Annotated in this window: 86 protein-coding genes, 1 tRNA gene and 1 pseudogene (1 of these 88 only partly in view); 48 read left to right on the forward strand and 40 right to left on the reverse strand. The window is 63.8% G+C overall.

The annotated features are described in order from the left end of the window. Positions 1-562, forward strand: the end of a protein-coding gene (locus tag FQ755_RS28870) for an ATP-binding protein (protein WP_144158914.1). The gene continues 755 nt to the left of window position 1, outside the view; only the last 562 of its 1,317 coding nucleotides appear in the window; its start codon lies off the left edge, out of view; it ends in the stop codon at positions 560-562. A 59-nt stretch (positions 563-621) separates the two neighbouring features. On the opposite strand, the gene FQ755_RS28875 is transcribed toward FQ755_RS28870, so the two are convergent. Then, positions 622-888, reverse strand: coding sequence for a hypothetical protein (locus tag FQ755_RS28875; RefSeq protein ID WP_144158917.1), 267 nt, complete (start codon positions 886-888; stop codon positions 622-624). 169 nt (positions 889-1,057) lie between these two features. Next, the gene (locus FQ755_RS28880; protein ID WP_144158920.1) at positions 1,058-2,734 is read right to left on the reverse strand and encodes a sensor domain-containing diguanylate cyclase; all 1,677 of its coding nucleotides are present in this window, start codon (positions 2,732-2,734) and stop codon (positions 1,058-1,060) included. A 787-nt stretch (positions 2,735-3,521) separates the two neighbouring features. Between FQ755_RS28880 and FQ755_RS28885 the strand changes: the two genes are divergently transcribed. Beyond that, the gene (locus tag FQ755_RS28885; protein WP_144158923.1) at positions 3,522-5,273 is read left to right on the forward strand and encodes an ABC transporter permease; all 1,752 of its coding nucleotides are present in this window, start codon (positions 3,522-3,524) and stop codon (positions 5,271-5,273) included. A 23-nt stretch (positions 5,274-5,296) separates the two neighbouring features. Next, on the forward strand, positions 5,297-6,643 hold the full coding sequence (locus tag FQ755_RS28890) for an AAA-associated domain-containing protein (RefSeq protein ID WP_144158926.1): 1,347 nt from the start codon (positions 5,297-5,299) through the stop codon (positions 6,641-6,643). A gap of 67 nt (positions 6,644-6,710) precedes the next feature. Here FQ755_RS28890 and FQ755_RS28895 read toward each other — a convergent pair whose 3' ends face one another. The 3 genes from FQ755_RS28895 to FQ755_RS28905 form a co-directional block, all read right to left on the reverse strand. Further along, a complete protein-coding gene (locus FQ755_RS28895; protein ID WP_144159208.1) occupies positions 6,711-7,247 on the reverse strand; it encodes a hypothetical protein in 537 nt (178 codons plus the stop codon). A 14-nt stretch (positions 7,248-7,261) separates the two neighbouring features. Continuing rightward, positions 7,262-7,864 (reverse strand): hypothetical protein, encoded by a 603-nt coding sequence (locus FQ755_RS28900; protein ID WP_260858901.1) that lies wholly within the window; start codon positions 7,862-7,864, stop codon positions 7,262-7,264. 332 nt (positions 7,865-8,196) lie between these two features. Further along, positions 8,197-9,258 carry a sigma-54 interaction domain-containing protein gene (locus tag FQ755_RS28905; protein ID WP_144158929.1) on the reverse strand — a complete coding sequence of 354 codons (1,062 nt, stop codon included), beginning with the start codon at positions 9,256-9,258 and terminating at the stop codon, positions 8,197-8,199. Between the two features lie 459 nt (positions 9,259-9,717). Here FQ755_RS28905 and FQ755_RS28910 point away from each other — a divergent pair, with 459 nt between their 5' ends. From FQ755_RS28910 to otsA, 6 genes are all read left to right on the forward strand, one after another. Then, positions 9,718-10,035, forward strand: coding sequence for a YqjD family protein (locus FQ755_RS28910; protein ID WP_144158932.1), 318 nt, complete (start codon positions 9,718-9,720; stop codon positions 10,033-10,035). 60 nt (positions 10,036-10,095) lie between these two features. Further along, a complete protein-coding gene (locus FQ755_RS28915) occupies positions 10,096-10,383 on the forward strand; it encodes a hypothetical protein (protein WP_144158935.1) in 288 nt (95 codons plus the stop codon). A gap of 232 nt (positions 10,384-10,615) precedes the next feature. Further along, positions 10,616-12,019: a sigma-54-dependent transcriptional regulator gene (locus FQ755_RS28920; RefSeq protein WP_144158938.1), complete on the forward strand. Its 1,404-nt coding sequence runs from the start codon at positions 10,616-10,618 to the stop codon at positions 12,017-12,019. Between the two features lie 78 nt (positions 12,020-12,097). Continuing rightward, entirely contained in the window at positions 12,098-12,271 is a 174-nt protein-coding gene (locus FQ755_RS37630; protein ID WP_186308688.1) for a hypothetical protein, read from the forward strand. Positions 12,272-12,496: 225 nt separating this feature from the next. Beyond that, entirely contained in the window at positions 12,497-12,709 is a 213-nt protein-coding gene (locus FQ755_RS28925; RefSeq protein ID WP_144158941.1) for a hypothetical protein, read from the forward strand. A gap of 201 nt (positions 12,710-12,910) precedes the next feature. Beyond that, positions 12,911-14,335 carry an alpha,alpha-trehalose-phosphate synthase (UDP-forming) gene (gene otsA, locus FQ755_RS28930; protein ID WP_144158944.1) on the forward strand — a complete coding sequence of 475 codons (1,425 nt, stop codon included), beginning with the start codon at positions 12,911-12,913 and terminating at the stop codon, positions 14,333-14,335. Positions 14,336-14,544: 209 nt separating this feature from the next. Here otsA and FQ755_RS28935 read toward each other — a convergent pair whose 3' ends face one another. The 4 genes from FQ755_RS28935 to FQ755_RS28950 form a co-directional block, all read right to left on the reverse strand. Further along, complete coding sequence (locus tag FQ755_RS28935; RefSeq protein ID WP_144158947.1) at positions 14,545-15,984, reverse strand: MFS transporter; 1,440 nt, start codon at positions 15,982-15,984, stop codon at positions 14,545-14,547. A gap of 64 nt (positions 15,985-16,048) precedes the next feature. Beyond that, positions 16,049-16,495 (reverse strand): very short patch repair endonuclease, encoded by a 447-nt coding sequence (locus FQ755_RS28940; RefSeq protein ID WP_144158950.1) that lies wholly within the window; start codon positions 16,493-16,495, stop codon positions 16,049-16,051. Further along, a complete protein-coding gene (gene dcm, locus FQ755_RS28945; protein WP_144158953.1) occupies positions 16,495-17,757 on the reverse strand; it encodes a DNA (cytosine-5-)-methyltransferase in 1,263 nt (420 codons plus the stop codon). Before dcm ends, FQ755_RS28940 begins: the two co-directional genes overlap by 1 nt. 393 nt (positions 17,758-18,150) lie before the next feature. Next, positions 18,151-18,468 (reverse strand): hypothetical protein, encoded by a 318-nt coding sequence (locus FQ755_RS28950; protein ID WP_144158956.1) that lies wholly within the window; start codon positions 18,466-18,468, stop codon positions 18,151-18,153. A 155-nt stretch (positions 18,469-18,623) separates the two neighbouring features. Between FQ755_RS28950 and FQ755_RS28955 the strand changes: the two genes are divergently transcribed. Then, positions 18,624-18,815 (forward strand): CsbD family protein, encoded by a 192-nt coding sequence (locus tag FQ755_RS28955; RefSeq protein ID WP_144158959.1) that lies wholly within the window; start codon positions 18,624-18,626, stop codon positions 18,813-18,815. A gap of 305 nt (positions 18,816-19,120) precedes the next feature. Further along, positions 19,121-19,825, forward strand: coding sequence for a glutathione binding-like protein (locus FQ755_RS28960; protein ID WP_144158962.1), 705 nt, complete (start codon positions 19,121-19,123; stop codon positions 19,823-19,825). Positions 19,826-19,850: 25 nt separating this feature from the next. Here FQ755_RS28960 and FQ755_RS28965 read toward each other — a convergent pair whose 3' ends face one another. Beyond that, complete coding sequence (locus FQ755_RS28965; RefSeq protein ID WP_144158965.1) at positions 19,851-21,596, reverse strand: tetratricopeptide repeat protein; 1,746 nt, start codon at positions 21,594-21,596, stop codon at positions 19,851-19,853. 223 nt (positions 21,597-21,819) lie between these two features. Between FQ755_RS28965 and FQ755_RS28970 the strand changes: the two genes are divergently transcribed. After that, positions 21,820-22,155 carry a hypothetical protein gene (locus FQ755_RS28970; RefSeq protein ID WP_144158968.1) on the forward strand — a complete coding sequence of 112 codons (336 nt, stop codon included), beginning with the start codon at positions 21,820-21,822 and terminating at the stop codon, positions 22,153-22,155. Between the two features lie 95 nt (positions 22,156-22,250). Here the strand turns inward: FQ755_RS28970 and FQ755_RS28975 are convergent, their stop codons facing one another. Next, complete coding sequence (locus FQ755_RS28975; protein WP_144158972.1) at positions 22,251-22,502, reverse strand: hypothetical protein; 252 nt, start codon at positions 22,500-22,502, stop codon at positions 22,251-22,253. Positions 22,503-22,876: 374 nt separating this feature from the next. On the opposite strand from FQ755_RS28975, the gene FQ755_RS28980 reads away from it, so the two are divergent. Together FQ755_RS28980 and FQ755_RS28985 are read left to right on the forward strand one after the other, a co-directional pair. Continuing rightward, a complete protein-coding gene (locus FQ755_RS28980) occupies positions 22,877-23,200 on the forward strand; it encodes a DUF4148 domain-containing protein (protein ID WP_144158975.1) in 324 nt (107 codons plus the stop codon). A gap of 229 nt (positions 23,201-23,429) precedes the next feature. Beyond that, on the forward strand, positions 23,430-24,410 hold the full coding sequence (locus FQ755_RS28985; RefSeq protein ID WP_144158978.1) for an alpha/beta hydrolase: 981 nt from the start codon (positions 23,430-23,432) through the stop codon (positions 24,408-24,410). Here FQ755_RS28985 and FQ755_RS28990 read toward each other — a convergent pair. The 3 genes from FQ755_RS28990 to FQ755_RS29000 form a co-directional block, all read right to left on the reverse strand. After that, a complete protein-coding gene (locus FQ755_RS28990) occupies positions 24,407-24,628 on the reverse strand; it encodes a hypothetical protein (RefSeq protein ID WP_260858902.1) in 222 nt (73 codons plus the stop codon). The two genes, FQ755_RS28985 and FQ755_RS28990, sit on opposite strands and share 4 nt — an antisense overlap. Positions 24,629-24,850: 222 nt before the next feature. Beyond that, a tRNA-Arg gene (locus tag FQ755_RS28995) sits at positions 24,851-24,925 on the reverse strand. Positions 24,926-25,163: 238 nt separating this feature from the next. Then, positions 25,164-25,349 carry a rubredoxin gene (locus FQ755_RS29000; protein ID WP_144158981.1) on the reverse strand — a complete coding sequence of 62 codons (186 nt, stop codon included), beginning with the start codon at positions 25,347-25,349 and terminating at the stop codon, positions 25,164-25,166. A gap of 270 nt (positions 25,350-25,619) precedes the next feature. Between FQ755_RS29000 and FQ755_RS29005 the strand changes: the two genes are divergently transcribed. The 4 genes from FQ755_RS29005 (at position 25,620) to FQ755_RS29020 (ending at position 33,067) form a co-directional block, all read left to right on the forward strand. Next, positions 25,620-27,560, forward strand: a complete 1,941-nt coding sequence (locus FQ755_RS29005) for an ATP-binding cassette domain-containing protein (protein WP_144158983.1) — start codon at positions 25,620-25,622, stop codon at positions 27,558-27,560. A 367-nt stretch (positions 27,561-27,927) separates the two neighbouring features. Beyond that, on the forward strand, positions 27,928-29,913 hold the full coding sequence (locus FQ755_RS29010; RefSeq protein ID WP_144158986.1) for a DNA topoisomerase IV subunit B: 1,986 nt from the start codon (positions 27,928-27,930) through the stop codon (positions 29,911-29,913). A gap of 76 nt (positions 29,914-29,989) precedes the next feature. Further along, positions 29,990-32,314: a DNA topoisomerase IV subunit A gene (gene parC / locus FQ755_RS29015; RefSeq protein ID WP_144158989.1), complete on the forward strand. Its 2,325-nt coding sequence runs from the start codon at positions 29,990-29,992 to the stop codon at positions 32,312-32,314. Between the two features lie 294 nt (positions 32,315-32,608). Then, on the forward strand, positions 32,609-33,067 hold the full coding sequence (locus FQ755_RS29020) for a CopD family protein (protein ID WP_144158992.1): 459 nt from the start codon (positions 32,609-32,611) through the stop codon (positions 33,065-33,067). A 156-nt stretch (positions 33,068-33,223) separates the two neighbouring features. Here the strand turns inward: FQ755_RS29020 and FQ755_RS29025 are convergent, their stop codons facing one another. The 6 genes from FQ755_RS29025 to FQ755_RS29050 all read right to left on the reverse strand — a co-directional run bounded on the left by FQ755_RS29025 (position 33,224) and on the right by FQ755_RS29050 (position 41,224). Then, positions 33,224-34,432, reverse strand: a complete 1,209-nt coding sequence (locus FQ755_RS29025) for a chromate transporter (RefSeq protein WP_144158995.1) — start codon at positions 34,430-34,432, stop codon at positions 33,224-33,226. Positions 34,433-34,601: 169 nt separating this feature from the next. Beyond that, complete coding sequence (locus tag FQ755_RS29030; RefSeq protein WP_144158999.1) at positions 34,602-36,968, reverse strand: EAL domain-containing protein; 2,367 nt, start codon at positions 36,966-36,968, stop codon at positions 34,602-34,604. A gap of 480 nt (positions 36,969-37,448) precedes the next feature. Further along, entirely contained in the window at positions 37,449-38,333 is an 885-nt protein-coding gene (locus FQ755_RS29035) for a PhzF family phenazine biosynthesis protein (protein ID WP_144159002.1), read from the reverse strand. 302 nt (positions 38,334-38,635) lie between these two features. Continuing rightward, complete coding sequence (locus FQ755_RS29040; protein ID WP_144159005.1) at positions 38,636-39,100, reverse strand: RidA family protein; 465 nt, start codon at positions 39,098-39,100, stop codon at positions 38,636-38,638. Between the two features lie 56 nt (positions 39,101-39,156). Beyond that, entirely contained in the window at positions 39,157-40,353 is a 1,197-nt protein-coding gene (locus FQ755_RS29045; RefSeq protein WP_144159008.1) for a PLP-dependent aminotransferase family protein, read from the reverse strand. 145 nt (positions 40,354-40,498) lie between these two features. Continuing rightward, positions 40,499-41,224 carry a VOC family protein gene (locus tag FQ755_RS29050; protein WP_144159011.1) on the reverse strand — a complete coding sequence of 242 codons (726 nt, stop codon included), beginning with the start codon at positions 41,222-41,224 and terminating at the stop codon, positions 40,499-40,501. Between the two features lie 198 nt (positions 41,225-41,422). On the opposite strand from FQ755_RS29050, the gene FQ755_RS29055 reads away from it, so the two are divergent. Beyond that, positions 41,423-42,877, forward strand: coding sequence for a PLP-dependent aminotransferase family protein (locus FQ755_RS29055; RefSeq protein ID WP_144159014.1), 1,455 nt, complete (start codon positions 41,423-41,425; stop codon positions 42,875-42,877). Between the two features lie 121 nt (positions 42,878-42,998). Then, on the forward strand, positions 42,999-44,897 hold the full coding sequence (gene htpG / locus FQ755_RS29060) for a molecular chaperone HtpG (protein ID WP_144159017.1): 1,899 nt from the start codon (positions 42,999-43,001) through the stop codon (positions 44,895-44,897). Between the two features lie 228 nt (positions 44,898-45,125). On the opposite strand, the gene FQ755_RS29065 is transcribed toward htpG, so the two are convergent. Together FQ755_RS29065 and FQ755_RS29070 are read right to left on the reverse strand one after the other, a co-directional pair. Beyond that, positions 45,126-45,389: a hypothetical protein gene (locus tag FQ755_RS29065; protein ID WP_144159020.1), complete on the reverse strand. Its 264-nt coding sequence runs from the start codon at positions 45,387-45,389 to the stop codon at positions 45,126-45,128. Positions 45,390-45,720: 331 nt separating this feature from the next. Then, positions 45,721-46,224, reverse strand: a complete 504-nt coding sequence (locus tag FQ755_RS29070; protein ID WP_144159023.1) for an OmpA family protein — start codon at positions 46,222-46,224, stop codon at positions 45,721-45,723. 249 nt (positions 46,225-46,473) lie between these two features. Here FQ755_RS29070 and FQ755_RS29075 point away from each other — a divergent pair, with 249 nt between their 5' ends. From FQ755_RS29075 to FQ755_RS29100, 6 genes are all read left to right on the forward strand, one after another. Next, positions 46,474-47,154 carry a chorismate--pyruvate lyase family protein gene (locus FQ755_RS29075; RefSeq protein WP_144159026.1) on the forward strand — a complete coding sequence of 227 codons (681 nt, stop codon included), beginning with the start codon at positions 46,474-46,476 and terminating at the stop codon, positions 47,152-47,154. A gap of 4 nt (positions 47,155-47,158) precedes the next feature. Further along, positions 47,159-47,695 carry a DNA-deoxyinosine glycosylase gene (locus tag FQ755_RS29080; protein ID WP_144159029.1) on the forward strand — a complete coding sequence of 179 codons (537 nt, stop codon included), beginning with the start codon at positions 47,159-47,161 and terminating at the stop codon, positions 47,693-47,695. A gap of 165 nt (positions 47,696-47,860) precedes the next feature. After that, on the forward strand, positions 47,861-48,781 hold the full coding sequence (locus tag FQ755_RS29085) for a spermidine synthase (protein WP_144159032.1): 921 nt from the start codon (positions 47,861-47,863) through the stop codon (positions 48,779-48,781). Positions 48,782-49,022: 241 nt separating this feature from the next. Next, positions 49,023-49,262 (forward strand): DUF3311 domain-containing protein, encoded by a 240-nt coding sequence (locus FQ755_RS29090; protein WP_144159035.1) that lies wholly within the window; start codon positions 49,023-49,025, stop codon positions 49,260-49,262. Beyond that, a complete protein-coding gene (gene mctP, locus FQ755_RS29095; RefSeq protein WP_144159038.1) occupies positions 49,259-50,809 on the forward strand; it encodes a monocarboxylate uptake permease MctP in 1,551 nt (516 codons plus the stop codon). Before FQ755_RS29090 ends, mctP begins: the two co-directional genes overlap by 4 nt. Positions 50,810-50,926: 117 nt before the next feature. Continuing rightward, positions 50,927-52,069 carry an FUSC family protein gene (locus tag FQ755_RS29100; protein WP_144159041.1) on the forward strand — a complete coding sequence of 381 codons (1,143 nt, stop codon included), beginning with the start codon at positions 50,927-50,929 and terminating at the stop codon, positions 52,067-52,069. Between the two features lie 86 nt (positions 52,070-52,155). Here the strand turns inward: FQ755_RS29100 and FQ755_RS29105 are convergent, their stop codons facing one another. The 5 genes from FQ755_RS29105 to FQ755_RS29125 form a co-directional block, all read right to left on the reverse strand. Beyond that, complete coding sequence (locus FQ755_RS29105; RefSeq protein ID WP_144159044.1) at positions 52,156-52,572, reverse strand: VOC family protein; 417 nt, start codon at positions 52,570-52,572, stop codon at positions 52,156-52,158. Between the two features lie 185 nt (positions 52,573-52,757). Then, positions 52,758-53,711 (reverse strand): transaldolase, encoded by a 954-nt coding sequence (gene tal, locus FQ755_RS29110; RefSeq protein ID WP_144159047.1) that lies wholly within the window; start codon positions 53,709-53,711, stop codon positions 52,758-52,760. A gap of 236 nt (positions 53,712-53,947) precedes the next feature. Next, positions 53,948-55,168 (reverse strand): benzoate/H(+) symporter BenE family transporter, encoded by a 1,221-nt coding sequence (locus FQ755_RS29115; RefSeq protein ID WP_144159050.1) that lies wholly within the window; start codon positions 55,166-55,168, stop codon positions 53,948-53,950. A gap of 82 nt (positions 55,169-55,250) precedes the next feature. Continuing rightward, positions 55,251-56,426 (reverse strand): vWA domain-containing protein, encoded by a 1,176-nt coding sequence (locus tag FQ755_RS29120; RefSeq protein WP_144159054.1) that lies wholly within the window; start codon positions 56,424-56,426, stop codon positions 55,251-55,253. 112 nt (positions 56,427-56,538) lie between these two features. After that, positions 56,539-57,381: an AAA family ATPase gene (locus FQ755_RS29125; RefSeq protein ID WP_144159057.1), complete on the reverse strand. Its 843-nt coding sequence runs from the start codon at positions 57,379-57,381 to the stop codon at positions 56,539-56,541. Between the two features lie 303 nt (positions 57,382-57,684). Between FQ755_RS29125 and FQ755_RS29130 the strand changes: the two genes are divergently transcribed. Both FQ755_RS29130 and FQ755_RS29135 read left to right on the forward strand, forming a co-directional pair. Then, positions 57,685-58,053, forward strand: a complete 369-nt coding sequence (locus FQ755_RS29130; protein WP_144159060.1) for a c-type cytochrome — start codon at positions 57,685-57,687, stop codon at positions 58,051-58,053. A 53-nt stretch (positions 58,054-58,106) separates the two neighbouring features. Continuing rightward, a complete protein-coding gene (locus tag FQ755_RS29135) occupies positions 58,107-58,487 on the forward strand; it encodes a c-type cytochrome (protein WP_144159063.1) in 381 nt (126 codons plus the stop codon). Between the two features lie 132 nt (positions 58,488-58,619). Here the strand turns inward: FQ755_RS29135 and FQ755_RS29140 are convergent, their stop codons facing one another. From FQ755_RS29140 to rsxB, 3 genes are all read right to left on the reverse strand, one after another. After that, complete coding sequence (locus FQ755_RS29140; RefSeq protein ID WP_144159066.1) at positions 58,620-59,054, reverse strand: DUF1841 family protein; 435 nt, start codon at positions 59,052-59,054, stop codon at positions 58,620-58,622. A gap of 283 nt (positions 59,055-59,337) precedes the next feature. Further along, complete coding sequence (gene nth, locus FQ755_RS29145; RefSeq protein ID WP_144159069.1) at positions 59,338-59,982, reverse strand: endonuclease III; 645 nt, start codon at positions 59,980-59,982, stop codon at positions 59,338-59,340. A 16-nt stretch (positions 59,983-59,998) separates the two neighbouring features. Continuing rightward, entirely contained in the window at positions 59,999-60,922 is a 924-nt protein-coding gene (gene rsxB / locus FQ755_RS29150) for an electron transport complex subunit RsxB (RefSeq protein WP_186308691.1), read from the reverse strand. A gap of 275 nt (positions 60,923-61,197) precedes the next feature. On the opposite strand from rsxB, the gene FQ755_RS29155 reads away from it, so the two are divergent. Next, entirely contained in the window at positions 61,198-61,830 is a 633-nt protein-coding gene (locus FQ755_RS29155; protein WP_144159072.1) for a TetR/AcrR family transcriptional regulator, read from the forward strand. Between the two features lie 304 nt (positions 61,831-62,134). Here FQ755_RS29155 and FQ755_RS29160 read toward each other — a convergent pair whose 3' ends face one another. Continuing rightward, on the reverse strand, positions 62,135-63,412 hold the full coding sequence (locus tag FQ755_RS29160) for a polyhydroxyalkanoate depolymerase (RefSeq protein ID WP_144159075.1): 1,278 nt from the start codon (positions 63,410-63,412) through the stop codon (positions 62,135-62,137). A 181-nt stretch (positions 63,413-63,593) separates the two neighbouring features. Further along, positions 63,594-65,474: a glycoside hydrolase family 15 protein gene (locus FQ755_RS29165; protein ID WP_144159078.1), complete on the reverse strand. Its 1,881-nt coding sequence runs from the start codon at positions 65,472-65,474 to the stop codon at positions 63,594-63,596. 308 nt (positions 65,475-65,782) lie between these two features. On the opposite strand from FQ755_RS29165, the gene FQ755_RS29170 reads away from it, so the two are divergent. Next, the gene (locus FQ755_RS29170) at positions 65,783-66,028 is read left to right on the forward strand and encodes a hypothetical protein (protein ID WP_144159081.1); all 246 of its coding nucleotides are present in this window, start codon (positions 65,783-65,785) and stop codon (positions 66,026-66,028) included. A 221-nt stretch (positions 66,029-66,249) separates the two neighbouring features. Here the strand turns inward: FQ755_RS29170 and FQ755_RS29175 are convergent, their stop codons facing one another. Continuing rightward, positions 66,250-66,402, reverse strand: coding sequence for a DUF3096 domain-containing protein (locus FQ755_RS29175; protein ID WP_144159085.1), 153 nt, complete (start codon positions 66,400-66,402; stop codon positions 66,250-66,252). A gap of 295 nt (positions 66,403-66,697) precedes the next feature. Between FQ755_RS29175 and FQ755_RS29180 the strand changes: the two genes are divergently transcribed. Continuing rightward, a complete protein-coding gene (locus tag FQ755_RS29180; protein WP_144159088.1) occupies positions 66,698-67,855 on the forward strand; it encodes a lactonase family protein in 1,158 nt (385 codons plus the stop codon). A gap of 106 nt (positions 67,856-67,961) precedes the next feature. On the opposite strand, the gene FQ755_RS29185 is transcribed toward FQ755_RS29180, so the two are convergent. Both FQ755_RS29185 and FQ755_RS29190 read right to left on the reverse strand, forming a co-directional pair. Then, entirely contained in the window at positions 67,962-71,549 is a 3,588-nt protein-coding gene (locus FQ755_RS29185) for a DNA translocase FtsK (protein WP_144159091.1), read from the reverse strand. Between the two features lie 198 nt (positions 71,550-71,747). After that, complete coding sequence (locus FQ755_RS29190; RefSeq protein ID WP_144159094.1) at positions 71,748-72,395, reverse strand: META domain-containing protein; 648 nt, start codon at positions 72,393-72,395, stop codon at positions 71,748-71,750. Between the two features lie 163 nt (positions 72,396-72,558). Between FQ755_RS29190 and purT the strand changes: the two genes are divergently transcribed. The 6 genes from purT (at position 72,559) to FQ755_RS29220 (ending at position 79,832) form a co-directional block, all read left to right on the forward strand. Next, entirely contained in the window at positions 72,559-73,773 is a 1,215-nt protein-coding gene (purT, locus tag FQ755_RS29195) for a formate-dependent phosphoribosylglycinamide formyltransferase (RefSeq protein ID WP_144159097.1), read from the forward strand. A 120-nt stretch (positions 73,774-73,893) separates the two neighbouring features. Further along, positions 73,894-74,106: a DUF6726 family protein gene (locus FQ755_RS29200; RefSeq protein ID WP_144159101.1), complete on the forward strand. Its 213-nt coding sequence runs from the start codon at positions 73,894-73,896 to the stop codon at positions 74,104-74,106. A gap of 132 nt (positions 74,107-74,238) precedes the next feature. Beyond that, positions 74,239-74,610 (forward strand): MliC family protein, encoded by a 372-nt coding sequence (locus tag FQ755_RS29205; RefSeq protein WP_409937779.1) that lies wholly within the window; start codon positions 74,239-74,241, stop codon positions 74,608-74,610. A 200-nt stretch (positions 74,611-74,810) separates the two neighbouring features. Then, positions 74,811-76,463 carry an acetolactate synthase large subunit gene (locus FQ755_RS29210; protein ID WP_144159104.1) on the forward strand — a complete coding sequence of 551 codons (1,653 nt, stop codon included), beginning with the start codon at positions 74,811-74,813 and terminating at the stop codon, positions 76,461-76,463. 68 nt (positions 76,464-76,531) lie between these two features. After that, positions 76,532-77,968, forward strand: coding sequence for an aldehyde dehydrogenase family protein (locus tag FQ755_RS29215; RefSeq protein WP_144159107.1), 1,437 nt, complete (start codon positions 76,532-76,534; stop codon positions 77,966-77,968). Between the two features lie 394 nt (positions 77,969-78,362). Further along, on the forward strand, positions 78,363-79,832 hold the full coding sequence (locus FQ755_RS29220) for a DEAD/DEAH box helicase (RefSeq protein ID WP_144159110.1): 1,470 nt from the start codon (positions 78,363-78,365) through the stop codon (positions 79,830-79,832). Between the two features lie 146 nt (positions 79,833-79,978). On the opposite strand, the gene gluQRS is transcribed toward FQ755_RS29220, so the two are convergent. Beyond that, positions 79,979-80,902, reverse strand: coding sequence for a tRNA glutamyl-Q(34) synthetase GluQRS (gene gluQRS, locus FQ755_RS29225; protein WP_144159113.1), 924 nt, complete (start codon positions 80,900-80,902; stop codon positions 79,979-79,981). Positions 80,903-81,005: 103 nt separating this feature from the next. Next, the gene (locus FQ755_RS29230; protein WP_144159116.1) at positions 81,006-81,869 is read right to left on the reverse strand and encodes a sulfurtransferase; all 864 of its coding nucleotides are present in this window, start codon (positions 81,867-81,869) and stop codon (positions 81,006-81,008) included. Between the two features lie 346 nt (positions 81,870-82,215). Between FQ755_RS29230 and dnaE the strand changes: the two genes are divergently transcribed. Next, the gene (gene dnaE / locus FQ755_RS29235; protein WP_144159119.1) at positions 82,216-85,800 is read left to right on the forward strand and encodes a DNA polymerase III subunit alpha; all 3,585 of its coding nucleotides are present in this window, start codon (positions 82,216-82,218) and stop codon (positions 85,798-85,800) included. On the opposite strand, the gene FQ755_RS29240 is transcribed toward dnaE, so the two are convergent. Further along, positions 85,780-86,565, reverse strand: coding sequence for a glycosyltransferase family 2 protein (locus FQ755_RS29240; protein WP_144159122.1), 786 nt, complete (start codon positions 86,563-86,565; stop codon positions 85,780-85,782). The genes dnaE and FQ755_RS29240 overlap by 21 nt on opposite strands. 255 nt (positions 86,566-86,820) lie before the next feature. On the opposite strand from FQ755_RS29240, the gene msbA reads away from it, so the two are divergent. The 5 genes from msbA (at position 86,821) to FQ755_RS29265 (ending at position 93,942) form a co-directional block, all read left to right on the forward strand. Continuing rightward, positions 86,821-88,617, forward strand: a complete 1,797-nt coding sequence (msbA, locus tag FQ755_RS29245) for a lipid A export permease/ATP-binding protein MsbA (protein ID WP_144159125.1) — start codon at positions 86,821-86,823, stop codon at positions 88,615-88,617. Between the two features lie 160 nt (positions 88,618-88,777). Next, a complete protein-coding gene (locus tag FQ755_RS29250) occupies positions 88,778-89,851 on the forward strand; it encodes a glycosyltransferase family 4 protein (protein ID WP_186308689.1) in 1,074 nt (357 codons plus the stop codon). A 359-nt stretch (positions 89,852-90,210) separates the two neighbouring features. Continuing rightward, positions 90,211-91,338 carry a glycosyltransferase family 9 protein gene (locus FQ755_RS29255; protein WP_144159131.1) on the forward strand — a complete coding sequence of 376 codons (1,128 nt, stop codon included), beginning with the start codon at positions 90,211-90,213 and terminating at the stop codon, positions 91,336-91,338. Continuing rightward, the gene (locus FQ755_RS29260; RefSeq protein ID WP_144159134.1) at positions 91,338-92,624 is read left to right on the forward strand and encodes an O-antigen ligase family protein; all 1,287 of its coding nucleotides are present in this window, start codon (positions 91,338-91,340) and stop codon (positions 92,622-92,624) included. The genes FQ755_RS29255 and FQ755_RS29260 overlap by 1 nt, the downstream gene beginning before the upstream one ends. Positions 92,625-92,700: 76 nt before the next feature. Next, complete coding sequence (locus tag FQ755_RS29265; protein WP_144159136.1) at positions 92,701-93,942, forward strand: glycosyltransferase; 1,242 nt, start codon at positions 92,701-92,703, stop codon at positions 93,940-93,942. Here FQ755_RS29265 and FQ755_RS29270 read toward each other — a convergent pair. Continuing rightward, positions 93,932-94,057, reverse strand: a pseudogene (locus tag FQ755_RS29270) (ester cyclase); the annotation flags it as partial. The gene FQ755_RS29265 and the pseudogene FQ755_RS29270 overlap by 11 nt on opposite strands. Positions 94,058-94,175: 118 nt before the next feature. On the opposite strand from FQ755_RS29270, the gene FQ755_RS29275 reads away from it, so the two are divergent. The 4 genes from FQ755_RS29275 (at position 94,176) to trpS (ending at position 98,544) form a co-directional block, all read left to right on the forward strand. Then, positions 94,176-95,099: a recombination-associated protein RdgC gene (locus tag FQ755_RS29275; protein ID WP_144159139.1), complete on the forward strand. Its 924-nt coding sequence runs from the start codon at positions 94,176-94,178 to the stop codon at positions 95,097-95,099. 418 nt (positions 95,100-95,517) lie between these two features. Next, positions 95,518-96,423: a transglutaminase family protein gene (locus tag FQ755_RS29280; RefSeq protein ID WP_260858903.1), complete on the forward strand. Its 906-nt coding sequence runs from the start codon at positions 95,518-95,520 to the stop codon at positions 96,421-96,423. Positions 96,424-96,465: 42 nt separating this feature from the next. Then, positions 96,466-97,296, forward strand: coding sequence for a transglutaminase-like domain-containing protein (locus tag FQ755_RS29285; RefSeq protein WP_144159142.1), 831 nt, complete (start codon positions 96,466-96,468; stop codon positions 97,294-97,296). A 213-nt stretch (positions 97,297-97,509) separates the two neighbouring features. After that, on the forward strand, positions 97,510-98,544 hold the full coding sequence (trpS, locus tag FQ755_RS29290; protein WP_144159145.1) for a tryptophan--tRNA ligase: 1,035 nt from the start codon (positions 97,510-97,512) through the stop codon (positions 98,542-98,544). Between the two features lie 67 nt (positions 98,545-98,611). Here the strand turns inward: trpS and FQ755_RS29295 are convergent, their stop codons facing one another. Then, positions 98,612-99,076 carry a VOC family protein gene (locus FQ755_RS29295; protein ID WP_144159148.1) on the reverse strand — a complete coding sequence of 155 codons (465 nt, stop codon included), beginning with the start codon at positions 99,074-99,076 and terminating at the stop codon, positions 98,612-98,614. Positions 99,077-99,477: 401 nt separating this feature from the next. Between FQ755_RS29295 and FQ755_RS29300 the strand changes: the two genes are divergently transcribed. Further along, positions 99,478-101,283, forward strand: coding sequence for a GGDEF domain-containing phosphodiesterase (locus FQ755_RS29300; protein ID WP_144159151.1), 1,806 nt, complete (start codon positions 99,478-99,480; stop codon positions 101,281-101,283). Positions 101,284-102,235: the final 952 nt, after the last annotated feature.

The following is a 102,235-nucleotide window of genomic DNA, read 5'->3' on the forward strand; positions in this document are numbered from 1 at the left end:
CGGCGTGGTGCGCGACGTCGATTCGATGACGCACATCGTCGAGCAGTTTCTGGTGTTCGCTCACGACGGCGCCGATCGCAGCGAAGCCGTCGAAGTCGACGCGCAATGCGAGCGCGTGGTGCGCAGCTACCGGGCGGTGGCGGCGAATGCGTCCAGCGTGCTGACCGATCTGAAGGCCGGTCCAGGCTTCTTGTTGCCGGCGGCCACGCTCGACCGCATTCTGTCAAACCTGCTCGACAACGCGCACGCCTATGGCGCCCCGCCGGTGGTGGTGGCGACGGCGCGCACGGCGGCGGGCTATACCTTGTCGGTACAGGACAACGGCGGCGGGATTGCGGCGCAGGACCTGATCAACGCGAGCCGGCCGTTCGTGCGGCTCGACCCGGCGCGCGGCGGCAACGGCCATAGCGGGCTGGGGCTCGCGATTGTCGAACGGTTGGTGCGGCGAGCCGGCGGGGAATGGGAACTTGGCAATCACGGCGGGCGTGGCTTGCGGGTGCTGATGACGTTCGCGTTTGAAACCGTGCCGCGCGTGACTTCGGTTTCGGAAAGCGCCTGGTAGGCTGACAGGTCTCGTGGGCGGCGGGCGCAACTGCACGCCGCGTCCGCACCCACAAAAACTTACTCCGAAAACAGCGTATTCAGCGCGCTGGCCGCTTCGCTGTCCACCGTGTTCCACGTCACGGTTTCCGCCTCGAAAATGTAGTGCGTGGTGTACTTGCCGAGGCGCGTGAGGATTTCCTCCTGAATTACCTCCGGCGCCACTTCCAGCTTCAGATACCACGCCGTCGACGATAGACGCGTCTGAAACGCGCCATACTCGGACAGCAGATGGTCGAACGCCTCGGCATCATGATCGCGGCAAACGATGACCAGATTTCCCTTCATGCATATCTCCCGGTAGAGCGATAACGACAAGCATCATCTGAAGCTCGATCATACCTGCTTACCTCGGGGGAGTCGGCGTGTCAGGCCGGTCGGCAAGAGTGGAGTCGCCTTGCCGTCGGACCAGACGAACCAGACGGGCGAGCCTGCCGGGCCTGGCAACGGGCATGGATCACCAGGTCGCGGCGGCGGCACGCGTGGGCGGCGCGGTGTCGTCGGGCGGCAGCGCCTCGGTGCGGTCGCGGCCGCCCGTTTTGGCGGCGTAGAGCGCGAGGTCGGCGCGGCTCATGATGCGCTCGGGCAGATCTTCCGGCGACAATTCGGTGATGCCGATGCTCACGCTCAGATTGGCCGACGCCGGCAGCTTGGTCGACGGCACGGCCTTGAGCCGCGTGCGCAGTCGTTCGACGACGTCGCGCCCGCCTTCGAGCGCGGTAGCCGGCAACAGGATGCCGAACTCCTCGCCGCCCAGCCGGCCGATCGCGTCGTTGCCGCGCAATTCGGCGCGGCAGGTATCGACGAAGTGTTCGAGCGCGCGGTCGCCGGCGGCGTGGCCGAAGCGGTCGTTGATCTGTTTGAAATGATCGAGGTCGGCAATCGCCATGCAGAGCGGCTCGCCGTTGGCGCGCGCGCGCTCGATTTCGTGCCGCAGCAGATCGAGGAAGTAGCGCCGCGACAGCGCGCCGGTCAGCGCGTCGTGGCGGGCCTCGGCCGAAAGCAGCGTGTTCGCCGATTGCAGTTGTTCGGCGAGATCGCGCGTCGCCCGGTGGTGACGGCGCTCGCGCACATAGGAAACGGTGATCACCCAAGCGAGTGCCGCCGTGCCGGCCAGCGTCAGGAATACCAGCAGCCGGTCGCGCTTATGGTTGCGTAGCAGTTCGGGCCAGGCCGCGAGCGGATCGACCAGATGGGCGGAGAGCCCTGAGTTGAGGCCGCCGCGCCACTCGTAGAGCGCCGGTTCGGGGCGGTTCGCGATGCCGAACAGTTGCACGGCGACCGCCGCCGGCACCCACGGCGCCTGCTCGCGCACCTGCTGCATGTTCTCTTCGATCTGGACGTTCGGAAAGTCGTCGCGGTGGTAGATGTTGCGGCGTTCGGCGGCGCTCATCTGTTTGATGTGGCCATCCGGCAGGACGTGGCCTTCCAGCGTGCTGTCGTGGGCCATGATGATGACGCCGTTTTCGTCGGCCACGAACGTTCCCGCGTGAGCGACCCAGTGGCGCAGGCGCCCGATCCCGACCTTGGCGATCACCACGCCCACCAGCACGCCGTCGTCATACACCGGCGCGGCGATGAAGATGCCCGGTTCGCCGCTCGAGCGGCCGACGCCGTAGGCTTCCCCGAAGGCGCCGAGCAGCGCATTGGACAGGAAATTGCGCCCGCGCATGTCGATGCCGACGAAGTTGCGGCTATGCGGATTGCTCGACGCCACGCACAGACCGTTGGCGTTGACGAGCCAGATGGAATCGAGCCCCGAGAAGCCCTGGGCGTCGTGCAGGAAGGCACTGACGCCTTGCAGTACCGGCACCTTGAGGAGGCTCGCGCGCAGCGTCTCGACCGGCACGGCGTTGCTGGCGGTATAGGCTTGCGATTGTGAAAGGGCGTGCTGCACGACGTCCATTTCGGCCATCGTGGCCGGAATGGCGCGCGCCATGGAGAGGTCGCTGGCGATCACTTCGGCCATATTGTCGACGATCGACGACGACATCTGCCGCTGCGCGAGCAGGGCGGCGTCGAGTTCCTGCTGAACCATGCGGTCGGCGATCAGGCCGGAAACGAGCCAGCACACCAGCACGACCAGCGCGAAGCTGAGCGGTCCGATTGCCTGGCGCATGGATTTCCTGTTCATCGACTCTATGATCCGTCAGACTTTTGGTTGCAACCAGGTCAATCGTTGCAGCGCGCCGGCGCTGAGTCCTGGGAGGCGTCGAGCGAGCCGCCTCGATCCGCGGCGCCGGATGCCCGGATGCCCGCGCACGGGGCTCTCTCCTTTCCCTTGGCCGGCCGGACTCATCCGCTTTTCCGCCCTGTCTCGATTTTAACCGCCAGGTGACACAACGCCATCCGTTATTGCGTTCCGGCGCGCGTCACCGGATCGCCGCTGGGTTCGCGGTGGGTTTGCTGTTGCGTTCGCTGTTGTGTTCGCCGTTGCGTTCGCCGTTGCGTTGTTAACGACCGCGCGGGCCGCTTTCTGAACGGCGCTGCGGGTTTTCCAGATGTCCGCGGCGCGCGGCGCCACCCCCGGCCCCGCTTCCCAGCTTGCGTGACGTGTCACAGATTTGCCCCGAAAGGTTGTGCCTGAAACACAGGTTGTAGTAGTGTCGTGCCGTCCAAAACGAGGAAAGCTCGCCAGCCCCGGGCGGCGCCTGCTGTGACAGGCGGCCCGAGTGGCGGATCCGGCGTGTTTCGGCCAGAATCCGGCCGCCGCCGGTCAATGTATCTCCGACGCTAACGATTACCGTGCCTATGCTTGTTGCCATGCCTGAATTCCGCTTTCCGGACCGCTTATGGGCCGGCGGCGCCGGCCCTCGCGCCGCGCTCGCCGCGCAACCGGCAAGCCTTGCCTGTCCTGCACTCCCGGCGCCGTCTCGCGCGGCCTGTCTTAACCTAGCCTACGCAACCAGGAAGGGCGTCTGATGGACTTCAGTTTCGATCTGAAACGCACCGCCAATGCATCCGCCTGGCGTTTGCTGCCCAACGGCTGGGACTTCGTGGCCTTCCCGCTGATCATCTGCGTGATCGCCTTTGCGGCGATCGGCTTTCACCAGACGCTCGCGCCGATGTCGACACTCAAGACCCAGGTCATTTCGCTCGACCCGGCGAGCCTGCCCGAGTACGCGCTACGCACCACGCTGCGGATGCTGGCGGCGATGGTAGCCTCGCTGGTGTTCACGCTGAGTTACGGCACGCTCGCGGCCAAGAGCCGTCGCGCGGGTCTCGTGCTGGTGCCGATTCTCGACATCCTGCAGTCGGTGCCGGTGCTGGGCTACATTTCGTTTACGGTCACGTTCTTCCTGGCGCTGTTCCCGGGCCGCGTGCTGGGCGCCGAGCTGGCGGCGATCTTCGCCATCTTCACGAGCCAGGCCTGGAACATGACGTTCAGCTTCTATCAGTCGTTGCGCACGGTGCCGCGCGATCTGGACGAAGTCTCGCGCGGCTTCCATCTGACCGGCTGGCAACGTTTCTGGAAGCTCGAAGTGCCGTTCTCGATGCCGGGCCTGATCTGGAACATGATGATGTCGATGTCGGGCGGCTGGTTCTTCGTGGTGGCTTCGGAAGCGATCACGGTGGGCAATAACACCATCACGCTGCCGGGCATCGGCGCCTATCTGGCGCAGGCCATCTCCGAAAAGAATCTGCATGCGATCGGCTGGGTGATCCTGACCATGACGGTCGTGATTCTCGCCTACGACCAGTTCCTGTTCCGTCCGCTGGTGGCCTGGGCCGACAAGTTCCGCATGGAGAACACCAGTTCGGGCAATGCGCCCGAGTCCTGGCTGCTCGACCTGATTCGCCGCACGCGCCTGATTCACCGTTTGCTCGTGCCGCTCGGCTGGATTTTCGCCAATGCCGCGCGCGTGCCGATGCGCCTGCCGTCGTTCGCCGGCGTCAGCTTCCCGATGCCGCGCATGCAAAAGTCGTCGCGTCTCGGCGACTTTATCTGGAGCGCGCTGGTGCTGCTCGTAACGCTCTACGTGGTGTTTCGCGTGGTGTCCTATGTGCGCACCGGCGTTGATCTCGCCGAAGTGGGGCATGTGCTGGTGCTGGGCCTGATCACGCTGCTGCGCGTGGTGGTGCTGATTGCGATTTCGTCGGTGATCTGGGTGCCGCTTGGCGTGCTGATCGGGCTGCGTCCGGCGCTCGCCGAGAAGATCCAGCCGCTCGCGCAGTTCCTCGCGGCGTTTCCGGCGAACCTGCTGTTTCCGGTGTTCGTGATCGTCATCGTGCGTTTCGACCTGAACCCGGATATCTGGCTGTCGCCGCTGATCGTGCTTGGGACCCAGTGGTATATCCTGTTTAACGTGATCGCGGGCGCGAGTTCGTACCCGAACGACTACAAGGAAGCGGCGGCCAACTTCGGCATCCGCGGCTGGCAGTGGTGGCGCAAGGCGATGCTGCCGGGCATTTTCCCGTATTACGTGACAGGGGCGATCACCGCCTCCGGTGGCGCGTGGAACGCGAGCATCGTGGCCGAGTTCGTCCAGTGGGGCAACACCAAGGTGGTGGCGCATGGCCTCGGTTCCTATATCGCGCAGACCACCGCCGCCGGCGACTTCCCGAAAATCATTCTCGGCATTGCCGTGATGTCCCTGTTTGTGACTCTGTTTAACCGCCTGCTGTGGCGTCCGATGTACGCCTACGCCGAATCCAAGCTTCGGCTCGATTGACAGGAAATTAAAGGCAAACCGCGATGCAAAATCCTAAAGCTGCCGTAACCGCTGCGCCGGTCCAGACACCGCCGAAGCCGCCCCGCCTCGGTGAAGAAATCCTGAAGGTCAAGGACGTGTGCAGAGGGTTCAACAAGACGCAGGGCGAACTGCTGGTTCTCGACGGCGTGAACCTCTCGCTGCGCGAAGGCGAGATCGTCGGCATGCTGGGCCGCTCGGGCTCGGGCAAGTCCACCTTGCTGCGGATCATCGCCGGCCTGATCGAGCCGACCGACGGCGAAGTCTCGTACCTCGGCAAGCCGCTTGACGGCCCTGCCAAGGGCGTGGCGATGGTGTTCCAGACCTTCGCGCTGTTTCCGTGGCTGACCGTTCTGCAAAACGTGGAAGCGGGTCTCGAAGCGCAGGGCGTGGGCGCGCGCGAGCGCCGCGAGCGCGCCTTGGCGGCGATCGACCTGATTGGTCTGGACGGCTTCGAAAACGCCTATCCGCGTGAGCTGTCAGGCGGCATGCGTCAGCGGGTGGGCTTCGCCCGCGCGCTGGTGGTCGACCCGACGCTGCTATTGATGGACGAGCCGTTTTCCGCGCTCGACGTGCTGACCGCCGAAACGCTGCGTACCGACCTGCTGGATCTGTGGACGCAGGGCCGCATGCCGATCAAGTCGGTGCTGATCGTCACGCACAACATCGAAGAAGCGGTGTTCATGTGCGACCGGATTCTGGTGCTGTCGTCCAATCCGGGCCGCGTGATCGCCGAGATCAAGGTGCCGTTCAACCATCCACGCAACCGTCTCGATCCGGCTTTCCGCCGCCTCGTGGACGAGATCTACGCCAAGATGACGGCGCGCCAGACCGACGAATCGACCAAGAAGGGCCTCGAACTGGGTAGCTGGCTGCCGCACGTATCGACCAACCTGATGGCCGGTCTGATCGAGACGCTAGCCGCTGCGCCGTATCACGGCCGCGCCGACATGCCGGAAATCGCCCGCTCGCTGCATCTGGAGGTGGACGATCTGTTCCCGGTCGCCGAAGTGCTGCAACATCTGGGCTTCGCGGACGTGCGCGAAGGCGACATTTTCCTGACGCCGCCGGCCCGCGTGTTCTCGGAGTTCGGCACGCAGGAACGGAAGATGATGTTCGCCGAGCATTTGCTGCGTCACGTGCCGCTGGCGGCACGGATCAAGAAGGTGCTCAACGAGCGTCCGGGTCACCGTGCACCGCGCGTGCGTTTCGAGCAGGAGTTGGAGGATTTTCTGTCGGACAGCGCAGCGGAAGAGACGCTCGACGCCGTGATCAACTGGGGCCGTTATGGCGAGATATTCTCGTACAATGACCAGACGGAAATTTTCAGTCTTGAGGACGTCGAGTCCTGATTGTCCTGGCGGAAATAGAGCTTGAAGAAGGGGGCGGCGCGATTCGATCGTGCCGCCCCTTTATGCTTTATTGCAGGTTGCCCCAGCGTTCCACAGCCGGTTCGGCGGATGCCCATCTCCAGCCGTTGTCCTGCAGACAGGCGCTGGCGGTGTACCAGTCTTCGTGCGCGTCGGGCTTGTCGCCGTCGGCCACGGAAAACACGAACTCCTTGCAGATGGCGAGCGCCGAGGTGAAGGCGCGCGTGACGCGCACTTCGCCGTGGCCGTTTTCGACCGGCACCTTGTGCTTGACGCGCCACGGTTGGCTGCCGCCCACCGGCATGCTGCCTGCCAGCGCCGCGATCTCGTTTTGCTGGTCGGCGTGCATGGTGCGCATATAGCGGGCGACGGCTTCGTCCGTGGCTGCCTGCACGGCGATGCCGACGCCGATGCCGACCGCCGGATTGGCCGTCACCAGACCCGAAGCGACGCCCGCCGCCGCGCCGCTCGCCGCGCCCACCGACGAGCAGCCGCTCGTCAGGACACTGGCGCCGACGCACAGCGCGCCCGCCAGCACGAGCCGCACGCTAACCGGCAGGGTCGGCAGGGTCGGCAGGGTTGGCATGGTCAGACGCGGCTTCATTGCAGCGCGCCCCAGCGGCCGGTTGCGGGTTCGGCGGAGGCCCACTTCCAGTTCGCGCCGTCGCGGCAGATCGAGGCGACATAGAACGCGGTGCTGGCGGGTTTGTCCTTGGTGGCGTCGACATCGACCGAAAAGACGATCTCCTTGCAGTCGAGCGCGCCGGCGCTGATGGTGCGGCTCACGGTGACACGGCCGTGCTCGTCGTCTTCGATGGGGACCGTGTGGGTCACGCTCCACGGCGCGATGGCGCCCACGTCGAGCGGGCCGGCCACTTTGGCGATGCCGTCCTGAGTATTGCGGTGCACGACGCGTTCCGTGTACTGCACGCCGGCCCCGGCCGCGGCGACCACGCCCAGACCGATGCCGGTAGCTACTGCGGCGTTACGTGTGACCTTGCCGGCGATCGCCGCGCCCGCGATACCGGCGCCGGCGGTGGCGGTTTCCGAGTAAAGCGAACTGCAGCCGCTCAGATTGGCCGAGACGAGAGCGGCCAGTGTGACGAACGATGCGAGCGACGTGACACGCGATGCAACACGCGACGTAATGCGCGCGCGCGGAACTCGTGGAGTCCAGCGCGCAAGACTGTTTGATTTTTGCATTTCCCTACCTGTGCTCCTGCCTCTGCCGTTCGTGCTGGCGGCACTCGCCTGACGACGCGCCGTCTGCGACGCTGCAGCATTTTGCAGGATGCGTTTTGCAAATGGGATAGGGAAAATGCAAGCAATTGCAAAAGATGCTGCGACGCGCGGCCTTTTCTGGCTTGGCTCGCCGCGCGTTACCGTATCGATCAGGAAGGCCTTCATCACGGGTCCAGAGGCAGCGGCGTCTTGACGCGCCGCGGGCAACGCCGTGCGACGTTGCGTTTAACCCGCGCTGAACCGGACTGCGCACTACCGAAGAGATCGCCGCACCGGCGGGGACTAGGCGGGCCTCAGGAGGGCTCGCTTTCCTCCGGCGCGTCTTCGGTGCCGTAAGTGCTGAGCCGGTTGTAGAGCGTCTTCAGACTCACGCCGAGTGCCTTCGCCGCGCGGCGCTTGTCGCCGCCGCAATACTTGAGCGTGCCGAGGATGATCTGCTTTTGCGCATCAGCAAGCGGCGTGCCGATCCACACGCTCATCGCGTCGCCCTGGGTGACCGCCTTCTTCACCCGCGAGGCGAGATGCGGATGCGGCAGCTCCACCGTCTTCTCGGCGAGGATGAAGGCGCGGTACACCGCGTTCTTCAGTTCGCGCACGTTGCCCGGCCACGACCACGTGCGCAGCGTTTCAATGGACCGTTTGCTGAAGCTCTTGCTGGTGCTCTCCTGCGCGTTCAGGGCAGTGAGGAAATGTTGCGCGAGCAGTTCGCGGTCGCTCTCGCGTTCGCGCAGCGGCGGGGCGCGCAACGGAAACACCGCGAGCCGGTACATCAGGTCTTCGCGCAGCCCGTTTTCCTTCACGGCAACCGCCGGGTCGCGATTGGTCGCCGCGATCACGCGCACGTCGCTGTGAATCAGTTCGTTGCCGCCCACGCGGTAGAAGGTGCCCGTCTCCAGCGCGCGCAGCAGCTTCACCTGGCGCACCGGCGCCATCTCGGTGATTTCGTCGAGGAACAGCGTGCCGCCGTTGGCGTGCTCGAAGTAACCGATGCGCCCCTGCACCGCGCCCGTGAAGCTGCCTTTCTCGTGACCGAAGAGTTCGGCCTCGATCAGCTCATCGGGAATCGCGCCGCAATTGACGGCGATGAAGGGCGCGTCCTTGCGCCCGCTGTGGTCGTGAATCGTGCGGGCGATCAGTTCCTTGCCGGTACCGGATTCGCCGATGACGAGGGCGGTGGCATCCGTGGATGCGACGCGCTCGATTTGTTCATACAAATCCAGCATGACGGGCGACGAGCCATACAGCAGACCATACGATTTCAGTCCCGCCACGCCGTCCGTCACGCGCGACTTGCCCGGCGCCGCGGCGTTGCCGCGAGCGGTATCAGTGGGCGAGTCCAGATCGATTGACGCCATAACCAGGTTGTCCTGTGCAAATGTGTTCGATAGTGCCGCGCAGGCCTGTGATGAGTGTGAACCTGCGCGTGAGCGCAATCGGCCACTATCTCATAAAAATTGATTTAACCATTGGCTGCGCAACTCGGCAATCCGCGCGTCCGGTCTCGCGACCCTCGAAAATGCCGCGCTAACGATTGCGCGGCCGTGCTGACTGCAAGACGTGATGCATGTCGCTCTCCGTGGCATCGATTCGATGCGGCAAGTGCCGGCATGAATCGGCAATATTGACCGTCGATATTCGCCAGATCGGCATGTTTTTTGTGCAGGCAGATTCATACGTGACTACGCTTGCCGCATGAACTGGATTATCGGGTACGCGGTTTGCAACGCTATAACTTTTTCGACATGCAGTTCGGGTGCCGGTAATCCGCAATCGTTTTCGCCACTCGGCTGCAGTCGCACAGACAGGAGTGACGCATGACGCAAACTACACAGCAACTTGAACTTGGGCGGCAGAAGATCGTTGACGACTTGCGCGTGCTGCTGACGGACTCGGAAGAAATGATGCGGCTCGCCGCGAATGTCCCGGGTGAAGGTGTCGAGGCACTGCGCGATCGTTTGCGGACCCATGTCGACACGCTGCAGACCGCGCTCGGCGATGCCCAGAATGCGGCGCAGCGGCGCTATCGTGTCGCGGCGGTCAATACCGAGTACTACGTGCGCCATAACCCGTGGCGCGCGCTCGGCATCGCCGCCAGCGCGGGCTTTTTGCTCGGCGTGCTGGCGGCGCGATAGCCGCTCACCCGCTTGATCCGTTTGATCCGCTTAACTGATTACGAGATGGAGGATGCACTTATGGCACGGCCCAAGATTGGCATTTTCGGCGCACTGGTCGCCGTCGGCGGTTTGCTGGCGTTGCGCTGGGCGCAAAAGCATCGGGCTTCGCAAGCCACGCTGAACCGCGAATTGACTCGCTGGGAGGATGAGGGCGGTATGGTGGCGCCGGCGGCTCAAGCGGCGCCGACCCTCGCAGGCGGCCCAGCGGCGGCGACGAGCGCCGCTCCTGCGGTTGCAACCGCAACCAATGGGACGAGTCATCCTAACGGACTGGGCGAGGCGTGGCCCTTTCCGCACAGCTCATAACTTAAACGCGTATCGAGGCGCTTCGGCGCGGCTCGCGGGTCGCGCATGAACGCGGCATAGGGCGGGGCACAATAAGGACGCAAAAGGCCGTCGGGCCTATAGCTTGTCTCGATAAAGCCGTATAATGATTATTCATACAACAATAGCCTCGGTTAATCCTGTGTAACATTGGTATTGTTGCGAATTTGCGCTGTGCCATCCACCACCAGAACTTTCGGGCTTTCGAGACGCGATGCCACACGTATTGATTGTTGATGACGACGCCAGTACCCGCGAGGCGCTTGCAGCCATCATTGGCGAAGACGGCCTGACGACGGCCACCGCCGGCGACCTGCGCGAAGCGCGCATCCAGTTGGTCCGGCAGATGCCGGATGTCGTATTTACAGACCTGAAGCTGCCGGACGGCAGCGGGGTCGACCTGTTCGAAGATCTCGACCCGCGCTCCGGCGTCGAAGTAATCGTGATTACCGGCCATGCCACGGTGGAATCGGCGGTCAATGCGCTGAAAATGGGCGCGACCGACTACCTCGTGAAGCCGATCAACATGCAGCGCGTCAAGGCGATCCTGTCGCGCCTGCCGCGCCCGGGCGACCTCAAGGCCGAAATTGGTACGTTGCGCGGCGAGCTGCGCCGCATGGGGCGTTTCGGTCTCATGCTCGGCAATTCGCCGGTAATGCAGGAGGTCTACGACCAGATCAGCCGGGTGGCGCCGACGGCGGCCTCGGTGATGCTGGTCGGCGAGTCCGGCACCGGCAAGGAAGTGGCCGCGCAGACCTTGCACCAGCTGAGCTTGCGTCGCAAGCACGCGTTTCTGGCGGTGAACTGCGGCGCGATTTCGCCGAACCTGATCGAATCCGAAATGTTCGGCCACGAGCGTGGCTCGTTCACGGGCGCAGATCGTCAGCACAAGGGCTATTTCGAACGGGCCAACGGCGGCACGCTGTTCCTCGACGAAATCACCGAGATGCCGATCGAGTTGCAGGTGAAGCTGCTGCGCGTGCTGGAAACGGGCATGTTCATGCGCGTCGGCACCACCAAGGAAATCGAAACGGACGTGCGTCTGATCGCGGCAACCAACCGCGATCCCGAGCAGGCCGTGCTCGAAGGCAAACTGCGTCTGGACCTGTATCACCGTCTGAACGTGTTTCCGATCAGCCTGCCGCCGCTGCGCGAGCGCGGCAAGGACGTCGACCTGCTGGCGCAAGCCTTTCTCGACGATCTCAACGAACGCCACAGCACGCGCAAGCATTTCCCGCCGGCGGTCAAGGAGATGCTGCTGTCGTACCCATGGCCCGGCAACGTGCGCGAACTGAAGAACTACGTGCAGCGCGCCCACATCATGTCGGGTTCGGATTCGGACAGCACGGCCACGGTGCCGTTGCAGATCACGCTGTCGAAGCCGGCGGCCGGCACCGCGATCACGATTCCGTTCGGCACCTCGCTTGCCGAGGCGGACCGTCAACTGATTCTCGCCACGCTGGAGCAGTGCGGCGGCGTGAAGACGCGAGCCGCCGAGATTCTCGGCATCAGCCTGAAGACGCTCTACAACCGCCTTGTCGAATACGGCAACGACGCGCGTGGCGAAGATGGCGACCTGCCCGACGAATCGCGGGCGCTCGGCGACGCCGACGCCTGAGGTCAGGCTGCCGCGGAACGCGTGTAGCGCGGCATAGGCCTTGCTGCGTTGTCCTTACAACGTACACAAGGAATCGCTATGCCGCTACACGCCCCTGCTTCTCCGCTCGCGGCGCACCGTCCCGAGCCGAACGATCCACCCAATCCCGCTGAACCGGACACCGTGCCGCAACCGTCGCACGAACCGGTCGAGCCGACCGCGCCGCCGATCGGCGATCCGCCTCCCCAACCTAACGAAACACCCCATAGCTGAGGCGTCAGCGCGCGCTCCGCGTGCGCTGACGCGTCTTTTCGCAAGGGCGGCCGAGTCACGGCCGCTGCGCATTCGCAATCCGTGAGCCACACGCCGGACTTTCGCGCAATTTGCTGTACTTGTTACAAAGCGGGCGCCGCTTTTACCGGCAAATTGACGCGACGAGCCCTAGACTATCTTGAGGCCGTCCAACGGGACGGCGGGCTTCCCGAAGAGGCATCGATCATGAGACACCCGGCATTACGGCGCTCCGCGCGCCATTCGAAGCGCGATTCGCGCCCCGGTAGCGGCGTCAGCACTCCGCCGCAGGGACCGGACCCGGCGGCCCAGAACCGCATCGCCCCCGATGCCCCGCCAGACGGAGAGCACAACCAGGGCGGCGTGCGCCCCGAGGGTCTCGAATATCAGCGCGACCTCGGCTCGGAGCAGGACGCCTGAGGTTTTTGCCGCGCGTCCGTTATCAGCGGATTTTCTGCATGGTGCCGACGCGAGGCAGATGCCTGCGCCTGCCTGTCACATTTGCACACATTTTTCGCATTTCAAATTGTCAAACACGGCACGCGACTTGCATGCACCATCGTGGCACATCCCCCGCATACATCCCGCATGCAACGGACAACTGAATGAGGTGGAGCATCAATGAGCAGATTGATCGTGGTATCGAATCGTGTCGCGCCGACGCAGGAAGGCCGCCCCGCAGCAGGCGGTCTTGCAATCGGTGTTCTGGACGCCCTGAAGGAAACCGGCGGCGTGTGGTTCGGCTGGAGCGGTGAAACGGTGGCCGAGCCATCGGCGCCGGTGATCGAAAAGCAGGGCAACGTGACGTACGCGACGGTGGGTCTCACCAAGCGCGACTACGATCAGTACTACCGTGGCTTTTCGAATGCGACTCTTTGGCCGACGTTCCACTATCGCAACGACCTGTCGCGTTTCGATCGTCAGGAGTACGCGGGATATATGCGCGTCAACCAGACGCTCGCCAAGCAGCTAAAAGAGTTGCTCGAGCCCGACGACATCATCTGGGTGCATGACTATCATTTGCTGCCGTTCGCCAAATGTCTGCGCGAACTGGGCGTAAAAAATCCGATTGGCTTCTTCCTGCATATTCCGTTTCCGGTGCCGGAAGTGTTGCGTAGCGTGCCGCCGCACGAAGAACTCGTGAAGGCGATGTGCAGCTATGACGTGGTCGGCTTTCAGACCGAGGCGGATCGCCAGTCGTTCGTCGATTACATCGAGCGCGGTCAGCATGGCACGTCGAGCGAAGACGGGATGGTGCATGCCTATAACCGCTTCCTCAAGGTCGGTGCCTATCCGATCGGCATCTATCCCGACGCCATCGCCAAGTCTGCCGAACAGTTCACCGACCGCAAGCCGGTCCGCAGTCTGCGTGACGGCATGCGCGGCCGTAAGCTGATCATGAGCGTCGATCGCCTCGATTATTCTAAGGGCCTGGTCGAGCGTTTTCAGGCGTTCGAGCGCCTGCTTCTGAATGCGCCGGGTTGGCATGGCCGCGTCTCGCTGGTGCAGATCGCACCGCCGACGCGCTCCGACGTGCAGACGTATCAGCGGATTCGTCAGACGCTGGAAGGCGAAGCCGGGCGTATCAATGGCCGCTTCGCGCAGCTCGACTGGACGCCGATCCAGTACCTGAACCGCAAGTACGAGCGCAATCTGCTGATGGCGCTGTTCCGTCAGTCGCAGGTGGGGTACGTGACCCCGTTGCGCGACGGCATGAATCTGGTTGCCAAGGAGTACGTAGCATCGCAGGATCCGGCGGATCCGGGCGTGCTGGTGCTGTCGCAGTTTGCTGGGGCCGCCGAACAATTGCCGGGCGCGCTGGTGGTGAATCCGTTCGATCTCTCGCAGATGGCGGAAGCGCTGGAACGCGCGCTGTCGATGCCGCTCGCCGAGCGCCAGGCGCGTCACGCGGATATGATGGCGCCGCTGCGCGAGAACAACCTCTCGGTATGGCGCGATACGTTCCTCGCCGATCTGCGCAATGTCGCGACGGCGTCATCCGTGACGGCCAAAGCGGTAAAGCTCGCCGACGTGACGGCATCGTGAAGCGCTGAGCGAGGGTGAAGCGGCGGCAGTACCTGATGTACTGAAGCTGCTTTACCCGAGCCGTCACGTCGAATCTTTAGCGTAGCAAACGTCAAGCCATAAAAAACGGCGGCCCTTTGGGTCGCCGTTTTTGCATGAGCATGTACGTGCGTTTTGGTGCGCGCTTCGTGCGTAGTGCAGTCTGCGCAATGCAGCCTGGATCGGCTCGATCACGCGGGCGATGGATTCGCGCGCTGCATCACGCGCATCGTGCTGATCAGCGCCGCGCTCGCCGAGAAACACGCGGCCACGTACAGGGCGATAGTCGGCCCATGCTGCGGCGCGACTCCGAAAATCAACGCCACCAGCGCGGCGCCGAGCGTCTGTCCGGTCAGACGCGCCGTCCCCAGCATGCCGCTCGCGCCGCCGCTGCGCTCACGCGGCGCCGCCGCGAGCATGGTGCGATTGTTGGGCGACTGGAAGATGCCGAAGCCCGCGCCGCACAGCGCCATGCGCCATGCAATCTGCAGCGGGTCCGGATGCGCGCCGAGCGTGGCGAGCAGCACCAGGCCTATGGTCAGCGCCGCGAGCCCAATGCCGCCCAGCCATCCGGCCGAGACGCGGTCCGACAATACGCCTGAGAGCGGCGCGGCAACGATGATGACGAGCGGCCATGGCGTCATCAAAAGACCGGTCTGGACCTGCGACAGGCCGAGCATGTCCTGCATCATGAACGGCAGCGATACGAACGCGAGCATCTGCGCGCAGAACGAACAGACGGAAGTGCCGACGGACAACGCGAACACCGGTATGCGCAACAGGTCGACCGGCAGAAGCGGCGCGGGCCGGCTCAACTGACGGCGCACGAGGAAGTAGCCGAGCACCACGGCGCCCAGCGCTTCGAGGGCGACGTAGCCGGGCGCTTCGCCGTGTCCGAGGCCATCCACGGCGAAGATCACGAGGCCGAACATAAACGCGTTCATCACGGCGCTGAGGTAATCGTAGGCCGCGTCATGCCCAGGATTACGCGGCAGCGCCTTGAGGCCGCTGACAATGGCCGCAATGCCGATCGGCACATTGATCGCGAACAGCCACGGCCACGGCGCGATGGCGAGCACGCCCGAGGCGACCGTCGGCCCCACGGCGGATGACACCGCCACGACCATCGCATTGATCGCCACGCCGCGTCCCAGGTGAGCCGGCGGGTAGATCATGCGCACCAGCGCTGTATTCACGCTCATGATGCCGGCCGCGCCGAAGCCCTGGATGACGCGGGCGACGGCGAGTGTCGGCAGCGACGTGGCGAGCGCGCAGCCGAACGACGCGACGGTGAAGAGCATCAAGCCGCCCAGATAGACGCGCCGGTAACCGATGCGGTCGCCGAGCGAGGCGAGCGGCAGCAACGAAATGGTGACGGCAAGCTGATACGCGTTGACCACCCAGATCGAAGCCGCCGCGCTCGCGTGCAGATCGCGGGCGATGGTGGGCAGCGCGACATTGGCGATGGCGCTGTCGAGGACCGCGAGCGTAATGCCGAGCGCCACCACGACGATGGCCCAATAGCGCTGCGGCAGGGGCAAGCCCAGTTCGGGTCCGGGTGGAGGAGGCTGGCGGCTGGAAGGGTCGCCATGAGAGCGGGAAGCGTCGTCACCGGAAGCGTTTGCTTGCATCGTGTCAGGATCGTATGGACTGCTTTGAAAGGCGGATTCGGGCGGGGAAATCCGGGCGGCGGAATCAGCCGCGTGCTTCGAGTTCGATGACGTCGCTATGCAGCCATTCCACTAGCCGTCCCAGCACGCCGTCGAGGTCGCGATTGGCGCCACGCAAAGCGCATTCCCATATTACCGCCACGCGCCATCCGGCAGCGAGCAGGGCGGCGCGCGCCTTTTCGTCGTTGCTGCGGTTGCGGCCGATCTTGTCGCGCCAGAATTCGGGGCGCGTCTGCGGCCATTTGAAGAGGGGGCAATCGTGACCGTGCCAGAAACAGCCATGCACGAATACCACGGCGCGATAGCGCGGCAGCACGATATCGGGCCGCCCCGGCAAGTCGCGCGCGTCGAGCCGAAAGCGGAACCCCCGCCGATGCAGCAGGCTGCGGATCAGCAACTCCGGCTTGGTGTTGCGGCCGCGAATGCCGGACATCATCCGGCTGCGCGTGGCGGCGTCGACGATATCGACCATCAGTTCAGGCGCGCCCGCGCCTCGTGGGCCGGATCGAGCAGCGCCTGCACATGCGGCAGCATGATGCGCGCAACTTCCTGCATCACCGGCATGACGACGCTATTGCCGAACTGGCGATAGGCCTGGGTGTCGCTCACGGGAATCTGGAACGTGTCGGGAAAGCCCATCAGCCTCGCGCATTCGCGTGGCGTCAGGCGGCGTGGGCGCAGTTTTTTGCCCTGATAGACGAGGATTTCGGAGCCGTCCTTGTGATAGCGCGCCGACAAGGTGCGCGTCACGCTGTCCGGATAAGCCATGCCGAAACCGAAGCCGTTGCCCGCCGCGCGATGCTTTTCCGCGTAGTTCTGCAGATACGTCCACAGGTTCGGCGTCAGCGTGTACTTCGGCTGTACGCGCTTTTTCGCGTGATCGAAGAAGCGGTCGTGGTCCCACGGCAGCTCCGGCTCGCTGCCGTCGGTACGATGCAGGATCGAACTCAGGCGTGGGCCGACTTCCGGTAGTTGCAGGTCGTCCCAGGAGAATTGGGTGGCGCCGCGAAAGCCGACGATGATGATCCGCTCGCGGTGTTGCGGCGTGAAATGCTGGCCGTCGACGATGCGGTAATGCACTTCGTAGCCGAGTTCGTCGCGCAGGGTCTGCAGGATGACTTCGAAGGTGCGGCCCTTGTCGTGCGACAGCAGATTCTTGACGTTTTCCAGCAGAAACGCGGCCGGCCGCTTGGCCGCGATGATGCGCGCCACGTCGAAGAAGAGCGTGCCCTGCGTGGCGCATTCGAAACCGTGCGGCCGTCCCATGGCGTTTTTCTTGCTGACGCCAGCGATCGAAAACGGCTGGCAGGGGAAGCCGCCGAGCAGGACGTCGTGCGCCGGTACCTCGGCGGCGGGAAACGACACGATGTCGCCGATGAACGAGTGATCCGCGCCGTAATTTTCGAGGTAGGTCTTCTTGGAGAAATCGTTCCACTCGCTCGTGAAGACGCACGCGCCGCCCTGTGCCTCGAACCCCATGCGAATCCCGCCGATGCCGGCGAACAGGTCGATAAAGCGGAACGTGGCGGCGCCGTTAGCCGCTGCGTGCTTGCCCGCGGCGGCGGGTTGCAGCAGATCGCGCAGCGCCGGTTCGAGCATCGCCGGACACGGCGTTTCGCCTTTTTCCCAGCGGCGCACGGTCTTGATGTCCTTGCCGACATGCGCGGCGATTTCTCGCTGGGTAAAGCGGGTGCGCGCCTGTTTGAGCAGCTCGAGCGGTGGGGCCTGGGTCACTGACGGTCCTTGCTGGGGATTTTTGCGGACATTATGACCCAGAGTTGTCCCTTTTTCCCGATATTCCCCCATTTCACCGACAAAAATCGGCGGCCTCTTTTGCACAAACGTCAGGCAAAAAGGTCTTCCGCCAATCTGCTTAACGCCCGCTGAGGGCCGCCAGGCGTGGATGTCAAGGCATCTGTCGAGGTGCGGGCAACGGTATTTGCGTTGTGATCAGATAGATTGCGGGTGCAATAAAGGGTTGCTAGGCTAAGACCAGTGACGCTGATCTCCCGCGTTACGGTGTGTTGAGGCCGCGGCGCTCGTCGCGGCTTTTTTTTGCCGGTCGAGGTGGCCGGTAAAAAGGGGAATCGAGTGGGAAGGGCTGCGTGCTGGCGGCGAACCGGCCGCTCAGTTCAGACGCTGGCTTGGCGCGGGACGGCTTTCGTGGGCGCCGAGCGGCACGGAATTCCAGGCGGGCAGGCAGCCGGCCGGCTCGAACCGATCCAGTTGCAGCAGCAGGCCGTCGACGGCGCATAGTTGCGCGCGGCTCAGATGCGTGTTGTCGAGCAAAGCGTGCAGACGCTTGCGCCAGTAGGCGGGCGGCAGGATTGGACCACCCAGATCGCCGAGCAACGAAGGCTCCATCACGCGGCGAATGTGCGCGATGTCCTGATCGATGAGTGTCGCCAACGAGGCGTTGTTCGGCGCGGTCAGAGTGGGGTCCATATCCGCTTAACGGCCCGCCCGTTATGGACTTTAGGGGTACGGACAAAAATTTTTTATGCGCCTTGGGTTCGGTTTTCAGGCTCAGGCACACCCGTTGCTGTAGCTAAAGGACTGGCGCAAATCCGCGCTGGCACTGCAAACGCAAGGAGCCGAACATGAATAAGGACCAGGTAAAGGGAGTCGGTGAACAGGTCAAGGGTAAGGTTAACGAGGCAGTGGGCAAGGCCACGGGTAACAAGACCCAGGAACTGAAGGGCGATCTCCAGCAAGGCGCCGGCGAAGTCCGCAAGGCCTACGGCGACGGCAAGGAACAAGCCAAGGACAATGCCAAGCGGAATGCCCCGTAACGGGTAGGTCGGTTTGACAGAAAAGGCGCTTCGGCGCCTTTTCTGTCGTTAGGCGGGAGCGCGCGGCACGATGCATCGATGCAATGTCGACGGCAGAAATTGATCGGTACAACTTCTGAATTTGCGAGCATTGCAGCGCCGATGTGACACGCGCCTCGCGCCGGTTGGGACGCGTCCCGGAAAGATTTGGCCGGAGCGTTTATATTGAGCGCTTTGTTTGCCGCGCCCGCCGCCTTGCGTGTTGCTTCTCGCGCGTTGTCTCTAACTCAAGCGGCGTTGCCACTCATTTTCTTTCCCGATAACTCATGACCGATCTCGCCGCGTTTCCCATTACGGCCAAATGGCCCGCCCAGCATCCCGAGCGTCTGCAATTGTATTCATTGCCTACTCCGAACGGCGTCAAGGTTTCGGTGATGCTGGAGGAGACCGGTCTGCCATACGAACCGCATCTGGTGCGCTTCGACACCAACGATCAACTGACGCCGGAGTTCATGTCCTTGAACCCGAACAACAAGATTCCGGCGATCATCGATCCGAACGGCCCCGACGGCAAGCCGCTCGGACTGTTCGAATCCGGCGCGATCCTGATCTATCTGGCTGATAAGACGGGCCAGTTCATGCCGCAGGATGCTGCCGGCCGTTACGAAACGATTCAGTGGGTGATGTTCCAGATGGGCGGCATCGGCCCGATGTTTGGGCAACTGGGCTTCTTCCACAAATTCGCCGGCAAGGATTACGAGGACAAGCGGCCGCGCGACCGTTACGTCGCGGAATCGAAGCGTTTGCTCGGCGTACTGGAGAAACGCCTGACGGGACGTGCGTGGATCATGGGCGACGCCTACACGATCGCGGATATGGCGACGTTCCCGTGGGTGCGCAATCTGGTCGGCTTTTATGAAGCCGCCGATCTGGTGGGGATCGCCGATTTTCCGAATGTGCAGCGCGTGCTCGATGCGTTCGTTGCGCGTCCGGCGGTGGTGCGAGGGCTCGATAGTCCGAAGCGGAGTTGATGCATCGGCGGAGCGGCGTGGGTCGCTAGCCGATCCACGCAAAGGCGCTGTCAGCACGTGCCGCAAGCGCCGCGCGTGCCGATTCGATCGCGCTGTCCCAATCGCCCAGCGACGGCTGGCGAAACAGCCGCGCGCTCGGATACCAGGGGCTGTCCTCGCGTTCGAGCATCCAGCGCCAGCAGGTGTCGAAGCGATTCAGGATCCATACCGGCTTGCCTAAGGCGCCGGCCAGGTGAGCCACGGCAGTATCCACTGTGATCACCAGATCGAGGTTCGCCACCAGCGCGGCGGTGTCGGCGAAATCGGCGAGTTCTTCCGTGTAATCCACGAGGCGTTGCGCGAGTTCCGGCCTCTGCGCCAGTTGCTGCGCGGCGGGACCCTTTTGCAGGCTGTAGAAGCGGACCTGCGGGGTGTCGAGAATCGGCCGCAGCGCGTCGAGCGTGATCGAACGCCGCGCGTCGTTTTTTCTGAGCTCGGCCACATGCGGACGATTCCCGCCCGCCCATACGAGGCCCACCTTGAGGTCGCGGCTGGCGGTGTCCTCGATGGCGTCGTCGGCAATACGCTCCGCCCAATGTTGCGCTGTCTGCGTATCCGCGAAGAGGTAGGGCGTGTGAGCGGGAATGCTCGCCAATTCCGTACCGAACGCGAGCGGCAGGCTGAGCAACGGACAATGGCAATCGAAGGGCGGCAGCGGCTGACCTTGCTCGATCAACTGCGTCACGCCAACCAGATGGCCCAATAGCCGGACCAACTCGGACGGAACTTCGAGGATGACCTTCGCGCCCAGCCCGGCAACGAGCGCGGCATAGCGACAGAACTGCAAGGTATCGCCGAGCCCCTGTTCCGCGTGCAACAGAATGGTCTTGCCGTCGATGGGGAAATCGCCCAGCCACAAAGGCTGTTCGAAGACGCGCTGGCCGGCCTGGATGCGGTCGCGTTTCCAGCGCCACTCGTACTTTGGCCAGCCTTCTTCAAGGCGACCCAATTGCAACAGACAGAGCGATTCATTCCAGTGTGCTTCAGCCGACGCGGGACTCAGCGCCAAAGCGCGCGCGTAACTTTGCAGCGCCTGCTCGTGCTGATTCAGGTCCACGAGCGTGAGACCGAGGTTGTTCCATGCATCGGCAAACGCGGGCGCGAATTCGAGCGCGCGCTGGTAGCTGTCCTGCGCTTCCTGCGGACGGTTCAGATCGCTCAAGGCGTTGGCGCGATTGCTCCAGGCTTCCGCGTAGGTGGGCTGCAAGGCGATGGCCTGGTCGCAACTCGCAAGGGCATCCGCGGCCCGGCCGAGATCGCGCAGCACGCAAGCGCGATTGCTCCATGCCTGGGCGAACTCGGGGCGCAGCTTCAGGGCGTGTTCGAAGCTCGCGAGGGCATCGGCGGGAGCATCCAGGCCGGCTAATGCGTTACCGCGATTGTTCAGCGCATCGACGAAACCGGCTTGCAATGCCAGAGCACGATTCGCGCTGGCGAGCCCTTCCTTGAAGCGCCGCAAGGCGTTGTAGGCGAAGGCAAGATTGGAATGAACCGGCGCCTGCATGCCGTTGATCGCGACCGCTTTTTTCAGCAGTTCGATGCCTTCCTCCAGGCGCCCCGACTGGAGCGCGAGCGCGCCGAGCAACTGGATGGCGTCGAAGTGTTTGGGCCGCAGCTTGAGAATTTCGCGGTACACGTCTTCGGCTTCGGCATACGCGCCGTTTTGCTGCAAGGCCACGGCCTCGCGAAACAGGGTGTCGAGCTGGCGCTGCGGGTTCGCTGTCTTGCTCATAGGATGCATGGAGCCGGGCGCGTGCTCGGCCCGCTCGGATAGTCTTCGCTGACGATGTTTGGCAAGCCTGCCCGGACCCATGTGAGGCGATGACGACGCGCGGACGCGAACAGGCGGATGGCGGCGATTATCGCCGAAAAGCCGCCAGCCGGCAGCGCTACACGGCTGCCGACGCTGGCGCCCGGCGTATCATGACCCGGTCACGACAAACGGAGATGCGACGATGAACTTGCGCGCTTCACTGCTGCTGGCTGGCGCCGTGGTGGCGGCCGTATCGCTCACGGCCTGCAATCAGGCCGGTCCGGTCGAATTCTCCGCGACCGGGGCCGATGCGCCGGATACGTCACGCGCCGACGATCTGGATTTTGGGTCCATGGACCATTCCATTGCCGTTTGCAAGGCTGCGGCCCAAAGCGCGGGGCAGGGCCGTTGCGTGAAAGTGCGGGCGTATGAAGCCTGCATGAAGTCGCGCGGCTACATCACCGTGCTGGGACCGGAGAACCCTTCTTCCTGCGGACAACCCGCGTGGGAGCAGGACGTGCGCAAGTGGCTGCAGTGACGCGAGAATTCACTGCTTCGACAGGAAACGACCGCGTTTCAGGTTCCGAAGAGTGCGGCCAATCTCGAGCAGGCGTATTGGCTAACCTCTAATAGCTACTGCGCCAACTGAAGCTGTGGCTGCCGGGCTGCGGGCAGCTTTGTGCAGAGATCGAATTCATCCAGTTCCAGCAACAGGCCATCGACCTTGCGTAGCTGCGCATTCGAGAGATGCGTGGTATCGAGAATCTGATAAAGACGCTGACGCCAGTAAGCCGACGGCAAATAGGAGCCGCCAAGCTCTCCATGCAAAGCGGGCCGCATCACGCGGGCGATATGCGCAATGCCTTCGTCGATAAACGTATTCATGGTGTCCCCGTGAGTCCTGCCGGCCGGTCCAGCCGTGTCCGTTACGTCTGATGAATCGAGCGGCTTTATAAGCGTGGTTAAACGATGCCGTTAGATAGGAATCCGTTTCATCTCACACGCTTCATGAACCGCATGAATTGAAGAGTACGCGCGGGCGTCGTGGGTCAATTGGTGGAATACGGCGCGTTTGCTACGTCAATTCATGCCCTGCGCATGGGACGCTGGCGATGCTAATCGCGATTGTCAGGTTTCCGGTAACAGTGAATTCAAAATCGCGCTCTTCACCGCCAGATTCGAGGCCTCTAGACTGTTCTTACTGGCTACGGACACATGAGTTTGTAGCGCCGTATAAAACAATCTTTCGAGGTGTCACCATGAAGTCGCTCATCAAGGCTGTTGCTATTGCTGCTGTTCTGGCTGCTCCCGTGGTTTCGTTTGCTCAGACGAATGAGCCGGTGACACGCGCGCAGGTTCGCGCCGAGCTGATCCAGATCGAAAAGGCCGGCTACAACCCGTCGACCTCGAACGACTACGATTACCCGGCCAATATTCAGGCGGCGGAAGCACGCGTCGCCACGCAAAACGGCCAGGCGGACGCCACCGGCTACGGCTCGGGCGCCAACGGTTCGGCACAAGCCGGACAGCGGACCGAAACGACTGTGAGCCCGTATTCACCGCCGGTTTATAACGTCCGTTGATGGATGGCGGCTGGCTCAGCCGCGCACGGATACGAATCAGGGCTTCTCTGCAGCCACAGCGCAGATGGTCCGGCAGCAGGCCTGCATCTCGACGGAGATGCGGGCCTGTTTGCTATGGAGCGACGCTTCGATGGACGCCTGCCCGGGTCGTGGCAGCGGTTCGGCTTTCGCGGTATTTTTCATCCACTTCGATCATTGATCGTTTGATGGCGCCGCCCAGGAATCTCTCATGACAGAACGTAAGCCGTTTGATGCCGCAGTACGTCGAATGTTGGACGAGCAGGCTTTAGTCGCTGCTGCCTTGCCGCCCGTGACCTCGAATGAGGAACGGGTTCGCATGGCGCGCGGCTTGATGACGCAAGCGCTGGAAAACCGCACGTCGATTGCCGGTTTGCCCAATGAGGTTCAGACGCGTGACGTGGAGATCGAAGCCGGCTTGCACGCGCGGATTTATCTGCCGCCGGGCGAGAGCAGCGCGCGTCCGGTGATGGTGTACACGCACGGCGGCGGCTGGGTCATCGGCGCGGTGGCGACCGTCGATCCGTTCTGCCGTTTGTTGAGTGCGGCGTCGGGGGTAATCATTGTCTCGGTCGAGTATCGGCTCGCGCCGGAGCATCCATACCCGGCGGCGTTGGACGATACGCTGACGGCCTTCGAGTGGGTAGCCGGCCATGCGCACGAGTTTGGCGGCGACGCGGCGCGGCTGGTATTGGGCGGCGATAGCGCCGGTGCCAATCTGGCCGCGGTGGCGGCCAACCGGCTGTGCGGCGCCGGCGCGGCCAGGGCGGATGCGCTGCGGGCATTACTGCTGCTTTATCCGGTCACGGATCACCCCAGCGCGAACCATCCGTCTTACGCGGAAAACGCGACCGGCTACGGGCTCGAGGCGAATCTGATGCGCTGGTTCTGGGAGCAGTACGCGCCGGACGTGGCTGCGGACGATCCGAATGTGGCGCCTTTGCGCCTGCGCGAATTGCCCGCGCTGCCGCCGACGCTCGTGACCACCGCGTACTACGACGTGTTGCGCGACGAGGGGATCGCCTACGCGGAGAAGTTGCAGGCAGCGGGGGTAGCGGTGACTCACCTGCATGCGCCGGACATGGGACACAACTTTCCGGTGTCGCCGGCGCAGGTGGCGCGGTTTCCGCAGGGTGTCGAGGCGTTGCGTGAGATTGCAGCGTGGCTTAAGCGGAGCCTGGCGGCTGGCTAGTTCGTGACGAAGATCGCGACGGCTTTGGGATGTTTCAGTTCGAAGGCCTGGACGCGGCCGGCTCGCACGTCGAGGATCAGGCGGTCGATCTGCTCGAGTTCGCGCGACTCCGTTTCGACGTTGCCGGTCGACGAGTCTGCGATCTTTTCAAATATCGCGCGGCGGGATTCCAACAGGTAGGTTACCGCGCTCGCGCGGCCCATGAAGAAGCGCTCCATTTGAGGTGTCCGGCTGGGTGGGGGATTGGTGTGAACATAGCACGGGGGAGCGTTTGGTGTTGGGTGGGTGAAGGGTGGGGAAGGGGTGGGTGTTCGTTGATCGGGGGGCTTTGGCGGTGCGGTGGCTTGGTCGTTCGTGCCATGACAAAGCAAAGAGTCCCGTGTCGAGGCGACGGCGGGGCTTTGAATGAGGCTGGGGAGTTGTGAAGCAGGAATTGGGGATGGTCCCCCCGACAGGAATCGAACCTGTATCTAGCGCTTAGGAGGCACTTGTTCTATCCATTGAACTACGGGGAGAGGCCGCGAGCATATCGTTCCGCCAATCCGCTACGTTCCTAAGTCGACCCTTCGTAGCGCGGAACACGTTCAATTCTGGCGTCAGCGTGACCCGCGGTGTCATGTCTGACATGACTGACAGGCACGCAGCCGAATTGCGCCGCAGGGGCCAGAGTATAGCAAAGCCATCCGTGCCTGCGAATGGCCGCCGGCGAGCCACGCGCATCCGCACCCGGCCCCACCAGAAGCTAAATCTAAATCAAAACTCCACAACCGCAAATTCTGCCTTGCCCACGTCGCACAGCGGGCAGCGCCAGTCTTCCGGGATGTCCGCGAAGCGCGTGCCGGCCGCAATGCCGTCTTCCGGCAGACCTTCTTCTTCGTTGTAAATCCAGCCGCAAATCAGGCAGACCCAGCTTTTGTACTCAATGACGACTTCGCTCACGACCCATTCTTCCTTCAGTTCACACTAAACCGCGCGATTTGCCCCTTTTTGGGGCGCGCGGCGACGCGCAATATTACCGGAATTTGAAAATCCGCCCATCTGGACATAAGGCCGCAGCATTGGCGGGCCTTCCTGAACGTCCGGCCAGCCGAGACCTCGTCGCCAGCAACCCTGTCATCCGGCCTATATCTTCCGGCCTGCAGGCATGCGCCTCTGCGCCCGGTACAATGCGTGGTTCCGGCTCACTGCTGTCTTCTCTTCCAAATCTCCATGTCGCTTTACACCATTACCGGGGCGCAACTGGCGTTCGGTCACGTCGCGTTGCTCGATCACGCGGATTTCTCTCTCGAAGCGGGCGAGCGCGTCGGGCTGATCGGTCGCAACGGCGCGGGCAAGTCGTCGCTGCTGAAGATCGTCGCTGATCTGAGTAAGCCGGATGACGGTCTCGTCACGCGTCAGCAGGGCCTGACTTCGGTCTACGTGCCCCAGGAGCCGGAGTTCGACACGGACGACACGGTGTTCGACGCGGTCGCCGCCGGCCTCACCCACGCCCGCGCGTTGCTGGATGAATACGACGTCGTCGCCAACCAGCTCGCCGACGAACCGGAAGGCGCCGCGCACGACGAACTGATGTCGCGCATGAACACGCTGCAATCAGCGCTGGATCACGCGGACGCCTGGAACTGGAGCACGCGCGTCGCCACCACGCTGCAGCAGATCGGGCTGAACGGCGAGGCGCGGGTCGGCTCGCTGTCGGGCGGCATGCAAAAGCGCGTGGCATTGGCGCGCGCGCTGGTCGTGCAGCCGGACGTGCTGTTGCTCGACGAACCAACCAACCACCTCGACTTCGACGGCATTCGCTGGCTCGAGGATCTGCTGGTCTCGCTGCGTGCCGGGCTGCTGTTCATCACCCACGATCGCGCGTTTCTCGACCGCGTCGCCACGCGCATTGTCGAACTGGATCGCGGCCGTTTGCTGTCGTATCCGGGCAATTTCAGCGCGTACCAGACCCGCAAGGCGCAGCAGCTCGAAATCGAACAGGTGGAAGCGGCCAAGTTCGACAAGTTGCTCGCGCAGGAAGAGGTGTGGATCCGCAAGGGCGTCGAAGCGCGGCGCACGCGCAGCGTCGGGCGGATTGCGCGGCTCGTGCAGATGCGCAATGAGCGCGCCGAGCGCCGCAACGTGCAGGGTAATGTGAAGCTCGACGTGGGGCAGGGCGAGAAGTCCGGCAAGATCGTCGCGGAACTGACGGACGTGACCAAGCGCTACGGCACGCGCACGGTGGTGGACAATTTCACGGCCACGGTCATGCGTGGCGACAAGATCGGCTTTGTCGGTCCGAACGGCGCGGGCAAGACCACGCTGCTGAAGATGATCCTCGGCGAGTTGCCGCCGGACGAAGGCGCGGTGCGCATCGGCACCAATCTGCAAGTCGCGTATTTCGACCAGATGCGCGCGCAACTGGATCTGGAAAAGAGCCTCGCCGATACCATCAGCCCCGGCAGCGAGTGGGTCGAAGTCAACGGCCAGAAAAAGCATGTGATGAGCTATCTCGGCGACTTCCTGTTCGCGCCGGAGCGCGCGCGCTCGCCGGTCAAGTCGCTGTCGGGCGGCGAACGTAACCGGCTGCTGCTGGCGCGTCTGTTCGCGCGGCCGGCCAACGTGCTGGTGCTCGACGAGCCCACCAACGACCTCGACATCCCCACGCTTGAACTGCTCGAAGAATTGCTTACCGAATACGACGGCACGGTGCTGCTGGTCAGCCACGATCGCGCGTTTCTGGATAACGTCGCGACGTCGGTGATCGCGTCGGAGGGCGGCGGCAAGTGGCGCGAGTATGTCGGCGGTTTCACCGACTGGCAGATTCAGCGCGACCGTTCGCAGCAGATGGCGCAGGACGCGCAAAAGGACGCGGCGAAGGAAGCGGCCAAAGAGGTGGCCTCGAAAGACGGCGCAGCGGCGGCGCGCAGCAATCCGCAGCGCGTCGCCAAGCTGTCGTTCAAGGAGCAGCGCGAACTCGAAGCACTGCCGGCGCAGATCGCCGCGCTGGAAGCCGAGCAAAAGACGATTGGCGCAAAACTCGAAGACGGCTCGATTTTTGCCAAAGATGCTGCGGAAGGCACGCGCTTGACGGCGCGCTACGCGGCGATCGACGAAGAATTGCTGGTGGCGATGGAGCGGTGGGACGAACTGGAGAGCCGGCGCAAGTGAGGCGTGTCGATGAACGTCGATTGCGGCCGGGCGTGCCTGGGCCGGGCGCGGCCTCCGATCTCTCAATTGGTCCGGGCTACACCACTTGCGTCTTGTCCGAATGGCCATTCCCGGGCGCTGTCAATTGCCGCTCGTATCGAAATCAGTAAAATACCCCGCGAACAGGCTTGCCCCGGGTGCCCGCGTCGGCTGTACGGCGTATAGCACGGCGCCCGGGACGAGCCAGGCCATAAAAAGTTTGCCCGCCGTGCGGGCAGCCCACCCACCCCGTTGTTTCGTTTCGCTTTTTTTGAAAACTCAACGCATTGTCCACGGACCTGTCCACAGGACCTGTGGACAACGATGAACCGTCGGACCCGAGTCAACCATGTCTACGAAAAAGCCAAACGCCGCGTATAGCGAAGCGTCGATCAAGGTGTTGAAGGGCCTGGAGCCGGTCAAGCAACGGCCCGGCATGTACACCCGCACCGAGAATCCGCTGCACATCATTCAGGAAGTCATCGACAACGCCTCGGACGAAGCCCTTGGCGGCTACGGCCGGCAGATCACGGTCACGCTGCACGCGGACCAGTCGGTGTCGGTCGAAGACGACGGCCGGGGCATTCCCTTCGGCATGCACCCCGAAGAAGGCGTGCCGGTCGTCGAAATCGTCTTCACGCGCCTCCATGCAGGCGGCAAGTTCGACAAGGCCGCCGGCGGCGCGTACACCTTCTCGGGCGGTCTGCACGGCGTCGGCGTGTCGGTTACCAATGCGCTGTCCACGCGGCTCGACGTCACCGTCTGGCGCGACGGCAAGGTCGCCGAACTGGGTTTTGCCAATGGCGACGTCGCCAACCAACTTCGGGTACGCCCGTCCGCCAAAGGCGAAAAGAAGTCCGGCACGCGCGTCACCGCGTGGGCCAATCCGAAATACTTCGATTCGCCCAATCTGCCGCTCGGCGAATTGCAGCGTCTGTTGCGCTCGAAAGCGGTGCTGTTGCCGGGCGTCGAGGTCACGCTCATCAACGAGAAAACCGGCGAGCGTCAAACGTGGAAGTATGAAGACGGTCTGCGCGGCTATCTGCTCGAAGGCATGAACGGCAGCGACCTGCTGATTCCTCTTTTTGAAGGCGAGCGTTACGCCGAAAGCTCGCGCTCGAACGAGGAAACCTTCGCGGAAGGCGAGGGCGCGGCATGGGTCGTGGCGTGGAGCGAGGAAGGGCCGCTCACGCGCGAGTCCTACGTCAACCTGATTCCGACGCCCGCGGGTGGCACCCACGAATCCGGTCTGCGCGATGGCCTGTTCCAGGCGGTCAAGAGTTTTGTCGAATTGCATAACCTGCAACCAAAGGGCGTCAAGCTGCTCGCGGAAGACGTGTTCGCGCGCGTCTCGTTCGTGCTGTCGGCGAAGGTGCTCGATCCGCAGTTCCAAGGGCAGATCAAGGAGCGTCTGAATAGCCGCGACGCGGTGAAGCTGGTGTCGTCGTTTGCGCGCCCGGCGCTCGAATTGTGGCTTAACCAGCACGTCGAGCACGGCAAGAAACTCGCGGACCTCGTTATCAAGCAGGCGCAGGCGCGAACCCGCGCCGGCCAGAAAGTCGAGAAGCGCAAGAGTTCGGGCGTGGCGGTTCTGCCGGGCAAGCTGACCGATTGCGAATCCACGGATATCGCACGCAACGAACTGTTTCTGGTGGAGGGCGATTCCGCGGGCGGCTCCGCCAAGATGGGCCGCGACAAGGAATATCAGGCCATCCTGCCGTTGCGCGGCAAGGTGTTGAACACGTGGGAAACCGAGCGCGACCGCCTCTTTGCCAACAACGAAGTGCACGACATTTCGGTGGCGATCGGCGTCGATCCGCATAGCCCCGACGATCATATCGATTTGTCCAATCTGCGCTACGGCAAGATCTGCATTCTCTCAGACGCGGACGTCGATGGTTCGCACATCCAGGTATTGCTGCTGACGCTGTTCTTCAAGCATTTCCCGCAACTGATCGAGCGCGGTCACGTCTGTGTGGCGCGCCCGCCGCTGTTCCGCGTGGATGCGCCGGCGCGCGGCAAGAAGCCCGCGCAGAAGCTGTACGCGCTGGACGAAGGCGAGCTCGAAGCGATTCTCGACAAGCTGCGCAAGGACGGCGTGCGCGACACGCAATGGTCCATCAGCCGCTTTAAAGGCCTAGGCGAAATGAGCGCGGAACAGTTGTGGGACACCACGATGAATCCGGACACGCGCCGCCTCTCGCCGGTTGCATTGGGCGAACTGGACTACGACGCCACCGTCGCGCGCATGACCATGCTGATGGGCAAGGGTGAAGCGGCCTCGCGGCGCAGCTGGCTCGAAGAAAAGGGTAACGAAGTCGAAGCGGACATCTGAGCTGAGCGCCTCCACCACGGTGGCCCGGCTGGCTCGCGCAGTGAAACTTCACGCCACATACGGATACGGAATCTAGATGGACAACGACACGCCTGATCTTTTCACCGAGGCGCCGGCGCCCGGCGACTCGCTGACGCTCGGCAACTACGCCGAGCGCGCTTATCTCGACTACGCGGTGAGCGTCGTCAAGGGCCGCGCGCTGCCGGACGTCTGCGACGGCCAGAAGCCGGTGCAGCGGCGCATCCTGTTCGCGATGAACGACATGGGCCTCTCCGACAACGCCAAGCCGGTGAAGTCGGCGCGCGTGGTGGGCGACGTGCTCGGTAAGTACCACCCGCATGGCGACCAGTCGGCTTACGACGCGCTGGTGCGCCTCGCGCAGGATTTTTCGATGCGTTATCCGCTGATCGACGGCCAGGGCAATTTCGGCTCGCGAGATGGCGACGGCGCCGCGGCGATGCGTTACACGGAAGCGCGTCTGACGCCCATCGCCAAGCTGCTGCTCGATGAAATCAACCAGGGCACGGTCGATTTCATGAAGAACTACGACGGCGAATTCGACGAGCCGCGGCTGTTGCCCGCGCGTCTGCCGTTCGTGCTGCTGAACGGCGCTTCGGGCATCGCGGTGGGTCTCGCCACGGAAATCCCGTCGCATAACCTGCGCGAAGTCGCGGCGGCCGCGGTGGCAATGATCCGCAATCCGAAGCTCTCGCACGCCGAACTGATGCAGATGATCCCGGGGCCGGACTTCCCCGGCGGCGGCCAGATCATTTCGAGCGAAGCCGAAATCGCCGCCGCCTACGAGACCGGCCGCGGCAGCCTGAAGGTGCGCGCGCGCTGGAAAATCGAAGAACTCGCGCGCGGCCAGTGGCAGCTCGTGATCACCGAACTGCCGCCGAACACGGCCGCGCAGAAGGTGCTCGAGGAAATCGAAGAGCAGACTAATCCGAAGATCAAGCTCGGCAAGAAGACGCTCACGCCCGAGCAGTTGCAGACCCGGCAGACCATGCTCGCCCTGCTCGACGCTGTGCGCGACGAGTCGGGCAAGGACGCGCCGGTGCGTCTCGTGTTCGAACCGAAATCGAGCCGTATCGACCAGACCGAGTTCGTCAACACGCTGCTCGCGCATACCAGCCTCGAATCGAATGCGTCGCTCAACCTGGTGATGGTGGGCGCGGATGGCCGGCCGCGCCAGAAGGGCGTCTCCGAGATCCTGCAGGAATGGATCGGCTTCCGCTTCGCCACGGTCACGCGCCGTACACGCCACCGTCTGAGCAAGGTCGACGACCGGATTCATATTCTCGAAGGTCGGATGATCGTCTTTTTGAATATCGACGAAGTCATCCGCATCATTCGCGAGTCCGACGAACCGAAGCCTGCGCTGATGACGGCCTTCGGCCTGTCGGATCGCCAGGCCGAGGACATTCTTGAAATCCGCCTGCGTCAGTTGGCCCGGCTGGAAAAGATCAAAATCGAGAAGGAACTGGCCGAATTGCGCGACGAAAAGGCCAAGCTCGAAGAACTGCTGGGCAGCGAATCGGCGATGAAGCGCCTGCTCATCAAGGAAATCGAAGGTGACGCCAGGCAATACGGCGACGAGCGCCGCACGCTGATCCAGCAGGAAAAGCGCGCCACCTTCGAAGCCCGCGTGGTGGATGAACCGGTGACGGTGGTGATGTCGCAAAAGGGTTGGGTGCGCGCACTGAAAGGGCATGGGCTCGACCCGGCCGGCTTCGCCTTCAAGGCGGGCGACGCGCTGTACGCGGCGTTCCAGTGCCGCACGCCTGACACGCTGATTGCGTGGGGCAGCAACGGCCGTGTTTATTCGGTGGCGGTGGCGCTCCTGCCGGGCGGCCGTGGCGACGGCGTGCCGGTCACCTCGTTGATCGAACTGGAGTCGGGCAGCCATCTGATGCACTACTACGCGGCCCCGGCTGACCAGGCCTTGCTGCTGGCGTCGAGCAACGGCTTTGGCTTTATCGCCAAGGTCGGCGACATGGTGAGCCGGGTGAAGGCCGGCAAGTCCTTTATGACCATCGACGAAGGCGCGGCGCCGCTCGTGCCGATGCCGATGCTGCCGGACGCGACCCAGGTCGCGTGTCTGTCGGGCGGCGGCCGTCTGCTGGTGTTCGGTCTCGACGAGATGAAGACGCTGTCGGGCGGCGGCCGTGGCGTCACGCTGATGGCGCTCGACGACAAGGAAACGCTGACCCAGGCGCTCGCTATCAGTAAGGCGGGTGTGGTGCTGCTCGGCACCGGCCGCGGCGGCAAAGCGTATGAAGAAACGCTAAGCGGCGCGGCGCTTACGCCGCATATCGGCAAGCGCGCCCGCAAGGGCCGCGCGCCGGACACCAGGCTGAAGGTGTTCGAAATGCGGCCTGTGTTGCCGGTAGTGAAGTAAGCGGGAAAGTATCCGCGTGCGTGGCTTTGATCACAGTTGGCCACAGGCCGTGCACGCGGCAAGCCGTAAGCAGCAGGCAACAGGCAGCACAATTCGGGGATCGGCGCGCCACGCAGCGCGCCGGCACAAGCAACAAAACGATGACGAAAGCGCTGAACTGCGGAACTGCGCGAAGAGCGCGCGGTCGAACGCGGTCATTAGCCGCGTCGCGCAAGGCGATGGATCGCGTCATTCGACGGTCCGAACCGTCCGCTCAATCGGCGGCACGCCCTATCATCGAAACAGGAAAACAACATGACCAAAGCCATCGAGCTCGCGCTCTTTTTGCATCTGCTGGGTGTGGCCGTGTGGGTCGGCGGTATGGTGTTCGCACATTTCTGCCTGCGCCCGGCGCTGGCGGATTTGTCGCCGCAGTTGCGTTTGCCGCTGTGGGAATCGGTGTTTGGGCGCTTCTTCAACTGGGTCGCCGCTTCGGTGATCATCATTTTGCTGTCGGGCGGCTTCATGCTGACGCAGTTCGGCGGCGCGCACGCGTCGTGGCAACTGCATGCCATGGCGGGGCTTGGCATCATCATGATGCTGATTTTTGGGCATATCCGCTTTGCCGTGTTTCCGCGCATCCGTCGCGCGGTGCAGGCGCAGAACTGGCCGGACGGCGCGCGCGCCGTGGGCACCGTGCGGCGTCTGGTGGTCGTCAATCTGGTGCTGGGTGTGGTGACGATCGGCGTGTCGGTATTGTCCGGCGGCGTCTGAACAGCACGCGGCAACGCTTAACTTGCCGATGCCGCCTTGGGTCATCTGCGGCGGTGTTCTTTGCCCCCGTCGACGACGCCTTGTGCGTGCCGAAGCGCTGCGAGCCGGACGCGCGGGCGTTTTTTGGCGGCTTTGCCGCAGCGCGCTCACGCTGAATCAGAACCGTCCCAGCGCCGCATAAGCCAGCCACAGCCCGCACACGCCGGCCACCGTCGCATACACAACGTACACCGGCACCTTGAGCTTGGCAAAGCACATGCACGAGAACAGCGCGGTCAGCAGATACTGCGGCTGCAGTGGCACGCGCTGCGCGATGCGCAATACGGCAACCGCGAGAAAGGCAGTCGTCACCGCGCGCAGAATCCGCATGCCGTGCTCGAAGCGCGGATTGGCCTTCAGTTGATGCAGATTGCGCTGTGCCATCACTACGAGGCACCCTGACGGCACGAACAGCGCGAGCGTGGCGATCAACGCGCCAACCCAGCCGTCGACGAGATAACCGAAGAACGGCACCACGTTCAGCAACGGCCCAGGCGAGAGCGGCGAAAGCGAGAAGGCCAGCGTGAAATCGTTATCGGAGACGCCGATGCCTGGCGTGACGAACAGCGCCTTCAGCACCGGCAGCGCGGAGAAGCCGCCGCCGAACAGGGTCATGCCCGCGCCGGCGAGCCGCGGCCACAGCAACGCAAGTTCATAGCGATGCGGCAACGGCACGGCGAACAGCACCAGCAGCACGCATAAGCCCGTCATCAGATGCAGATCGGCGCGCGTAATTGACACCCGGAGCCGCACCGGATGCGCGGGGCTATTGAACCAGCCGACGGCGAACGCCACCCCGAGCATGGCCACGTAGGCGGCCGGGCTGCGCGCATAAGCGAGCGTGACACAACCGAGCAGCGCCGCAACCCATTCGAGCCTGCCGCGCACGAGCGCGCGGGTCTGCTTGTACCAGGTTACGCCAATCAAGGTGCCGAGCACGACACTGAAGTGATTGAGCAGCGTCTGCGAGGCTACGGCGTGAACGAAGGGCGTGCGATAGAAGATGGCGAACAGCGTCATCAGCATGAAGAAGGGCAGCACGCTGGCGGCGCCCGCGATCCACGCCCCGGCTCGTCCGCGTAGTGCATGCCCCACCTGCACGGCGACGTTGCAGCCCACCGGGCCTGGCACCATCCACGCGAGTGCGATCAGATCCGAGAAGGCCACCCGCGACAAACGGCCTTCGCGTTCGACATAATGATTTTCGAGCTGCGCCATCAGCGCGAGACCGCCCCACGACAACGCCGACAGGCCGCACACGACCCGGAACAGCGTCCACAGGGATTCCCGCTCACCTCGGCGAATAGCGTCCTGGCTGCTTATCATGTACGTGACGATCCACACGCCGGGCACGCCGGCCGTGCTTGCTGAGATTGAGAGGCCGATCGTTATTGTGCGCGCCCGGCGTTGGCCGCAAAGGCACGTGGGATGCTTCAGTACTCTTGAATATATCCGGTTTTGCGAACGCGCGCCGCTACGCAGATAGCCGGCGCGTTCAGGCGGATTGGTCGCTCCTGGAGATGGCGCTGTCGCTGTCGGCAACCGGTTCGCGGGCGATGCGCCGCTCGCCCATGCCGCATACGCCGAAGCGTTCGAGCAGGGCGGGAATGGCGTCGACCGGCACCGGGCGCGAGAACAGGAAGCCTTGCGCTTCGATATGGCCAAGCGCCGCGAGCCAGGCGATCTGTTCTTCCGTCTCGGTGCCTTCTACCACCACGGTGAGCCCGAGCGAGCGCGCGAGGTTGACGATGGCCGTCACCATCACGCAAACGCTGCGGTCGCCCGGAATGGCCTGCACGAACGAGCGGTCTACCTTCAGCGTATCCACCGAGAAGCGGTTCAGGTAGGAGAGCGACGAGTAGCCCGTCCCGAAATCGTCCAGCGCGATGCGCACGCCGAGACGCTTGAGCGCGAAGATTTTCTCCGAGACGAGTTCGGGGTACTCCATCATCGCGGTCTCGGTGATCTCGAGTTCGAGGCGGCGCGCCGAGATGCCGGTTTCCTCGATGGCATGCGAAATGGTTTGATAGATGTCGCCGCGCCAGAACTGCACGGCGGAGATGTTTACCGCCAGCGACAACGTGTCGTAGCCCTGCTGCTGCCACACCGCGAGTTGCCGGCAGGCGGTTTCGATGACGAAGTCGCCGATCGGCACGATCAGGCCGGTCGATTCGGCCACCGGAATGAACTCGTTAGCCGGAATCAGGCCGTGCTGCGGATGGTTCCAGCGCACCAGCGCCTCGAAGCCGGTGATGCAGCGGCGCGTGAGATCGATTTTCGGCTGATAGGCGAGAAACAGTTGCCCTTCGGCGAGCGCCACGCGCAACTGCTGCTCCCACTTCATCAGATGGTCGGCGCGGTGCGAAAGTTGCGGCGAATAGAACTGATAGCAGTTCTTGCCGGCATCCTTCGCGCTGTACATGGCGAGATCGGCTTTTTTCAGCAGGTCGATTTCGCTTTCGTTCGGCACGGAATAGAGCGCAATGCCGATGCTCGCATGCAGCACGAAGGCACTGCCGCGCACTTCGAAGGGCTTGGCGAAGACTTCGGCGGCGGCTTCGGCGAGATCGACGGCGCGCTTCTCGACTTCGTCGCCCTTGATCACCACCACGAACTCGTCGCCACCGATGCGGCTTAACGCGCCGCCGTCGCCGATCGCATCGGCGAGGCGCGAGGCTGTCATTTGCAGGACGATGTCGCCGGCGTTGTGGCCGAGCGTGTCGTTGACGGTCTTGAAGTTATCCAGATCGATAAACAGGATGGCGAGGCGTCCGAGATTCGCCGGACTGGCGACGTCGTGACGCAGGCTCTGCAGCGTTGCATAGCGGTTGCGCAGGCCGGTCAGCAGATCGTATTCGACCAGATGCGTCATCTCGCGCTCGCGGCCGAGCAATTTGCCGATCAGGCCGGTGGCGACCGCGAAGAAACTCAGCATGGCGAGCGAGATAAAGCCCGCCATCATCAGATAGACGTTGCGCGTGTGGTTGTAGTCGGCGAACTCTTCGGCTTGCGAGAGGCCCACCAGCACGCCGAGCGGATAGCCGTCGATATGCCGGTACGAGAAGATGCGCGTGACGTTGTCGATCGAATCGACGTAGGTGCCCGAGACGTGCTCCGAAGTGGGATACGAGCCGCTCGCGGAAAACTTGCTGCTGGCCGAATCGGAGTTGCCGGTGCGGCGCGCCAGCACCGTGCTGTTATCCGAGATGACCGCGATCACGCCGTCGCGGCCGATCGCCGCGTTGTTATAGAAGTCGCTGGTGAAATAGCTCGGGTCTTCCGAGACCACCACGACGCCGGCAAACGAGCCGTCCGGATGATTCAGCCGGCGCGTCATCTGCAAGGTCCATTGTCCGGAGACGCGGCCGAGCACCGGCTTGCTGATGTAGAGGTTGTCGTCGTTCTCGTGCTCGTGGACCTTGAAGTGCTCGCGGTCCGACAGGTCGATCTGCTTCGGATTCTGCTCGGCCGTGTTCGATACCAGCCGGCCGTGGTCGTCGATGATCGAAACCTGCACCAGCGTATCGCTCTGCACGACACCTTTTTCAACCGTGCTGGCGAGATCGAACCGGTCCGGGGTTTTCTCGAACTCGTATTTGACGAAGCGCGTGATCTGGTCGACCTGATGGATCGCCTTGACGGTGTGCTGTTCGAGCGCGGCCGAGAGGATCGCGGCGGAGGCCATGGCCTCGCGCGTGGTGGCGTCTTTCTCGACCGACAGTCGCGCGAAGATCACCGTCCACAACAGGATCAGCACCAGCACGCCGAGCGCGGGAATCGCGAGCAGCGCGCGACGCCGCGGCACGACCGTATCCGGGCGGTGCCGCGCGTCGCGTGCTGCAAAGAAGCGGTGCTGGCTCATCGGGAAGATCGCGCCGGTGTGTCATGAGGCAGCGGCTTCGGGAACTTCGACTGCGCTGGTTTCGAGATTGGCTGCATGGTGAGCGGGGTGCCATGACTGCTGCGCAGGAGGAAAGAGCGGGGTTTCGTGCCGGAGCGTCCAGGGAGCATCGAATACGTTTCGATATTACTGAATGCCACTGGATTAAGGAAGAGCCCATGCTGCGGGTATACGCGCGCCCGCGCAGGCATGCATACGGCATGCGTGGGGCGGCTTCGCCAGCCGGAGCTAAGGCCACACCGATCAGGCGTTTTCGAGGTTTTCGTCGAGTCGAGGCCGGCGTCTATGCCTGAACGCAGACGGTCATGCTCGCATTCGTGCAACATCGAGTTGTCCTGACGAGGCGTTTTGTGGACAAGCTGGGCCCAAATGGGCGATCGCCGCGTGGGTGTTTTTTGCATGCAATCCGTGTGTGACGCCCGGCCGCCAGGCAACGGTGGACTAGGGCAATCTGAAGGTGCCATCGACCACGGTGACGGCCGAGCCACCGATCCATGTCTTGCCGGCCGCGTCGTCATAGCGTACCGACACCTGGCCCGCGCGGCCGATGACCGTGCCCTGACGCACCGTGTATGTCAGGCCGGGCCGTCGATCTTGCGTGCTCAGCAGTCCGGCGAGCGCGGCATTCGCACTGCCGGTGACGGGATCTTCGCCCACGCCGAGATTGCCGCCCACCATCAGGCAGCGTACTTCGAAGGTGGCGGGACCGCCGGCATCGTGCGGACCATAGACCGCGACGCCATGCGCGCCGACTGCTTCGACGACGCGCGCGAGTATCGCGGCATCCGCCTTGATGGCGAGACAGTCCGCTGCCGAATTGACGCGCACGACGAGCCACGGCGCGCCGTTGTCGATGCCGCAGGGCGCCGCGCTGAAATCGACAGCATCGCTTTGCAGCGCTTGCGTCAAGGTTGCGTACAAGTCGGTCGGCAAGGGCGTGACGCGCGCGGGCGGCGCGGCGAAGGCCCACACGCCGTCGTCTTGTGCGCGCAGTTCCACGAGGCCGGCGCCACACTGCTGGATCAGCTTGCCTGGCGTCTTCGGCTGATAACCGCTTTCGCGTAGCGCATGCGCCGTACCGAGCGTGGGATGTCCTGCAAACGGCAATTCGCCGTGCGTGGTGAAGATGCGCACGCGATAGTCCGCCGTCGGCTCGGTGGCCTTCACGAGGAAGGTGGTCTCCGACAGGTTCGTCCAGCTGGCGATGGCCTGCATCTGTGCATCGTCGAGACCGTCGGCATCGAAGACGACAGCAAGCGGATTGCCCTTGAACGGCACCGCGGTGAAGACATCAACCTGTTTGAAGCGGACAGTACGGGCAGGCATGGGATTCATTCGCAATCGGCAATGGCAATCGGGTGATATTTCAGTGACGCGCCGCGCCGATTCTACTGTGGGATTGGTGTTCCGGCCATCATCAATACGGGATTATTTGTGAAGTTTTCGGGTGTTTTTATTGATTCGATTGTCTCAATGCCGAATAGCAATAATGAAATTGCCAATTGCGACGAATAGGCGCGGAATCGCGGCGAGAAGGTGTGGATTGTTGCCGGTGATAAAACAAAACGCGCCGTGGGTGCCAGGCACCGCACGACGCGTTTTAGCTGACGATCAGCCGCAACGGCGGCTTATTCGACTTCAGCGATCATTTCGATTTCGACGCAGGCGCCCAGCGGAATCTGCGCCACGCCGAAGGCCGAGCGGGCGTGCTTGCCGCGCTCGCCGAACACGTCGGCCACCAGTTCGGACGCGCCGTTGGTGACGAGATGCTGCTCGGTGAAATCGGGCGTTGAGTTCACGAGGCTCATCAGCTTGACGATGCGCTTGACGCGGTTCAGGTCGCCCACGTGCGCATGCAGCGTGGCCAGCAGGTCGACGGCGATCGAGCGCGCGGCCAGCTTGCCGTCTGCCGTGGTGAGTTCCGCGCCGAGCTTGCCGGCCCACACCTTGCCGTCTTTCTTGGCGATGTGGCCCGACAGGTACACGGTGTTGCCGCTTTGCGCGCTCATCACGTAAGCCGCGGCGGGTGCGCCGGCGGTGGGCAGTTCGATGCCCAGTTCCTTCAGCTTGTCGTACACGTTTGCTTGAGTCATGGCATGTCCTTGTGAATGGGGAAAAGAGGTTCCGGCATAGCGGCTCGGCCCGGACCTTAGACGCGCGCGCGGATCAGTTCCGCGAGACGCGCCACGCCTTCGTCGATCCTGGCCGGCGGCACGGTGACGAACGACAGACGCAGCGTGTTGTGCTGCGCCTCGTTGGCATAGAACGGACCGCCCGGCACGAACGCGACATTCTGCGCAACGGCTTCTTCGAGCAACTGCATGCTGTTGATCTGTGCGGGCAGGTTGACCCACACGAACATGCCGCCTTCGGGACGGTTCCAGCTCACGCCCGGCGGCATGTAACGTTCGAGCGACGCCAGCATCGCGGCGCACTGGTCGCGGTACAGCGCGCGAATGGTCGGCACGTGGGTGTCGAGGAAGCCGTCTTTCACCACCTCATGCACGATGCGCTGCGTGAAGCTCGGCGTGTGCAGGTCGGTGGCCTGCTTGGCCTGCACCAGCTTGAAGTGGAGTTCCTCGGGCGCAATGATGTAGCCGATGCGCAGGCCCGGCGCCAGTACCTTGGAGAACGAGCCGAGATGCACGATGTGATCGGGCGCCATCGACAGCATGGTCTGCAGCGGTTCGCCGGCGTAGTCGAGCGCGCCGTATGGATCGTCTTCGATGACCGGGAACGGCGCGGTCTGCGCCAGGGCGGCGAGGGCGCGGCGGCGTTCGATCGGCAGACGGCGGCCGGTCGGATTCTGGAAGTTCGGCTGGGCGTACAGCAGACGCGCGCCGGCCGTCAGCTCGGGCGTGAGCGCCGCGGGGATCAGGCCGTTGTCGTCGGTCGCCACCTGCACGTAGCGCGGTTCGTACATCGAAAACGACTGCAGCGCGCCGAGGTAGGTCGGGGTTTCCACCAGCACCGGGCTGTCCGGATCGATCAGTACCTTGCCGAGCAGATCGAGCGCCTGCTGCGAACCGGTCGTGATCAGCACCTGCGACGCGCGGATCTGGGCGCCGTGCACCGAATAGCGCGCCGCGATCCACTCGCGCAACGGCAGGTAGCCTTCGGTGGCGCTGTACTGCAGCGCGGCGGCGGGCGAGTCGCGCAGGATGCGCTCCGATGCTTCGCGCATCCGTTCAGCGGGGAAGGTGGCCGGCGACGGCAGGCCGCCCGCGAACGAAATGACTTCGGGCCGTTCGGTGACCTTCAGGATTTCGCGAATCGCCGAGCTGGTGAGCTTGCGTGCGCGTTCGGAAAGTTGCCACGTGGGGGCTTGAAGGTCGCTTTGGTCCATAGTTTCCTCGACAGCTAATGCTGGATCAGATTCGTCAAAAACTTCGATTATCGCGCGAGTCACCTGACTGCGCGGTACTTCCTGTGCTTCTTCCTGCTTGATGCGTCTCGCTTTCTCTACCGCGGCGTGCCGATCCCGCGTGCCGCTATTGCAGCGTGCGCGGCCCGAGCGGGGTCTCGAACTCCGCGATCAGCGCCGGCGCGGTCGAGGCTTCCTCCGCCGTGGCGACTTCGATCAGATGAGACGCGCCGAGCCAGCGCAGATGTTCCGTAATCGTCGCCGCTTGCGGGTGAACCGCCTTGAGCGACTTCAGCGCCAGCTCCGTTTCCGGCAGCACCCCGGACGGGTGATGCGGCGTGTCCCACTGGATCAGGGTGGGCACGATGCCGTCGCCGGCGCCTTGCCAGCTCGGGAACGCGCCGTCGTCCGGTACGGCCAGGCTCCATGTGAAGACGCCGCGGCTCATTGGCACGACCGGCGCAATCCGCTGCGGATACTGCGCCTGCCAGCGCTGCAGATCCTTGGGACGCTCGACGCGCACCACCCAATGCGACAGATACGGGCCGCTCGCGAGCCGCGCCGCGGTTTGCGGCGCGTCGAGTGCGAACAGGCGTGGACGGGCTTCTACACCGCCGGCGCCGCTGGCAGCGTCGACGTCGCTGGCGGGTGCTGCGGCGTCCGGGTCGATGGCGATTACTTCGAGATACACGCCGCCCCACAGATTCAATAGCCGGTTATGGGTGCGCATCAACGGATGCGCGCCGCCGCCGGCCGGCGCCACGCCGAGTGTGTCGGCGACGTACTGCGTGCCCTCGTCGAGCGTGCGGGCGGAAATCACGAGGTGGTCGAGTCGAAGCGTGTGAGCGGTCATGGCGGTGGACGGAGTCGTTCTGCGGTAAGGCGGGTGAAGCCTGCGGCATGGAGATAAGGCTTGCCGGGGCCGTAAGCATAACCGTTTGCCGCACCGTCGCGGTATCTGGACGCGATTTTGAGATTAAATGTAACGCCGTGGACCTGCACAGTAACGGTACAATCGGGCCGATAGTGTTCGGTACAGTTGGAGCCCACCATGTCCGCCGCGCTTGAGCAAATCCCCGCCCCGAACGACGCCTCTTCCCTGACGCTGGTCGATCAGCTCGTCCAATGGGCGCGCCGCCGCATCGAGGAACGCGTGTTTCGCGCCGGCATGCGCATGCCGTCGATCCGCAAGCTGGCGCTCGACAAGGGCGTGTCGCGCTTCACCGTGGTGGAGGCTTACGAGCGGCTGGTGGCGCAGGGTTATCTCGATTCGCGGCGCGGCTCCGGCTTTTACGTGCGCGAGCGGCTGGCCGCGCCGATGCCGGGCGAGCGGCGGCAGAACGCGGAGGCGGTGGCGGCCTCGAATACGATCGACGTTGTCTGGCTTTTGCGCAACATGCTGCAAACGTCGACCCGGCCGGAACGCGGCCCCGGTCTCGGCTATCTGCCAAGCCGCTGGCTCGACGGCGACCTGATTACCGCCGCGCTGCGCACGCTCGGCCGGCAAAGCGGTGCGCAGATGCTCGGTTTCGGCACGGCGCAGGGTTTTCTGCCGCTGCGCCAGCAGTTGCAGACGCGGCTGGAGGAGCTGGAGATCGGCGCCTCGCCCGATCAGATCGTGCTGACTTCGGGGATTACCCAGGCCATCGACCTGATCGCGCGCATCTTCGTGCAACCCGGCGACACCGTGATTCTCGGCGACCCGGCCTGGTTCCAGATGTTCGGCCGCTTTGCCTCGCAGGGCGCGCATCTCGTCGGCATGCCGTACACGCCGGAAGGCCCCGACCTCGACGCGCTGGAAACGCTGGTGCAGACGTGGCGGCCGAAAATGCTCGTCATCAATTCGGTGCTGCAAAACCCCACTGGCACCTCGCTCACCGCCGCGCAGGCGTTTCGCATCCTGCGCCTCGCGGAGGAGTACGACTTCATCGTCGTCGAGGACGACGTCTACGGCGATCTCTGCCCGCCGGGCTATCCAGCCACCCGTCTCGCCAGTCTCGACCAGCTAAAGCGCGTGATCTACCTGTGCAGCTATTCGAAGACGCTGGCGCCCAATCTGCGGGTCGGTTTCGTCGCCGGCTCGCCGGATGTGGCGAAGGCGGTCGCGGATCAGAAGATGCTGGTGGGCATGACGAGCCCGGAACTGAACGAGCGGGTGCTGTACAAGATTCTCACCGAGGGCCACTACCGCCGCCACGTGGAACGGCTGCGCGCGCGGCTCGACGGCGTGCGCGACAAGTCCGCGCGGATGCTGGAGAAGACCGGTCTGAAACTGTTTCAGACGCCGGGCGCGGGCATGTTCCTGTGGGCCGACACCGGCGTGGATACCGACATGCTCGCCGCCGCCGGACACGAGGCGGGCTTTCTGCTGACGCCGGGTAGCCTGTTTTCGCCGCTGCAGTCGCCTTCGAGCTGGACGCGCTTTAACGTCGCCAATTGCGGCGATCCGGCGCTGCCGGCCTTCCTCGGCCGCTATCTGGACAGCGTCATCCGGCGCGCCTCTTGAAATCACCTCGATAGTACCCAACTAGCGACCGATCCGCCGCGTGTCAGGCGACCCGCAGGCCCGCCCGGTCGCCGCCCATGCCGCCCCGAATTAACCGCAACAAACAGAGAGGAAATTGACCATGGCACAAGAAACCATGAGCTTTCAGGCAGAAGTGAAACAGCTTCTGCAACTGATGATTCATTCGCTGTACAGCAACAAGGAAATTTTCCTGCGTGAGCTGATTTCGAACGCCTCGGACGCGGCCGACAAGCTGCGCTTCGAAGCCATCGAAAATAATGCGCTCTACGAAAACGATCCGAATCTGCGCATTCGTATCTCGTTCGACAAAGCCGCGCGCACCGTCACGATCGACGATAACGGCATCGGCATGAGCCGCGACGAAGCCATTTCGCATCTCGGCACGATCGCCCGCTCGGGCACCAAGGAATTCTTCGGCAAGCTGTCCGGCGACCAGCAGAAAGATGCGGCGCTGATCGGCCAGTTCGGCGTGGGTTTCTATTCGGGCTTTATCGTCGCGGACAAGATCACGGTCGAAACGCGCCGCGCCGGTTTGCCGGCGGCCGAAGGCGTGCGCTGGGAAAGCGCCGGCGAAGGCGATTTCGCGGTGGAGACGATCGAGCGCGCGCAACGCGGCACGACCATCACGCTGCATTTGCGCGCCGACGAAGACGAACTGCTGTCGTCGCATCGCCTGAAGTCGATCATCCAGAAGTATTCGGACCACGTCGCGCTGCCCATCCTGATGCAGAAGGAAGAATGGGACGCGGAAAAGGGCGAGATGGTGACGAAGGACGAGGACGAAACCGTCAACCAGGCGAGCGCGCTGTGGACCCGTCCGAAGAGCGAGATCACCGACGAGCAGTACAAGCAGTTCTATCAGCATCTGTCGCACGATCACCAGGATCCGCTGACGTGGACGCATAACCGCGTCGAAGGCCGCAGCGAATACACGCAACTGCTGTACGTGCCGGGCGCGGCGCCGTTCGACATGTGGAACCGCGATCATCGCGGCGGCCTCAAGCTGTATGTGAAGCGCGTGTTCATCATGGACGACGCCGAGCAACTGCTGCCCACCTACCTGCGATTCGTCAAGGGCGTGGTGGATTCGAGCGACCTGCCGCTGAACGTGTCGCGTGAAATCCTCCAGGAAAGCCGCGACGTGAAGGCGATCCGTGAAGGCGTGACGAAGCGCTCGCTGTCGATGCTCGAAGAACTGGCCAATGCCGACAACGACGCCGACAAGGAAAAGTACGCGACCTTCTGGAAGGAGTTCGGCCAGGCGCTGAAAGAGGGCGTGGGCGAAGACTTCGCCAACAAGGACCGGATTGCCAGGCTGCTGCGCTTCGCGTCGACGCATACGGATTCGCCGGAGCAGAACGTTGCGCTGGCGGATTACGTCGCGCGCATGAAGCCGGAGCAAAGCAAGATTTATTACGTCACCGCCGACACCTTCCAGGCTGCGACCCATAGCCCGCATCTCGAAGTGTTCCGCAAGAAAGGCGTGGAAGTGCTGCTGCTGACGGATCGCGTCGACGAATGGATGCTGTCGTTCCTCAATGAATTCGACGGCAAGCCGCTGCAAAGCGTCGCGCGCGGCGATCTCGACCTCGGCGCGCTGAACGACGAGGAAAAGCAGGCGCAGGATAAGGTCAGCGAAGAATTGAAACCGCTCGTCGAGAAGATGAAGGAAGCGCTGAAGGACAAGGCGAAGGACGTGCGTCTGACGTTCCGCCTGACCGACTCGCCGTCCTGCCTCGTCGCCGACGACGGGGAAATGAGCGGCTACCTGCAACGCATGCTGAAGGCAGCGGGCCAGCAGGCGCCGTCGTTCCATCCGATTCTGGAAGTGAATCCGGAGCACGCGCTGGTGAAGGGCTTGCATGCGGACAGCGCGAACTTCGACGACTGGTGTCATCTGTTGTTCGACCAGGCGTTGCTCGCGGAAGGCGGCGCGCTGGAAGATCCGGCGAGCTTCGTCAAGCGGACCAATGCCCTGTTGCTGGCTCGCGCGGGGTGAGTTGGAGCTGAGTTCGGGTTTGAGTTTGAGGCGCCTGTTTTTCGGGTGCCGGCAGGTTTGGAAAATGCGCTGCTTTTGGCAGCGCATTTTTTTGCCTGTTGCGGTGGCGTGCGTGTGCGGCGGATTGCGGCGCGGACGAGCCGCTGTCAGGCGAGCGCCTCTTGAGCGCGAATGGGTCCGGTATTGGCCTTGCTGCTTGCCGAAGGCTTGCCGGTTAATGCTTGAGGCTTAACGCGCCGGAGCCGGCGCGTGCTGGCGCACCTGGGCGAGAACCGATCCCGCTAGCTCTTTCGCTTCGGCACAGGCATCGTGGTTAGCCAGGACTTTTGCCGCGAGGCTGCCGATCGCCGCGCTCGTCTGTTTCGAGGTGTGATGTTGCGCGAGCGCCGAACCCGCCAGTTCCTTTTCCAGGTGAAACGAACTGTGCCGTGCGAGCACGACAGCGGCCAGATGCGCGATGCGGTCGGACGTTTCTTTTCCGTTCTGATTCACTTCGACTCCTTTGCGATTATTCTTAACGAGGCTTAAGAGGTGGATCGTTCGGCCGAACGAAAAATCAGTATGGTTAACTAAGTAAAAATTATCAACGCCATTAAATTGAGATTTGAATATGAGATGAGGTCGCGCGAATTTCTCATATTCTGTGGAGGTTCGACGTCAGGCATTCCATCAGTTTTGAACGATGGTACGAGCCGCCCTGCGGGAATTTGCGGAGGACACGCGGGCCTGAACGGCGCGCGTGAATCAGGCAGATGTGTGAAACGATGATAAAACGCGGCGCGGCATGCGCCGCGCCTGAAGCCGACCCGCAGGGCCGGTGCCACTAGCGTCCCATCAAGGTATCCATCGTCTCGCCGCGCACGACGATTTCGGTGCGCCGGTTCAGCGCGCGGCCTTCCGGCGTATCGTTGCTGGCGACCGGATTGTTATATGCCTCGCCCTTGGTGCGGATGCGGTCCATGACCACGCCTTCCTTCACCAGCGCGTAGCCCACCGCCTTGGCGCGATCTTCGGAGAGTTGCTGGTTATATTCGAGCGTGCCGACGTTATCCGTATAGCCTTCGACGAGCACCGGTTTCTTGCTGCGGCTGAGCAGAACCGCCGAGCGCGTGATCACAGCGGCAGCGTCGGGACGAATCTCGGACTTGCCGAAGTCGAATAGCGCGGTTTCGGGCAGCTTGACGGCCACGCCGTTGGCAACCGGCTTCACTTCGATCCCGACGGCCTGGTTTAACGAAGTTTCCTTGGCGCGATCCAGCGGCGCCGCACAACCCGTCAGAATCATGACCGCCATGGCGAAGACAGTCGCGCTCACAATTTTTTTCATCTTTGTTCCTCTTGTTCAGTATCAAATCAGATAGCGCGCCTTTCACCCCCTGCATGCACGGCACGCCGACTTTGCGATGCATCGAGCTTTTTATCGTGCGAGGCGCTACGAGGAAAATAAGACCTGTCTGAAAGCTGAGGGCGGGTTGATGCCTGTCTCCGTGACCCGGCAGCACCAGGAGCCGCGAGGAGCCGCGCGCATGCCCGCCTCGAAGAACATCCCTACGCGGCGCCGTTATAATCCGACACCATGCTCATCCGTTTCGATGCCGCCGACGCCCATTGGCGCCGCGCTCCCTTGCCCGTTCTCAGTCGCGACCAGAAAGACTGGCTCACGCGCGGTGGCTCGCTGACCGCGCATCTGCGCACGCTCGGCGTGGTGACGGTGCGCGTCACGCGCGAAGCCGTCGCGCAGCCGTGGGCGGACGAATCCGCCGCGCTCGGCGTCGATTCACGCGCACCGGTGTGGGTGCGGGAAGTGGTCTTGTCGGTCGACGGCACGCCGTTCGTCGCGGCGCACAGCATTGCGCGGCTGGCGGCGAGCGTCGGCGTCTGGCAGGCGATGCGCCGCTTGCGTACCCGCCCGCTGGCCGAGCTGCTCTACAGCGACAGCACCGTCGCGCGTTCGGCGCTGGTGAGCCGGCGGCTTACGGCGCGCCATCCGTTGTACCGGCTGGCGGCGCGGGAGATTGGCGAGGCGCATCCGCAAGCACTGGTCGCCCGGCGCTCGGTTTTCGAGCGCCACGGCGCGCCGCTGATGGTGACCGAATGCATGTTGCCCGCCATGTGGGCGCATCTGGCTGCGGCGTCGTCGGAGGCGCCGCACGAGCCGGCGCGGCCGCATCCCCGCGAACATGGACGGCCGCTCGAACACACGGTTTCGCGTGCCCATGCGCTGCCGCAGCAGGGGCGCGGCGGGTCGGGCTCATGACGTCATGACGCCGAAACGCTGCTTTCCACCGGTCGTCGACGCCAACACTCAAGTCCTCGTACTCGGCAGCCTGCCCGGCGAGGTCTCGCTGGCGCAATCTCAGTATTACGCGCATAAGCAGAACCGTTTTTGGCATCTGATCGGCGACGTGACGGGCGAGGATCTGCCCGGTCTCGACTATGCAACGCGGCTGCAGACGCTGTTGCGTCATCGCATCGGCTTATGGGACGTCGTCGCCGAGGCGCAGCGCGAGGGCAGCCTGGATAGCCGGATTCGCAACCACGCGAGCAACGATTTGCTGGCCCTGGTGGAATCGCTGCCGCATCTGGGCGCCGTCGCTTTCAACGGCGGTACGGCCACGCGGCTAGGTCTGCGGGCCTTGCGGGAGGCGGCCGGAAAGGTCGAATTCATCAGCCTGCCTTCGAGCAGCCCGGCTTACACGCTGGCGTATGCGGAGAAGCTCAAGGCGTGGCAGGTGCTGCGTAACTGGCTGGCCGAGCCGGGCGCGGGCGACACTCCGCGCACCCGCGCGGTTCGTTAGCGTCTCGCACGCTCGCCCTGGTGCATCGCTGACCGAACAAGCCGGACAAGCCCAACAAGCCCCGCCCGTTAGCCCCGCGCCCCAAACGATTCGCCGCGGCCCCGACCATGGCCAATGCTATGCTCTCGTTCGAACCAAAATGACGTCTCTCAAGCGACATCCCACATGACCAAACTGATCAAGCGTGCTTCCGCCGAAGCGCGTGCTTTCCGCAACAAACAGGCCGACGCCGGCGTCAATCCGAAGCTGCAAAAAATGACCCGCACGACGAAGCGTGCCGCACCCGACGACGATCTCGACGACGCCCCTCAAATCGAAGCCCCGCGCAAGCCGCGCTTTGCCCCGGTGACGTTCTCGGAAGAGAGCGGCGTGCGCTATCTGCATTTCGGCACGGAGTGGGTGCAAGGCGCGATGCGCTTGCGCAAGCCGGATCACATCGAGCTCGAATACGCCGAGCAGATGATGGCCTGGCTGCTTTTCCTCGAAACGCCGAAGCGCATCGTTCAGCTCGGTCTGGGCGCCGCGGCGCTGACCAAATTCGCGTATCGCTTTCTGACGCGTGCGAAGGTCGAAGCGGTGGAATTGAATCCGGCCGTGGTGATCGCGGCGCGCACGATGTTCGAGCTGCCGTATGACGACGCGCGTCTGACGGTGCACGAAATCGACGCGTGGGACTTCGTCAACGACCGCGCGAATCACGGCACGATCGGCGCGTTGCAGATCGACGTCTACGATGCGACGGCGCGCGGTCCGGTGCTCGATAGCGTCGCGTTCTACCGCGCCGTGCGCGCCTGCCTCGCCGATGCGGGCGTGGTGACGGTCAACCTGTTCGGCGATCATCCGAGCTTCGTGCGCAACATGAAGCGGCTGAACGAAGCCTTCGACGGCCGCGTGTTCGCGCTGCCCGAAGTACACGATGGCAATCGCGTAGCCATCGCGTTCTCGGGCCCCGCGCTCGAGGTGCCGTTCGCCACCTTGCAGGCGCGCGCCAAAGTGATCGAAGCGGAACTCGGCCTGCCGGCCCGCAAGTGGATCAAAGGCTTGCAGGAATCGACCGGGCAGCAAACCGGTTCGTTCCGGATCTAGGCACCCCGCGCCGCGCGACGATCTCCATCCGGCGGGCATTTCCTGCCCGCCGCGTCGTTCTTTCCTACGGTTTCCGGCATGGTCCCGCCTCGGGTCCACCCTGCTTGACCGTACCTTTGCGACTCCTATACTCTTTCATTGCTTTCGGACGTCCGTGGCCCATCCGCAGGACGGCCATGAGCCGTCGGGTCCGCCACCCGTCAATCACGGGACAAATCAATAAAAGGAAAGAGGAGACGTCATGGCTCACGACGCCACCGCGAACAAGGCCAGCCGCCGCTGGCTCTGGTTGCTGCTGCTTCCCTGGATCGCGATGATCTGGGTGCCGTCATACAACAAGGTGGAACCCCAGTTGTTCGATTTCCCGTTCTTTTACTGGTATCAGCTGTTGTGGGTGCTGATCAGCGCGGTCATCACGGCTCTGGTGTACTTCAAGACCAAACGGCGTTTGCCGGATAGCTCGCAAGGGGGCGCCCGATGAATCCCGTCGCCACCTTTGTCTTCGTTCTGTTCTTTATCGGCGTCACCATTCTCGGCTTCATTGCGGCTCACTGGCGGCGCGGCGATCTCGCGCACCTGGAGGAATGGGGCCTCGGCGGGCGGCGCTTCGGCACCATCGTCACATGGTTCCTGCTGGGCGGCGACCTGTACACCGCGTACACCTTCGTCGCGGTGCCCGCGCTGGTATTCGGCGCCGGCGCCACGGGCTTCTTCGCGCTGCCTTATACGATCCTGATCTATCCGTTTGCTTTTGTCGTGTTCCCGAAATTGTGGAGCATTGCGAAACGTCACGGCTACGTGACGTCGGCCGACTTCGTCAACGCCCGCTATGGCAGCAAGACGCTGGCTCTGGCCGTCGCGGTGACCGGTATCGTCGCCACCATGCCGTACATCGCGCTGCAACTGGTGGGTATCGAAGTGGTGATCGGCGCGCTCGGGTTCGACACGACGGGTTTCGTCGGCGATCTGCCGCTCATCATCGCCTTCGCGATTCTGGCTGCCTACACGTACACCTCGGGCCTGCGCGCGCCGGCCATGATCGCGGTCGTCAAGGACGTGCTGATCTACGTCACGATTGCCGCCGCGGTGATCGTGATTCCGCCGCAACTGGGCGGCTTTGGCCATATCTTCGGCGCGGTGCCGCCGGCCAAGCTGCTGCTCAAGGCGCCGGACGTGTCGAGCCTGAACGGCTATAGCGCCTACGCCACGCTCGCAGTGGGCTCGGCGCTCGCGCTGTTCCTTTATCCGCACTCGATTACCGCGGTGCTGTCGTCGAAATCGGGCAATACGATCCGCCGCAACATGGCCATGCTGCCGGCCTATTCGCTGGTGCTCGGCCTGCTTGCGCTGCTCGGCTTCATGGCGCTCGCGGCGGGCGTGAAGGACATGCCGGAGTACGCGCCGTACTTCAAGGCCTTCGGACCGAACTTCGCCGTGCCCGCGCTATTCCTGCACTTCTTCCCGTCGTGGTTCGTCGGCGTGGCGTTCGCGGCCATCGGCATCGGCGCGCTGGTGCCGGCGGCGATCATGTCGATTGCGGCGGCCAACCTGTACACACGCAACATCCACAAGGAGTTCATCAACCGCCATATGACCAACGAGCAGGAAACCAACATCGCCAAACTGGTTTCGCTGATCGTCAAGGTGGGGGCGGTGGCCTTCATTCTTGGCTTGCCGCTGACGTATGCAATCCAGTTGCAGTTGCTGGGCGGCATCTGGATCATCCAGACGCTGCCGGCTATCGTGCTTGGTCTGTACACGCGTGTGCTCGACTATCGCGGCCTGCTGCTCGGCTGGGCCGTCGGTATCGGCACCGGCACCTGGATGGCGGTTTCGCTGAAACTGGCCGGTTCGATCTTCACGATCCATCTGTTCGGCGTGGCGATTCCCGGTTATGCCGCGGTGTGGTCGCTGATCGTCAACCTGGTGGTGTCGGTGGTGGTGAGCCTGCTGGTGCGCGCGGTGGGTCTCAAGCACGCCGAAGACCGCACCAGTCCGGAAGATTATCTGGACGTGGTGGAAAGCTGACGGATCAGTCGTACCGTCGGCATTTCCGATGCTTCTCAAGCGCCCGCAACGAAAATTTGCGGGCGTTTTGCATTTTGGTGCAGGATAGGCGGATTGCCGCTCCCGTCCCGCGCGACCATGTCTTCAGCCGACTCCGAGTCCCATTCCGTGATGCCGCGCCGTACCCGCTTCGGGCGCGTCGTCCGGGCGGTCGTCTCGCCGTACTACCGTTACCGGCACGCCAAGCTGCTGCATAGCGTGCGGGTCGGCCTGGCAATGATCGTGTCGATTCTCGCCACCACGGGCATCGATATTCCGCATGGCATCTGGTCGTCGGTGACGCTGCTGGTGGTGATCGGCGGCTTGCAGCATCACGGCAACATCCGCAAGAAAGCGGCGGACCGGGCAGCGGGGACCTTGCTCGGCGCGTCCATCGGGCTCGTGCTCATCCTGCAGCAAAACCTGTTCGGCTCGCTCTGGCTCACTTATGTGCTGATGTCCATCGTGGCGGGCATCTGCGCGTGGTATGCCATCGGCAAGGCAGGCTATATCGGGTTGCTGACGGCGATCACCATGTGCATCGTGGCGGGCCATGGCGACAATCTGATCGACACCGGCCTGTGGCGCACGCTGAACGTGCTGATCGGCATTGTGATCGCGCTGGCGTTCTCATTTGCGCTGCCGCTGCACGCCACCTATTCGTGGCGCTATCTGCTCGCCGACAATCTGCGCGGCTGTGCGCGGATCTACACCCGTCTCGTGGATGGCGAACCATTCGACGCCGACGAACAGATCAAGACGTTTCTGGAACTGAATGCGCGGCTCGTGCAATTGCGCGGACTGATGCCATCCGTGGCGAAGGAGATCGAGGCGCCGGCGGCGAAACTCGAAGAGATTCAGCGCGTGCATCGCTCGGTGTTGAGTGCGCTGGAAATCATGGCGACCGGCGCGCTCGCACAGGCGGATGTGGCCGGCCGTGCGGCATTTGCACAGCAATGCGGGGCCGAGGCGCGCGCGGTGCGGGCCATGCTGCTGGCCATGGCGCGCGGCTTGCGCTTTGGCGGCGCGGCGCGCTTTCTCGCGCCCAAGGTGGTGCTGGCGTGTGTTCCCGGCGGCGCGTTCGCGCCGCACCTGGCGCCCGAATTGCAAGGGCCGTATTGGCTGGGGGAGCGGATGATCGAGCAGGTCGACCACTTGCGGGCCTTGCTGCTCGAAACGGAGCCGAACTGGAATATCGAGCGGCACGGCCCGCAACTTCAGAAAGCGGCGGACGCGCGGTGACCGGTTGAAACGCCGCGCGCTTAACACGCGGTTTTCCGCGCCGCCGAGCGCAGACGGAACAGCCGCCGCGCTTGATCGATTCGCGCTCAGTTCGTGTGGGGAAGGGTCACCATCCAGCCGATGCCAAACTTGTCCGTCAGCATACCGAAGCCCTGGCTCCAGAAGGTGGCCTGCCAGGGCATGTCGACCTTGCCGCCTTCGGCCAGCGCGTTAAAGAGCTTTTCGCCGTGAGCGGCGTCATTGGCCGTGAGCGACAGTTTGAAGCCATCGTGCGTGACGGTGTCGCTCATGCAGTTGTCGGACATCATCAGGACGGACGAGCCGATCTTCACCGAGGCATGCATCACCATGTTGTCGAACTTCGGATCGACCTGGCGGTTGGCGTCGGGCGGCGCGTCCTTATAGTGCAGCTTGAGCTGCACTTCGGCGCCGATTTTGTCGGTGTAGAACTGAATGGCCTGTTCGCAGCGGCCATCGAAAAATATATAAGACTGGATTTCCATCTTCGTCTCCTGTCGATCAGAGTGACGTTCTGGACGCCGCATCCGCCCACGCGAAAAAAACGACGCCACAGCGAACGATTGTAGTCGTCCGCTGTGGCGTCATTTGTGAAATCCGGTAAAGGTGAGGCGTGGCGGCGCGTCGCGGCCGTGTTGCTCGCCGCTCGCGCCGCGCCTCCCGCCAGCGCTTAACGCAGTTCTTCGATCAGCTTTTCCAGCTTGACTGCATCCGCGGCGAACGCGCGAATCCCTTCGGCGAGTTTTTCCGTGGCCATGGCTTCGTCGTTGACGAGGAAGCGGAAAGTCGATTCGTCCACCGCCACGCGTTCGATATTCGCACCCTGGCCCAGTTCCGGCGACAGCTTGCGCTCCACCTTGTCGGTGCTGTCCTGCAGTTTTTGCAGCAGATCCGGGCTGATCGTCAGCAGGTCGCAGCCCGCCAGTTCGAGCACCTGGCCCGGCGTGCGGAAGCTCGCGCCCATCACTTCGGTCTTGTAGCCGAACTTCTTGTAGTACGCGTAAATTCGGCGCACCGACTGCACGCCCGGATCGTTCGCGCCGCCGTCTTTCGCTTCATCCCACGCGCTGCCGGCGTTCTTCTTGTACCAGTCGTAGATGCGGCCCACGAACGGCGAGATCAGTTGCGCACCCGCTTCGGCACAGGCGGCGGCCTGGGCGAGCGAGAACAGCAGCGTCATGTTGCAGTGAATGCCTTCCTTCTGCAGTTGCTCGGCCGCGCGCACGCCTTCCCACGTGGACGCCAGTTTGATCAGGATGCGCTCGCGGCCGATGCCGGCGGCTTCGTACAGCTTGATCAGTTCGTGACCCTTGTCGATCGAGCCCTTGATGTCGAACGACAGGCGCGCGTCGACTTCGGTCGACACGCGGCCCGGGATGATCTTGAGGATTTCCGTGCCGAACGCGATCAGCAGGTTGTCGATAATCGCACCGACCGGCTTCGAGGCGTGATCGCGCACGGTTTTTTCGAGCAGCGGGCGATAGTCGTCCTTCTGCACGGCCTTGAGGATCAGCGACGGGTTGGTGGTCGCGTCCTGCGGCTTGTACTGGGCGAGTTGCTGGAAGTCACCGGTATCGGCGACGACGGTCGTGAATTGCTTGAGTTGATCGAGTGCGGTAGTCATGTCGAGCCTTCAAGGCGCACAGGCGCAATGGTCCAAAGGTGGAGGGTGCCGCAGAGGAAACCGGGCGGTTGCTCCTGCGGCAGCATTTCACGCTGCGGCACTTCCACGATTCTGCCGGGAAATGCCGCCCGATACTTCTATTCTATGGCGGATCGGTCGATGCGGCGTCGCCACTTGCCCGCGCCGGTCGGTTCTATCTCAGATGATGTCCGATTCCGCCTTCGCGCGGCGGTCATTCAGGCGCGCCGCGCGTTCAGCACGACTTGCGTCAACACGCCCGCCACCAGCCCCCAGAACGCCGAGCCGATCGACAGCAGCGTGAGGCCGGAGGCGGTCACCATGAAGGTGACCAGCGCCGCTTCGCGCTGCTTCAGGTCCTGCATGGCGTTGGCCAGCCCGCTCATGATCGAGCCGAACAGCGCGAGCGCCGCCACCGATACCACCAGCGCCTTGGGCAGCGAGGCGAACAGGGCAGCGATGGTGGCGCCGAAAATCCCGGCGATCAGGTAAAACACGCCACACCAGACGGCGGCGGTGTAGCGCTTGTTACGATCTTCATGGGCTTCCGGGCCTGTACAGATGGCTGCAGTTATCGCCGCAAGATTGATGCCGTGCGAGCCAAACGGCGCGAGCAGCAGCGAGGCGATGCCGGTCGTGGCGATCAGCGGGGCGGACGGCGTGGTGTAGCCGTCGGCGCGCAACACGGCGATGCCCGGCACATTCTGCGAGGCCATTGCCACCACGAAGAGCGGAATGCCGATGCTGACGATGGCCGCAACGGAAAACACAGGCACGGTCAGCACCGGATGCGCGAGCGCCACATGAAAGTGGCTGAAGTCGAGCAGGCCGAGGCCGCCGGCCACCGCCGTGCCGACGACGAGCGTCGTCACGATGGCATAGCGCGGCGCGAGGCGCTTGATGACGAGGTAGGTGAAGAACATCGCCAGCACCAGTGCGGTCTGGAATTGCGCCGCGCGGAAAATTTCGATGCCGATCTCGAACAGGATGCCCGCCAGCAGCGCGGAGGCGATGCCGGCCGGGATTTTCTTCATCAACGTATCGAACCAGCCGGTCAGGCCGACCACGGTCAGCAGCAGCGCGCAGACGATAAACGCGCCGATCGCTTCCGGATAGGCCACGTGCGCGAGCGACGTCACCAGCAGCGCCGCGCCCGGCGTCGACCAGGCAATCACGATCGGCGCGCGAAAGCGCAGCGACAGGCCGATGGTGCAAAGCGCCATGCCGACCGACAGCGCCCAGATCCACGAGGAAATCTGCGCGTCGGACAGATGCGCCGCCTGACCCGCCTGGAACATCAGCACGAGCGAGCTGGTGTAGCCCGTCATCATCGCGACGAAGCCGGCCACGACCGCCGACAGGGACGTATCCGCGAACGGCCGAAGACGCGCCGGCGGCGCGGCGGAAGGGGACAGCTCGGGCGACGAAGGGGAGCTCATGCAGAAGGTCTCAGGGTTTTGTGTGTAGCGGTATGTGAGCCAGCTTATTTTCCAGACTTATTTTCCAGACTTATTTTCGAACTTATTTGCTCAAGGCGCGCATCGCTGTTTCCAGGCCGGCAAGCGTGAGAGGATACATCCGATGCCCGAGCACTTCGCGGATCACCGAGACCGATTGCCGGTATTCCCATAGCCCTTCGGGCTCGGGATTGAGCCACGCGTGCCGCGGGAAGTGGTCCGCGAGACGCCGCAGCCACACCGCGCCCGCCTCGGGATTGTTGTATTCCACCGAGCCGCCCGGCTGCAGCACTTCGTAGGGACTCATGGTGGCGTCGCCGACGAAGATCAGCTTGTATTCCGGCGTAAACTTGTGCAGCACATCCCACGTGGGCATGCGTTCCGCATGACGGCGCCGGTTGTTCTTCCACAGGAAGTCGTACACGCAGTTGTGGAAGTAGTAGAACTCGAGATGCTTGAATTCGGCCTTGGCGGCCGAGAACAGCTCTTCGGTGCGTTTGATGTGGTCGTCCATCGAGCCGCCCACGTCGAGCAGCATCAGCACTTTCACGTTGTTGTGCCGCTCGGGCACCATCTTCAGATCGAGCCAGCCGGCGTTGGCCGCGGTGCTGCGGATCGTGTCGGGCAGGTCGAGCTCGTCGGCGGCGCCTTCGCGCGCGAAGCGGCGCAGCCGCCGCAGCGCCACCTTGATGTTGCGCGTGCCGATTTCCACCTGGTCGTCGTAGTCGCGATAGGCGCGTGCTTCCCACACCTTCACACCGGTGCGGTTGCCGCCGGCCTCGCCGCCAATGCGGATGCCCTCCGGGTTATAGCCGCCGTTGCCGAAGGGCGAGGTGCCGCCCGTGCCGATCCAGCGGTTGCCGCCTTCATGGCGGTCCTTCTGTTCGTCGAACAGTTCCTTGAGGCGCTCCATCAGCTTGTCGAGGCCGCCCATTGCTTCGATCTGCGCTTTTTCTTCCGGCGACAAATCGCGCTGCAATTTTTTCTTCAGCCAGTCGAGCGGTACGTCGAGCGCGAGATCGGACCTGGCGGCCACGCCATTGAAATACGCGCCGAAAGCCTGGTCGAACTTGTCGAAATACTGCTCGTCTTTCACCAGCGTGAGACGGGCGAGGTAGTAGAACTCGTCGAGCGACGGCGCGATCACGCTCGCTTTCAGCGCTTCGAGCAGCGTCAGGTACTCCTTCACGGAGACGGGCAACTTCGCCGCGCGCAACGAATAAAAGAAGTCGATCAGCATGCGGGTTCCTCAACTCTACTTAAGCGCACCCGGCGCATTCAGCGTATCTGACGCAGTGGCCGGCGCGCTTGCGTATGGCGAGTGCTTCGTCACCGAGACGCGCGCACTCCGTTCAACGGTTGTTGCGGTTCATGAAAATGAGCCGCTCGAACAGGCTTACGTCCTGTTCGTTCTTCAGCAGCGCGCCATGCAGCGGGGGAATGATCTGCTTTTGATCCGACGAGCGCAGCGCTTCGGGCGGAATGTCCTCGGCCAGCAGGAGCTTCAACCAGTCGAGCAGTTCCGACGTGGACGGTTTCTTCTTCAGGCCCGAGACGTTGCGCAGTTCGAAGAAGCTCGCCATCGCCGCGCTCAGCAGGTCTTTCTTGATGGTGGGGAAATGCACCTCGACGATCTGCTGCATCGTCACCGGGTCGGGGAACTTGATGTAGTGGAAGAAGCAGCGGCGCAGGAACGCGTCCGGCAATTCCTTCTCGTTGTTCGAGGTGATGATGACGAGCGGGCGGTGTTTCGCGCGCACCAGTTCGTGCGTCTCGTAGACGTAGAACTCCATGCGGTCGAGTTCGCGCAGCAGGTCGTTGGGGAATTCGATGTCGGCCTTGTCGATCTCGTCGATCAGCAGCACGGTCTGCTGCTCCGCTTCGAAGGCCTGCCACAGCACGCCCTTGACGATGTAGTTGCGGATGTCCTTGACGCGTTCGTCGCCGAGTTGCGAGTCGCGCAGACGCGACACCGCGTCGTATTCGTACAGGCCCTGCTGCGCCTTGGTGGTGGACTTGATATGCCACTGCATGAGCGGCATGCCGAGCGCCGCCGCCACTTCCTCGGCGAGCATGGTTTTGCCGGTGCCGGGCTCGCCTTTGATGAGCAGCGGCCGTTGCAGGGTCATCGCGGCGTTGACCGCGAGCTTGAGGTCGTCGGTGGCGACGTACTGCGCTGAGCCTTCGAAACGCATGGCGAGACGCTCGTTCGGGGAAAAATTCCAGTATAAGTCAGAAGCCCTGTTGGGCTGAATCGCGCTGGCGTATGGTGTCATCCGCACCGGCTGGCGGGGCGCGGTCCGGTGGGCGGGCAGCGCGCCATGGCCGGCGGCGAGCGGGGAGGCGCACCGGGCCGCGCCTCCCGCCCGGTGGACGCCCGCAATAGCGTCGCGGTACAATTAGCCCGATTTTTTTGGCCTGCGTGGTAACCCTAGAAGAAGAATGGTGCAGGCTGTTGCCTTTGGGCGCCCGTTTCCCCTCAAGCCAGGTTACATGCTATGAATAAATTCGTCGGCAAACACGTTGTAATCGCTGCGCTGTCGGTGCTAGCGGGCTACGCGGCCAGTGCCCAGGCAGCGGATGTCGTCGGCAACGCCAAGGCAGGCCAGGGCAAGGTTTCAATGTGTATTGGCTGTCACGGCATTCCCGAATACCGCACGGCCTACCCCGAGGTCTACCGGGTGCCGGTGCTGGGCGGTCAGAATCAGGCGTATCTCGAGAACGCGTTGCACGAATACAAGAAGGGCGACCGTCACTTCGAGACGATGCACGCCATTACCGCTTCGCTGTCCGATCAGGACATTGCCGACATTGCGGCGTACTACGCGGCGCAGACCCCCGCTTCGAAAAGCAATCCCGATAAGTAAATCGGCTGCGGTCATCCATCCAGTCTTATTACTTTCGCGGGACAGGAGAATTCATGAAGAAGCCTCAACTGGCACTCCATACGATGTTCAAGGCTGTCTGCGCAGCGGCGGCATGTCTCGGTCTGGCCGCAAACGTGGCGCATGCCGCCGATGCCGGCAACGGCAAGGTGCTGGCCGACGCGCACAACTGCGCGGCCTGCCACGGCGTCAACCTCAACAAGCCGGTGAGCCCGGAATATCCGAAGCTCGCGGGCCAGCATGCCGATTACATCTATTGGGCGCTGCGCCAGTATCAGATGGGCAACGGCAACCCGCACTTCGGCCGCAACAACGCGATCATGCAGGCGCAGGTGCAAAGCCTCTCGCAGGGCGATATGAAGGACATCGCCGCGTATGTCGAGTCGCTGAGCGGCGACCTGGTGCAGAAGAAATAAGCGCCGCGCCCAAGCCGCGTGGCACGTCGCTTTAGGCGGCGTCGATATGCAAACACCCCGCCTTGGCGGGGTGTTTCGTTTTGGGGTGAACCCTGATGCGTGACGCTGACGCCGCGCTGAGCGGACGGCGCGTCAATCGCGTGAGGCGCGCCGTTCGATGCGTTGCAGATACGCGTCGGTGTCCGGCGGCGTGCCGGTGCGTTGTGCTTCCCACAGGGTTTCCCCGAGGCACTCCATGATGGCGTGCTGCGCGTCGTGCGGCGAGCCGAGGCGGGCGGCCAGGCGCTCGTGGGCCGCGCGAATGCCGGGCGGCTGGTCGATCGACAGTTGCTCGCTGATCGCCAGATGCATCGACAGATGCAGGAACGGGTTGGTCTGGCCGCGTTCGGGCGAGTAGTCCTGCGCGGACGCGGCCTCGGTGTTGGCCAGTTCGCCATGATATTCGGGGTGCTCGACGATCCAGTCGGCGGCGATGGCCTCCAGCGGTGTCAGGATCGTGCCCTCGTGCTGCTTGCGCCAGGTCTCGGTGAAAAAACTTCGGACTTCGTCGCGGCTGGGATTGAACATCGTGCAGTGGAAGCAGTGTTGGATGGTGCGAAAACGTGCGCGCGTGCGGGAAGCAGCGAGGTATTCAACGATGCCAAGGGCAAACCCTGGGCGCGACGACAAGCGATTATTTTACGCCGGGGGGCGAGGCCTTGCCGACGCGCGGCATAAGGGAGGTCCGCTGCGAGCCGCACGGAGCACGGAGCACGGAGCACGGAGCACACGGCACACGGCACACGGCACACGGCACACGGCACACGGCACACGGCGCTAAAGCCTTCCTGCGGGAACCCGCCTTGATAACTCAAAGATCAGGCGCCGGCGTCTTCGGCCTGAACTCGCACAGCGGTTCGATCACGCAATGCCAGCATTCGGGCCGGCGCGCCTTGCACACATAACGGCCGTGCAGGATCAGCCAGTGATGCGCATCCTGGCGGAACTCGGCGGGCGTGAATTTCTCCAGCGCCGCTTCAACCGTGCGCACGTCTTTGCCGGGCGCGAGGCCGGTTCGATTCGCAACCCGAAAGATATGCGTGTCGACCGCGATGGTGGGATGCCCGAAGGCCGTGTTCAGCACCACGTTGGCCGTTTTGCGGCCGACCCCCGGCAGGCTTTCTAGCGCCTCGCGGTCGTCCGGCACCTCGCCGCCGTATTGATCGAGCAGGATCCGGCAGGTCGCGATGACGTTCTTCGCCTTGGTCCGATAGAGGCCGATGGTCTTGATGTAGTCGGCGACGCCTTCTTCGCCGAGCGCGAAAACCTGCTTCGGCGTATTCGCCACCGGGAACATCTTGCGCATTGCTTTGTTGACCGAAACGTCGGTGGCTTGCGCCGACAGCATCACCGCAATCAGGAGTTCGAACGGTGTGGTGTATTCGAGTTCGGTTGTCGGATGGGGGTTGAGGCTCTGAAGCGTCTCGTAGATGGCGCGGCGTTTGTTCGCGTTCATACCGGGGCGGGAGGGGTCAGGGTTTGGGCGCGCGAGGCGTGGCGGGGGCTTCGGCGGCGGCTGGCTGTTGATCGGTGGCATCGGTGGCGCCGGCGGCTGCCTCGATGCCGAGGCGCCGGCGACGTGCCTCCGCGGCATCGATCTGGGCCTGCACGTCGGCGCTCACGCGTTTCGTGTTTTGCGGACCGGCGCCTTTGGCAGCCAGTTCAGCCTTCTTTTGACGCGCGCGGTCGAGCGCGGCCTGGATGATTGCGCGTTTTTTGGCTTCGGCGTCGTCGGCGGCGGGCGCGGTGGCGGCAGGTGAGCGCGCGTCTGCGGAGGCCGCGCTCGTGTCGGTTGCGATAGCAGTAGCGGCACTCTCATGGGCCATGCCGCTACTGCTATTGGCCGCCCGCCGCGCCGCCACGCGTGCTTCCGCGGCATTGCGTTCGCGTGCGAGCCGCGCCTCGCGTCGATCGTGATGGGCGCGGGCCGCGTTCGCCTGCGCGGCGGTCCACGCTTCCCAGCCGGTCGCCGCGCCAGTGACCGGCAGCATGGCGATGCAATCCACCGGGCAGGGCGCGACGCACAGATCGCAACCGGTGCATAGCGCCTCGATCACCGTGTGCATCTGTTTCGGAGCGCCAAGGATCGCGTCTACCGGACACGCTTGCATGCATAGCGTGCAACCGATGCACAGGCTCTCGTCGATCACCGCCAGTGGCCGCGGCCGTTCGACGCCATTCTCCGGATTGAGCGGGATGACCGGCTTGCCGAGCAGGGCGGCCAGGCGCGCCACGCCTTCGGCGCCGCCCGGCGGGCATTGGTTGTAGTTGGCCGTGCCGGCGGCTACTGCTTCGGCGTAGGGCCGGCATGCTGCATAGCCGCACTTGGTACATTGAGTCTGGGGAAGCAGATCTTCGATGCGCTCTGCGAGTGTTCTGGAATCGGTCACGGTCACGACGGTGAGGCTTGCCGGCAGGCCGCTTGCGCTGCCCGGCGGCAGACGGGCGCAGCTCGGATTGGCTGGCTCCATCTGGCGTAGGGGAAATAGCACATTATCGCCGATTTCCCCGATTGCGATTGCCAAACCATGTGCCATAATCGAAGCGCTTTTTTCGAAAGACCGCAGAAGGGTGTCCCCCAACCATGGCGCGCCCGCTAACGCTGCCGGTGCAAAGGCCAAGGAGAGGCCGGCGGCGCGATCCGGATAACGCGGCTCACGATGATGCCACCATGAATCAGCCGAAAATCAAAAGAGATCCTGAAGGCACCCGGCGCCGTATTCTGCTCGCGGCCGCTGAGGAATTTGCAAATGGTGGGTTGTTCGGCGCACGCGTCGACCAGATCGCCCGCCGCGCAGAAACCAATGAACGCATGCTCTATTACTACTTCGGGAGTAAGGAGCAGCTATTCACGGCGGTGCTCGAGCACGCCTTTGGCGCGTTGAACGAGGCGGAGCGCACGCTGGAATTGAACGGCATAGCGCCGGTCGAGGCCATTACGCGTCTTGCGCATTTTGTGTGGGACTACTACCGGGATCATCCCGAGTTGTTGCGTCTCATCAACAACGAGAATCTGCACGAGGCGCGCTATATGCAGAAGTCCACGCGCATTCGGGAAATGATCTCGCCCATTGTTGCGACGCTAGGCAGCATCCTCGAGCGCGGCCAGCGCGCGGGACTGTTCCGCACCAACGTCGACCCGTTGCGCTTTTATGTCACGCTCTCGGGCATGGGCTACTACATTGTGTCGAATCGCTTCACGCTGGAGGCCACCCTCGGGCGCGATTTCAGCACGGCGTCCGAGCGCAGCGAAATCGTGCAGATGAACACCGAGTTGCTGCTCGCGTATCTGCTCAGACGCTAGACCCGGCTAGACCCGTTGCGTTGCGTCCGGTCGGTTAAAAGCTAAGGGCAACCAGGTATCTGACCCAGGCATTTGACGCCACGCCGCCCGATCTGGCGGCAGGAAGCGAATGATTGGAGTGCGCGCCGTGCAGATCACCCCTGCACGCGTTGCCGCTCGCCTCTGCTCGCGTCGCCTCGCTCAAACGACAACGGCCCCCGCAGGGGCCGTTGTCGTTTGAGCATTCGAGATTCGATCCCGCTACCACCACTTGCACAACGACGACCCGTTTCGAGCCGAGCGTCGTCGTGCGAAGTGGCGTGGCTCAGGCTTCGACTTTCTCTTTCGCGGCCTTGGGCGCCTTGTTGTGCGCGAGGATGAAGTCGCGCAATTGCGGATAAATGATGGTGCGCCAGCGACGACCGGAGAAAATGCCGTAGTGGCCGCATTTTTCCGCGGTGAAATGCTGCTTGTGTTCGGCCGGAATGCCGCTGCACAGATCCTGCGCGGCGCGGGTCTGACCGTCGCCCGAAATGTCGTCGAGCTCGCCTTCGATCGTGAAGAGGGCGGTCTTCTTGATGTCCTGCGGCCGCACGCGCTCGCCCGCCACGTCCCAGGTGCCTTCGGCCAGGCGGAATTCCTGGAAGACCACGCGGATCGTGTCGAGGTAGTAATCGGCGTCCATGTCGAGCACGGCGTTGTACTCGTCGTAGAAGCGGCGGTGGGCTTCGGCGTCTTCTTCGTCGCCGGCTAGCAGACTCTGGTAATAGTCCCAGTGCGAAGCCGCGTGGCGCTCCGGATTCATCGCCACAAAACCCGTGTGCTGCAGGAAGCCCGGGTAAACCTTGCGGCCCACGCCCGGATAGTTCGGCGGCACCGTGTAGATCACGTTGTTGTCGAACCATTCGAACGAGTGTTGCGTGGCGAGCGAATTGACCGAGGTCGGGCTCTTCCGCGCGTCGATCGGGCCGCCCATCATCGTCATGGTGCGCGGCGTTTCTTCACCGCGGCTCGCCATCAGCGAAATGGCGGCGAGCACCGGCACGGTCGGCTGGCACACCGAGATCACGTGCAGATCCTTCGCGCCGATATGGCGGATGAATTCCTGGATGTAAGCCACGTAATCGTCGAGATGGAACTCGCCTTCCGCGAGCGGCACCATGCGCGCGTCGATCCAGTCGGTGATGTACACCTTGTGGTCTTGCAGCAGCGTGCGCACCGTGTCGCGCAACAGCGTGGCGTGGTGGCCCGACAGCGGCGCGCACACCAGCACCACCGGCTCGTCTTTCAATTGGGTAACAGCCGCGCTGTCGTCGGCGAAACGCTTGAAACGCAGCAGACGGCAAAACGGCTTTTCGACGATCGTCTGTTCGATGATCGGGATGTTATGACCATCTTTAACGATCTGGTGCAGATTGAATTCGGGCTTTTCGTAGTCTTTGCCGAGCCGGTAAAGCAATTCGTAGCCGGCGGAAAGACGGGTGGCGCCCGGAACATAGGCAAGCGGGCTGGCCGGATTCGCGAAGGACTTCGACGCGGCTTGGGCCCAGGCGGTCAGCGGGCTGAGCAGAGCCCGCTGAAATTCGTGCAGTTGATAGAGCATGGGTGCTCCGGCGTTGGGGCGATTCGCATGGGGCTGCGCAAAAACGCGTATCGCGTTGTGGCGGCCGTTGTGGTTGTAGGCGCTTGATTATCGGCCAAGAGTCTCAGTTGATGATATCGGACAAAGGGGATTTGTGCAATGCAGCAACCTGAGGCCTCCCGGCAGCTAAAACGTCATTAAATCATGGTACGGGCGATGTTGCTGCGCCGCTATCCGGGGTTGCCGCAGGGTCAAGTTCGACCGGATCCGTGCCGTTATGCGCGGGTTGTCCCGCCGCCTTGGCGATCTCCTGTTCGTGCTTCATCAGGTTCAAACCGGTGTGGACCAGCGCCACGTGCGAAAACGCCTGCGGGAAATTGCCGACGAGACGCTTCGCTGTCGGATCGTATTCCTCGGCGAGCAGGCCGACGTCGTTGGCGAGTCCGAGCAGCCGTTCATACATCGCCTCGGCTTCCTCGACGCGCCCTTGCATGGCGAGGTTGTCGACCATCCAGAAGCTGCAGGCAAGGAAAGTGCCTTCGCCGGGCGGCAGACCGTCGTTGAATTCCGTGGTGCGGTAACGCATCACGAAGCCGTCGTGCAGCAGATATTTTTCGGTGGCGGCGAGCGTGCCGATCACGCGCGGGTCCGATGGTGGCAGAAAGCCCACCTGCGGCAATAGCAGCACGCTGGCGTCGAGTTCGTCGCCGCCGTAGATCTGCGTGAAGGCGTTGAGTGTCGGATTCCAGCTTTTCTCGCAGACCTGCGCGTGAATCTGCTCGCGAATCTCGCGCCAATGGTCGATGGGCCCCGGCAAATTGAACGATTCAGCCGATTTGATCGCACGGTCGAACGCCACCCAGGCCATCACCTTCGAGAAGGTGAAATGCTGGCGGCCACCGCGCGTTTCCCAGATGCCTTCGTCGGGCTCCTGCCAGATGGATTCGAGGTGCTCGAGCATTTCGCACTGCACGTTCCAGGTGGTGTCGTCCGCTGCCAGGCCGCCGATACGCGCAAGGTGCAGTGCGTTCATCACTTCGCCGTACACGTCGAGCTGCAGCTGGCCGGCGGCGTTGTTGCCGATCCGCACGGGCTTCGCGCCCTGGTAGCCGTCGAGCCAGTCGAGTTCGAACTCCGGCAGGCGGCGCTCGCCGCTGATGCCGTACATGATCTGCAACTGCTCGGGCGCGCCGGCCATCACGCGGGCGAGCCAGCTGCGCCACGCGCGCGCTTCGTCGAAATAGCCGCCGCGCATCATGGCGAGCAGCGTGATGGTGGCGTCGCGCAGCCAGCAATAGCGATAGTCCCAGTTGCGCGTGCCGCCCAGCTGCTCGGGCAGCGAGGTGGTGGGCGCCGCCACGATGCCGCCGGTCGGCTCATAGGCGAGCGCCTTGAGGGTGATCAGCGAGCGGCGGATCGGCCCGGCATATTTGCCTTCCACCGTGCTGCGCGCCGACCACTCGCGCCAGTGGTTCTCGGTACGCGCGAGCGCGGTGTGCGGGTCGCGGCCCGGCGGAATGCGCAAATGCGACGGCGAATAGGCGAGCGCAAACGGCACCCGTTCGCCAGGCGACACGGTGAATTCGGCGACCGTGTGCATGTTCTCGCCGCGCAGTTCGACCGGCGTGCGCAGCACGGCCGTGTCCGGCCCGACGATCGCCTTGATGCCGCTGTCGTGTTTCAGGCGGCTGACCCACGGAATCGAGAAACCGTAGTCGAAGCGCAGCACCAGTTCCATCTTCATGCGCACGGTGCCGCGCCGGCCCACCACGATGCGGACCAGTTCCGACCAGCCGTTGCCGGGCGGCATGAAATCGATCACCGTGACCACGCCTTCTTCGGTTTCGAAATCGGTTTCGAGGATCAGCGTTTCGCCGCGATAGCGGCGGGTGGTTTTCGCGGGCTTGTCGGATACGGGAGAGAGCAGCCAGCGGCCGTTCTTTTCGTTGCCGAGGAGTGCGGCGAAGCACGCGCCGGAGTCGAAGCGGGGCCAGCAGAGCCAGTCGACGGAACCGTCGCGGGAGATCAGGGCGGCGGTGTGGCCGTCGCCGACGAGGGCATAGTCTTCGATAAGTGCGGGCATAGGGGACTGGGGTAAGCGAAATGAACGGGGCGTGGCGGGCGCTTCAGGCGCGCCTGCAACGTCCCGGGACGTTGTTACTACCGGACCCGCGCCATGCCGTTTGGTTCAGGCCGCGTGAGGGCCGGTTGCGGGACAAACCTGCAACAGGCTCCGGTAAGGGTTCCAGCACATGCGTGGCGACTTCGCATTGGCAATTTGAGATAGCGCTGCCTACAATCGGATTTTTGGATGATGGGCGAGGAGCTGGCCGCAGACGGTGCGAGGCCGCTTCATCGTGCACGCGAATGCTGTTTTCGAGGACGAAAGCCATGCTGAACCCGTCGAAATCCGATTGCATCACCATTCTCTCGGCCGCCAGCGAACTCGCTGACGACTCCATGCTGCCGCTCGATGCCGGCCGCCTTGGCCTGTCCCGCAACGGGATGCAGGCCGCCGCGTCCTTCCTGATCGAGCGCGCCTGCTTCAAGCGCTATCGCGAGGGTGAAGGCCATTATGCCGTCGGCGGCCTGTCGCTGCAGGGAAGACTGCGCCTCGATCAACTTGCCAACGGCTAGGCTGCGCGGGCATCGCCGGGCAACTGGCGGCGCCGCCATCGGCTCGCCATCTTCACGTCATCCGGCGTGGCCGGCGCGCGCCTGACGATCCTGTCCTGCCTGACGGTTGCCTTGCATTCGCTCCGCCATTTGCCATGAGGCGTTTGCCGTCTATAGCACGTGGCGTGCCGCGCAAACCCCGGCATGCGGCTTGAACCGTCCGTGGCCGTCGCTCGTGCCGCTCAAAAATGCGACGAACTCATCCCGAAGATGCCGATCACGCCAATGACGATCAGATACACCGCGACGATGTAATTCAACAGGCGCGGCATCACGAGAATGAGAATGCCGGCGATCAGCGAGACGATCGGGCCGAGACTGAAAGTGATGTTCATTGAAACTCCGGGTGACAGGACGGCAGTGAGAGCGTTTTGACCGGATAGTGTGATCCGGCTCAACGCCTGGCTTCTATCTTCTATACTTGCGCCGATAACTAAAAACGATCCAAATCGCGTTGCAGACCAGCGACACCATCCAATCCGAATAATCGATGTCCAGGAGGTCGACATGCATCGTAGTGCCAAAGCCGCCGCAAGCGCCGAGTCCCAGCCCTCACTTCAGCCCCTTCGGAAGACCGCATTCGCGCAGTCACCCCGGTCTGCCGGTTCGATAATAAAAGGTTTAGTTCTCATGGTCTCAATAGCGGCTACCCAGGCGTTCGCTCAGGATGCCGGCCCGGCACCGGCCGACGGTGTCTACGACATGATCGTCGGCACCTATACGGGCGGCAAGAGCGAAGGCATCTACGTGTATCACTTCGATACGAAGACGGGCGAGGCCACGCGCGTCTCGGTGGCGCAGACGGTCAATCCGTCGTATGTGGTGGTGAGCAGCGACCGCCGCCACGTTTATTCGGTCAACGAACTGCCCGGCGACAACGGCCCGGCCTCGCAGCGCGGTGGTATCAGCGCGTTTGGCTTCGATCCGGCGAGCGGCCAGCTGACCTTTCTCAACAAGGTGTCGGCCGAGGGCAACGACCCGTGCTATCTGAAGATTTCACCGGACGGCAAATATCTGCTGACGGCGAACTATTCGGTGGCGGCGGACCCCGGCGGCAGCTTCGCGGTCTTCCCGCTGCAGGCCGACGGCCAGGTGGGGCAGGCGGTGTTGACCGTGCATCACGAAGGCGGCGGTCCGGTGAAGGGACGTCAGGACAACTCGCATGTGCATTCGACAGTGTTCTCGCCGGACGGCCAGTATCTGTTCGCGCAGGATCTCGGCGCCGACAAGCTGTATTCGTACCGCTACACGCCCGATGGCAGCCGCGGCCTGTTCGGTCCGACCGAGTGGCGCTATACGGACGTGAAGGCGGGCAGCGGTCCGCGTCACCTGGTGTTCGGACCTGACGGCAAGTACGCGTATCTGACGAGCGAACTGGCGGCGAGCGTCACCACGTTCCGTTACGACGACGGCAAGCTCACGCAGTTGCAGGTGTCGCCGCTGACCGAGCCGCATTTCAAGGGGCAGGTGGGGGCGGCGGCAATCCATCTGTCGCCGGACGGGCGGTTCCTCTACGCGACCAACCGTGGCGACGCGAACGAGATCGTGATCTTTGCCGTCGATCAGGCCAACGGCCATCTGAAACTGGTGGGACGTCAGTCCACGCTCGGCAAGTCGCCGCGTGAGTTTGCCATCGATCCGACCGGCAACTGGCTGATCGTCGGCAATCAGTTGAGCGACACCGCGTATGTGTTCCGGCGCGATCAGCAGACCGGCCTGCTCGAAGCGAATCCGAAAGAGATCGAGATCGGTTCGCCGGTCGATTTCAAGTGGGTGTCGCCGTCTTGAGGCGCTTGCGTTTCCTGAGTTGCCGGAATTCTTGAGCCGGTAGAAAAATGGGCCTCGGCGCATGCCTGCCGCCGAGGCCCATTTCATTTGACGCAGCAGTTTGCGCTTATTCGGCCGGTCCCGGCGCCAGCACTTCGCGGCTGCCGTTGATGCCCATCGACGACACCAGCCCCGCCGCCTCCATCTGCTCGACCAGTCGCGCCGCCCGGTTGTAGCCGATGCGCAATTGCCGCTGCACCGACGAGATCGACGCGCGCCGTGTGCGCACCACGAAGGCGACGGCTTCGTCGTAGAGTGGATCGGCTTCGGCATCCGGCGCGTCGCCGAACAGGTCCTGGGCCGCGCCTTCGGCGGTGGGGCCGTCGAGAATGCCTTCCTCGTATTGCGGCTCGCCGAACTGCTTCAGATATTCGACGATGCGGTGCACTTCCTCGTCGGCGACGAACGCGCCGTGCACGCGCTGCGGATAGCCGGTGCCCGGCGGCAGGAACAGCATGTCGCCCTGGCCGAGCAGCGACTCGGCGCCCATCTGATCGAGAATCGTGCGCGAGTCGATTTTCGACGACACCTGGAAGGCGACGCGTGTCGGGATGTTGGCCTTGATAAGGCCGGTGATCACGTCCACCGACGGACGCTGCGTGGCGAGAATCAGATGGATGCCGGCGGCGCGCGCTTTCTGCGCGAGACGCGCAATCAGTTCTTCGATCTTCTTGCCCGCGACCATCATCAGATCGGCCAGCTCATCGATCACGACCACGATCAGCGGCAGCGGCGCGAGCGGCTCGGGCGCTTCGGGCGTCAGCGAAAACGGATTGCCGAGCTTCTTGCCGGCGGCTTGCGCGTCGCGGATTTTCTGGTTGAAACCCGCGAGGTTACGCACGCCCACCGCCGACATCAGCCGGTAGCGCTTCTCCATTTCGCCGACGCACCAGTTGAGCGCGTTGGCGGCCAGTTTCATATCGGTGACGACCGGCGCGAGCAGATGCGGAATGCCTTCGTACACCGACAGTTCCAGCATCTTCGGATCGATCATGATCAGCCGCACTTCTTCGGGCGTCGCCTTGTAGAGCAGCGACACGATCATAGCGTTGATCGCCACCGACTTGCCCGAGCCGGTGGTGCCGGCCACCAGCATGTGCGGCGCCTTGGCGAGATCGGCGACCACCGGATGACCGGTGATGTCCTTGCCCATCGCCAGCGTGAGCATGGAGTGCGAGTGCTGATAGACGTTCGCCTCGAGGATCTCCGACAGGCGGATGGTCTGGCGCTTGGCATTCGGCAACTCGAGGCCCATGCAGGTCTTGCCGGGAATCGTTTCGACCACGCGGATCGACGTGAGGCCGAGGCCGCGCGACAGGTCCTTCATCAGCCCGACGATCTGGCTGCCGCGCACGCCGAGCGCCGGCTCGACTTCGAAGCGCGTGATGACCGGGCCGGCGGAGGCGCCTACCACGGTCACCGGCACTTTGAATTCCTGCAGGCGCTGTTCGATCAACTGGCCGGTTTCGGCGAGGTGCTGTTCGGAGACCGGTTCGACGTCGGTGTCGGCGCGGGCCAGCAGGTCGAGCGTCGGCAGTTCGACCGTCGACGCAGCGGGCGCGCGGAATTCGAAGACCGTCGGCGCATGGCCACGGACGGGCGTGCGCGGGGCGACGGGTTCGTTGGCCGGCTCGCTGCGCGACGGGGCGAGGGACGCGAGGGACGCCTCGTTTTGCGGGGCGGTGTTTGTGCCGGGTGGGATCGCGCGGGTGGCGTCGTCGGCGCTTTCGGTGTTTGCGTCGTTGTTGGCTTCGTCGTCGCGGTCGTCGCGTTCGGCGCGTTCGTCGAATGCCGGCGCAGCGGCTGCAGCGGCGTGTACGGCGGCGATGTGGCCGCGCGAGGCGTCGTATTCTTCTTCGCCGTCGCTGGTTTGCAGCGGTTCGCGCGCGGCGTGGGCGTCGGAATTCGCGATAGGTGTTGCGGCAAAGCTGGGGAAGCGCACAACGTTAGACGGCGGCGCGATGGGCGCGTCGACTGGCGTGGCCGGTTCGGTCTGGCCGTGTGCCGGGAATGGCGTCACATCCGGGGCGAGGCTCGGCTCGGGTTCGCTGTAGGGCGATGCGTTGTCTTCCGTGGCTGCATGTAAAGGCGCGGCGGCTGCCGACGAGGCATGAATCGCAGCGATGGAGTCAGCGTCCTCAGCTTCGGCTTCCCACGGCGCGACGGTTTTCTCGATGACGAGGTCGGCCGCCGGTGCATACGTCTCGACGATCGGTTCGAAGCGGGGCAGGGGGGCTTCGTGTGCCTGTTCGACCACGGGATGCAACGACGTGTCGGGCTCTGCAGTGACATCGCCTGATGGCGCGAAAGGCACGGACGGCGCTGCGGCGGCATGTTGAGCGTCGCCCGGTCCTTGCGCTGCTGGAGGAGTTGGCGCATCCGCCGCAGCCGGTGTCTCAGTCGTGATCCGGTTCGTCTCGGACCCGGCATGCCGGGCGAGGCTGGCGCCCGCGATGCTGGTCCAGCGCGCCGCGTTCTCTTCGATGCTGCGCAGCGTGTCCTGCACGCTGGCGGGCGGTGTGGCGCGCTCGGTCGATGCGGGCGGCCGCGAATAACTCGGCGGCCGCGAACCGTCGCTGGCCGGACGGCGCTGTGTGTGCGTCGGCGTCCGTGCCTGCGCCGCCTCGATGACTGGCCGTTGTGGCTGGACCGGCGCGGCGGGCGGCGCGTGGCGCGCAACCGTGGGCGAAACACCCGGGCGTGCTGGCGGGGCGATGGGCTGAATCGATGGCGCACGGTTTGCTGCCGTTGCAACCCCATTTGCATTTGCAGCCGCAGCCGCAGTTGCAACCGCCGCAGCGTCGCGCGCTGTCGCCGATTCACGCAGCCATCCCGCCGCTGCAACCGGTTCAGCCGACGCCCGCGCAGCGCCCTTGTCGAGCGCGGTGCTGGAATGTTGCGCCGGCGTCTGTCCCTGTCCGCCGCCTTGCCGAACCGGTGCAATGACCCGCGTCTGTCCTGCGCCATGAAGCGGGGCCGCCTGACCGCGCGTCGCCGGATTCCTCGCCTGCCAACCCGCGCCGCCCGATGTGGCCGCACCACGCGCGCCGCTGCCGCCCAGCGCGTCCTTGCCCAAAGCATCTTTCGCAGCGGCCAGGCCGGCCGTACCTGCGGCAGCGGCCGCACCGCGCGTCGCTGCCGGCGGCCGCCACACGGTCGGCCGTGCGTAGCGGCCTTTGGCTTTCGGCGCCATCGGATTAACCGGGGTCGATGCATACGGCGGCAGCGAATCGTCGACGGTGCTGCGCCGGCGCGCATCTTCATCGCGCCTCGCCAGTCCACGGTTCAGCCCGAGCCCGAGGCCGAACGCGCCGTCGGCCCACTGCGCGACGCGGCTCCAGCGAAATTCGAGCAGCCACGGCAGGCTCAACAGCAGCAGCGCCAGCATCACGAGCGGCGTGCCGACATGCCCCAGCAGCCTGCCGAAGCCGACCGCCAGCAGATGCCCGAAGCCATCGACGCCCACCATCCCGAGCAGCGACGCCTCCAGCGTGCAACTCGCCACGAGGACGCAGACGAATCCCAGCCACAGGCGGATGGTGCCCGGCCCGCGCAGGCCGACGCCGCCTGGCAGCACAGACTTCACGAGACGCCACAAAAGATGGAGGAACCAGACGGCTGACCCGCCGAACCAGCCGAAAACTACCGTGTGCATGCTAGACATCAACGAATGACGGATCCGCGAAAACGCAATCCGTCGAGTTTAAACCGGCGAAGCACCGCGCTTCGAAGGCAACGGCGCGCGCTCCGCCGCCTGCTTGATCTGCTGCAAAAACCGCACGGCGCGCGGGCCGACCGGAACGGGCGTCGTTGCGCGCCTCGCTGCCTGGGCTGCGCGCCATCCGCACGGCTGTCATTTGTCGTGCTGCGCGAAAACCAGCTTGTCGCCGTTTTCGAGGATCAACTGCAATTCCTGCGGCGCGCGCATCTGCACGCCGGTGCGCTCGATATGCATGAGCGCGTCGAGATAATCGCCTTCGATCTGGCCACCGGGCGTCGAGCACGCCATCCGCGTGCCCGCAAGCGGCCCGACGCTCAGCTTGCCGTTTTTCAGGCCGTAGGGTCCCGAGTAACGGTTGCAGCCGGAGAAGCCGCTGGCACGGCGCCTGCCGCTTTCCGCCGCGAGCGTCAGCGTGATCGGCTCGCCGCTGTCGGCGCCGGGAATCGCGCGCGCGGTGCCGTCGGCCTGTTGCCAGCCGGTGAGTTGCCATGACGTATCGTCGAGCAATTGCGTCGCGGCCGGGTTGAACGGATCGGGCGGCGGTGCTTTGGCATCCGGATGGGTGGGCATGGCGCAGGCCGCCAGCAGCGCGGTCACGCTGAGCGCGGCAAGCGTGCCGCGGCCCGTCCGACGCACCCGCGCGCCGGCCGGCGCAAGCCGGTGCGTGGCGGATGGCGCAACGCGGGCCGCCAAAAACGGCGCAAAAGCCGTTGCAACACGCGGCGCAAGCAGCGCTGCAACGAGACGCGCAACACGTCGCGCTGTAGACGTTGGGAACATGGCGTCGGTCCTCTTCAAACTGGCGAAGGCGTAAGGGTAACGCACTCAGGTTGCCGCACGCGAGCGCTCCGCGCACGGCGCCGGGCCTCCGGTGCAGAGGTTGCGCATGTTAACATTGCTGATCTACCCATTCCATCTCATCTGACATTTTTCTGGAGACTCCATGCAGATCGGCCAACGGATCGGCACCCCGCTTTCGAACTCGGCGACGCGCGTGATGCTGCTCGGCGCGGGCGAGCTGGGCAAGGAAGTGATCATCGCGTTGCAGCGCCTCGGCGTGGAAGTGATCGCGGTCGACCGTTATCCGAATGCGCCGGGTCATCAGGTGGCGCATCGCGCCCACGTGATCGACATGACCGACCGCGCCGCCCTGCGCGCGCTGGTCGAGCAGGAGCGCCCGCATCTGATCGTGCCGGAAATCGAAGCCATCGCCACCGACGCGCTGGCCGCCATCGAAGCCGACGGCCTCGCCGAAGTGATCCCCACCGCGCGCGCCACGCAACTGACGATGAACCGCGAAGGCATCCGGCGTCTGGCCGCCGAAGAGCTCGGCCTGCCGACTTCGCCTTACGCATTCGCGGATTCGCTCGATGAACTGAAGGCGGGCATTGCGAAGGTCGGTTATCCGTGCGTCGTCAAGCCGGTGATGTCGTCGTCGGGCAAGGGGCAGTCGGTGCTGAAGAGCGACGCCGACGTCGAACCGGCCTGGCAATACGCCATGGCGGGCGGCCGGGTCAATCATGGCCGCGTGATCGTCGAAGGTTTCATCAACTTCGAGTACGAAATCACCCAGTTGACGGTGCGTGCCATCGACCCTGCCAACGGCCAGACCAGCACCTATTTCTGCGATCCGATCGGCCACGTGCAGGTTGCCGGCGACTACGTCGAATCCTGGCAGCCGCAGCCGATGAGCCCGCTCGCGCTTGAACGGTCCCGCGACATTTCGCACAAGGTGACGGCGGCGCTCGGCGGTCGCGGTCTCTTTGGCGTGGAACTTTTCGTGCGCGGCGATGACGTATGGTTTTCGGAAGTCAGCCCGCGTCCGCACGATACCGGCCTCGTCACGCTGTGCTCGCAACGTCTGTCGGAGTTCGAACTGCACGCGCGGGCGATTCTCGGTTTGCCGGTGGATACCTCGCTGCGGGCGCCGGGCGCGTCGGCGGTGATCTATGGCGGCCTGGACGAAGCCGGCATCGCCTTCGAAGGCGTGGCGGCGGCGCTGGCCGTGCCGAATGCGGATCTGCGGCTGTTCGGCAAGCCCGAGAGCTTCGTCAAGCGCCGCATGGGCGTGGCGCTCGCTACCGGCTCGAATACGGACGAAGCCCGCGCCCGCGCGAAGCAGGCAGCGGCAGCGGTGCGGCCGGTGTCGGCAAAATAAGTTGGGGCGACAGGTTTGTCGCCGGCAGGTTGTTGTGGATGGCGTTAATGCCGTGGCCGGCGCCGTCGTGGTTGCCGCGTTCGGCGCATCATCCGCAGCATTGAAGGCAGGAGAAGTACCATGAAGTCAGACACCCGCAAGCTCGCGCGGCTTCGCCGGATTGGCCGCCTCGGTGCGTGGGGCGTTCTGGCCGCGCTGTGCGCGGGGCTCGGTGGGTGTGGTCTTGCGGCGGCGCCGTGCCGGGTGGCGTCGGCGGGTCTGAAAATCGTGCCGGTGGTCGGCCACGTGGCGGCCGCGCCGACCGATGCCTGCGCGGATGTGATCGATCCGTGAACCTTTTCCGCGTGAATGGGCGCTGCTGTCCGGCTCTGTCCTGATGACGCGCCGTCGGCGCTTGCCCTTTCCCTTGTAGGTCTTGCAGGTACCTGGCAGCTTCGAACGCGGACATCCCAAACGAGGACGCAGATGCGCAGCAAATGGCTCATGGTGGTAATCGGTCTGCTCACCGTCAATGCGTGGCTGGGCAACGCGTGGGCCACACCTCCCCGTCTCGCGCAAACGCAGACGAAAAACCGCCAGACCCTCAAATACACCTGCGCCACCGGCAAGATACTGCAGGTCACCTACTGGAACACGGCGAACGGCCAGAGCTTCGCGCTCGTACCCGTCAAAGGGCAAACGCTGCTGTTCGTCAACACACTGGCCGCCTCAGGCGTCAAATACCAGGCGTCCAGCTATACCTGGTGGACCAAAGGTCCGCGCGCCGATCTCTACGACGCCATGGCGGGCGCCAACGCCGCGCCGATTCTGTCCGATTGCGTCACAATCGTGCGATAGCTTGCCGCGAGGCGCCGCCGCGCGCCGTGCTCGACTGTCCGGCTGCGGGCAGCTTTTGCTCCCAGGTAGTAATCTGTTCCCCGCGGCCACGTCGCGCTTTGCTTTATACGTGGCCCTGCGTGTCATCGTCTTCGATCATCCATTCCCGGATCCATTGCGCGGGTGCTGCGTCCGCGCCCGTTCGTCAAGCGAGACTCTCAATGAAAGCATCCGACCTGTTCGTGAAGTCGCTGGAAGCTGAAGGTATCGAATTTGTCTTCGGCATTCCCGGCGAAGAAAATCTCGACCTCCTCGAATCGCTGCGCCGCTCCAAAATCAGGCTGATCCTCACGCGCCATGAGCAGGCGGCCGGCTTCATGGCGGCCACCTACGGGCGTCTGACGGGGCGCATCGGCGTGTGCCTGTCGACGCTCGGCCCCGGCGCAACCAACCTCGTCACCGCCGCGGCCTACGCCCAGCTAGGCGCCATGCCGATGCTGATGGTCACCGGCCAGAAGCCGATCAAGACCAGCAAGCAGGGCCACTTCCAGATCGTCGACGTGGTACGCATGATGGAGCCGCTTACCAAGTACACGCGGCAGATCGTGTCCATCGGCAACATTCCGGCGCTGGTGCGCGAGGCGGTGCGGCAGGCCGAGGAAGAGCGCCCCGGCGCGGCGCATCTGGAATTGCCCGAAGACGTCGCGGACGAAGAGGGCGACGGCAAGCCGATTCCGAAGAGCTTCAGCCGCCGCCCGGTTGCCGAGGAAAAGGCGATTGCGCGGGCAGTCGAGGCCATCACCGGCGCGAAGCATCCGCTTCTGATGATCGGCGCGGGCGGCAATCGCAAGACCACCACCAAGATGCTGCGCGAATTCGTCGACCAGATCGGCATTCCGTTTTTCACCACGCAGATGGGCAAGGGCGTGATCGACGAATCGCATCCGCTGTGGCTCGGCAATGCGACGCTGTCGGACGGCGACTTCGTCCACCGCGCCATCGATCACGCGGATTGCATCATCAACGTGGGCCACGACGTCATCGAGAAGCCGCCGTTTTTCATGCGCAGCGGCGACGCTGGCGAGAAGACCGTGATTCACGTGAATTTTCTCGGCGCCGAAGTCGATCCGGTGTACTTCCCGCAGATCGAAGTGGTGGGCGACATCGCCAACGCGGTGTGGCAGCTCAAGGAGAGCCTGAAAGAGCGCAAGGAGCATTGGGACTTCACGCGCTTCAAGGAGATCAAGGAGCACTTCGACGCGCATCTCGTCAAAGGCCAGCACGACGACCGTTTCCCGATGTACCCGGTGCGGATCGTCAACGACGTCTACGAGACCACGCCGGTGGACGGCATCGTGTGTCTGGACAACGGCATGTACAAGATCTGGTTCGCGCGCTATTACCGCGCCCACGAACCGAATTCGCTGCTGCTCGACAACGCGCTCGCCTCGATGGGCGCGGGGCTGCCGTCGGCAATTGCCACCAAGATCGTGCACCCGGACCGCAAGGTGATGGCGGTGTGCGGCGACGGCGGCTTCATGATGAACTCGCAGGAACTCGAGACGGCGGTGCGTCTGAAGCTCGATCTGGTGGTGCTGATCCTGCGCGACGACGCCTTCGGGATGATCCGCTGGAAGCAGGAGAACATGAACTTCCCCGACTATGGAATGACCTTGCAGAATCCCGATTTCGTGGCCTACGCGCAGAGCTACGGAGCACAGGGCCACCGCATCGAGACGGCCGACGAATTCGCGCCGCTGCTGCGCGAATGTTTTGCGACGCCGGGTGTGCACGTGATCGATCTACCGATCGACTATTCGGACAACGAGCGCGTGCTGAACCGCGAGATCAAGCGCCTGAGCGCGCAACTCTGAGCGGAGCGAAGGGCATGCGGCTTGCTGCGTGAAACCGGCGGAGCCGATTGCATCGAGGAGAACGCGTCATGTTGAAAAAGACTTACCCGTACTACCTGGCAAACGAGGCGGTGGCGGCCAATACCGATCTCGAAGTCACCGACAAATACAGCGGCGAAGTGGCGACCCGCGTCGCCATGGCCGACGCCGCGGCGATCGACAAGGCCATCGGTTATGCGGTGGCGGCGCAGCCCGCGCTACGTGCGTTTCCGCCGTTCAAGCGCCAGGCCGTGCTGGAACACTGCGTGAGCCGCTTTCGCGAGCGCTTCGACGAACTGGCGATGGCGCTGTGCATCGAAGCGGGCAAGCCGATCAACGATTCGCGCGGCGAAGTCACGCGCCTGATCGACACGTTCAAGGTGGCGGCGGAGGAGGCGGTGCGCATCGACGGTGAGATCGTCAATCTGGAGATTTCGCCGCGCGCCAAGGGCTATCACGGTTATGTCAAGCGCGTGCCGATCGGGCCGTGCTCGTTCATCTCGCCGTTCAATTTCCCGCTCAACCTGACGGCGCACAAAGTGGCGCCGGCGCTGGCGGCGGGCGTGCCGTTCGTGCTAAAGCCGGCCAGCCGCACGCCGGTCGGGGCGCTGATCATGGGCGAGATCCTCGCGGAAACGGATCTGCCCAAGGGCGCATTTTCGATCCTGCCGGCCCACCGCGACGGCGCGGACCTGTTCACCACCGACGAGCGCTTCAAGCTGCTGTCCTTCACCGGCTCGCCGGCGGTGGGCTGGGATCTGAAGAAAAAGGCCGGCAAGAAAAAGGTGATTCTGGAACTGGGCGGCAACGCGGCGGCCATCGTGGACGGCGATCAGGGCGGCAAGCTCGACTACGTGGTCGACCGGCTGGCGTTCGGCGCGTTCTATCAGTCGGGGCAGAGCTGCATCGGCGTGCAGCGCATTCTGATCCACGCGAGCATCTACGACGCATTGCGCGAGAAGCTGATTGCCAAAACGAAGTCGCTGGTCATGGGCGATCCGAAGGACGAAAAGACCTTCGTCGGACCGATGATTTCCGAGTCGGAATCGAAGCGGCTGGCCGGCTGGATGGAAGCCGCGGTGCTCGACGGCGCGAAAATCGTGGCCGGCGGCAAGGTGGAAGGGGCCAATTTCGAGGCGACCCTGCTCGAAAACGTCAAGCGCGATTCGGACCTGTATCGCAAGGAGGCCTTCGGCCCGGTGGCGATTCTGGAGCGCTTCGACGACTTCGACCGGGCGCTCGAAACCGTTAACGACAGCGACTTCGGCCTGCAGGCTGGCGTGTTCACCGATTCGCTCGCCCATGCGCATCAGGCGTGGGACCGGCTGGAAGTGGGCGGCGTGGTGATCAATGACGTGCCGTCGTTCCGGGTGGACAACATGCCATACGGCGGGGTCAAGGATTCGGGGCTCGGGCGCGAGGGCATTCGCTACGCCATCGAGGATATGACCGAACTGCGGCTGATGGTGATGCGCGAGACGTGGTGATCCGGCAGGCGGGCCGCTGGCGTGTGAGATTGGCGGCCGGTTTTGCGCCGCGCGGCCGGCACCGCGCGGCCCGGCACCGGCGCGTGGCCGCTGTCACAGGACTGTCGTCTGCCTGGCCTAGTCTGTGCGGGCCAGCGGCCGTTTCCGGGCGGCCGCGCCCCGTTGGCGCGGCACGTGAGCAGAAAGCGGGCGGACGCGCCATGAGTGTTTTTGCTGAAGTGCTACAATACCGGCCTTTCCGGCGGGTGTTTCCGTCGGCCGGAGCCGGCTGCATTCTTCCCTGACTAAATCGGGTACCGTGCGGCACGCCGTGGCTCCGCTTCATCCTGATGCCCTCCGCGGCCCCGGCCGCTGCCGCGCCCCCCGCGCAGGCGCATTTTTAGCGAAAGCCACCATGTCCGACACAGCCGTCACGCCCAGTACCGCGACCTTTGACCAGTTTGGCCTAGCGCCTGACATCCTGAAAGCCATCGTCGAGCAGGGCTATACGACGCCCACGCCGATCCAGGAGCAGGCGATTCCGGTCGTTCTGTCAGGGCGCGACGTCATGGGCGCCGCCCAGACGGGTACGGGCAAGACCGCCAGCTTTTCCCTGCCGATCATCCAGCGTCTGCTGCAGCACGCGAGCACGAGCGCCTCGCCGGCCCGTCACCCGGTGCGCGCCCTGATCCTCACGCCGACCCGCGAGCTGGCCGACCAGGTCGCCGCCAACGTGCACGCTTACGCGAAGCACACGGCGCTGCGCAGCGCCGTGGTGTTCGGCGGCGTGGACATGAATCCGCAGTCCGAGCAACTGCGCCGCGGCGTCGAAATTCTGATCGCGACGCCTGGGCGTCTGCTCGATCACGTGCAGCAGAAGACGGCCAATCTGGGCCAGGTGCAGATGCTGGTGCTCGACGAAGCCGACCGCATGCTCGACATGGGCTTCCTGCCGGATCTGCAACGCATTCTGAATCTGCTGCCGAAGGAACGTCAGACGCTGCTGTTTTCGGCGACTTTCTCCGGTGAAATCAAGAAGCTGGCCGCGACCTACCTGCGCAACCCGCAGACCATCGAAGTGGCGCGCAGCAATTCGACCGCGACCAACGTCACGCAGACGGTGTACGAAGTCGCCGAGGGCGACAAGACCGGCGCCGTGGTGCAACTGATTCGCGAGCGCGGTTTGAAGCAGGTCATCGTGTTCTGCAATAGCAAGATCGGCGCGAGCCGTCTCGCGCGCAGTCTCGAACGCGATGGCGTCGTGGCGACGGCGATCCACGGCGATCGCACGCAAAACGAGCGTATGCAGGCGCTGGACGCGTTCAAGCGCGGTGAAATCGAAGCGCTGGTGGCCACGGATGTCGCCGCGCGCGGCCTGGATATTGCCGAATTGCCGGCGGTGATCAACTTCGATCTGCCGTTCAATGCGGAAGATTATGTGCACCGGATCGGCCGTACCGGACGTGCCGGTGCTTCCGGCGACGCGCTTTCGCTGTGCAGCCCGAATGAGCGCAAGCAGCTTGCCGATATCGAGAAGCTGATCAAGCGGCCTTTGGACGTGCAACGCCTGACGGTCGATGTGCCGGTGCGGCATCATCCTGAAGAGCGTGCGCCGCGGCGTGAACGTGAAGCGCGTGATGAGCGCGGTGGACGTCGGCGTGCTGGCGGTTCTTCCGGGTCGGGCGCGGCTTCGTTTGAGCGGCCGCATCATCATCGGCAGGCGCCGGTGGATGATTTCTTTTCGAAGCCTTATGAGCCATCGCCTTCGGCTAGTCGCAAGACCGATGACGTTGATGTAGGGGCGCAAAAGCCGGTTTCGAAGCAGCCGCTGGCTGCGTTGTTGGGTGGGTTTGGGATGCCTGTCAGGAAGAGTACTTCGTCGTAGTTGGTTTTTGTTGTTGTTGCCTGCGGCGCTTTGGTGATGGTTCCTGTTGCTGCTTTGGCCTTTCCTTGCGTTCTTGTCGGTTTGCCTGGGTTGCCCCGTGCGGGGCGGCACCTACTTTTCTTTAGCCTATCGTCTCGGCGGCTTTCTCATTCGACCCCGCTCGCCCACGCTTTGATGGCGGCGTTGTAGAACGATTCCAGCGAGCTATGTGTTTGGCCGTTCATTTCCAGCTTCAGATGCCGCGCGGCTGCGTGTAATGCGTCTAGCGGACGGCTCGTGTCGAGTGCGGTTGCGCCGGTCTGCTTGCTGAGTTTTTCGCCTTGGCTGTTCGTGACCACCGGGACATGCAGATAAGCCGGCGTGGGTACGGACAGGCAGCGCTGCAGATAAATCTGGCGCGCTGTCGAATCCATCAGGTCCGCGCCTCGCACGATGTGAGTGATGTCTGCGTCCGCGTCGTCTACCACCACCGCCAGTTGATATGCCCACTGGTCGTCTGCGCGTCGCAGCACGAAATCGCCGACTTCGGTCGCCAGGTTCTGGGTCTGCATGCCCTGCCAGCGGTCTTCGAAGGTGATCGTTGCGGAGCGTGGCTCACTCGTTCCCGCTGCGCGTTTTTCGGTGCGCTCGCCGTCACCCTCGTCCGGCACGCGCAAGCGCCATGCTCGCGCGGGTTTGCCGTGCAGGCCGGTGCGGCAGGTGCCGGGGTAAGCGAGAGTGGTGTTGCGGGTATGCGCGTTCAGCAGGGAATCGCTGATCTCTTTGCGGGTGCAACCGCACGGATACACCAGGCCGGCGCCCCGCAGTTGGTCTAGCGCCTGTTGATAGCGTGCAAGGCGCGCGCTTTGCCAGATGGGCGGTTCGTCCGCGCGCAGGCCGAACCGGTCGAGCGTCGAGAGGATGTCTTCGGCTGCGCCTGGCACGGTACGCGGGCCGTCGATGTCTTCGATGCGCACCAGCCATACGCCGTCATGCGCGCGTGCGTCCAGCCAACTCGCCAGCGCGCTGACGAGCGAGCCGAAATGCAATGGACCGGTGGGCGAAGGCGCGAAGCGGCCGCGATAGCTCATGTTCGGGTTCTCGATCCGCCGCTTTTTTTGCGGTTGTCTTTACGCCTGCCGTTGTCCCGGTGCGCGCGCGGTGCCGTCGCCAATGCGCAGGCTGCCGCGACGCTCACGCCGCGCGTGCGGCGTTTCGCTCCGGATGGCACTCCGGGCAGGTTTTGCCGGGCACGTAGAGCGGCGACTGCTGGGCTTCCGGGCTGACCACCGCGCGGCAGCCGAAGCATTGCGCCGTCGCCGTCGGTTTGAGGGCGGGGTCGAGCGCCGTGCGGTAGTCGAAGACGAAGCATTCGCCGTGGTAATGCGCGCCGCCCACTTCCTCGAAATACTTCAGGATGCCGCCTTCGAGCTGGTACACGTTCTCGATGCCGACTTCCTTCATGTGGATCGCCGCCTTCTCGCAACGGATGCCGCCCGTACAGAAGGACACCACCGTCTTGCCTTCCAGGTCCGCGCGGTTCTGTTCGATGACGGCTGGAAACTCGCTGAATTTGGTAATGCGGTAGTCGAGCGCGTCATCAAATGTGCCGACGTCGACTTCGAATGCGTTGCGTGTGTCGAGCATCACCACGGGGCGGCCCGCGTCGTCGTGGCCGCGGTCGAGCCAGGCCTTCAGCGTAGGCGCATCCACCGACGGCGCGCGGCCCAGTTCCGGGCGGATCGCCGGCTTCTTCATGGTGATGATTTCGCGCTTCAGCTTCACCAGCATGCGGCGGAACGGCTGCTTCTCCGACACGCTCTCCTTGAACTGCAGATTGGCAAACTTGCCTTCGAACAGCGGATCGTGGCGGATGTAGTCGATAAACGCGTTTGCCGCTTCCGGCGAACCTGCGACGAACAGGTTGATGCCCTCCGGCGCGAGTAGGATCGTGCCGCGCAAACCAAGGGCGTTGCACCGCTCGGTGACGAGCGGGCGCCATTCGGCAGTGGCTTCGAGGGTCGCGAATTGATAGGCGGCTAGGTTGATGATGCTCATGATGGTCCAGCAGTAAAGTGGCCAATGGCGCAGCAAACAGCGCGAGCGGCACAATAGGGCCACCCGCGTGGCGCAGCCACGACCGAACAGGGCGAAACCCGTATTATCCCTCAACCCGCTGGATTGCCCGAGTCGGCCGAATGGCTATCCGGTTGCGATAGCGCAAGAGGCCGGTCAATTGTGGCCGACGGAACACGCTGCGTTGCCGGGGAGCCGCGTCGCGCGGACGATTCGCCGGGCCGACCGCCGCGGGCGCGGCACGAGCCATGCATCGCGCGCATGTCGCCCCTGGCCAGATGGCTAACGCGTCGGTTTCGGCCCAAATCTTCCGGAGGGTGGAGTTACAATAACGCCCATGTCAGATCCTCGCTTCGTTCACCTCCGCGTTCACTCCGAATTCTCGATTGCCGATGGCATCGTGCGCCTTGACGACATCGTCGCGGCCGCGGCCAAAGACGGTCAGGGCGCGCTCGCGCTCACCGACCTCGGCAACGCCTTCGGCCTCGTCCGTTTCTACAAGGAAGCTCGCGGCAAAGGGGTCAAACCCATTGCCGGCTGCGACATCTGGATCACCAATCCGGACGACCGCGACAAGCCCTCGCGATTGCTGCTGCTGGTCAAGGACAAGCGCGGCTATCTGAATCTGTGCGAGTTGCTTACGAAAGCGTGGCTCACCAATCAGTATCGTGGCCGTGCGGAAGTGGAAGCCGGCTGGCTCGAAAGTGGGCTGGGTGAAGGGCTGCTGGCGCTGTCCGGCGCGCAGCAGGGCGACATCGGCATGGCGCTCGCCGCCGGTAATGAAGAAGCGGCGCGGCGCAACGCGCAACATTGGGCCAAGGTTTTCCCCAACGGTTTTTATATCGAGCTGCAGCGCTGTGGTCAGGCGGGCGGCGAGGCATACGTGCAGCAGGCGGTGACGCTGGCAGCTTCGTTGAAACTGCCGGTGGTCGCCACGCATCCACTGCAGTTCATGACGCCCGACGACTTCACCGCGCACGAAGCGCGCGTGTGTATTTCGGAAGGCGACATGCTCGCCAATCCGCGGCGCCAGAAACGCTTTACCACCGAGCAGTATTTCCGCTCGCAAGCAGAGATGGCCGCGCTGTTCGCGGACATTCCCTCGGCGCTCGCCAATACCGTTGAAATTGCGCGCCGTTGCAATCTCACGCTCGAACTCGGCAAGCCGAAGCTGCCGCTGTTCCCCACGCCGGACGGCATGTCGCTCGACGATTACCTCGTGCATCTGTCGAAGGAAGGGCTTGAAAAGCGCCTCGAGCAGTTGTACCCGAACGAGGCGGAGCGCGAAGCCCAGCGCGAGACGTATTACAAGCGCCTCGAATTCGAGTGCGGCACGATCATCAAGATGGGCTTTCCGGGCTACTTCCTGATCGTGGCGGACTTCATCAACTGGGCCAAGAACAACGGCGTGCCGGTGGGACCGGGCCGGGGCTCGGGCGCCGGCTCGCTGGTCGCCTACGCGCTCGGCGTGACTGACCTCGACCCGCTGCGCTACAACCTGCTGTTCGAACGTTTCCTGAATCCGGAACGGGTGTCGATGCCTGACTTCGACATCGACTTCTGCCAGCACGGCCGCGATCGCGTGATTCAGTACGTGAAGGAAAAGTACGGCGCGGATGCGGTCTCGCAGATCGCCACCTTCGGCACGATGGCGGCGAAGGCGGCGGTGCGCGACATCGGCCGCGTGCTCGATCTCGGCTATATGTTTACGGACGGTATCGCCAAGCTGATTCCGTTCAAGCCCGGCAAGCACGTCACGATTGCCGACGCGATGAAGGAAGAGCCGCTCTTGCAGGAGCGCTTCGACAACGAAGACGAAGTGCACCAGTTGATCGAACTCGCGCAGCGCGTGGAAGGCTTGACGCGTAACGTCGGCATGCACGCGGGCGGGGTGCTGATCGCGCCCGGCAAACTCACCGACTTCTGCCCGCTGTACACGCAGGGCGACGAAAGCGGCGTCGTGAGCCAGTACGACAAGGACGACGTGGAAGCGGTCGGCCTGGTCAAGTTCGACTTTTTGGGCCTGACCACGCTGACGATTCTGGACTGGGCCGAGCGCTATATCCGCCGTCTCGATCCGTCGAAGCAGGACTGGTCGCTCGCGCAGGTGCCGCTCGACGACCCGGCCTCGTTCACGATCCTCAAGAAGGCCAATACGGTCGCCGTGTTCCAGCTGGAAAGCCGCGGCATGCAAGGCATGCTGAAAGACGCGCAGCCGGACCGCTTCGAGGACATCATCGCGCTGGTGGCGCTGTATCGTCCGGGCCCGATGGACCTGATCCCGAGCTTCTGTGCGCGTAAGCACGGCCGCGAAGTGGTCGAGTATCCCGATCCGCGCGTCGAGCCCATCCTGAAAGAGACCTACGGCATCATGGTCTATCAGGAGCAGGTGATGCAGATGGCGCAGATCATCGGCGGTTACTCGCTCGGTGGCGCTGACTTGCTGCGTCGCGCGATGGGTAAGAAGAAGGCCGAGGAGATGGCCGAGCACCGCGCGTTGTTCCGCGAAGGTGCAGCGAAGAATGGTCTGACCGGCGAGAAGGCCGACGAAATCTTCGACTTGATGGAGAAGTTCGCCGGCTACGGCTTCAACAAGTCGCACGCGGCGGCGTATGCGCTGCTCGCGTACCACACTGCATGGCTGAAGGCGCACCATCCGGCCGAATTCATGGCGGCGAATATGTCGCTTGCCATGGACGACACCGACAAGGTCAAGATCCTGTTCGAAGACTGCATCACGAACAAGATGGCCGTGTTGCCGCCGGACATCAATCTGTCCGCATATCGTTTCGAGCCGGTGGCGGAAGCGGACGGCAAGCGTTCGAAGACGATCCGCTACGGGCTGGGCGCCATCAAGGGCAGCGGCCAGAACGCGATCGAAGAAATCTTGCGGGCGCGCGAAGAAGGTCCGTTCATCGACCTGTTCGATTTCTGCAACCGCATCGACCGCCGCGTGGTGAATCGCCGCACCGTAGAAGCGTTGATTCGTGCTGGCGCGTTCGACACGCTGCATGCAAATCGCGCGCAATTGATCGCGTCGGTCTCGCTTGCCATGGAAGCCGCCGACCAGGCCAGCGCCAACGCGATGCAGGCCGGCCTGTTCGACATGGGCGACGCGCCTTCGCAGGGCCATGAACTGATCGACGAGCCCGAGTGGCCGGAAAAGAAGAAGTTGCAGGAAGAGAAGGGCGCGCTCGGCTTTTATCTGTCGGGCCACCTGTTTGATGCCTATAAGGACGAAGTGCGCCGTTTCGCGCGGCAGAAAATCGGCGAGTTGAAGGAAGGGCGCGACAAGCTGATCGCCGGGGTAATCGCTTCGCTGCGCACGCAGATGACCCAGCGCGGCAAGATGCTGATCGCGGTGCTCGACGATGGCACCGGTCAATGCGAAGTGACGGTATTTAACGAGACCTTCGAAGCCCACAAGCCGCTCTTCAAGGAAGACGAACTGCTGGTGGTGCAAGGCCAGGCACGTAACGACGCGTTTACGGGCGGCATCCGCTTCACGGTCGAAACCGTGATGGATCTCGGCCGCGCTCGCTGCCGTTATGCGGAGGCGGTGAAGGTGCAGATGAACGGCAACGCCGACGCGCTCGCACTGCGTCGCGTGCTGGAGGCGCATAGCGCCGGCGCGGATGAGCCGCAAGCGGCGCAGGCCCCGGCCGTGCCGGCGCGCGGCGGTGGCGGCGGTTTCGGTGGCGGTCGCAACGGTGGTGGTTTCGGCGGCGATGGTGGCCGTCAGCGCCAGGCCGTGCAAATTCCGAACGGCCTTGCGGTGCAGATCGTTTATCGCAGCGAGAATGCAGAAGGCGAGGTGCGCCTCGGCGACGCATGGCGTGTCAAGCCCACGGACGAACTGCTTGCGGCGCTGCGCGGCGAGTTTGCCGGAAGTTCAATCGAGATCGTCTATTGAATCCGCCTGGCGCCCCCGCCCGCCCAGGCGCGCCAGCTTCAAAAACCGGTAATACACCGTCTCCGCGTTGAACATCGCGATCATAAAACCGGCGCGGCCATCGAGAAATCCGCGCCGCAGCGCGTAAGTGCGGAAGAACGCCCACGCTCCGCGTCCCAGCGCTTTGCCGAAGCTGCCACTTTTACCCGCCGCGTAGCGTTGCTTAGCACCCGCAGTCGAGTATGCGTCGAGCTTGCGCAGCACGGTTTCGAGGTCTTCATACGAGTAATGCATCAGCTTGCCCGTCAGGCGTTGCGCGGGGGTGTCGAAAACGAGGCGCTCGTGCACGAGGTCGTCGGAGAAGCGGGCGGCGCCGCGTTTGAACAGGCGTGGGATCCAGTCGGGATACCAGCCGCTGTGCCGGATCCAGTGGCCGCAGAAGCTCGACAGGCGGTCCACCGCGTATACATCGGCGGCCGGCGCGGCGATCGCGGCGCGGATCGCGGCAGCAAGTTCCGGCGTGACGATTTCGTCGGCGTCGATGGAGAGGATCCAGTCGGTGTCGAGCGCGTCGAGCGCGCGGTTTTTCTGCGGCCCGAAGCCGGGCCAGTCGGGCTGCTGCAAGACCCGTGCGCCATGCGCCTCGGCAATCTCGACGGTGCCGTCGGTGCTGCCGCCGTCGATTACGACGACCGCGTCGGCGAAGGCCACCGCCGTGAGGCACTCGGCCAGGCGCGGCGCCGCATTTTTAGTGATGAGGGCGACGCCGAGGGTGGTTTCTTTCATGCCTGAGTAGCGTGGAGGGTGCAAAGTGGGCAAAACGCGTCGCGCAAGTATACACAGCACGGCACGCGGGACGTCGTCGCGACCTGGCGATATCCGCGCCGGCAGGCGGCGTCGTCCGCCGAAAGCGCGCTGTCAGGCAGGTGTCAGCCGGGTACAACGGCTCCGGCGTGGCAACTGTCCAAGCGATTACAATGCGATATTTTGTGCGACCGCCTATACGATGGCCGCACGTTGTTCGCTTTTCCAGAGGATTCCTTGAGCACGAAGTCCACTTTAAGCAAAGTCATCGGTTCAAAAGGCGACGCCACTTCGCCTAACGCCTTGCTGCGTCGCCTGTGGCCGTACATCAAGCCGGTCCTGTGGACCCTGATAGGTGCGATTATCGCCATGGCCGTCAGCGCCGGCACCGACTCGCTGATCGGTCTGCTGCTCAAGCCGCTGCTGGACCACGGTTTCGGCGCGAACGCAATGCATGGCCTGACATGGATGGTGCCGATCTGCATACTGGGGCTCGCGGTGGTGCGGGGCGTTTCCCAATATGCATCCGGTTACCTGCTCGCGTACATCTCGAATACGGTGCTATTGCGCCTGCGTCTGGAAATGTTCGAGCGGCTGGTGCACACCAGCGTCGGCTTCTTTCAGCGCGAGACGGCAAGCACGGTCATCAATGCCATCGTTTTCGAGGTCAACCAGATTCTCAATGTGCTGTTGGGCGTGTTGATTACGCTGGTGCGCGATTCGCTGACGGTTCTGTTCCTGCTGGGCGCCCTGTTCTGGCTGGACTGGAAGCTGACGCTGATCGTCGCGGTGATGCTGCCTGCCATCGGCTGGATCATCGGCAAGATCAACCGGAAGCTGCGCCGGCTCAACCGCGAAAACCAGTTGCTCACCAATGAACTGTCCTACATCGTCGAGGAGGCGGTGGGCGGCTACAAGGTGGTCAAGGTACACAACGGCGAGCAGTACGAGATGAATCGCTTTGCCGAAATGAGCCGGCGCCTGCGCGGGTACTCGCTGCGGATGACCACGTCCGGTGGACTTGCCCAGCCGCTCACCCAGTTTCTGGTGTCGATCGCAATCGCGGTGGTGGTCACGATCGCGGTCGTGCAATCGGCGCACGGCGGCACGACGGTGGGCAGCTTCGCTGCATTCATCACCTCGATGCTGATGATCGTCTCGCCGCTCAAGCACCTGATGGACGTCAACCAGCCGCTGCAACGCGGCATGACCGCGGCTGAACTGATTTTCGGCCTGATCGACGAGCCGGCCGAACCCCAGGGCGGCGGCAAGCCGCTCGAGCACGCCTCCGGCGAAGTCGAATTCCGCGCGGTCTCGTTCAACTATGGCGCGACCAGCACGCACGCCCGGCAGACCCTCGATCACGTGTCGTTCAAGGTTGCGCCCGGCGAAATGGTGGCGCTGGTTGGTCCGTCGGGTAGCGGCAAGAGCACGCTCGTCAATCTGTTGCCGCGTTTCTTCGACCCGACGGACGGCGAGATCCTGGTCGACGGCGTCGCCTTGCCAGAGTACGGCATTCACGCGCTGCGCAGCCAGATCGCGATGGTGAGCCAGGACGTCGTGCTGTTTAACGACACGATCGCGCACAACGTCGCCTACGGCCAGGCCGCTGATGCGGAGAAGGTCAAGGCGGCGCTGCAGGCCGCGAATCTGTGGGACACCGTGCAAGCCATGCCGAAGGGGACCGAGACGCTGGTCGGCGACAATGGCCTGATGCTCTCGGGCGGCCAGCGCCAGCGTCTGGCCATCGCTCGCGCCATCTACAAGGATGCGCCCATCCTGATTCTCGACGAAGCCACGTCGGCGCTCGATTCGGAATCGGAGCGCCATGTCCAGGCGGCGCTGGAAACGCTGATGAAGGGGCGCACCACGCTCGTCATCGCGCACCGCCTCTCCACCATCGAGCGCGCGGACCGGATTCTGGTGCTCGAAGCCGGCTGCATCGTCGAGCGCGGCAGCCATCGCGAGTTGCTGGAGCAGGACGGCCTCTACGCGCATCTGCACCGCATCCAGTTCCAGCAAAATGCGGCGTAATAATTGCGACATGCGTTGAAAGTTAAACGCATCTTTGTTGTGCTCTAATCCCTGCCGTGCCGGCGTCTCTCGCCGGCGCGTGCCGCGGCCGGATGCGGGCCATGCCCGGCTATCTTCCCTTGACGTTTGATCCGACGCCCTGCGCGTGACCGTCTGAATAATGAAAATCGGACTCTCCAGTAATGCGCTGAAACATAGTGGCGGCCTCGAGCGCTATGCAATGGATCTGGTGCGCGGCTTTGCCGCCAAGGGCGTCCAGCTGGCATTCTTCGCACGCCGATTCGACCTGTCCGTGCCGGAGAGCCGGATGGTCGAGGCGCATCGCATCAACGTGTCGTTCCTACCAGGAAAGCTGCGCGACGCCTGGTTCAACTGGCGGCTGCGCGCCGCGCGCCGCGCGGCCAAGGTCGACGTGCTGATCGGCTGCAACCGTGTGGATTCGTCGGAAATCGCCATCTGCGGCGGCACTCATCTCGGTTTTCTGCGCGCTACCGGACGGCCGCAAAAACGTTCGGATGACTGGCAAATCGCGCTCGAGCGTCGCCAGTACGCACGTTCGCGGGTGATCGTCGCGCACTCGCAATTGATGCATGACGAGCTGCGCGAACTGTACGGCGTTGCGCAAACCAAAATTCGCGTGCTGTATCCGCCGGTCGACGGCGCGCGCTTCACCCCGGTGGACGCGGGCAAACGCGCCGAACTGCGGCGTAAATTCGGCTTCGCGGATCACGAAGTGGTGCTGCTGTTCCCATCGAGCAGCCATGAGCGCAAGGGCTTGCCGCTCATCGAAGCCGCGCTGCGCGGCACGAACTTGCCGGTGGTGCTCGCGGTGGCCGGGCGCCCGCCCGCTTACACGTCGGAGCGGCTGCGCTATATCGGTTACGTGAAAGACATCGAGGACGGCTACCGGGCGGCCGATTTCACGCTTCTCGCGTCGAAGTACGAGCCATTTGGGCTCGTCGGCGTCGAATCGGTGATGTGCGGCACGCCGGTGATCTTCCCGTCGAGCATCGGTTGCTGCGATGCGATTGCACCGCATGCGAAGTTCGTGTTCGCTCCGGACGACGAGGCGGATCTGCGTGCGACCATCGAGCGCGCGGTACAGGAGCGGCTCGCCGCAGCGCCTCGCGAGCCAATGGATGTGGCCCGCGGCGCGGTGCTGTACGACGCCAGTGTGGCTGGCCATGTCGATGCCTTGCTGGCTCTGACGGCGTCTGTCGACGGCGGAGCTTGACCAGTGCGAGCGGCCTGCCGAAACGACCAGCGCGGGTTGGGCGAAAGCCCGCGCAGCCCCGTCCGCGCTGCTTTCCGGCGGGGGGCGCATGTTATAATTTGCAAATATAGAGCCCGCGCACTAATTCAAGGGCCAACCAGTCCATTTTTTCACTTCGCTTTTCGTGCCGGCGCAGTCAGACGGCGGGTGCAAGGCGCCCGTAGTCACCGCGCCCATGGTGCCGTGCGCGTCCGGCTGTGGCGCGGGAGTGAAAGTCATCGACAAGAACACCGCCGGAGATTCTGCGTGGGGAACGCAACCTCAAGCCGGATGCCGGCGCAAAGCCCGATCGCGGACGCGACCAACGTGCCGATGACACAATGAGCCGACTTTCCGGGCGTATCCGCATCTTCGCGCGTGCCGTTCCGCGCCTCGTTCTCAAGCCATGGCGCCGCCGGCCGTCGTCGGTGCGGCGCATTCTGCTGGCACATCATCTGTTGCTCGGCGACACCTTGCTGCTGACGCCGTTGCTCGCCAAGCTGAGGTCGCAGTATCCGCAGGCGCGAATCGATCTCGTCTGCCCAAAAGCGATCGTGCCGCTTTACGCGGGGCAGCCCTTCGGTGTGAACGCCTTGCCGTTCGACCCGCGTGACCTCACCACGGTCAAGACGGTGCTGGGTTCCGGACCTTACGATCTCGGCTTCGTGCTGGGCGATAACCGGCATAGCTGGCTTGCGCTCGGCGCGGGTTGCCGCTGGATCGTGGCGCACGCGGGCGACGTGCCGGCATGGAAGAACTGGCCGGTCGACCAGAGCGTGCCATATCCCGAGACGCCGGCGGCGTGGGCGGATATCGCCGCCGAGCTGGTGGATGGTCCGCCGCCGCCCGCGTACCGGCCCGCCGACTGGCCGGCCCCTGCCCATGCGGTGTTGCCGGATGCCGACCGGTTGACGCAACCGTATGTCGTCCTGCATCCCGGCGCGAGCACCGAAGTCAAGCGCTGGCCGGATGCGCGCTGGAGCGAGCTCGCCCAGCGGGTCGAGGCGCTCGGCTATATGCCGGTCTGGAGCGGCGGCCCGACCGAGAGTGATCTGATCCGCGCCATCGACCCGGACTCGCGTCGTCCGAATCTGGCTGGCCGGCTCGGGCTCGGCGAGTTGTGGCACCTTTTCGCCGGCGCGAAAGCGGTGGTGTGCCCGGACACGGGCGTGGCCCATCTGGGGCGCCTGATCGGCGTGCCGACGGTCGCGCTGTTCGGCCCCGGCAACGCGCAGATCCACGGCGCGGGCCGTTACTGGAGCGAAGTGCCATTCGTGCCGGTGACAATCGCGCAGATGCCCTGCCGCGATCAGCCATTTATTTTCCGGCGCGAAGTCTCATGGGTTCGTCGTTGTGACCGTAGCTGGAAGACCTGTGTCGCCTGGAAAGGCGACCACGCTGACTGCATGGGGCGCATCTCGGTCGAGTCGGTTTACAACGCATTGCAAAACGTTCTGGTGAAACTCTGATGATTAACACGTTCGCGCGCCTGGAGCGTGTCCTGTGGATCGCGTGTCCTGTCCTCATGTTCGCGGTGATGTTCGGCCATACCACGGCGGTTGTGTTCATCGCGCTGACGCTGCTTGCGCTCGGCACGCTGGCCGGGCTGGTCTCGTCGCAGGGTCCGTCTTTGCGCCAGTGGCCGCTGCTCGTGCCTATCGCGTGCTGGGCGCTCTGGAGTCTCGCGACCGTCGCATGGTCCGGTTATCCGAAGGTCAGCATGCATGCATGGTGCGACGAAGTGCTGTATCCGCTGGTGGCGTTCTGGGGCTTCTGGCTGTTCGCCACCCGCACGCAACGCGTGGTGCCTTTCGTGCTCGCCACGTGGCTCGCATGTGTCGTGCTGGCGGGGATCACCGTGCATTGGTGGGGCCAGTTGCAGCCGCCCACCCTGAACGTCTTTCCGCTTCACTTCTATAACCGCGTCGGTCACACCAGCACCCTCGCGCTGTTTGCGATGGCGCTGTTCATCGGCGTGCTGCTGCGTCCGGGTTGGCGCATTTTCGGCGTGAGCGGTGTCGTGTTGTGCCTGTTCATCGGGCTTGGCACGCTCAACCGGTTCTTCTGGCCGGCCGCGGCGACGGTGCTGCTGGTGGCGCTGTTTCCTCTGTACCGGCGGCACGCGCTGCTGACCCTGATAGCGGTTGCTGTCCTGGGCGCGGCGGGCGTCGGCACGCTCGAATACAGCGCGCGCCTGCGCCTCGGCGCTACCGCGCCTGCGCCGGCCTCGCGCGATATGGCGATCGACGGCCACCTGGTGTTCGTGCCGCGGGAGTTTTCCAGTATCGGCGACACCGTGTCGTCCGACACGCGTCCCAAGCTGTGGGGCTTTTACGCGAACGAAGCGAAGCGCCACGCGTGGCTGGGTATCGGCTTCGGCAAGCCGCTGCCGGGCATGGTGTACAAGCCGGATATGCCGCGAAGCCTGTCGATGATCGAGCCGAACGCGCTGACCCACGCGCACAATCTGTTTCTCAACACCTGGTTGCAGACCGGCCTGATCGGCGTCGCGCTGGAGGCCGCGTTGCTGGTGTGTCTGGTATTGAGCTTCTGGCGGGTGCGGCGAGCCGATCCGTGGCTATGCGCTGCGGGTATGGCGCTGGTTGCCGGTATGATCGTGAAGAATATGACGGATGATTTCATGTGGCAGACTACGGCGCTCGCTTTCTGGTCGTTTGCGGGGCTGTTGCTGGGCACTGCGCAGCAGCGTGTCCAGCACGACACGTCGCGGCGCGGCTCGCGCGGCCCATTCTGATCCGTCGATAGAGCGGCCGCCGCGCCGCACGATGTCAGGATCAACCGCTGAAGTCAGGTTTGGACGCATTGAGAGCATGAAAAACGATAGTCGATACGACCGCGCCGAACCCGCCGAGCCGCCACGGCGCATTCTGTTTCACATCAACGATTTCGGCAAAGGCGGCACGGAAACGTCGCTGCTCGCGTGGTTGAAGACGCTCGACCGGCAACTCTTCGCGCCTAGCGTCTGCGTGACCTATCCGACTGACGAACTGCTGTTCTGGCGTGCCCATTCGATTCCCGACGACGTGCCGGTGCACGTGCTGGCGCCCTCGAAGTGGATGAATACGCTGCATCAGACACGCCGGCGCGGCAAACTGGGCGGCCATCTGAAGCTGCTGCACAAGGTGCTGACCTATGGCGTGATCCGCCCGCTCGCCGGCCTGCGGTTTCGCCGGATCGCGCGCCATCACGACATCGTCTGCGATTTCGATTTTTCGCTGCGGCATCTGGCCGGCACCGGCAACGTGCCGTGGATCGGCGTGAGCCACTTCAGTCTCGCCGCGCGTCTCGGCGAGAAGAGCGCGCGTTATCTCGCGCGCCGGGTGAAGCAGTATTCCCGTTACGCCGCGGTGGCGGTGCTGACGCCCGACATGCTGCGCGAAGGGCAGAAGCTGTTTCCGGCCGATCGCGTGAATCTGGTCGAACTGCCCAACGTGATCGATGTCGATGCGTTGCGGCAGAAGGCGCGGGCGTCGATCGAGCGGCCGGCGCAGACGTTCATCGTCTCCGTGGCGCGTCTCGACGAAGGGCAAAAAGATCACAACACGCTGTTGCGCGCGTTTGCCCAGCTACGCGGGCAGGGGTTGAGCTCGTCAGATCTCGTGCTGATCGGCGAGGGCCCTGACCAGGCCGCGCTCGAGAAGCTGGCTGCGGAACTCGGAATGCGCGAGTGCGTCCACTTCCTCGGCTTCTGCTCGAACCCGTTTCCCTACATCCGCCAGGCCGAGATGCTGGTGCTCAGCAGCCGCTACGAGGGCTTCGGCATGGTGCTGGGCGAGGCCATGGCGCTCGGTACGCCGGTGATTTCGACGGATTGCCCCACCGGCCCGCGTGACTTGCTGGAGGGCGGCAAGGCCGGCCTGCTGGTGCCGATCGGCGATGTCGACGAACTGGCGCGCGCGATGGAACGGCTGCACACGGATACCCTGCTGCGCCGCACTGTCGTGCAGAATGCGCAGAGGAAAGTGGCGACGCTTGCGCCGGAGAGCGCGAACCAGCGCATGTTGACGCTGGCGCGGCAGATTTCCCGCGACGGGCCGCTCTTCACGGTTTGACCACACCCAACTGCTTGAGCAGCATCAGGGTGTCTTCCAGGTGCCAGTTTTCGACGATACGGCCGTCCTTGACGCGGTACAGGTCGAAGGCCTGAAAGGCGACGGTTTGGCCTTTCGAGGCCACCAGCGGACCGTCCGGACCTCGTCTCTCATTCGATTTGATAATCAGACGAGAGACCGTGGCTGAGGACGAGGCCATGTCGTATAGAATGGCCAGCTTTGCCCGTACGCTCATGTGGTTCAAAAACCTTCAGCTTCACCGTCTTCCCGCCCCTTGGACCGTCACCCCCGAGCAGATGGAAAAATGGCTCGCGCCGCATGCATTCCAGCCGGGCAGCAGCGTCGAGATGCAGACGCAAGGCTGGGCTTCGCCGCGCGATAACGACGCGCTCGTCTATTCGATCAACCGCCAGATGCTGCTGGTGTTCCGTGCCGAAAAGAAGCTGCTGCCTGCCTCGGTGGTGACGCAGGTGACCCGGGCGCGCGCGCTCGAAGTCGAAGAGCAGCAGGGTTTCAAGCTCGGCCGCAAACAGATGCGCGAACTCAAGGAACAGGTCACCGACGAACTGCTGCCGCGCGCCTTCAGCATTCGCCGCGACACCCGCGTGTGGATCGATACCCTGCATGGCTGGCTCGTCATCGATGCCGCGTCGCAAACCGTGGCTGACGAGGTGCTCGGCCTGCTGGTCAAATCGATCGACGCGCTGCCGCTCGCCAGCGTGCGCGTCGCGCAGTCGCCGGTTGCGGCCATGACGGAATGGTTGCTATCGGGCGAGGCGCCAGCCGGTTTCACGCTTGATCAGGACACCGAATTGCGTTCGCCCGCGCAAGGCAACGCGACAGTGCGCTACGTCGGCCATACGCTGGATGTCGAGGACATGCGCCGCCACATCGAAGCCGGCAAGCAATGCATGCGTCTGGCGATGACATGGAACGATCGTATTTCGTTTGTCCTTACGCCTTCGTTGACCATCAAGCGTATCGCGCCGCTCGACGTGATCAAGGACGCGAGCGACCCCACCGCGCAAAACGACGACGAGATCTTCGACTCGGACATGACGCTGATGACCGGCGAACTCGCTCGCATGTTTGCCGACCTCGTCGCAGTGCTGGGCGGCGAGCAGGGCGATGCGATGCTGCAGGCCGCGGCGGCTTGAGCGGCCCGTCCCCGTTGCGCGTGCCGCGCGCCCGCAGGCGGTAAACCCTTGCAAGGCGCGTGGTCGCGCCCATGGCCGGTCTGCATTGCAGCCGGGAAACCTGCGGGCCAGCGACGATCTGCCCCGTTTCGATCTCTCCCACTAAAGTCGAGCCGCATCAACTACTTATCCGTTTCGTCAGATAGTTATCAACAGATTTGCGCACTGAAACTGGGGATAACTATCGGGACGCTCTCGCACGCCCGCGCACGCGCAACACCCAAATGAATACTTTCCAGCAACCTGGTGGGTGTATGCTGAGCCGGAGGATGTTTTCTGCGCAATCAGTGCCATCACCCTGAATGTCAGACGCGGCGACATAACGCCGGTGGCAGCCGCTGCCGTCCCTGCTGTTCCAGCAGGTTTTCAAGGGTGCAACGTGACAATCGAGTTAATCCAGGGGGCCGGCAAGGCCGCTGAGCCGCAGCGCCTGACGGTGCGGCACGTGAGTACCTACCGGTATTCCGAGCCGGTGCGTTTCGGCGAACACCGGATGATGTTCCGGCCGCGCTCGGGGCACGACGTGCGTGTCGTCGCCACCCAGCTGGTGATCTCGCCGACGCCGTCGCGACTGCACTGGATGCACGACGTGTTCGACAATTCGGTGGGTGTCGCGGCGTTTTCCGGCGAGGCGGCCGAACTGCGCTTCGATAGTCAGGTCGCGCTCGAGCACTACGAATCGCCGCTGCCCGATTACGCGCTCGAACAATATGCCGCCACCTGGCCCATTGCATACACCAACGAGGAAGCCTCGGATCTGGTCAATGCGCGGGCTCGTCAATACCCCGATGCCGAGGTAGATGCGTGGGCGCGCGGTTTTCTCGCGCCGCGCGGCGCAACCGCCACCATGACGCTGTTGCGCGCCATGACGCAGGAGATCAAAAGCGGCTTTCGCTACACGCGGCGCACGGAAAAAGGCGTCTACCGTCCCGCGGATACCTTGCGTCACCGCAGCGGCAGTTGCCGCGACTTCGCGGTGTTGATGATGGACGCGGTGCGCTCGCTCGGTCTTGCCGCGCGCTTCGTGAGCGGCTACATCTTCGTGCCGGATTTCGACACGACGCTCGGGGGCGGCGCTACCCACGCGTGGCTGCAGATTTACCTGCCGGGCGCCGGCTGGGTGGATTTCGACCCGACCAACAGCATTATCGGCAATCGCCATCTGATTCGTGTGGCGGTGGCCTGGAACTACTACCAGGCGCTGCCGCTGTGGGGCACCTGGCACGGCGCGGCGCATTCGTTCCGCGGCCTGCAGGTCGATGTATCCGTGACTGAAGATGTTTAAAAGTCCTAACTGATGGTCTTGGCGGAAGCAAGGGCGGTTTTGATGAAATTGCGCGTGGGTTACGATCTGGTCTACGAGTGTGAGCAAGCCACTCCGATGATGCTCATGCTGAACACGCATTATTCGCGCGTGCTGGATGTGCTGAGCGCCGACGTGCTGAAGGTCGATCCGCCGGTTCCGATCACACAGTACCGGGACGGCTTCGGCAACCTGTGCAGCCGCATCGTTGCGCCGGCGGGGCGGATTGCGCTATCGACCACGGCGGTGCTGGAGATTTCCGCCGAGCCCGAAACGATCGCGCCGAACGGTTACCAGCATCCTGTGGAAGAACTGCCGGACGAAACACTGGTGTTTCTGCTGGGCAGCCGCTATTGCGAGACCGATCTGCTGTCCGATCTCGCCTGGAACCTGTTCGGCAAAACCCCGCCTGGACGGCCGCGGGTCCAGGCGATCTGCGACTTCGTGCATGGTCATATCGTATTCGGCTACGGGCATGCACGGCCAACCAAGACCGCGTGGCAGGCATGGAACGAGCGCACCGGCGTGTGCCGCGATTTCGCCCATCTGGCGGTGGCGTTGTGCCGCGCCATGAACATTCCGGCGCGCTACTGTACGGGGTATATCAGCGATATCGGCGTGCCGCCGCCGCATAGCGCGATGGATTTTGCCGCGTGGTTCGAGGCGTATCTGGGCGGCACCTGGCAGACGTTCGATCCGCGCAACAACGTGGCACGTACCGGCCGCGTGTTGATGGCGCTCGGACGCGATGCCGCGGACGTGGCGTTGAGCAACACGTTCGGTCCGTCCAGGCTGATTCGCTTCGACGTGCATTGCGCGCCGGAAGAGGCATCGACGGTGGCGCCGCTGGTTTGATGGGGGGTGGTCCGTTGTCATCCCCCGCGCACCTATGGCATCCTTACGTCCCATGTGCCCGATGAACCTTTCCCTGCTTCACGCCTGGTGGCGCTCCTGAAGGAGCGGCATCGTCACGTCTTACTACGACCATGACCGCCGCGGGCCGGCTGACATGGTGCAGTATTCCCGGTTAGCTTGTCCTGCGGCGGCGCTTTCAGAGAGCCCTGCTTCATGCAAGAGAACATCGCATCCTCGCGCCGTACCGTCCTCACCGGCGACCGTCCTACCGGACCGCTGCACCTGGGTCATTACCTCGGCTCGTTGAAGACCCGTCTGGCTTTGCAGGAGACGCATCAGCAGTTCGTGCTGGTCGCGGATACCCAAGCCATGACCGACAACGCCCACGATCCCGACAAGGTGCGCCGCAACGTGCTGGAAGTCGCGCTCGACTATCTGGCGGTCGGCATCGATCCCGCCAAGACCACCATCGCTGTGCAGTCGGCGCTGCCCGCGCTCGCTGAGTTGACGCTGCTGTACATGAACTTCGTCACCGTCGCGCGTCTCGAGCGCAATCCGACCATCAAGGAAGAGATCCAGGCGCGCGGTTTCGGCCGCGATATACCGGCGGGCTTTCTCTGCTATCCGGTCGCCCAGGCCGCCGACATCACCGGTTTCAAGGCGCATGTCGTGCCGGTCGGCGAGGACCAGGCGCCGCTGATCGAGCAGACCAATGAGATCGTGCGCCGCATCAACCGTCAGGTCGGCCGCGACGTGCTGCCCGAGGCGCAGGCGCTGATTCCGACCATGGGCCGTCTGCCTGGCGTCGACGGCAAGGCCAAGATGAGCAAATCGCAGGGCAACGCGATTCCGCTGTCGTCCTCGGCCGAGGCGATCCGCGATTCGGTCAAAAGCATGTACACCGATCCGAACCATCTGCGCGCGTCCGACCCCGGTACGGTGGAAGGCAACATGGTGTTTACGTACCTGGATGCCTTCGACGAAGACCGCGCCACGGTCGAGCGTCTGAAAGCGGAATATCGCGCCGGCGGTCTCGGCGACATGGTGGTCAAGCGCCGCCTCGACGAGCAGTTGCAGGCGCTGATCGGACCGATCCGCGAGCGGCGCGAACAGCTTGCGCGCGACCCGGGTTACGTGTTCGACGTCCTGCGGGCCGGGACCCGGCGCGCCCAGGAAGTCACGCAAGACACGCTGGACGAGGTGCGGGCCGCGCTCGGCACGTTCTCGTTCGACGCGGTGACGCGGTAACGCGCCAGGCATCAGCACACCGCCAGGCTCCGGGCCGCGCCGGCCTTGGGGCCTGGCGGCGTCCCGGCTACTGCATCGAGCGCATCGCTTCCTGCATCTCTTCCATTGTCACGTCGCGTCGATGCGTCGCGACGGACCAGCGGTGCCCGAACGGATCTTCGAGCTGGGCGAAGCGGTCGCCCCAGAACATATCCGCGGGCGGCATCGTGACGCGGGCGCCGGCCGCTTCGGCCTGCGCGACCACGGCGTCGACATTCGTCACGTACAGGTGAATCGCCACTGGCGAGCCTTTCAGCGAGCGCGGCCCGAGCATCGAGCAGCCGGCCATTTCGTCGACCAGCATCAGCATCGAATCGCCGATTTTCACGCAAGCGTGCATCAATTTGCCCTCCGGACCGGGCAAGCGGAACTGTTCGACGGCGCCAAACGCCTCGGTATAGAACGTGATGGCGTCGGCGGCGCCGGCGCAAATCAGATGCGGCGTCAGTGAATGCATTCCTTCCGGAATCGGTTTGACAGCGGTTGCGGACATAGCGGTCGCTCCTTGTATCAGCGGGTTCGTGATTCGATCGGAAAACCTGCCGGGTTCAGCAGGACTTCATCGATACGACGAGCGAACCGGCGGCGAATCGACGCGCCCGGCAAAAAATCCCTCTGCACGGCCGTGCGCGCCGCGCCATGTCATGACGGCGTAAATGCGGATAGCGAGCCGGAAATCGTTATGATGAGATTGACTCGCCGCAGGGCGCGGCGAGCCCGGCGTTGCTGGGCCGTGAGCGGTTGCGCGACAGGGCATGGGTCGCAACCGCCGTCATTCCAATTAAATTCTGAGAGCGGGCGAGTTATGAGCAGGCATATCCATTGGCGGCGGCTTTTTCTCTCGGCCTGCATCTCGTCGCCCACGCGCAAGTCTGTGTGTTGAAGGGTTGCGCCATGCAAGACGATCTCAATACCGACGCCCAGATCCACGATAGCGCGCTCGCCGCCGCGCCTTATGGCGCGTTTCTCTGCACGGCCGACGGCACTTTTCGCTATGTCAACTTCGCTTACGAGCAACTGACCGGATACCGGGCCGAAGAGCTGGTAGGACGCCGCAAGTTCGATTCGCTGCACGATCCGGCCGAGCTGGCGCGGCGCCGCGCGGAACTGCCGGGCGTCGGAAACTGGGGCCGGGATGTGCCGGCTGCCGTTGCGTCGGCGTCGGTGATGGCGCCCGGCCGGTATGAAGGCGAATGGACCTACGTCCGGCGCAATAACACACGCATTGCGGTCATGCTGGCGTTGGCGTCGCTACCGCCACTGACCTCGACCGTTGCCGCGAGCGAACCGCCGGGCTACATCGGCATGGCCGTCGAAACGACCCGCTACGCGCAGTCGGAGGCGAGGCTTTGGTACGTCTCGCACCACGACGGCATCACCCGGCTGCCGAACCAGACTCTCTTCGCCGAACGCCTCGACCTGACGGTCGCGCGTTGCAGGCGTGACGGCACGGGCTTCACCGTGCTGCTGGTCGAGCTGAATTCGTTGCGCAAGCTGCGCGACGCGCTTGGCTCGTATGCGGCCGAACTGGTGTTGCAAATCGTCGGCGAACGTCTGCGTAGTCTGATTGCTTACGAAGGGGCGATTGCCTCGGTGGGTGGCGCGCAGTTCGCCTTGCTGATCGACGAGACAGACGCCGCCGCCGATGCTCTCGCGGCGCGCGCGCTGACCCGCATCGCCGAGCCTATCGACTGTTCCGGCACCCCGCTCACGGTGACCGCGAGCCTCGGCTGCGCGGCCTATCCGGTCGACGGCGCCGACGTCCCCACCCTGATGCGGCGCGCCAATGTCGCGTTGTCGTCGGCGAGCGCCGCCGGCGGCAATGTGGTGCGGCGGTTTTCGGCGGCGCTCGAAGGCCACGCCGCGCGTCGTTTCGAACTCGAAACCATGCTGCGCGAGGCGCTCGATCGCCAGCAACTGCATCTGGTCTATCAACCGCAGATCACGCTCGCGAGCGGGCGGATCGCCCAGGTCGAGACCTTGCTGCGCTGGCGTCATCCGGAGCGTGGCTTGATCAGCCCGGCTGAGTTCGTGCCGGTGGCGGAGGAGGCGGGCCTGATCGAACGGATCGGCGAATGGGTGATTCGCACGGCATGCCGCGATGCGAGCCGGCTGCTACGGCTCACCGGCTCGCTGCCGCGCGTCGCGGTGAACGTGTCGCCGCAGCAATTCCAGCGGCAGAATCTGCTGGCGACGATCGAGAGCGCGCTGCAGGACGCCGCGCTCGACCCGTCCTATCTCGAAGTGGAAATTACCGAGGGCGTGCTGCTGGGCGACACCGAAGAGGCCCTGCAGACCCTGCATGCCTTGCGCAAGCTGGGCGTCGAAGTGGCGGTGGACGATTTCGGGACCGGCTATTCGAGTCTCGCCTATTTGACGCGCTTTCCGCTGAACCGGCTGAAAATCGATCGCTCTTTCGTGATCCGCATGATGACCGATGCGCAGTGCGCGGCTTTGGTCGGCGCCATTATCGCCATGGCGCACGCGCTGAAACTGCGCGTGACGGCCGAAGGCGTGGAGACCGAAGAGCAGGCTGAGCGGCTGCGCGAACTGGGCTGCGACGAGGTCCAGGGATTCTGGTTCGCGCGTCCGCTTAGCTTCACGGCGCTGCGCAATCTGCTCGCGCCGTTGGGGCACGAGCCGGGACCCGACGCGGCGGCCGAGGGCGCGGCAGGCGGGCAGCATCCGTCTTCAACGTGACCGTGAGACGTGAGCGCCGCCTGCGCCCGCGCGGCCATGTCTGTTTCTTGCAACCTTCGCCCGGGTGCGGCTAAAAATTTATCCGGCGGCCCGACCGGCTTGTGCCAGAATGGCGCGGCAAAGCGCTTACGAAACAGCCTGTATTTTCATTACGTTTTGTATACAATTGACGGCCCTGCAGTCGTCGCTTGCGCCAGAATTTTCTGCGTCAAGTGTGAGGCGGTTGCGGGAATATCAGCCATATCGGACTTGCGAAGGCATCAGGTCGCAGGCTTTCTTCGCCTACCGCGGCTTGGGTGGTGCGCGAGATATTTTTCGTGCTATGGTATGAAAGTTCTCTGGGCTCGCCCGGGGAGAGTAAGTATGACCGTATGGTCTGTATGAAAGCTGTAATGAGGTTGAAGTGGTCTGTAGGGAATCCTGGCGGGTCGCAAGGGGGCCAAACCGTTCTATACTCCGGCACTGGGTTTATCCTGGAGTCTTTGTATGTCCCGGAAGGCGGAACGTCTCCGGCACTAGAAACAGAGCGTGAAGTGTGCGATGCCGTGCGAAGCATGGGAAGCGGCGAAGATGCAGGCGAGGCGCCGCATCTGGTCACGACCTTCCGCTCGCAAGCACGCCATATGACGGAGGCGTCGGCGGTAGCGGGCGGGTTTGCACCTGTCGACGAAACCTTAGGCATCAGACTGCAGTAGACCCAAGAGACATCCCATCCGCGCCGTGAGCCAGAGATTGGAAAAAAATCGGCGGCGGTTCCCATGTTGCATTGAAATTCTTGTCGCTTATCCTGCATGAAGGTTCAAACACTATCGGCCCGCAGCGCTAGGGCGCTGACATTTATCGGCCTGAGCGTCACCGCAGTCTCGGCTTTTGCCACCGACTCATTTGTGGTTCGCGACATTCGGCTCGAAGGCTTGCAACGCGTCGAACCGAACACCGTTTTCTCGTACCT

The organism is Paraburkholderia sp. BCC1885, from assembly GCF_900996235.1.
Lineage (GTDB): Bacteria > Pseudomonadota > Gammaproteobacteria > Burkholderiales > Burkholderiaceae > Paraburkholderia.

Bases quoted from the DNA above. Each gene is read 5' to 3' on its own strand.
- FQ755_RS28965 (WP_144158965.1), bottom strand. From the start codon at position 21,596: ATGAGCAAGACAGCGAACCCGCAGCGCCAGCTCGACACCCTGTTTCGC.
- FQ755_RS28875 (WP_144158917.1), bottom strand. From the start codon at position 888: ATGAAGGGAAATCTGGTCATCGTTTGCCGCGATCATGATGCCGAGGCG.
- FQ755_RS29275 (WP_144159139.1), top strand. From the start codon at position 94,176: ATGTGGTTCAAAAACCTTCAGCTTCACCGTCTTCCCGCCCCTTGGACC.
- FQ755_RS28905 (WP_144158929.1), bottom strand. From the start codon at position 9,258: ATGGCGTCAATCGATCTGGACTCGCCCACTGATACCGCTCGCGGCAAC.
- FQ755_RS28885 (WP_144158923.1), top strand. From the start codon at position 3,522: ATGGACTTCAGTTTCGATCTGAAACGCACCGCCAATGCATCCGCCTGG.
- FQ755_RS29175 (WP_144159085.1), bottom strand. From the start codon at position 66,402: ATGAACATCACTTTCAGTCTCGGCCCGATCGTCTCGCTGATCGCCGGC.
- FQ755_RS29295 (WP_144159148.1), bottom strand. From the start codon at position 99,076: ATGTCCGCAACCGCTGTCAAACCGATTCCGGAAGGAATGCATTCACTG.
- FQ755_RS29130 (WP_144159060.1), top strand. From the start codon at position 57,685: ATGAATAAATTCGTCGGCAAACACGTTGTAATCGCTGCGCTGTCGGTG.
- FQ755_RS29140 (WP_144159066.1), bottom strand. From the start codon at position 59,054: ATGTTCAATCCCAGCCGCGACGAAGTCCGAAGTTTTTTCACCGAGACC.
- FQ755_RS29260 (WP_144159134.1), top strand. From the start codon at position 91,338: ATGATTAACACGTTCGCGCGCCTGGAGCGTGTCCTGTGGATCGCGTGT.
- FQ755_RS29165 (WP_144159078.1), bottom strand. From the start codon at position 65,474: ATGCCCGCACTTATCGAAGACTATGCCCTCGTCGGCGACGGCCACACC.
- FQ755_RS29285 (WP_144159142.1), top strand. From the start codon at position 96,466: ATGAAATTGCGCGTGGGTTACGATCTGGTCTACGAGTGTGAGCAAGCC.
- FQ755_RS29200 (WP_144159101.1), top strand. From the start codon at position 73,894: ATGAAGTCAGACACCCGCAAGCTCGCGCGGCTTCGCCGGATTGGCCGC.
- FQ755_RS28900 (WP_260858901.1), bottom strand. From the start codon at position 7,864: ATGCAAAAATCAAACAGTCTTGCGCGCTGGACTCCACGAGTTCCGCGC.
- FQ755_RS29005 (WP_144158983.1), top strand. From the start codon at position 25,620: ATGTCGCTTTACACCATTACCGGGGCGCAACTGGCGTTCGGTCACGTC.
- FQ755_RS29210 (WP_144159104.1), top strand. From the start codon at position 74,811: ATGAAAGCATCCGACCTGTTCGTGAAGTCGCTGGAAGCTGAAGGTATC.
- FQ755_RS28895 (WP_144159208.1), bottom strand. From the start codon at position 7,247: ATGCCAACCCTGCCGACCCTGCCGACCCTGCCGGTTAGCGTGCGGCTC.
- FQ755_RS28925 (WP_144158941.1), top strand. From the start codon at position 12,497: ATGAGACACCCGGCATTACGGCGCTCCGCGCGCCATTCGAAGCGCGAT.
- FQ755_RS28980 (WP_144158975.1), top strand. From the start codon at position 22,877: ATGAAGTCGCTCATCAAGGCTGTTGCTATTGCTGCTGTTCTGGCTGCT.
- FQ755_RS29105 (WP_144159044.1), bottom strand. From the start codon at position 52,572: ATGGAAATCCAGTCTTATATATTTTTCGATGGCCGCTGCGAACAGGCC.
- FQ755_RS28915 (WP_144158935.1), top strand. From the start codon at position 10,096: ATGGCACGGCCCAAGATTGGCATTTTCGGCGCACTGGTCGCCGTCGGC.
- FQ755_RS28920 (WP_144158938.1), top strand. From the start codon at position 10,616: ATGCCACACGTATTGATTGTTGATGACGACGCCAGTACCCGCGAGGCG.
- FQ755_RS28985 (WP_144158978.1), top strand. From the start codon at position 23,430: ATGACAGAACGTAAGCCGTTTGATGCCGCAGTACGTCGAATGTTGGAC.
- FQ755_RS29190 (WP_144159094.1), bottom strand. From the start codon at position 72,395: ATGTTCCCAACGTCTACAGCGCGACGTGTTGCGCGTCTCGTTGCAGCG.
- FQ755_RS28970 (WP_144158968.1), top strand. From the start codon at position 21,820: ATGAACTTGCGCGCTTCACTGCTGCTGGCTGGCGCCGTGGTGGCGGCC.
- FQ755_RS28960 (WP_144158962.1), top strand. From the start codon at position 19,121: ATGACCGATCTCGCCGCGTTTCCCATTACGGCCAAATGGCCCGCCCAG.
- FQ755_RS28910 (WP_144158932.1), top strand. From the start codon at position 9,718: ATGACGCAAACTACACAGCAACTTGAACTTGGGCGGCAGAAGATCGTT.
- otsA (WP_144158944.1), top strand. From the start codon at position 12,911: ATGAGCAGATTGATCGTGGTATCGAATCGTGTCGCGCCGACGCAGGAA.
- FQ755_RS29025 (WP_144158995.1), bottom strand. From the start codon at position 34,432: ATGATAAGCAGCCAGGACGCTATTCGCCGAGGTGAGCGGGAATCCCTG.
- FQ755_RS29085 (WP_144159032.1), top strand. From the start codon at position 47,861: ATGACCAAACTGATCAAGCGTGCTTCCGCCGAAGCGCGTGCTTTCCGC.
- FQ755_RS28950 (WP_144158956.1), bottom strand. From the start codon at position 18,468: ATGGACCCCACTCTGACCGCGCCGAACAACGCCTCGTTGGCGACACTC.
- FQ755_RS29120 (WP_144159054.1), bottom strand. From the start codon at position 56,426: ATGCTGATCGACTTCTTTTATTCGTTGCGCGCGGCGAAGTTGCCCGTC.
- FQ755_RS29160 (WP_144159075.1), bottom strand. From the start codon at position 63,412: ATGCTCTATCAACTGCACGAATTTCAGCGGGCTCTGCTCAGCCCGCTG.
- FQ755_RS29080 (WP_144159029.1), top strand. From the start codon at position 47,159: ATGACGCCGAAACGCTGCTTTCCACCGGTCGTCGACGCCAACACTCAA.
- FQ755_RS29030 (WP_144158999.1), bottom strand. From the start codon at position 36,968: ATGAGCCAGCACCGCTTCTTTGCAGCACGCGACGCGCGGCACCGCCCG.
- FQ755_RS37630 (WP_186308688.1), top strand. From the start codon at position 12,098: ATGCCGCTACACGCCCCTGCTTCTCCGCTCGCGGCGCACCGTCCCGAG.
- purT (WP_144159097.1), top strand. From the start codon at position 72,559: ATGCAGATCGGCCAACGGATCGGCACCCCGCTTTCGAACTCGGCGACG.
- nth (WP_144159069.1), bottom strand. From the start codon at position 59,982: ATGAACGCGAACAAACGCCGCGCCATCTACGAGACGCTTCAGAGCCTC.
- FQ755_RS29220 (WP_144159110.1), top strand. From the start codon at position 78,363: ATGTCCGACACAGCCGTCACGCCCAGTACCGCGACCTTTGACCAGTTT.
- FQ755_RS29055 (WP_144159014.1), top strand. From the start codon at position 41,423: ATGTCCGCCGCGCTTGAGCAAATCCCCGCCCCGAACGACGCCTCTTCC.
- FQ755_RS29265 (WP_144159136.1), top strand. From the start codon at position 92,701: ATGAAAAACGATAGTCGATACGACCGCGCCGAACCCGCCGAGCCGCCA.
- FQ755_RS28880 (WP_144158920.1), bottom strand. From the start codon at position 2,734: ATGAACAGGAAATCCATGCGCCAGGCAATCGGACCGCTCAGCTTCGCG.
- FQ755_RS29125 (WP_144159057.1), bottom strand. From the start codon at position 57,381: ATGCGTTTCGAAGGCTCAGCGCAGTACGTCGCCACCGACGACCTCAAG.
- FQ755_RS29050 (WP_144159011.1), bottom strand. From the start codon at position 41,224: ATGACCGCTCACACGCTTCGACTCGACCACCTCGTGATTTCCGCCCGC.
- gluQRS (WP_144159113.1), bottom strand. From the start codon at position 80,902: ATGAGCTATCGCGGCCGCTTCGCGCCTTCGCCCACCGGTCCATTGCAT.
- FQ755_RS29070 (WP_144159023.1), bottom strand. From the start codon at position 46,224: ATGAAAAAAATTGTGAGCGCGACTGTCTTCGCCATGGCGGTCATGATT.
- FQ755_RS29045 (WP_144159008.1), bottom strand. From the start codon at position 40,353: ATGGACCAAAGCGACCTTCAAGCCCCCACGTGGCAACTTTCCGAACGC.
- FQ755_RS29100 (WP_144159041.1), top strand. From the start codon at position 50,927: ATGTCTTCAGCCGACTCCGAGTCCCATTCCGTGATGCCGCGCCGTACC.
- mctP (WP_144159038.1), top strand. From the start codon at position 49,259: ATGAATCCCGTCGCCACCTTTGTCTTCGTTCTGTTCTTTATCGGCGTC.
- FQ755_RS29185 (WP_144159091.1), bottom strand. From the start codon at position 71,549: ATGCACACGGTAGTTTTCGGCTGGTTCGGCGGGTCAGCCGTCTGGTTC.
- FQ755_RS29205 (WP_409937779.1), top strand. From the start codon at position 74,239: ATGCGCAGCAAATGGCTCATGGTGGTAATCGGTCTGCTCACCGTCAAT.
- FQ755_RS28955 (WP_144158959.1), top strand. From the start codon at position 18,624: ATGAATAAGGACCAGGTAAAGGGAGTCGGTGAACAGGTCAAGGGTAAG.
- FQ755_RS29075 (WP_144159026.1), top strand. From the start codon at position 46,474: ATGCTCATCCGTTTCGATGCCGCCGACGCCCATTGGCGCCGCGCTCCC.
- FQ755_RS29250 (WP_186308689.1), top strand. From the start codon at position 88,778: ATGAAAATCGGACTCTCCAGTAATGCGCTGAAACATAGTGGCGGCCTC.
- FQ755_RS29255 (WP_144159131.1), top strand. From the start codon at position 90,211: ATGAGCCGACTTTCCGGGCGTATCCGCATCTTCGCGCGTGCCGTTCCG.
- FQ755_RS28890 (WP_144158926.1), top strand. From the start codon at position 5,297: ATGCAAAATCCTAAAGCTGCCGTAACCGCTGCGCCGGTCCAGACACCG.
- FQ755_RS29170 (WP_144159081.1), top strand. From the start codon at position 65,783: ATGCTGAACCCGTCGAAATCCGATTGCATCACCATTCTCTCGGCCGCC.
- FQ755_RS29155 (WP_144159072.1), top strand. From the start codon at position 61,198: ATGAATCAGCCGAAAATCAAAAGAGATCCTGAAGGCACCCGGCGCCGT.
- htpG (WP_144159017.1), top strand. From the start codon at position 42,999: ATGGCACAAGAAACCATGAGCTTTCAGGCAGAAGTGAAACAGCTTCTG.
- trpS (WP_144159145.1), top strand. From the start codon at position 97,510: ATGCAAGAGAACATCGCATCCTCGCGCCGTACCGTCCTCACCGGCGAC.
- FQ755_RS29040 (WP_144159005.1), bottom strand. From the start codon at position 39,100: ATGACTCAAGCAAACGTGTACGACAAGCTGAAGGAACTGGGCATCGAA.
- FQ755_RS29090 (WP_144159035.1), top strand. From the start codon at position 49,023: ATGGCTCACGACGCCACCGCGAACAAGGCCAGCCGCCGCTGGCTCTGG.
- FQ755_RS28935 (WP_144158947.1), bottom strand. From the start codon at position 15,984: ATGCAAGCAAACGCTTCCGGTGACGACGCTTCCCGCTCTCATGGCGAC.
- FQ755_RS29215 (WP_144159107.1), top strand. From the start codon at position 76,532: ATGTTGAAAAAGACTTACCCGTACTACCTGGCAAACGAGGCGGTGGCG.
- tal (WP_144159047.1), bottom strand. From the start codon at position 53,711: ATGACTACCGCACTCGATCAACTCAAGCAATTCACGACCGTCGTCGCC.
- FQ755_RS29135 (WP_144159063.1), top strand. From the start codon at position 58,107: ATGAAGAAGCCTCAACTGGCACTCCATACGATGTTCAAGGCTGTCTGC.
- FQ755_RS29180 (WP_144159088.1), top strand. From the start codon at position 66,698: ATGGTCTCAATAGCGGCTACCCAGGCGTTCGCTCAGGATGCCGGCCCG.
- FQ755_RS29115 (WP_144159050.1), bottom strand. From the start codon at position 55,168: ATGAGCTCCCCTTCGTCGCCCGAGCTGTCCCCTTCCGCCGCGCCGCCG.
- FQ755_RS28975 (WP_144158972.1), bottom strand. From the start codon at position 22,502: ATGAATACGTTTATCGACGAAGGCATTGCGCATATCGCCCGCGTGATG.
- parC (WP_144158989.1), top strand. From the start codon at position 29,990: ATGGACAACGACACGCCTGATCTTTTCACCGAGGCGCCGGCGCCCGGC.
- FQ755_RS29020 (WP_144158992.1), top strand. From the start codon at position 32,609: ATGACCAAAGCCATCGAGCTCGCGCTCTTTTTGCATCTGCTGGGTGTG.
- FQ755_RS28940 (WP_144158950.1), bottom strand. From the start codon at position 16,495: ATGGTCGATATCGTCGACGCCGCCACGCGCAGCCGGATGATGTCCGGC.
- FQ755_RS28990 (WP_260858902.1), bottom strand. From the start codon at position 24,628: ATGGAGCGCTTCTTCATGGGCCGCGCGAGCGCGGTAACCTACCTGTTG.
- FQ755_RS29035 (WP_144159002.1), bottom strand. From the start codon at position 38,333: ATGCCTGCCCGTACTGTCCGCTTCAAACAGGTTGATGTCTTCACCGCG.
- FQ755_RS29300 (WP_144159151.1), top strand. From the start codon at position 99,478: ATGCAAGACGATCTCAATACCGACGCCCAGATCCACGATAGCGCGCTC.
- FQ755_RS29230 (WP_144159116.1), bottom strand. From the start codon at position 81,869: ATGAGCATCATCAACCTAGCCGCCTATCAATTCGCGACCCTCGAAGCC.
- FQ755_RS29010 (WP_144158986.1), top strand. From the start codon at position 27,928: ATGTCTACGAAAAAGCCAAACGCCGCGTATAGCGAAGCGTCGATCAAG.
- FQ755_RS29240 (WP_144159122.1), bottom strand. From the start codon at position 86,565: ATGAAAGAAACCACCCTCGGCGTCGCCCTCATCACTAAAAATGCGGCG.